Origin of the sequence: Nonomuraea sp. NPDC049504 (assembly GCF_040676845.1) — a bacterium.
Taxonomy (GTDB): domain Bacteria; phylum Actinomycetota; class Actinomycetes; order Streptosporangiales; family Streptosporangiaceae; genus Nonomuraea; species Nonomuraea salmonea.
Genome location: NZ_JBFAPT010000015.1, coordinates 166076 through 249110, shown reverse-complemented (window position 1 = coordinate 249110; position 83035 = coordinate 166076). Strand labels below are relative to the sequence as shown.

The following is an 83035-nucleotide window of genomic DNA, read 5'->3' as shown; positions in this document are numbered from 1 at the left end:
TCGTGGTGTACGAGGAGAGCCGCACGGTCGGCATCGCACTCGGCGCCGTCATCGTGGTCGGCGCGCTGGCCATCTGGATGCGGTTCGACACCGTTAACCAGCGGCGCAAGGAGGCGAAGAAGGCGCAGGTGGAGGCCGAGTTCGAGGAACTGTCCGAGGAACCGGCGGCCGGTGGCTTCCCTGTGCCGCCGCTCGACCTGCCGCACTACCACGGGGTGCAGCACAAGGAGATTCCCAGTGGGACTAACTGACTGGCTGAACCCCGTCAAAGGCTTCGGGGTCACCTTCCACACGATGTTCAAGAAGCCCGTCACGACGAACTACCCGGAGGAGAAGAAGCCGACGGCTCCTCGCTTCCACGGGCGTCACCAGCTCAACCGCTGGCCTGACGGGCTGGAGAAATGCGTCGGGTGCGAGCTGTGCGCCTGGGCGTGTCCGGCCGACGCCATCTACGTCGAAGGCGCGGACAACACCGAGGACGAGCGCTTCTCGCCGGGCGAGCGTTACGGACGCACGTACCAGATCAACTATCTGCGGTGCATCCTGTGCGGCCTGTGCATCGAGGCGTGCCCGACGCGAGCGCTCACCATGACCAACGAGTACGAGCTGGCCGACTCCAGCCGCGAGAGCCTCATCTACACCAAGGAGATGCTGCTCGCGCCCCTCACGCAGGGCATGGAACAGCCGCCGCACCCCATGCGACTCGGTGAGACCGAAGAGGACTACTACCGGCTGGGGCGGACCAATGGGTGAGACCATCACTTTCTGGGTGCTGGCCGTCGTCTCCGTCGGCGCCGCACTCGGCATGGTCTTCAACCGCAAGGCCGTGTACTCCGCGCTGATGCTCGGCACCGTCATGCTCTGCCTGGCCGTCCTGTACGCCGTGCAGGACGCGCCGTTCCTGGCCGCGGTGCAGATCATCGTCTACACCGGCGCGATCATGATGCTGTTCCTGTTCACGCTCATGCTCGTCGGCGTGGACTCGTCCGACTCCTTCGTCGAGACGCTGAAGGGCCAGCGCTTCTGGGCGATCATCGCCGCCGTCGGCTTCTCGGTGCTGATCATCCTGGCCGTGGGCAACGCGATCTTCGCGCCCGAGGCCGGGCTCGCGGCGGCCACCCAGCAGGGCGGCTACATCCGCTCGATCGCGCTGCAGCTCTTCACCAAGTACGTGTTCCCGTTCGAGATCACCTCCGCGCTGCTGATCACCGCGGCGCTGGGCGCGATGGTGCTGGCGCACCGCGAGCGGGTCACCAAGAAGGCGACGCAGAAGGACCTGTCCCGGGCCCGCTTCCAGGGCGACCGCCCGTCGCCGCTGCCCGGCCCCGGCACCTACGCCAGGAACAACGCCATCGACATGCCGGCGCTGCTGCCCGACGGGTCGGTGGCCGAGTCCTCGGTCAACCGCTACATCGCCCGCTACGACGTGGAGCATGACCGCCTGCCGGACAACCCCAAGCTGGCCCAGGCGATCAAGCACACGGCCGAGGAGGGCACGGCGCCGACCGAGGCCGAGCAGGACGCCGAGAGCAATGAGGTGACCAAGTGACGACCCACTACCTCGTCCTGTCCGGCCTGCTGTTCGCGATCGGCGCCATGGGCGTGCTGATCAGGCGCAACGCCATCGTGGTGTTCATGTGCGTCGAGCTCATGCTCAACGCCTGCAACCTCGCGTTCGTGACGTTCGCCCGGCAGGTGGGCAACCTGGAGGGCCAGATCATCGCGTTCTTCGTGATGGTCGTGGCCGCGGCCGAGGTCGTCGTCGGCCTGGCAATCATCGTGACGATCTTCCGAACCCGCAGGTCCGCGTCCGTCGACGACGCCAACCTGCTGAAGTACTAAGAGGTGACTGGTGGAATCTCAACTCGCTGAGATCGTCCAGCACACCGGTGGAGTGATCGGCAACGCCTGGCTGATGATCGCGTTCCCGCTCGTGGGCGCGTTCATCCTGCTGGTGTTCAACCGGTTCACCGACCGTTGGGGCCATCTGCTGGGCGTGGCCATGTCCCTCGCCTCGTTCGTCGTGGCGGTGCTGGCGTTCTTCGAGCTGATCGGGTTCGGGGCGGAGGAGCGCCGCCGGGCGGTGCACCTGTACGAGTTCATCCCCGGCATGGTCGACATGGGGCTGCTCATCGACCCCCTGTCCATCAGCTTCGCGCTGCTGATCACCGGTGTGGGCTCGCTGATCCACATCTACTCGATCGGCTACATGGCGCACGACGAGCACCGGCGCAGGTTCTTCTCCTACCTGAACCTGTTCGTGGCCGCGATGCTGCTGCTGGTGCTGGCCGACAACTACGTCGGGCTGTTCATCGGCTGGGAGGGCGTCGGTCTGGCGTCGTACCTGCTGATCGGGTTCTGGCAGTTCAAGCCGTCCGCGGCGACCGCGGCGAAGAAGGCGTTCGTCGTCAACCGCGTCGGTGACTTCGGCCTGCTGGTCGGCATGTTCGTCATCTGGACCACGTTCGGCACCCTGACCTTCCAGGGGCTGGGCGAGCAGATCCAGCCCGGCCAGACCAACGGCGCGATGCTCGCCATCGGCCTGCTGCTGCTCCTCGGCGCCTGCGGTAAGTCCGCGCAACTGCCGCTGCAGTCCTGGCTCCTCGACGCCATGGAGGGCCCGACCCCGGTCTCGGCCCTCATCCACGCCGCGACCATGGTCACCGCCGGTGTCTACCTGGTGGTCCGCTCGGGGGCGTTCTTCTTCCCCGAGGGCTCGGGCGCCGCGCTCGCCGCCGCCATCGTCGGCGCGGTCACGCTGCTCGCCGGTGCCATCATCGGTTGCGCGAAGGACGACATCAAGAAGGGCCTGGCCGGTTCGACGATGTCGCAGATCGGCTACATGATGCTCGGCGCGGGCCTCGGCCCCGCGGGCTACGCCTTCGCGATCGGCCACCTGATCACGCACGGCTTCTTCAAGGCCGACATGTTCCTCGGCGCCGGCTCGGTCATGCACGGCATGAACGACGAGGTCGACATGAGGAAGTACGGCGCGCTGCGCAAGGCCATGCCGATCACGTTCGTCACGTTCTTCATCGGCTACCTGGCGATCATCGGCTTCCCGCTGCTGTCCGGCTACTTCACCAAGGACGGCATCATCGAGACCGCGGTGCACCACCAGCCGATCCTCGGCTGGCTGGCCGTGCTCGGCGCCGGCGTCACCGGCTTCTACATGTCGCGGATGGTCTTCATGACCTTCTTCGGCGAGAAGCGCTGGGACAAGGAGGCGCACCCGCACGAGTCGCCGCTCGTGATGACGGTGCCGCTGATGATCCTCTCGCTCGGCGCGCTCGGCCTCGGCGCCTACCTGGTCCTGGGCGGCACGCTGTACAAGTTCCTGATCCCGGCGGTCGGTGGCAGCCTCGACACGGTGCCGGAGTTCGCGCCGTTCAGCACGCCAGGGCTCGCCACGCTCGCGCTCGTCGCGGTCGGCGTCGTGTTCGCCTGGCTGCGCTACGGCCGGGTCGAGGTGCCGTCGGTGCAGCCGCGCGGCAACTTCCTCACCACGTTCGCCCGGCGCGACCTGTACGGTGACGCGCTCAACGAGTCGCTCTTCATGCGGCCCGGCCAGTGGCTGACCCGCCTCGCGGTGTTCTTCGACAACCGCGGCATCGACGGGATCGTCAACGGCCTGGCGGCGGGCATCGGCGGCAGCTCCGGGCGCCTTCGGCGGATCCAGACGGGCTTCGCCAGAACGTACGCGCTGTCCATCCTGATCGGTGCCGCCCTGCTGACCGGCGCCCTGCTCCTCGTTGGGAACATCTGATGTCACCCTGGCTTCCGATACTCATGGCGGTGCCCGTGGTGGGCGCCGTCGTGGTGGCCCTGCTTCCCAAGGGCAGTGACAAGCTGGCCAAGCAGGTCACCCTGCTGTTCTCGCTGGCGACGCTGGTCCTGACCGGCGTCATGGCCGCCGGGTTCGACCCCGACGGCGACCGCTTCCAGTTCACCGCCGCCTACAACTGGATCCCGAGCTTCGGCGTGAAGTTCGGGGTCGGCGTGGACGGCGTCGCGCTCGTGCTCATCGCGCTGTCGGTGGTGCTGGTGCCGATCGTGGTGCTGGCCTCCTGGCACGACGCCGACGGCGTGAAGACCGCCGACGGCACGGTGATCGCGCCCAAGCGCTCGGTGAAGACGTACTTCTCCCTGCTGCTGGTGCTGGAGACGATGATGATCGGCGTCTTCGCGGCGACCGACATCTTCCTGTTCTACGTCTTCTTCGAAGCCATGCTGATCCCGATGTACTTCATGATCGGGTCGTACGGCGGCGCCCAGCGGTCCTACGCGGCCGTCAAGTTCCTGCTGTACTCGCTCTTCGGCGGCCTGCTCATGCTGGTCGCGGTCATCGGCCTCTACGTCGTCGCCGGCAAGCAGTCCTTCATGTTCCCCGAGCTCGTCGGGGCCATCCAGGACCCGGCCATGCAGAAGTGGCTGTTCGGCGGCTTCTTCATCGCCTTCGCCATCAAGGCGCCGCTCTGGCCGGTGCACACCTGGCTGCCCGACGCGGCCGCGCAGGCTCCGGCCGGCGCCGCGGTGCTGCTGGTGGGCGTGCTGGACAAGGTCGGCACGTTCGGGATGCTGCGCTTCTGCCTGGAGCTGTTCCCCGACGCGGCCAAGGCGTTCACGATGCCGATCGTCGTGCTGGCGGTCATCAGCATCATCTACGGCGCCATCGTCGCCATCGGCCAGACCGACATGAAGCGGCTCATCGCGTACACGTCGATCTCGCACTTCGGGTTCATCGTGCTCGGGGTGTTCGCCATGTCGGACGTCGCCCAGTCCGGCGCGGCGCTCTACATGGTCAACCACGGCTTCGCCACGGGCGCGCTGTTCCTGGCGGCCGGGTTCCTCATCGCGCGGCGCGGCTCGCCGTTCATCGGGGACTACGGAGGCGTGCAGAAGGTCGCCCCGCTGCTCGCGGGCTTCTTCCTGATCGCCGGTCTGGCCGGTCTCTCGCTGCCGGGCCTGTCGTCCTTCGTCAGCGAGTTCATGGTCATGATCGGCACGTACTCCAGCCAGGCCCACGGGTCCGGTGCGCTGACGGTGGCGGCGATCGTCTCCGCGGTCGCGGTGATCCTCGCGGCCGTCTACATCCTGTGGATGGTCCAGCGGACCATGAACGGGCCGACGGCCGAGCCGGTCAAGGCGTTCAAGGACCTGAACGCCCGCGAGGTCTGGGTGCTGGCTCCGCTGGTCGCCCTGATCATCGGGTTCGGCTTCTTCCCCAAGCCGCTGCTTGACGTGATCAACCCGTCAGTGCAACAGACGCTGACCAACGTGAAGGTACCCACCTCCACCGTCGCTGAGAAGGGGACAGGCCAGTGAACCCCGCCATCGATGCGCCGACGATCGAGTACGGCACGCTGGCGCCGCTGCTGGTCGTCTTCGGCGCGGCCTGCATCGGCGTGCTCGTCGAGGCGTTCGCGCCGCGTTACCTGCGCAAGTCCATCCATGTGCCGCTCACGCTGCTGAGCCTGGCCGGCGCGTTCGCGCTGGTGCTGGTGCAGACGCTGCGCGGCCAGGTGTCCTCCACGCCGGCCGCCATGGGCGCGCTCGCCGTGGACGGGCCGTCGCTGTTCATCTGGGGCGTCATCCTCGTCTTGTCGTTCGTGTGCGTGCTGCTCATCAATGACGAGGGCCACTTCGTGGCCTCCGCCGCGGCCGTGCCGGGCAGCGCCGACGAGGAGGAGGCCGAGGCCCACGACAACGGCACCGGCCACACCGAGGTCTACCCGCTGGTCCTGTTCGCGGTGGGCGGCATGCTGCTGTTCCCCGCCTCGCACGACCTGCTGATGATGTTCGTGGCCCTTGAGGTCATGTCGCTGCCGCTCTACCTGCTGTGCGGCCTGGCCCGCAGGCGTCGCCTCCTCTCGCAGGAGGCGTCCATGAAGTACTTCCTGCTGGGCGCGTTCTCCTCGGCCTTCTTCCTGTACGGCACCGCGATGATCTACGGCTTCGCGGGCACCGTCTCGCTGCCGGGCATCAACCAGGCCATGGCCGCGGGCAACTCGCTCGACCCGCTGCTGCTCATCGGGTTCGCGCTGCTCGGCGTGGGTCTGCTGTTCAAGATCGGCGCGGCGCCGTTCCAGGCCTGGAAGCCGGACGTCTACCAGGGCGCCCCGACGCCCATCACCGCCCTCATGGCCTCCGGCACCCTCGTCGCGGCCGTCGGGGCCGTGCTGCGGGTCTTCTGGGTCGGCCTGGGCAACCTCGACTGGGAGTGGCGGCCGGTCATCTGGGGCGTCGCGGCGCTCACGATGATCGTCGGCTCGATCCTGGCGATCACGCAGACCGAGATCAAGCGGATGCTGGCGTACTCGTCCATCGCGCACGCCGGCTTCTTGCTGGTCGGTGTGATGGCCACGTTCGGCGACGCGCGGCAGAACGCCGACTCGCTCAAGGCGATCCTGTTCTACCTCGCGGTCTACGGCATCACCACGGTCGGCGCGTTCGCCGTGCTGACCCTCGTCCGCGACCCGGGCGGCGAGGCGGGGCACCTGTCCCGCTGGGCCGGTCTCGGCAAGCGGGCGCCGGTCCTGTCGGGCGTGTTCGCCTTCTTCCTGCTCGCCTTCGCCGGCATCCCGCTGACGAGCGGCTTCTTCGGCAAGTACGCCGTCTTCGCCGCCGCGCTGAACAGCGGCACGCAGCCCGGCGACTCCATGGGCGGCTGGATGGCCGGCCTGGTCGTCGTCGGCGTGATCGCCTCCGCGATCGCCGCGTTCTTCTACGTCCGCGTCATCGTGCTGATGTTCTTCAGCGAGCCGGCCGCCGACGGCCCGGCGGTCGCGGTGCCCAGTATGGGGACCGTGGCCGTCATCGCCGTTTCGCTGCTGGTTACGGTAGGGGTGGGGCTCTATCCGGAGTCCGTGCTCGGTGTTGCCAACGACGCTGCTAGCAGCCTGTTCATCAGATAAGGGGATCTCGTATGTCCGCGCCTCCCGTGGTTGACCTTCCCATCGAGGACGAGCGGTTGGCGCAGGACGTGGCCAACGGACTGGCCGCGGTCGAGAAGCTCCTGCGCTCGTCCGTCGAGAGCGAGGACGCCTTCGTCACGGAGGCGTCCAAGCACCTCATCGAGGCGGGCGGCAAGCGGTTCCGTACGTTGATGGTGCTGCTGGCCGCCCAGTTCGGCGACCCGTCGGCGCCGGGTGTGGTGCCCGGCGCCGTGGTCATCGAGCTGACCCACCTCGGCTCGCTCTACCACGATGACGTCATGGACGAGGCCCCGGTGCGCCGGGGCTCCCCGTCCGCCAACGCCCGGTGGGACAACACCGTGGCCATCCTCACCGGCGACTATCTGTTCGCCCAGGCCTCGGACCTGCTCGCCGACCTCGGTCCCGAGCTGATCCGCATCCAGGCGCAGACGTTCTCGCGGCTCGTGCAGGGCCAGATCAGGGAGACGATCGGCCCGCGCGCCGACGAGGACCCGATCGCCCACTACCTGAGCGTCCTGTCCGACAAGACCGGTTCGCTGATCGCCGCCTCGGGCCGCTTCGGCGCGCTGCTGTCGGGCGCCCCGGCCGACGTGGAGGAGCGGCTCAGCCGCGCCTGCGAGGCCATCGGCGTGGCCTGGCAGCTCGGCGACGACCTGCTCGACGTGGCCTCCTCGGGCGCGCAGTCGGGCAAGACGCCCGGCACGGACCTCAAGGAGGGCGTCAAGACCCTCCCGGTCCTGTACGCGCTCGCCGCCGGCGACCACCCCCGCCTGACGGCGCTGCTGTCCGGCCCGGTCGCCGATGAGGACCTGGACGAGGCCCTGACCCTGCTCCACGCCCACCCCGGCATGGCGCGGGCGCGGGCGGAGCTGGTGGCCTGGGTGGACCGCGCCCGGGCCGACATCTCGGGCCTGCCCGACATCCCGGCCAAGGACGCGTTCCTCGCGCTCTGCGACTACGTGGTCGAGCGCTCCGGCTGAGCCTTGAGGGCCGCGACGCGGCTCCGGGCGGTCTGACGGGCCGCCCGGAGGCTGTCGTACGAGAAGAGCGCCAGCGCCAGCCAGACGATCGAGAACCCGATCCAGCGGCTGGGCGGCATGGTCTCCTTGGCGATGAGCACGCCGCAGGCGAACTGCAGGATCGGCGCGATGTACTGCAGCAGCCCGATCGTGCTCAGCGGCACCCTGATCGCCGCCGCGCCGAAGCAGATGAGCGGCACCGCCGTGATGAGGCCGCCCGCGACCAGCAGCAGCGCGTGCCCCGCGCCCTCCTGGCCGAACGTGGCCGTCCCCGTCGTCTGCAGCCAGGCCAGGTAGCCGATGGCCGGCAGGAGCAGCACCAGGGTCTCGATGGCCAGGCTCTCCGTGGCCTCGACGTTGGCCCGCTTCTTGACCAGGCCGTAGATGCCGAAGCTGAACGCCAGGGTCAGCGCCACCCACGGCAGCCGCCCGTAGTCGAGCGTCAGCACCAGCACCGCCAGCGTGCCGAACCCGACCGCCGCCCACTGCAGCGGCCGCAGCCGCTCGCGCAGCAGCGCCACCCCGAACAGCACGTTGACCAGCGGGTTGATGAAGTAGCCGAGGGCGCTTTCGACGACGTGGCCGCTGTTGACCGCGTAGATGTAGGTGCCCCAGTTGACGGTCACGAAGATCGCGGCCAGCGTCAGCAGTCCGAGCTTGGCGGGCTGCCTGAGCAGCTGCTTCACCCACGACCAGTGCCGGCGTACGGCCAGCGCCACGGCCACCACGACCAGCGACCACACCATGCGGTGGGCGAGGATCTCGATGGCGCCGGAGGGCTTGAGCAGCGGCCAGTAGAGGGGGAACAGGCCCCACATGGTGTAGGCGGCGATCCCGTAGAAGATGCCACGCCGGGAGTCAGGCATGTAGTCCAGTTTCAGGCATTACCACCTTTCAATACAAGTTTGATCTTCTCAGACTGATTATGTAGAAATGCTTAATTGTCGGGCTGCGGCGGAGGGGTCGCGGGGTGCGTACCAACGCAGTACAGGACGTACCCGGCATGAGGCGATTGCCCAGTCTGCGGGCCAGATGCTGCAGGCCTCTGACCCGGCCGCGCTCTTCTGACGTCCTCGTGTGCCTGTACGACGACTGCTACCGCAGGAGCGGCGAACGCGGCGTCGCCGTACTGAACCGGGCGGTGATGCTGTCCCCGCACGGCGTCGATCCGGTGATCTTCCCCCAGGAACTCACCCACGTGGAGCCCCACGCCCGCCTCAGGGGCGCCGAGGTCCCGCAGTGGTTCGACGGGGGCCTGGCCGTCCTGGTCAGCGACGGCCCCCGCTACCTGCCCCCGGCGACCGCTGCCTGCACACCCCAGGCCTTCCCTAAGAGGTACGTGGCAGGTCCACGGGGATGAGGCCGTTTTCCGTCGCCCAGTGGAGGAAGTGCCCCGTCTTGAAGGGGAGGTGATACTCGCTGCTGAGGAGATCATCGGCGAGTTCTGAGACGAGGGGAACGGTGAGCAGGCCGCTTCTGATCGATGCGCAGAGCAGGGCGAGGGTAGGGGAGAGCAGGATCTTGTGATCCTCTGCAGCTTTCCGTGCGGCACGATCGTCGACCACCGCGGTGGCGTCCAGGGTTTGCGCGAGGGCGAGGACGCCCGCTTCCCCACGGTTTCGTTCACTACGCACTAACAACTGGGCGAAGTGGGCGTAGGCCTTTATCTCTTCCAGCGAGCGAAGTTCGCGCTGTTCAATCCAGAAAGCCTGGAGGACCGCTGCGATGCGGGCGTCCCGAGCGGCGCCGGCTCCGAGCTCCGCGACGACCACATCAGGGATCAGTGCCTTACGGTCGCCTACCACTGCCTTCAGGACGCCCAGCCAATTATTGATGGCGAAATGGCTCAGCGGTCCTGTGTCGAAGACGAGCGTATCGGTGTCGGTCATGGCGCCTACGAGACGAACTTCCAGATGGAGCTCTCCGGCAATTTCGGCACCTCAGGGAGGTCGTCTTCGCCCCACGTGTCGAAGAGGAGGTCGGTCGCCCGCGCCGCGGACACGACGGCGTTACGGTAGATCGTGAGGATTCCTTTGATGTACGGATCCGGAAGATGAGGCGCTTCCAGTTCCCGTGGCACGACGAGGTTGTGGTCGATGATGTCTGCCTTCGTCGTGCGGACGGAACGGATGAAGTCCGCGTCCTTCTGGTCTATGAGCTCTACTTCCACCAGCCGGCGGGCCAAAGTCGACATGTCCACCCGATAGGCACTGGCCAGCTTGATGGCGGTGGTCCGGAGGTCGTTTCCTTCCGCCCGCAGGCGAGCCAAGTCCGCCTTCACGCCCTGTCGCGGCAGGAGCAGCGCTCGCCCGAAGCGATCGAGCCGGGCCTCCCAGACGTCGTCGTTCTGCTGCTCCGAGATGCGCCAGTCGATGGTGTACTCATCCGCGAATAGGTAATGGCCCAATTCGTGCGCCAAGGCGAGCCGCCGTCTGCCCACGCGGAGGCTTCCGTTGACGATCGCGACCCCGCCCTCCTTGAGGAGCATGGAGGCCGCGTCGGCGGCGTCGGTGCCCATGTCGAAGGAGAAGGTGAACAGGCCGAGCCCGGCGACTTCCGCGGAGAGGTTGAGTGCGGGTTTCGCAGGGCTCAAACCGATCAACTTGCGTGCTTCTGCGGCGGCTTCCTCGATGTCGTTCCCGGAGCCGGGGCGATCAAGCACTTGGCTCTTCGGCCATGCCTGGCCTGTGCGGGCGGTGACGAACTCGACGTTTCTGGCCGTCAGCTCGATCAGCCTGTCGATCGCGGGGCTGACGGCTCCAGGATCCTGAAGGTTGCGATGCGAGATGATCGCTTCAGGCGTCTTGTCGAAGAACCATTCGACCCTCTCGCCGACCGCGTCCGCGATGCGGGAGAGCTCCAAAGCGGACACGCGCCGCGATCCGTTTTCGATCTTCGCCAGCGCGGATCTGTCCAGGGTGATCGCCGTCGCCAGCTCTGTCTGCGTGAGGCCCGCTCGCTGACGTGCGTCCGCGATGCGGCTGCCCAGCTGGTTCTGCTCCTCCGCATCCATGTGTGCGATTATAGAACACGCATGCTTCTGGCCTGCAAGTACATGTTCCCGCCTCACGCTCGTCGGCGCCGGGTGGTCTTTGTTGGCCGCCTGAGCAGCCCGAAGGAGTGCAGTGGGACGGTGATCACCGGCCCCTCGGTGTTCGGGAGAAGCCCGGTGTCCGTTGCCGACGGAACATTGGAATTTCCCGAACAGCCGTTGGGGCGCGTCGGCGTGGTGCGGTGGTTCAGAGAGCGATGACGATTTTGCCGCGGACGTGGCGGGCGGCCTGGAGTTCCGTCGCCTCGCGGATCTTGTCCACGGGGAACGTCGCCGCGATGGGCATCCGGATCTCGCCCGTTGCGACCAGGCGGGCCAGCTCCGCCAGGTCGCTGGGGGTGGCGGTGGCGCCGTTCGCGGCCGGTACGCCTTCTACCTGGGCGGCGATGGTGCAGATGCGCTTGTCGGGGACGCCGAGTTTTCTGGCGGTTTCCACCGTCTCCGTTCCGTGCAGGTCCAGGGCGGCGGTGATGCCCTTGGGGGCGAGGGCTTGGACTCGGTCGGCCAGGCCGTCGCCGTACGCCACCGGCTCGGCGCCCAGGTCGCGGAGGAAGTCGGCCGAAGCCAGGGAGCCCGTACCGATGACGCGTGCTCCTGCGAGCCGGGCCAGCTGGACGGCGAAGACCCCGACCCCGCCCCCCGCGCCGCCGATGAGCACGGTGTCGCCCGGGCCGAGGTCGGCCACCCCGACGGCGGCCAGGGCCGTGCGGCCGGCGATCGTGAGGGTGGCGGCGGTGAGGTCGTCGATGCCGTCCGGGGTGTGGTGGGCCTCGTTCGCCGCGTTCCCGTCGGCCGGGTCGATCATCACGTAGTCGGCGACCGCGCGGGACAGAGCGCCGCCGAACACCCGGTCGCCCGGCGCGTAGCCGGTCACTCCGTCGCCGACCTGGTCGACCACTCCCGCGTAGTCCGTACCGAACCCGGCCGGGAGGCTCAGGCCGAATCGGGCGGCGGTGTCGGCGTCGGCGGTCATGATCCAGTCCATGGGGTTCAGGCCGGCTGCGGTGACCCGTACGCGGAGCTGTCCAGGGCCGGCCTCCGGAACGGGGACCTCACGGACGTCCAGGACCTCGGGGCCGCCCCACGCGTCGAGCTGGACCGCTCTGCCCTTCTGTTGTTCCTGCATGTGCACCTGTCTCCTTGGGGATCGAGGAAGCGCGTTGAAACGGACTATGCTCCGTTTGTTGAGGCGACAGTAACACAACCGGAGCGTGATCCGTTTTGACTGAGGCTGAGATGCGCGCGCCGCGGGCGGACGCGGCCCGCAACCGCGACCAGTTGCTCGCGGTGGCGACCCGCATGTTCATGTCGGCCGAGGCCGAGCCGTCGATGCGGGCGATCGCGCGCGAGGCCGGCGTCGGCATCGCCACGCTCTACCGGCACTTCCCGACCCGTGAGTCGCTGGTCGACGCGGTCTACCGGGACCAGGTCGTACGGCTGACCTCCGGAGCCCGCGAGCTGCTCGACCGCATGCCTCCTGCGGAGGCGATGCGGCGCTGGATGGACCTGTTCGGGGACTGGATCGCGGCCAAGAACGGCATGATCGACACGCTGGTCGCGATGATCGAGTCGGGCGAGATCGCCCATGCGCAGACCCGCGGCGAGCTGCTGGCGGCCATCACCGCGATCCTCGACGCGGGGCGCGCGGCCGGCGACCTCCGCTCCGACGTCACCGCCGAGGACGTCGCCGACTCCCTCATCGGCATCTTCACCGTGGCGCCCCGGCGCGAGCACGACGCCAAGGCCGCCCGTCTCCTGAACCTCCTGATGGACGGCCTCCGCCCCGTCGCCTGAGCCCCAGATGGAAGGGAGGGCCGATGCGCATTTTCTGGTGGGTGGTGGTGCCGGTGCTGGCCGGGCTCGTTCTGTTCGCCGCCGTACGCGAGGTGGTCCCCGCGTACAGCGCGCAGTTCGGCACCGGGATCCCCGGCACTTTCACCGCCACCGAACGGAACTGCGGCGGGCGCAGTTGCAGCTGGCGGGGGAATTTCGTCTCTGATGACGGCTCAGTTGTCAGGCGCGGGATCGGGCTGACGCCGGGCGCGGAGCCGGCGCGGGCGGGGGATCGGGTGCCGGCGATGGAGGCGGGCAACCGGTACAACGTCTATCCGCGGGACGGCTCGACGGACTGGTTCATCATCACCTTGCTCGGCACGGTCAGCGTGGGCGTGCTCGCCGCTTGGGGCATCGGAGTGGTACGCACGCTTCGCCGATCGGTGGGCTGTTGTTCGTCTGAATCCTGAGTCGGGGGCTCGCCGGGTTCGATTCGGCGATGGCCTTCTCCGGCGTATGCGCTGGGATTCTATACAGATCGATGTACAGTTCATGTATGACTGTTCTGCACGACGCCACTGAATTGAGCGTCACCGAGGCGGCCAAGCGAGGCGTTGCCCGCCTGGTGGCCGACGCGGAGCATGGGGCCGATCTGGTGGTCACTCGCCGGCATCAACCGGTGGCGGCCGTGGTGAGCATTCGTCGGCTCAATGAGCTGGAGGAAGCCGCGGCTGATCTCCGTGATCTGGCGCTGGTGCTCGCCCGGTCGGTGACGGATACGGGAGAGCGGGTTGCCCTCGATGAGGTGCTTGCCGCCTTCGGGCATACTCGCGACTCGCTGTCCGCCCTTCCGGACGATGAGTGAGTCGTGTCCGACGTCATCTTCACTGCGCCGGCAGTCGACGATCTTCGGCGCATCGGCCCGGACGCGGTGCCCAAAGTGCTCAAGAAGATACTCCTTCTGCTGGACAATCCAGAGGCCGGTTATCCGCTGAGCGGGGAGCTGACCGGTTTTCGCAAGCTGGTGGTCGGACGCAACACCTGGCGGGTCGTCTATCGGATCACCGAGGACAAGACAGTGGAGATCTGCGAGGTGTGGGCGGTCGGTGAGCGGGCTGACGCGGAGGTATATGCAGAGGCGACGGCGAGGGTTCGCGAGGCGGGGACGGATCGTCCTGAGGTCGTGCAGCTGGGCCAGGTGATCGAACGACTTGGCGCGATCGTGGATCGCATCCGCCTGGAGAAGACCCCTCCTAGGGAACCGGTTCCGGACTGGCTCGCTGATCGGCTGATTCACACCGTCGGCATGGCGCGTGAGGACGTGGCCGCTCTTGATCTTCAAGAGGCGGTCGACGTGTGGGCCGAGTACCGATCCAAGCCTCAGTAGTTCGCGCATCCTGGTTTCAGCTTGGTGTCTCGTCGGTCCATTCGGCGACTTCATAAGTTGCGTACTCCGCCAGCTCGCCGGGCTTGTGGAAGCGGTCGGGTTGGGTTTCGGGCGTCAGGCGGCGGGGTTCGCCGTCGTCGCCGGGTGGGAGGTCGCGGGTGCCTTGTGGTGGGGTCGCCACCAGGTCTCGCATGGCGAGCAGGGTTCCGTTGCCGGGGTTGATGATCCACTGGCGGCGGTAGGTGCCGAGTTGCCGGGGTGCGGTGGAGAGGCCGAGAGGGATGGTCGTTTCCAGCGGCAAAGAGATCACCACTCCGGTACGGCCCAGCGGGTCGGTCGTCCGGCCTTCTACTTTCACACCGGGCAGGGTGGCGAGCATGCGGAACGCTGCCGATCGCACTGCCGGTGGGACGGGTGCCTCGGCGAGCAGGGTGCCGGCCACGTCGCTCAAGGCCCGGATTCGCTTCTCGCCTTCCAGGGCCCTTATCGGCTGCCGGGTGACTTTCGGTGCGTACGCTTCCCAGTTGCCTTTGAGGTCCAGCAGCGTGTTCTTCAATTGCTCGGGGTGGGTGGGCAGCGCGGCGAGTTGGCGTGGGGTCATGCCGAAGAATTGACGTCCGGCCACCTGGCGGCACGACTGTTTTCTGTCGGGGGCGTCGAAGAAGAGGAAGCCCGACGCGACCTCCACCTTTGTCGGAGCACCCGCGGCCTGCCATTTCTGCTTGTCGCGGGCGTTCCACGGGCGGGCGGGCAGATCCTTGACGGCGTTGCATCCCGTGCCGCGCAGGTCGGTCCAGGCGTCGTACTGCATTCTCGACTCGACCTTGTAGTGCTCCACCGCGTTCTCGCCGACCGCGTGAATCTTCCCGGCGATTCTGGTGGTGTGCCAGTACGTGCCGGTCGGCCCCCTCTGTACGTTGGTGGCGGCCACCAGAAGGGCGTTTTCCGGAGTCCGCTTGCCGGGAAGCTCCCGGTCCGGGGTTACAGAAATGGCGGCGAACGTTGCCGCGACCAGGGCGGCCGTCGCCATCGCCAAAGGCATTCTGAAGCGGCGTGGCCGGCGAACGGATCGCCAGTCCGCCCGCAGGGCAAGCCGTTCCGGGCTTTCCTCCTCGGCCAGTGCCGTCCGCATGCGCCGCAGTGCGTCGAGTTCATCCATGGTCGTTCTCCCGCAGGAGGGCCTTGCGGAGTTTCGTCCGGGCCCGGTGAATTTTGGCCTTGACGGTGCCGAGGGGCAGATTCAGTACAGCCGCGATCTCGGCGTACGACAGCTCACCCCAGGCCAGCAGCAAGAGGGCGCTGCGATCCTGGGAGTTCAGCGCGGCGAGGGCCTTCGCCAGATGAGGACCCTGCGCCGTGGCGGTGACGCGGTCGCTGACCAGGTCGGCGATGCCGTCCTCGGCCGGATCCACGCCTGTTCGGGCGAACGCCCTGAACATCCGGGTCTCCTGCCGATGATGCTTGGCGATCGAATTGCTGGCGATGCCCCACAACCACGCGGCGAACTCCGCCCGCCCGTCGAATTTCCCCCGCTGCCGGAACGCGGTGGCGAAGGTCTCTGCCACGATGTCGTCGGCGAGCGTACGTCCGAGGCGGCGTTTGACATAGGCGTGGAGCCGGGGCGCGTGGCGGTGGAACAGTTCGCCGAACGCCTCAGGGTCATCCGAAGAGGCGGCGACGAGTTCCGCGTCGCCGAGCTGCTCCGTCGGCCGACTCACCACTCTGGCCGTGGCCATGGGGCGGTGTGTCGCTTCATGATCGGTTCCTCCGTGTCCGAGGTGCTGGTACCTCCTCTATCCCGATGGCCGCTTCCTGGTTGCTATGTCGTGAAGGTGTCGAGGTCGGTGAGTTCGGCGGAGAGCGTCCAGAGCCTGGCGGCGGATCCGGGGTCGGTCGCCCATGGCTTCACGCCGCCGATCAGCATGTCGTCGGTGGCGGCGGGGTCGGCGATGTCGCAATCCTGGCAGTACGCGCCGCCGTACGCGTCGAGCAGCGGCGACGTGGCGGCCCAGACGGCGGTCGCCGCGCCCTGCTCGGGGGTCTTGAAGCCGTCGGCGGGACGGCCCTCCGGGGTGATCCAGCCCTGGGCGAGCTGCTGCTCGCGGGGGATGCGCCGTTGCAGCGGGGTGAGGATGCTGCCCGGGTGCACCGCGAAGGCGCGCACGCCGTCGAACGTGTCGAGGTGGACGGCGAACAGGGCGTTGGCCGTCTTGGACTGCCCGTACGCGACCCAGTGGTCGTAGCCGCGGCGGAAGTGCGGGTCGTCCCAGCGGATGTCCGACAGGAAGTGGCCCGACGAGGCGACGGACACCACGCGCGCTCCCTGGGACAGAGCCGGGCGAAGGCGGTTGATCAGGGCGTAGTGGCCGAGGTGGTTGATGGCGAGGTGGGCTTCCCAGCCGGGGCCGATCAGGTCGTACGGGTGAGCCATGACGCCCGCGTTGGCGAGGACGATGTCCAGGGAAGTGCCAGTCTCCAGGAACTTGTCACTGAACGTCCGGATGCTGCCGAGATCCGCCAGATCGAGCTCCCAGACCTCCGTCCGCGGGATGCCGCGCAGCGCCTCCGTCGCGGCGGCGGGGCGGCGAGCGGGCACGATCACATGGGCTCCGGCGCGGATCAGCGCGCTCGTGGCCGCCAGTCCGAGCCCTGAGTAGCCGCCGGTGATCAGGACGTACCGGCCGGACAGGTCGATGCCGGTCAGGACGTCGTCCGCCGTGCTGTGCGCGCCGAACCCCGACCCGATCTTGTGTTGCGTGATGGTCATGCGGTGGAGGCTAGAATCTAGAGTGCGATCTAGGTCAAGCTACGGCGGTGCGTGATGGTCAGGAAGGCCGGCGACCTCTCCATCGGCGACGTCGCGAAGGTGACCGGCCTGGGCGTCCACGCATTGCGGTTCTTCGAGCGCGAAGAGCTCTTCCTCCGCCCGATCCCGCGTACGGCGGGCGGGCAGCGCGTCTACGAACCGGCCGACGTCGAGTGGCTGCTGCTGTGCAACCGGCTGCGCGAGTCCGGCATGCCCATCGCGACCTTGAAGAGGTTCGCCCAGTTGGTCCGCTCCGGTCCCGGCAACGAGGCGGAGCGGCTCGCGCTGCTGGAGGAGCATGAGAGGGCCGTACGGGAGAAGATCGCCGACCTGACGGCCGGCCTGGACATCATCCACGACAAGGTCGTCACCTACCGCCGGCACGTCGAAGAGGGAACCGCAGCCGGCCTCTGGTCACCGCAACCTCCGACATAGCGGCGACTTCGGCCCGGTCCAGGTCTTCACGTGAGCCGAAACGTGGGGATCGGGTGACGGTGCCGCCTCCTGATGGCCGCTGGGACGTTCGGTTCGGTAATGGCGATGCCGTCCGCGGCTGGCAGGAGTTGTGCCGCCACGCCCTGGCCAACACCCGTCGATGCTTCGAGACCTTGCAAACTGATCCTCGGATCGGTGATGGGCACGAAAGGCAACATCGTCTTCTAGGCCCGGAATATCTATCAATGCCGGCCGGTGAGTTCCTGGGTGCCGATGACGGACAGCAGAGCTAGGCGGTCGGCGTCGTCCGTTCCTGGTTCGGCGGTGTAGACCATGATGCGCAGATCCTCGCCGGCCACCACCAGCACGTCGCAGTCCAGCGTGATGGCGCCCACGTGCGGGTGGTCGATGGTCTTGCGGGCCGATTCGTGGCGGCCCACCGCGCCGGACGTCCAGAGGGTTTCGAACTCCGGGCTTTCGGTGCGGAGGCGGCCTATGAGGTGGTGCAGGTGGCGATCGGACGGGTAGCGGGCGGCGGTTCTGCGCAGATCGGCTACCTGGGCGGCGCGGAGGGCGCCGAGTGAGTCCGGGGTGTGGCGGACGCGGGTGCCGGCGCCGAGGAAGTTGCGCCAGACGGCGTTGAGGTCGTCGCCCTGCCAGTCGCCCATCAGCGCCGTGTACAGGGGGTTGGCGAGCAGCTGGGTCCAGGCGGCGTCGAAGACCGCGACGGGCGTGCCGGTGAGGCGGTCCAGCATGCGGTGGACGCTCGGCGGGATGTACGCGGGCACCGTCGCGGCGCCGGGGGCGGCGAGGCCGGCGAGCTGGTAGAGGTGGGCGCGACCGTCGCTGGTGAGGCGCAGGGCGCGGGCGAGTGCCTCGACGACCTGGGCGGAGGGGTGGGTGGCGCGGCCCTGTTCGAGGCGGGTGAGGTAGTCGACGGAGATGCCCGCCAGCTGCGACAGCTCCTCGCGCCGCAGCCCGGCAGCCCGCCGGCGACCGCCCGCGCGCAGGCCCGCCGCCGCCGGCGAGACCCGGTCACGCCAGTGCCGCAGCGCCGCACCGAGTTCTGTGGCTGCCATAACGGACAGTGTGCATCATCTCGTACGAACCGGTCCTGGCCCTGGCAGTCCTATGACCCGTCGGTGGCGTCACCTGCGACAAGGATGGCGGACACCTCGCATCGGCCTCGCTCCCACATGGCAGGTGTGCGATTATCGCAAGATGAAGGACACTGGGGAGTGGGCGGAGGTCGGCGAGCGCGTGCGCGAGTGCCGTATGGCGGCCGACATGTCGCAGGAAGAGCTGGCATCGGCGCTCAAGCTCGACCGGACGATGATCGCGAAGATCGAACGAGGAGTCCGTCGCGTAGATGCGCTCGAACTCGCGAATCTGTCCGAGGTGCTTCAGGTTCCTCTCGGCTACTTTCTTGATCCGCTCCCGCAGGTCGTCTCGCGCCGGGCGGAGCTGTTCGACGACACGGTGACCGACGCGACGCGGCAATCCCATCGCCTGGAGGTGGCGCTCTCCACGTGGCTGGCCGATATCCGGCAACTTCGTGATTTGGGGACGTTCGTCCCACCCGCCGTGGAAAGCTGCCCCGAGCCCGTACACGACCTCATGAGCGCTCGGCGTGCCGCGAGGTGGGTCCGCGGTCACCTGGGTTACGGCGGCGAGCCCATCGACTCGCTCATGGGCGTGTGCGAAGGGCTGGGGCAGCTCGTCGCCGTGGTCGACGTGCCGGGTGAAGGCGCCTCCCTGCGTGAGGACGGCATCGCCGCCGCGGTCGTCAGCCGGCACGGCGATCCGGGCCGCAGGCGCGCCACCGCGGCGCACGAGCTGGGGCACCTGATCGTCGGGGACGAGTACTCGACGGACATCGGCGTCCACGTGTCCCGTGACGACCGGGAAGCGATCATCGACGCGTTTGCCGCCGAGCTTCTCCTTCCCGCCGAGGCGTTCGCCACGCGCTCAGGGACGAAGCCTGGGCGCGAGGAACTGGTGGTCCTGGCCGCGCGTTTCAGAACCTCCTGGTCCTTGACGCTCCGGCAGGCCGTCGCCGCCGAGGCGGTCGAACGGGGCGTCGCCAGGAAACTCCGGAGGAGAACTCCAACGCGCGCGGAGCTGATGGAAGCGGTCGGCTGGGCGCCTCAGCCCGACCTGGAGACCGTACGGGTGCCGCCGAGCTTCGCGCACGCGGTCATCGAATCCTTCAAGGGTTCTCTCATCACGGCGTCCCGGGCGGTCGAGCTCATGCGCGGCCAGATCGAGGCACCCGACCTGCCCGTCCGCGACGACCCGGACGTCGAGCTGTGAGCGGTTCCGGACCGGATCGCGTCCTGGTCTTCGACGCGATGTGCCTGGTGCACTTCACCCTCGCCGAACGCCTGGACGTGCTGCGCGACCTGTTGACGGGTATCACGTGCCTGACCACGCACGTCGTCCGTGAGGAGGTGCGCGCGGGGTGCAAGCGGCATCCGATTCTGGAGGCCGTGCTCGACGCTGACTGGCTCGGGCTGGCGAAGCTCGACTCGTTGCACGAGATCAGGTGCTTCGCCAAGTGGGTGCGGCGGGTCGGCTCGTCGGAGCGCGACCTCGGAGAGGCAAGCGTCTTCTCCGCCGCCGAACTGGCCGGCGGGATGGCCATCACCGACGATCAGGCCGCCGTGGCCGTGGGAAGAGCCCATGGACTCGAGGTCCACGGCACGGTGTGGCTGCTCGCCTGTGCGGTCAGGACCGGCAAGCTCAACGAGGTGGCGGCCGGGAACATCGTGGACGGGCTGCGGGAGACGGGGATGCGTCTGCCGTGTACGGGTGCGAGCTTCGGGGGCTTCGTTCGTCGTAACGGGGTCGGTTGAGAGTCAGTCGGCGGGTGGGAAGGCGGTGGCGAGGCTGAGGTGGCGCCAGCGGGCTGCTTCCTCGGCGCGGGCTTGGGAGGACTGGTCGGCGAGGGTCAGGGCGTCCTCGCCCATGAGGAGGCGGAGCGGGGGGTCGTCCAGCGTGACGACGTCGAGGAGGATGCGGGCGGCGCGGGCCGGGTCGCCAGGGGCCGAGCGGTCGAAGCCGGCGCGGCGGTGGTTCATGGCGCCGACGGTCTGCTCGTAGTCGGGGCCGACCTGCGGGATGTGCATGGACGAGCCGGCCCAGTCCGTACGGAACGCGCCGGGCTCGACGATGGTGACCTTGACGCCGAACGGCTTGACCTCGTTGTTGAGCACCTCGGAGAAGCCTTCGACGGCGAACTTCGCCGACTGGTACGCCCCCAGCCCAGGCGAGCCGCCCACCCGGCCCCCGATCGAGGAGAACTGGATGAAGTGGCCCGAGCGCTGGGCGCGCAGGACGGGCAGGGCAGCCTTGGTGACGTTGACGACGCCGTAGAAGTTGGTCTCGATCTGGGCGCGGAAGTCGTCGTCGGGGGTCTCCTCGATGGGTGAGGAGTTGGCGTAGCCGGCGTTGTTGACGACGACGTCGAGCCGGCCGAACGCGGTGACCGCCTCCTGGACGGCGGCGCGGGCGGCGGCGGCGTCGGTGACGTCGAGGGCGAAGATGCGGGCGCGGTCGCCGTACCGCTGGACGAGGTCGTCGAGCCGGCGCGGGTCGCGGGCGGTGGCGAGCACGTGGTCGCCGCGCTCCAGCGCGGCCTCGGCGAGGGCGCGGCCGAAGCCGCGCGAGCTGCCGGTGATGAGCCAGGTGGTGGTGGTCATGGTGGTCCTCACGGGATAAGTGCCACTTCGATGTGGCATTAATTTAGGTATATGAAACGGGAGTGCTTCTGTCAAAGAGGTATGTGTCACAGTGCGCGTAGACTGAACGGGTGATGAGAGCCGACGCCGCGCGTAACCTGCGGGCGGTCCTGCGTACGGGCGCCCGCCTGCTGGCCGAGGACCCGGCGACGAGCATGAGCGCCATCGCCGCCGCGGCCGGGGTCGACCGCAGGACCGTCTACCGTCGCTTCCCCACCCGCGAGGCGCTGCTCGCCGCCGTCTTCCAGACCAAGCTCGACGGCTCGGAGCGGGTGCTCGACGAGGCCAGGCTGGTGGAGGCGCCCGTGGCGGTGGCGCTGCACCGTTACGTCGAGGGCATCGTCCCGGTCAGCAGGGAGTGGCCGGTGGACATGCGGCGGATGATGCGCGCCGACCCGACGGCCGACGTGCGGCGGAGCGAGCAGAGCGCACGGCTCGACCGGTTCGTACGGCGGGCCGCCGACGAGGGGCTGATCCGCGGCGACGTGCCGGTGGCGTGGGCCCGCGCGATGCTGGACGACCTCGTCGACACCGCCGCCCACCGCTTCCCCGACCTCGACCCGCCGCGGGCCGCCGACCTGGTCGTGCGGAGCTGGCTCGGCGGCGTCGGCCACGGCTGATCCGGTCACAACGGGAGGGCACGGCTGATCCGCTCGCGACGGGAGAGCGCGGCTGATCCGCTCGCGACGGGAGAGCGCGGCTGATCCGCTCGCGACGTGAGGGCAGCGCTGGTCCGCTCACAACGCGAGAGGTGGATTTGTGCGTCTCTACCTGGGGAAATCGTGGATTGCGGGCGGGAAAGCGATCACCGTAAGGTGAGGCGTCCCGACCCGAGCGGAGTGGTGATGCGCGAGCCGGAGCCGACGGCGGCTGATCAGTGGTCCACCTGGCCGACCGAGCCCGAGCTGCCGGGCTGCTGGCCGGGGCTCGGCGACGAGCATCGCGGTGACGGGTTCCACATCGACCGCAAGGGCGTCAGGAGCGTCGCGGGGCAGATCGTCGGCCTGTCGTTCGGCATGCAGCGCTTCGACGGGGTCCAGGACGCCGGCCCCGGCGTGCCCGAGGGCGAGTGGCTGCTGCCGTACCACCTCGGCCTGATGCTCTCCTCGGCCGCGCACGCCGTGGACGTGTTCTGGCGGGACCTGCACGCCGAGGTCGGCGTGGCCGGCCTGCTGATCGAGCGCGCGTCGTCCCGCTACGACCTCGCCGACGACCCCAAGCTCGGCGACGTCCCCGACTCCACCCTGAGGGAGCGGCTGCCGATCACGGGCGACCGCAACCACCTGAGCGACCTCTACCCGAACGGCAGCATCGACCTGAAGCTGCCCGGCACGTCGTACGACGTCGGCCACCTGACGGCGAGTCAGGCGCAGTGGAGCGTGTCCACCCTGCCCGGCGCCGCCGGCGCCGCCGGCATGATCTTCGGACGGATGCCGGAGCCGCTGGTCGACCTGGCGAACCTGCTGCTCCGCCGGGCCCAGGACCTGCGCGACGCCCCCTGGTACGGCGCCGCCGCCGACCGGGCGCAGGGCGTGCTGCGGCAGATCCACGCCAACGCCACCGCGCTGGCCGCCGTCTCCGGCCGGCTGGACGCCGCGGCCCGCTCGTACGTCGAGATCAGCGACTGGTGCAGGAAGAACTTCGAGCGGGTGGCCGACCCCGATCGGGGCGTCCTGCACGAGACCTTCGACTTCGGCGGCACGCCGGACAGCCGGGCACGAGACTTCCTCGCGCGGGCGAACAGCGCGTACGTGGAGGTCTACGACAGCATGCCCAAGCGGATCGCCGAGGACCTCCCGGGGCTCCAGGTGACCGACCGGGACGTGGGCGCGGAGGGCAGGAGGTTTCTCGAGCTGCGGCTCCGTGCCGAGAAGAGCCTGGCCGACAACCTGGCGGACGGCCCGCAGTGGTGGGTGGACCACGAGGAGGTCTTCGAGGGACGCCGGCAGGCGGAGAAAGAATACGGTTGAGCACGCGCCGTGAAATCAGGCGCCAACCCGGAATGAACCACCGCTTTCCATCCGGCGGCCGTCGGCACAGGCAGGTGGACACGGCGAAACGAAAAAAGGATATTGGAAGGAAAGCGGAGGTGTTTTCATGCGCGTACGCCTTGACCATCTCGTCTGCTGGGTCTCCGATCAGCTCGTCTCGCTGCATTTCTACGAGCGCGTGATCGGGCTGCCCGGGGTGCGGGCCGAGGAGTTCCGTGAGGGGAAGGCACCGTTTCCCAGCGTGCGGATCACGCCGACGTGCATCCTCGACCTGATGTCCTTCGAGGTGACGCGGGGCGTGGACGAGGGCACCGGGGTGCACGGCAGCGCCGGGCACCAGATCAACCATTTCTGTCTGGCGTTCGGGAAAGAGGATTTCGATGCCCTCAAGCTGCGCCTCAAGAAACACCGGGTGGAGATCACCGGCACCGGCACGAACTCGTTCGGCGCGCAGGGCATCGCGCCGGAGACTATCTATTTTCCTGATCCGGACGGGAACGTGATCGAGGCCCGATACTACGAGTGAGCCTGGCGCGTACGGCGCGGCGTGCGACGGGGCCCATGTCCTCCAGGGCCGTCACCAGCACCGCCAGCTGTTCGAGCGCGTCGAGCGCCTGGGCCGCGCCGTCGCCGTCGACGCCCTCGTAGAGCTCAAGCCCCACGAACGCCGCCGCCGTGGCCTTGGCCAGCCCCGCGACGTCCACGAACTCGGCCAGCGGCGAGTTCGCCAGCACCCGCGCGAGCGCCTGCTCGACCTCGGCGATCCACAGGTTGAGCCCGGCGACCACGGCGGGCGCCAGCTTGTCGTCGGTCTGGCTGCCGGCGAGGAGCTGCGCCAGCGCCGCCACGTTGCCCTCGGCGGCCTCTTCCGCGTGTACCTCGCGGCCGAGGTCGAGCAGCTCGCGCAGGGTGGTGACGGCGGCGAAGCGGTCGCGGTAGCGCTCGACGCGGCGGGTCGAGCCGTGGGCGCAGGCGGCCGACAGGAGCTGGTCGACGCTGCCGAAATGGTAGAAGACCAGCGCCTGGTTGACGCCGGCCGCGGCGGCGATGGCGCGTGCCGACGCGCCGGAGATGCCCGACGTGCTGAGCGTCTCCAGCGCCGCTTCGAGCAGCTTCGTACGTGTGTCGGCCACCGCTTCCACTCCGTGCCGGTCAACGACGGGCGTCCTCCCGTCTGGGCCTCACGCTAGCGGGAACGCCGTGCTCCGCGACGTCCACGTACGAGACGGTGAAGCTGCCCCAGTAGCCGAAGACGCGGCCGAGCCACGGGTTCGACACGGTCACCGCGATCCTGAACCGCTCGGCCTGGTCGTCGTAGTGCTCGGTGACGACGGCGGTGCCGGTGGCGGCGGCGGGCAGCGGCACCGCCAGCGGGCCGAGCAGGCGCTGGCGGCCCGAGCGGATGACCAGGCCGCCCCTGTCGTCCACGGAGAGCGCCAGGGGGACGGCGAGGTGCTGGTGGGTGCCCAGGTAGTCGACGATCTCTCCTTGGGCGGGGTCGTAGATCATGGTGGCGTCGAAGCGGCTGCTGGGGAAGGCGCGGACGAAGGTGACGGTCTCGCGGCCGTAGGAGTCGGCGTACGGGTAGTTCTCGATGGTGAACGGCAGGTTCGTGCCGGTGTCGGTGGCGAGGATGTTGCGGCGGCGGCCCAGGGAGAGGAACGGGCGGACGACGGGGCCCGCGTTCCAGACCCGGTTCATCACGCCGGTGCCGACGCAGGCCTCTCCTGAGTCGAGCCCGACGCCGAAGCGGCGCTGGAGCTGGGGGTGGAGGCGGTCGAAGCGGGTGCCGAGCGCGCGCTGGAAGATCGATGGCATGGCGGCTCCTGACGTTCGGGGCGGTGACGGTGGTGACGGTGGTGGTGGCGTAGGCAGCGGCGGGCTGCGGGGGTGCCGGGGAGCGGCGGCCAGAGCAGGGCGGCGATGAGCACGGTCAGGGTCGCCCAGAGGGGGAGTGCGCAGCCGGCCGCGATGACGGCGGACGCGCGGACGGCGACCTCCCCGAGCGCCCGCCGCAGCAGGCGCTCGGGGGTGACGCCGGTCTCCAGCGACAGGCGCAGCCGGTCGAAGGACCAGGCGGTGGCCCACCACATGAGGCGGCGGGGCAGCAGGCGGGGGCGGTAGTCGTAGGAGGTGAGGAAGCGCGTGCCGGCGGGGGTGGGCAGGTAGCGCCAGTAGCCCGCGCCTGAACGGATCGGCGAGAGCGGGTGGGTGGAGCCGAAGCGCAGCGCCGACGTACGGGTGCCGTCGGCGGCGTGCCGGTCGCCCGAGGCGATGGCCGTGCCGCTGATCCCCAGCGTCGAATAGCGCAGGCGGCCGGAGCCGAGCGCGGTGATGCGGCCGAAGCGCAGGTCCCAGCGCTGGTGCTGGTCCAGGTTCTGGGTGGCCTGCCAGATCCGGTCGATGTCGGCGCTGATCAGGGTCTCGACGTAGAGGCGCATGGCGCATGTCCCGGTGTTTTTGAGCGACTGCTTAAGGCGACCGTACGACGATTTGAGCGGTCGCTCAAGTCCACGGAAGTGTCGGACTCGTCTGGTACACAGGCGGCATGGGTGTGACCGTGGATGAGTTCCTTGAGCTGCTGGACGAGTTGCCCGAGGTGCGCACCAACCATGCGGGCGAGTGGATCGGCCTCAAGGTGCGTGGCAAGGGCTTCGGCTACCTGTGGGAGGCCACCGAGACCGTCGGGCTCAAGGCGACCATCGAGGAGCAGATCGCGCTGGTCAACGAGCGGCCCGAGGTGTTCGAGGTGCAGTTCACCGCTGGGCGGTTCGGCTGGGTCGTGGTGCACCTCGACAAGATCGACGCCGACGAGCTGCTTGAGCTGGTGGCCGAGGCGTGGTGCCTGACCGCGCCCAAGCAGCTCGTGGCCGACTTCGAGGCGAACCACCCGATCGGGCAACGGGTGCAATCCGGGTAATCTCGGGCAGCGTGACCTTCGTGAACGTCCGCCTGCGCGCGTGGCGCGACGACGACGCCCCCGCCGTGCTGCGCGCCTTCCAGGCCCCCGACCTGCGCCGGCAGGCTTCCTTCCCGGTCGTCACGCTCACCGACGCCCGCGGGTGGATCGCCTCCTGGGAGGGGGCCGGCCACGCCTTCGCGATCGTGGAGGGAGATCGGGTTGTCGGCAACGTCGCGGTGACCAGGATCGACGATCATCGCAACGGCTGGGTGTCCTACTGGGTCGCACCCGAGGCGCGGGGTCGCGGGGTCGCGGTGGCGGGCGCCGAGTTGCTGGCGCAGTGGGCGTTCGAGGAGCGCGGGCTGTTCCGGCTGGAGCTGGGACACCGGACCGACAACGCGGCGTCGTGCCGGGTCGCCACCAAGGCCGGGTTCGTGGCCGAGGGGGTCGAGCGGGGGCGGCTCTCTTACGAGGGGGTGCGCTACGACGTCGAACGCCACGCCCGCCTGGCCACCGACCCCGCTCCATCACACTCGCCTGACCGCTGACCCTGCTGCGGTCGCGTCCGCCTGGCCGCTGACCCTGCTGCGGTCGCGCCTGCCTGGCTGCTGACCCTGCTCGGGCACGCTCGCTTGGTCACTGACCCACTCCGTCATGTCCCCACTGGCCCCTCGCCTGGTCACGCAGGGGTGTCCTGAACTAACCTTTTCGGGTGGACAGCGAGAGTCTGGCCGCAGCCGGGCTGCTGGCGGCCCTTGGTCGGGCGTCGGAGATTCTCGCCGAGTTACGCCACCCGTTCGTGCGCAGCGCCCCCTTCTCCTACTTCTTCCCGCCCGCGGGCGCCCGCGTCGGCACCGCGCTCACCCTGCCCGACGGGCGCGAGCTGCGCTTCGAGGTGTCGATCCTGGCGGCGGGCGGCGCCTTCCACGTCGAGGGCGGGGTCGCGGCCGAGGACGAGGGGCTGCTGACGCTGCCGCGCAAGAGCGTGCCGGGCATCCACGACGGCCTCGCCGTCTTCGAGGACTACGCGGGGGAGGTGGCGGCACCGGCGTCGCGGTTCATCGAGCAGCTGTTGGAAGAAATTGTCTGACAGCTAGACGATGACTGTCTTATTGTCTGACAATGGTCGGCATGAGAACCGGACCACTCGCCGTGGTCGGCGCCGCCGTGCTCTGGGGCACCGCGGGCACCGCTGGACTGCTCGTCTCCGCCGACTCCGTCGCCCTGGCCGCCGCCCGCCTGGTCATCGGCGGCGCCGCGCTCGCGCTCGCGGCGGGAGCCGGCCTGCGGCGCGTGCTCAGGCCGGGACTGCTGCTGGGGGCCGTGGCGGTGGCCGCGTACCAGCTGTGCTTCTTCGCGGCCGTGGGCCGCACCGGCGTCGCCATCGGCACGGTCGTCGCGATCGGCAGCGGCCCCGTCTTCACCGGGCTGCTGTCGTGGATCCTGCACGGGCGCCGCCCGAGCGGCCGGTGGACGGTCGCGACCACGGCGGCCATCTGCGGCTGCGCCGCACTGATCGTCGGCGGCCAGGCTGATGGTGGGGCTCAGGCGGGGGCGCAGGTGGTCTCCGGCGTCCTGTTCGCGCTGCTGGGCGGCCTGCTGTACGCCTTCTACGCGGTCACCGCGGCCCGCGCGATCGACGAGGGCCACGAGTCGAACGCCGTGATGGGGCTGATGTTCGGCGGCGCCGCGCTGCTCATGCTGCCGGTGCTCGCGCTGGGCGGCGTCGGCTGGCTGGCCGAGCCGCGCGCCCTGCTCGCCGTCCTCTATCTCGGCCTCGGCACCACGGCGCTGTCCTACTTCCTGTACGGCCGCGGCCTGCGCACCACGCCGGTCGCCACGGCCGCCACCCTGGCCCTGGCCGAGCCCGCCGTGGCCGCGCTGCTCGGCCTGGTCGTGCTGGGCGAGCGGCTGGCCCCGGTGTCGATCGCCGGGCTGGTGCTGCTGGGGCTGAGTCTCGTGGCGGTGGCCGTACCGGAAAGGGAGCTAGAGTCGCTGCCGTGACGTTGCCGCTCAGACCCGTCTCCACCGTCGGCGCGCTCGCCGACGCCCTGCGCAGCAGGGTGTTGTCGGGTGAGATCCCGCCCGGCACCACGCTGCCCGAGCAGGAGATCGCCGCCTCCTACGGCGTCGCCAGGCCGACCGTGCGCGAGGCGCTGGCGAGGCTGGTGCACGAGGGGCTGCTGCGCCGCGAACGCAACCGCAGCGCCTATGTCCCGGAAGTGACGCTTTCGGACCTGGAAGACCTCATGTACGTCCGCCGCCCCCTGGAGGACCTCATGGCCGGTGCGCTGGCCGGCCGGACGGTCCCCGGCGCGCAGGCCGCGCTCGACAGGATGGCCGCCCTGCCCGCCGCCGCGCCGTGGTCGGAGGCGGTGGCCGAGCACATGGCCCTGCACGAGGCGCTCATCGAGGCGGTCGGCAGCCCGCGGCTGGAGCGGCTCTACGGCGCGCTCGCGGCCGAGACCCGGCTCGGGCTGGTCCGGCTGCGCGCCGTCTACAAGGACCGTGACGTGCTCGTGGCCGAGCACCGCGAGCTGCTCGACGCGATCGCGAACGGCCCCGCGGAGGCGGCGCGGGCGGCCGTGGCGGCGCATCTCAGCCACTCCTGGGGCGGTGACTGATCTTCCGTGTGGTGCTCGCATCGGCACCTTTGAGTGCGAACCCTTGCGGGAGTGGCCCGTAACTCGCAAGAATCGCGGCCATGCACGGCAATCCGATGCCGGACTCCTACGTGTATGTCACGGAAGAGGGCGTCACTCGTCACTATGCGGACGGTAGCGTCGAGGCCCTCGCCTGGGAGGACGTGGTGGAGGTCCGTGTCGTCACCGAAGCCGGCGAAGACGTCCTCTACATCCTGCTCGACCGCCAGGGGGAGGGCTGCGTCGTGCCGCGCTCGGCCACGGACGCCACGTTTCTCGCCCGCCTGCGTTATCTGCCGGATTTCGACGTCGACCGGCTGACGCTGGCCGCCGACTCGGCGCACGACGGGGTGGTGGTGGTCTGGCGCAGCCCGGATCCGCCGTCGGCGCTGCCCGACCTCGAATACGACTAAGACGCCGTTTCGGCGCGGGCCGCCTGTCCGGTACGCCTTTCGACGCGCGCACGGCCTGCCCGGTACGGCCTTTCACGCGGCGCTGGCCGCTCACGCCCGCGTAGCGGCATCACATAACGGAAATCGACCGAAATTCCCTGGCAAAACTCTTGCCGACTCTTGCCACTTGTGGACCGTTCCGTCAACCCCTGAGCCGATCTATCAATCGTCCGATTGTGGACATATGTCGTTATTCCCCAGCTCGGAATGGATCTTTACTCTTTAGTGGGGGCCGCCGCCCTTTGTTCACGTGGGACTTGTCAACCCATGTGGTGCAAGGAACGTCAAGTTATCGCGGTGAACGGAGTTGACAGGGTGGTGCTATGAGGGTGGGGACTGGGGAGTCCGCTGTCGTGCTCCTCGAGGCCGTACCGCGCCGCGCGTCGAGCATCTGGACGCGTGCGTACTTACGGCTCCTGCTGTACGGCGACACGACCTGCGTACTCCTGGCATGCGTGTGCGTGCTGGGCATCAGGTTGCTCGCCGGGTCGTACGTTCCGGTGGCCGAGTTCCTGCTGGGAGCCGGCCTCGTCATCGCCTGGCCGATGGCGCTGACGCTGGGCGGCGCCTACCGCCAGCGCGCCAACGGGGAGGGCACGGAGGAGTTCAAAGCGGTCTTCAACGGCGGAGCCGGGCTCATGGCCGCCGTCGCGATCATGGCGTACGCCACGCAGACCGCCATCGCCCGCAGCTTCGTGATGGCGATGCTGCCGCTGGCGCTGCTGGCCACGCTGTTCTACCGCTACCGGATGCGCAAGCGCCTGCACCGCAAGCGAGCGGCGGGCGAGTACCTGCGCCAGGTGATCGCGGTCGGGCACCGGGAGTCGATACTCGACCTGGTCATGCAGTTCAGGCGGCAGCCCTACCACGGGATGCGGGTGGTGGGTGCCTGTCTGCCCGATCACGCGCCCGACCTGGACCTCGACGGCATCCCGGTGCTGGGCACGTTCGCCGACGTGGCGCGCGTGGTCGAGCGGGAGGGGGCCGACGCCGTGGCCGTGCTGGCCTGTCCCGAACTGGACGGGGCGGCGCTGCGCCGGCTGGCGTGGAGCCTGGAGAGCGCGCGTACGGACCTGTTCGTCGCGCCGGCCCTCCTCGACGTGGCAGGGCCGCGCATCAGCATCAGGCCGGTCGCCGGAATGCCACTGCTTCACGTGGAACATCCCGAGTTCGACGGCACGCGGCAGTTCGTGAAGAGCGTCTTCGACCGCGTGGTCGCCGGGCTCGCCCTGCTGCTGCTCGCGCTGCCGCTGCTGGGGGTCGCGCTGCTGATCCGCCTGACCAGCGACGGCCCCGCGCTGTTCCACCAGACCAGGGTCGGCCGGGGCGGCGGGGAGTTCCGGCTGGTCAAGTTCAGGACGATGGTCGTGGACGCGGAGAAGCTCAAGGGCGCGCTGCTGGCGGCGAACGAGTTCGACGGCGTGCTGTTCAAGATAAGGAACGATCCAAGGATCACGCGAGTAGGCGCTTTCCTGCGGAAATACTCCCTCGATGAGCTGCCGCAGCTGCTGAATGTCCTGCGCGGCGAGATGTCCCTGGTCGGCCCGCGCCCGCCGTTGCCGGAGGAGGTCGGCAAGTACGGCACCGACGTGCACCGCCGCCTCGCGGTCAAGCCCGGCATGACCGGCCTGTGGCAGGTCAGCGGCCGCTCCGACCTGACCTGGGAGGAGTCCGTACGCCTCGATCTGCGTTACGTGGAGAACTGGTCGCTCATCCTCGACCTGCAGATCCTGTGGAAGACCTGGTCGGTCGTCACCCGCGGAGAAGGGGCTTACTAGCGGTGAAAGCACTCGTGCTCGCCGGAGGGTCGGGCACCCGGCTGAGACCCATCACGCACACCTCGGCCAAGCAACTGGTCCCCGTCGCCAACAAGCCGGTGCTCTTCTACGGCCTGGAGGCGATCGCCGAGGCGGGCATCACCGAGCTGGGGCTGGTCGTCGGCGACACGCAGGCGGAGATCGAGGCGGCGGTCGGCGACGGGTCGGCGTTCGGGCTGCGGGCGACGTACCTGCGGCAGGAGGCGCCGCTCGGGCTGGCGCACGGCGTGCTGATCGCCAGGGAGTTCCTGGGCGACGAGGACTTCGTCATGTACCTCGGCGACAACTTCATCGTCGGCGGCATCAGCGATCTGGTGGGCCGCTTCGCGCGGGAACGTCCGGCCGCGCGGATCATGCTCACCAAGGTCGCCGACCCGCGCCAGTTCGGGGTGGCCGAGCTGGACGCCGAAGGCCGGGTGATCGGGCTGGAGGAGAAGCCGGAGCGGCCCAAGAGCGACCTGGCCCTGGTCGGCGTCTACCTGTTCAGCCCGGCCGTGCACGACGCGGTCGCGGAGCTGAAGCCGTCGTGGCGGGGCGAGCTGGAGATCACCGACGCCATCCAGTGGCTCATCGAGGCGGGGCTGCGGGTGGAGTCCTCGCTCATCTCCGGATACTGGAAGGACACCGGCAACGTCACCGACATGCTGGAGGTCAACCGGCTCGTGCTGGAATCGGTCGAGCGCAGCGTCGGAGGGCGGGTGGACGCCGGCAGCGAGCTGATCGGGCGGGTGGTCCTCGAACCGGGCGCGGTGGTCGAGCGCTCGCGGGTGGTCGGCCCCGCCATCATCGGCGCGGGCGCGCTCGTCCGCGACAGCTACGTCGGGCCGTTCACCTCCATCGGCGCCGCCTGCACGGTCACCGGCAGCGAGATCGAGTACTCGATCGTGCTGCCGCGAGCGTCGATCGCCGGGGTCGGCCGCATCGAGGCGTCGCTGATCGGCCACGACGTCGAGGTCACCCCGGCGCCCAACACGCCAAGAGCCCACCGCCTCGTGCTGGGCGATCACAGCAAGGTACAGATCATTTCATGACAAGAGTCCTGGTGACGGGGGGCGCGGGGTTCATCGGCTCGCACTTCGTCCGCACCCTTCACGACGCGTACGTGACCGTGCTCGACCTGCTCACCTACGCCGGCGACCGGGCCAACCTCGACGGGGTGCGCCACGAGTTCGTGCACGGCGACATCTGCGACCCCGAGCTGCTCGCCCGCGTCGTGCCCGGCCACGACCTGGTGGTGAACTTCGCCGCCGAGTCGCACGTGGACCGCTCGATCGAGGGCGCCGCCGCGTTCATGCGCACCAACGCGCTCGGCACGCAGACGCTGCTCCAAGCCTGCCTGGACGCCGGGGTGCCGAAGGTGGTGCAGGTGTCCACCGACGAGGTCTACGGGTCGATCGACGTCGGCTCGTGGGACGAGAGCGCGCCGCTGCGGCCGCGCTCGCCGTACGCGGCGTCGAAGGCGAGCGGCGACCTGATCGCGCAGGCGTACGCCATCACCCACGGCCTGAACGTGTCGATCACCCGGTGCGGCAACAACTACGGCCCCGGGCAGTATCCGGAGAAGATCATCCCGTTGTTCGTCACCCGGCTGCTCAGCGGCGGCACCGTGCCGCTCTACGGCGACGGCGGCAACGTCAGGGACTGGGTGCACGTCGAGGACCACTGCGCCGGCATCCGGCTGGTCGCCGAGAAGGGCGAGCCCGGCGAGGTCTACCACATCGCCGGCACCGCTGAGCTGACCAACAAGGAGCTGACCGCGCGGCTGCTGGAGGCGTGCGGGTGCGGCTGGGACCGGGTCGAGTACGTCGCCGACCGTAAGGGCCACGACCGCAGGTACTCGCTGGACGACAGGAAGCTGCGGGCGCTCGGCTACCGGCCGGAGATCCCGTTCGACAAAGGGCTGCGCGAGACCGTCCGCTGGTACGCCGAGCATCGGGACCGGTGGAGCGCGTGATCGCCCGCTTACGCCGGGAGGCGGCATGAGGTGGCTCATCACCGGGGGCGGCGGCATGCTGGCCACCGACGTGCTCGACCGGGCGGCGCTGACCGGGGAGCCGGTGCTCGCGCTCGGCCGCTCGGAGCTCGACGTGTCCGACCGGCGGGCCGTCCGCGACTTCGTGTGCGCCTACCGGCCGCGCGTGGTGGTCAACTGCGCCGCGTGGACGGCGGTGGACGACGCCGAGGCCCACCCCGACGCGGCCCTGCGCGTCAACGGGCGGGCGGTGGGCTGGCTGGCCGAGGCGTGCTCGCGGGCCGGGGCGCGGTTGGTGCACGTCTCCACCGACTACGTCTTCGACGGCACCTCGCCGCTGCCCTATCGGGAGGACGCGCCTGCGGCGCCGGTCAACGCGTACGGGCGGAGCAAGCGGGCGGGGGAGCTGGCGGCCCTTGAGCACGGGCACTACGTGGTGCGCACGGCCTGGCTCTACGGCGCCGCCGGGCCGAACTTCGTCCGGACCATGATCGGGCTGCCCGCTGAGCGGGACACCGTGGACGTCGTGGACGACCAGCGCGGCCAGCCGACGTGGACGGCCGACCTGGCCGACTACCTGGTGCGCCTGGCGCAGTCCGACCTGCCGCCCGGCGTCTACCACGGCACCAGCGCGGGCGAGACGACCTGGTACGGCCTGGCCAGGGAGATCTTCACGCTGCTCGGCCGCGACCCGGAGAGGGTGCGTCCCGTGCCGTCGGAGGCGTTCCCCCGCGCGGCCCGCCGCCCGGCCAACAGCGTCCTCGCCCACACCCGCGCGGACCCGCTCCGCCACTGGCGCGACGCCTTGCACGCCGCCTGGCCGGTCCTGACCCGCGGCCGCCGGTGCAGCACCGTGTAGCGGCGTGGCCGCATCCGGCCACGTCAGCGGGGCTGTGGGGTGTCACGTTTCCGGGGCTGGGAGCGATATTCCAGGGACACCCAGGGGGACGGATGACGAAATTTCCGGATCGGACCGGCAGAAAAGCGTTATTCGGCACCGTGCTGGACGCCCTGACCATGAGCCAGGTGATCGAGCGCTGCGTGGCGGCCGTGGCGGAGCGGCGTCCGCTGACCATCGGCGTGGTGAACGCCGCCAAGGTCGTCAACATGCGCACCGACGCGGGCCTGCGGCGGTCGGTGCTGGACAGCGACCTCGTCCTGGCCGACGGGCAGTCCGTGGTGTGGGCGGCACGGGTGCTCGGCCACCGGGTCCCCGAGCGGGTCGCGGGCATCGACCTGTTCACGGAGCTGATGGCCGAGGGCGGCCGGCGCGGCTTCAGGGCGTATTTCCTCGGGGCGACCGACGAGGTGCTCGCCGACATGCTGGCCGAGGTGCGCCGCCGCTACCCGGGGCTGGCCGTGGCCGGCTCGCGCAACGGCTACTTCCCTGACGAGGAGTCGGGACGGGTGGCGGCCGAGATCGCCGCGTCCGGGGCCGACCTGCTGTTCCTCGGCATCACCTCGCCGAAGAAGGAGATCTTCATCCGCGAGTGGGGCCCGAGCACGGGCGCGTGGGTGATCCACGGGGTGGGCGGCTCGTTCGACGTGCTGGCCGGGCGTACCAGGCGGGCGCCGGTGCGCTGGCAGCGGCTCGGTCTGGAATGGCTCTACCGCATGGTGCAGGAGCCGGCCAGGCTCGGCCCCCGGTACGTGCGGACCAACGGCAGATTCCTGCTCCTGGTGCTCCGGGAGTGGGCCGGTGTCAGACGCAGGATCGAGGAGACGACGTGACGGATCACCGGATCGCTCTGCTGAGCTCCGGACATCAGGACTTCGTGACCGGCATGGTGGACCTCGCGGTACGCGGGCTGCCCCCCGCGTACGAGGACGGCGAGTTCGTGTTCACCCGCCGCGCCAGGCGAGAGCCAGGCGGCACGTGGACGGCGGTGCCGGAGGGACGCAGCATCCGTTACGCGGCGATCGTCGCGCTCGGCGTGGCCGCTCTCGACGAGCACCGGCAGCGCGCCGCCCTGGCCGGCGACGACGTGCACGACCTGGTGGGCGCCCTGGTCAAGCGGCTGCCCGAGGTGAGCGGCGTCGGGGACGCGGCGCTGATCTGCTGGGCGGCGGCCGAGACGGGCCACGCGGACCTCGGCAGGGCGCTCGACCGGCTGGACGAGCTGGACACCGCACCTCATCTGCACACCGTCGAGGCCGCGTGGGCGCTGGCCGCCCTGGTCGCGGCCAGGGTGGGGGACGCGCGCCTGGAACGTGCCCGCGCACGCCTGCTCGGCGGCCTGACCGGCAACCGCCTCTATCCGCACGCGCTCGGCGAAGGGCCGCTGGTGCCGCGTTACCGCGCCCACGTCGGCTGCTTCGCCGACCAGGTCTATCCGCTGCAGGCGCTGGCCAGGCTGCACGCGGCCACCGGCGACGACGCGGCGCTGAACGCCGCCGAGCAGGTGGCGCGGGGCATCTGCGCCGCCCAGGGGCCGGACGGCGAGTGGTGGTGGCACTACGACGCGCGGACGGGGTCGCTGGTCGAGGGCTTCCCGGTCTACTCCGTGCACCAGCTCTCCATGGGGCCGATGGCGCTGCTCGACCTGGCCGACGCGGGCGGCACCGCGTACGTGGCCGAGATCGAGAAGGGGCTCGGCTGGATGATGGCGCGGCCCGGGTTCGTGCGCGACGACCTCGCGCTGACCTGGCGCAAGGAGGCCAGGAACGACCCGCGCAAGCTCGTACGCGGCCTGCGCGCGGCGGCGACGGGCGTGCACCGGGGGCTGCGGCTCGGGGTGCTCGACCGGCTCTACCCGCCGGTGGCCGTGGACCGGGAGTGCCGGCCGTACGAGCTGGGCTGGCTGCTCTACGCATGGCTGACCAGAAGCGGACAAACATCGTGACTTCCGGCTAATTGCATGCGATAGATCGAATTCCGGGCTCGGGGGAGTTTCGCTCTTGGAGGGGGTCCTCGTGGTGAGACGGCTTTGCCGTGCGCTCTTATCCACCCTGTCAGCCACAGTGCTGATCACTACCGGTCTGGTGTTCGTCGCCTCGCCCGCAGCGCAGGCGCTGCCCGCCAGCTTTCAGCGGCAGGTCGTCTTCAGCGGGCTGACCAATCCGTCGAACATCGAGTTCGCCTCCGACGGCCGGGTGTTCGTGGCCGAGAAGAGCGGCCTGATCAAGGTCTTCGACTCGCTGAGCGACACCACGCCGAGCGTCTACGCCGACCTGCGCACGCAGGTGCACAACTTCTGGGACCGCGGCCTGCTCGGCCTGGCCCTGCACCCCGACTTCCCCGCCGACCCGCGCATCTACGTCCTGTACTCCTACGACGCCGTGCCAGGCGGCACCGCGCCGCGCTGGGGCTCGCCCGGCGCGACCGCCGACCCCTGCCCGACCCCGCCCGGCCCGACCGGCGACGGCTGCCTGATCACCGGCCGGCTGTCCACGCTGACGCCGTCGGGCACGGGCGGCGCGATCGTCGAGACGCCGCTGATCACCGACTGGTGCCAGCAGCACCCCAGCCACTCGGTCGGCGACCTCGCGTTCGGCCCCGACGGCATGCTGTACGCCAGCGGCGGCGACGGCGCCAGCTTCAACTTCGCCGACTACGGCCAGGACAACCTGACCGGCTCCGACATCACGCCGGACAACCCGTGCGGCGACCCGCCCTCGCCGGTGGGCACCGCGCTCACCCCGCCGGCCGCCGAGGGCGGCGCGCTGCGCTCGCAGGACCCGCGCACGACCGGCGACCCGACGGCGCTGAACGGCACCACGATCAGGATCGACCTGGACACCGGCGCCGCCGCCCCCGGCAACCCGAACGCCGGCAGCAGCGACCCCAACCTCGCCAGGATCGTCGCCTACGGCCAGCGCAACCCGTTCAGGATCACGATCAGGCCGGGCACCGGCGAGGTCTGGGCCGGTGAGGTCGGCTGGAACATCTATGAGGAGATCAACCGCATCCCCGACCCGACGGGCCCGGTGCGCAACTTCGGCTGGCCCTGCTACGAGGGCGCTAGCCGCCAGGGCGGCTACGACAACCTCAACCTGACCCTCTGCGAGAACCTGTACGCGGCGGGGTCGTCGGCCCACACGCCGCCGTACTTCGCGTGGAGCCACAACTCCAGGCCGGCGCCGAACGACCCGTGCCCGTCCGGCGGCTCGTCCTCCAGCGGCGTGGCCTTCTACGAGGGCGGGAACTACCCGCCGGGCTATGACGGGGCGCTGTTCTTCTCCGACTACAGCCGCTCGTGCGTGTGGGTGATGACCAAGGGCGCGAACGGCCTGCCCGACCCGGCCACCATCGCCACGTTCGACTCCGGCATCCCGGCGGTGGAGCTGGAGACGGGGCCGGGCGGCGACCTGTTCGCGGTCGACTACACCAACGGGCGCATCGTGCGCTACCTGTACGACAACACGCCCCCGACCGCGGTCATCGGCGCCAGCGCCACCTCAGGCAGCGCCCCGCTCACGGTGAACTTCACCTCGACGGGCTCGGGCGACGCCGACGGCGACCCGGTCACGTTCCGCTGGGACCTCGACGGCGACGGCGACTTCGACGACTCCACCGCGGCGAGCCCGTCGCACACCTACACCCAGCCCGGCTCGTACGTGGTCAAGCTGCGGGTGGACGACGGCCGCGGCGGCCAGGGCGACGCGACGGTGACGATCAACGTGAACAACACGGCGCCGGTCGCCGCCATCACGACCCCGTCGGCCGGCGACAAGTGGGCGGTCGGCGACACGGTGACGTTCTCCGGCACCGGCACCGACGCCCAGGACGGCTCGATCCCCGGCTCCCGGATGTCGTGGCGGCTGATCCTGCACCACTGCCCGAGCACCTGCCACGAGCACGAGATCACCACCTACACCGGCGCGAGCGGCTCGTTCGCCGCTCCCGACCACGAGTACCCGTCGCACCTGGAGCTCAGGCTGACCGTCACGGACGCGCACGGGCTCACCGACACCGCGAGCGTGCTGCTGCAGCCGAAGACGGTCGAGCTGACCTTCCAGACCGAGCCGGCCGGGCTGCAGCTGGGCTTCAACGGCGAGCAGACGATCGCGCCCTTCACCAGGACGGTGATCGCAGGCTCGCACAACTCGATCTCCGCGCCGTCGCCGCAGAGCGCCGACGGCCGGTCGTACACGCTGGAGTCCTGGTCGGACGGCGGCGCGGCGACGCACAACGTGACCGCGCCCGCCACGGCGGCGACGTACACGGCGACCTACGAGGAGGCTGAGGCCCCCGAGGGCCTGGTGGCCGCGTACGGGATGAACGCCGGCACCGGGACGGCCGTCACCGACGCCTCCGGCGCGGGCAACGACGGGACCGCCGCGAACACCTCGTGGGCCGTGACCGGCAAGTACGGCCAGGCGCTGACCTTCAACGGCACCTCCAGCTGGGTCACCGTGCCCGACGACGGCTCGCTCGACCTGACGGACGGCATGACGCTGGAGGCGTGGGTGCGGCCGACCACGGTCGCGGGCTGGCGGACGGTGCTGATGAAGGAGTTCGGCGCCGACCTGTCGTACGCGATGATGGGCAGCGGCGGCAGCGGCCCCGGCGCGTTCGTCCACACCGCGTCGGGAGCCAACGCCCAGGCTCCGGGGAACCTGCCGCTGAACACGTGGAGCCACCTGGCCGCGACCTACGACGGGACGACGCTGCGGATGTACGTCAACGGCACGCAGGTGGCCACCAACCTGACGGCAGGCAACCTGCGCGTCGGCACGGGCCCGCTGCGCATCGGCGGCAACAGCGGCTCCGGCGAGCACTTCGGCGGCCAGATCGACGAGGTACGCGTCTACGACAAGCCGCTCAGCCCGGCCGAGATCGCGATCGACATGAACACCCCGGTCGGCCAGCAGGGCTCGCCCGACACGCAGCCGCCCACCGCGCCCGGCTCGCTGACGGCGGCGGGCGGCCCCGGCAGCGTCCAGCTCTCCTGGACGGCCGCCACCGACGACAACGGCGTGACCGGCTATACCGTGCACCGCTCGGAGACGGCCGGGTTCACCCCCTCGGGGGCCAACCAGGTGGGCTCGACGGCGGGCACGTCGTTCACCGACTCCGGGGTCGCGGCGGGCACGTACCACTACCGCGTGGTGGCCTTCGACGGGGCCGGCAACATAGGCCCGTCGTCGGGTGAGGCGTCGGCGGTGGTGACGGAGCCGCCGGGCGGGGACGGGCCGGTGGCCGCCTACGGGATGGACGCCGGGTCGGGCACCACCGTGGCGGACACCTCGGGTGGCCATGACGGCACGGCGACGGCCACGACCTGGACGGCCGGCAGGTACGGGCAGGCGCTGACGTTCGACGGCTCGTCCAGCTGGGTCACGGTGGCCGACGCGCCCGCGCTGCGGCTCACCGACGGCATGACCGTGGAGGCGTGGGTGCGGCCGACGACCGTCACGGGCTGGCGGACGGTGGTGATGAAGGAGTTCGGGGCCGATCTGGCGTACGCGCTGATGGGCAGCGGCGGCAGCGGCCCCGGCGCGTTCGTCCACACCGCGTCGGGAGCCAACGCCCAGGCCCCGGCCAACCTGCCGCTGAACACCTGGAGCCACCTGGCGGCCACCTACGACGGGACGACGCTGCGGATGTACGTCAACGGCACGGAGGTCGCCACCAACGTCATCGGCGGCGACCTGCGGACCGGCACGGGCCCGCTGCGCATCGGCGGCAACGGCGGCTCGGGCGAGCACTTCGGCGGCCAGATCGACGAGGTGCGGATCTACGCCAGGGCGCTCACCCCGGCCGAGATCGTCACCGACATGAACACGCCTGTCACATGACCGGATCAGCTCCTGCTGCTCTCGTCGCGCAGCCAGGTGGTGTAGTCGCCCGCGCGGATCGCGCGGGCGGCCCGCCGCCTGGCGAGCACGGCGACCAGGGCGAACAGCGCCGCCGCCGGGGCCAGCCACGGCCGCCTCGCCACGATGGCGAGCAGGTCGCGCGCCCCCGTGCGCTCGCCGGCCGTGGCGGCGGCCTGCTCCAGCTCGCTCACGCTGGTGACGGCCCGCACCCGGCGGCGCATCAGGTCGGCGAACGTGCGCGGCGGCCTGATCACGGCGCGGGCCCCGGGCACGATCACCCGCTCGCCTGGCTCGAACGCGAGCGAGGCGGCGAGGTCGTCGGCCATCGCGGGCGGCAGCGCCCTGATGCGCGCGTTGCCCTCCTCGCCGACCGCGATGACGCCGCGGCCGAACAGCCCGGCGCGCACGTGCGGCAGCCGCGTCCAGATCGCGTAGTAGGCGCGGACCGTCCAGGGGCGGCCGGTCATGGGCAGGTCGCGTTCAGGGGCGGCGGCGAGCGGGCCGCCCGGCGCGGACAGGGCCGCCGCGAGCGCGCGGGCGGCGGCGGTGCTCAGCTCGATGTCGGCGTCCACGTACAGGCGGGGGTAGCCTCGGGCGGCGGCGTCGCCGAGCCGCAGTGCCTCGCGCTTGGACGGCACCGGCGTCGTCAGGACGCGCACGCCGTGGGAACGTGCCACTCCCTCGGTGTCGTCGGTGCACCCGTTGGCGACCACCACGACGTCGAACTCGCCCGGCGCCGCCTGCGCGAGCAGGCCGCCGAGCAGCCGGCCGAGCACCGCGGCCTCGTTGTGCGCCGGGACGACGACGCTCACCATGACGGGAGGCTCCCCGCGTCGAGCGCCTGCTTGAGCGTGGGCGCGGCGGCGTCCTTGGCCGACAGCAGAGGCTCGCCGTCCAAGGGCCACTCGATGCCGAGATCGGGGTCGAGGGGGTGGACGCCGTGCTCGCGGGCCGGGTCGTAGGGCGTGGAGCAGAGGTAGACGACCGTGGCGGACTCGCTCAGCGCCAGGAACGCGTGGCCGAGGCCCTCGCCGATGTAGAGGCCGTGCCGGGACTCGTCGTCCAGCCGTACGGACTCCCAGCGGCCGAAGGTGGGCGAGCCGGCGCGCACGTCCACGACCACGTCGAGCACCGCGCCCGCCGCGCAGGTCACGTATTTCGCCTGGCCGGGCGGCACGTCGGCGAAGTGCACGCCGCGCAGGACGCCGCGCCTGGAGACGGAGCAGTTCACCTGGGCCAGGTCCATCGAGTGACCCAGGGCCTCGCGGAGGTCGGCGGCGCGGAAACTCTCCAGGAAATCGCCGCGGTGGTCGCTGTGGATGCGGGGGGTGTGCAGCAATGCCCCATCGATGCTCAGGCGTTTCATGCAGACACTTGTAACACTCTTTGCCGACTATCCGAAGTACGTCTGTGGGTGGATATAGGGGGAAATCGTGCCATTAACGGGTGGGATCCATCGATGACGACACCGTGCCGCTTGTGCGGGGCGAAAGACCTGGTCAGCGTGGTGGATCTGGGGGCGACGCCGCCCTGTGAGCTTTTTCTCACCGCCGAACGCCTTGACGAACCCGAGACCACGTATCCGTTGCACCTCCGTGTGTGCACGCAGTGCTGGCTCGCGCAGATACCGCCGCTCATCACGCCGGAAGAAACTTTCACGGAATACGCATACTTCGCCTCCTATTCTTCGTCCTGGGTCGAGCACGCCGGACGCTATGTCGCCGCGGCCGTGGAACGGTTGAAGCCGTCCTTCGTGGTCGAGGTGGCCAGCAACGACGGCTATCTGCTGCAGCACGTCGTCGAGCGCGGCATCCGGTGCCTCGGCATCGAGCCGTCGGCCAACGTGGGGCAGGCGGCCAGGGACAAGGGCGTGCCGACGCTGACCGCGTTCCTGACCCCGGAGACCGGCGCCGAGGTGCGGGCCGGGAACGGTCCCGCAGATCTTGTGGTGGCCAACAACGTGTACGCGCACATCCCCGACGTCATCGGCTTCACCGAGGGCCTGCGCGCGCTCGTGGCCGACGACGGCTGGATCTCGATCGAGGTGCAGCACCTGCTGACGCTGGTCGAGCTCAACCAGTACGACACGATCTACCACGAGCACTTCCAGTACTACACGGTCGCCTCCGCGCAGCGGGCGCTGGCCGCCGGCGGGCTGACGCTGGTGGACGTCGAGCTGCTGCCCACCCACGGCGGCTCCATCCGGCTGTGGGCCCGGCCGGCGGGCAGCCCGTCGCAGCGGGTGCACGACGTGCTCGCCCGTGAGAAGGCCGCCGGGCTGCACGACCTGTCCGGGTACGCCGGCTTCGCCGACCGGGTCGCCAAGGTCAGGCGTGACCTGCTGAGCTTCCTCATCGACGCCGCCGACGCGGGCAGGACCGTCGTCGGGTACGGCGCGCCAGGCAAGGGCAACACCCTGCTCAACCACTGCGGGATCAGGCCCGACCTGCTGGCGTACACGGTGGACCGCAACCCGTACAAGCACGGCAAGTTCACTCCGGGTACCAGGATCCCGATCGCCGAGCCCGAGCGCATCGCCCGGGACCGCCCCGACTACGTGCTGGTGCTGCCCTGGAACCTGCGCGACGAGCTCACCGCCCAGCTCTCCTATGTGCACGAATGGGGAGGCCGGCTGGTCTTCCCGATTCCCCACCTGGAGGTCGTGTGAAGGTCGTCCTGTTCTGCGGAGGTTACGGCACGCGCATGCGGACGGGCGTGCCGGGCGAAGTGCCGAAGCCGATGGCGCTCGTCGGCCCGCGCCCGCTGCTCTGGCACGTCATGCGCTACTACGCGCACTTCGGGCACAAGGAGTTCATCCTCTGCCTGGGGTACGGCGCCCACCACATCAAGGACTTCTTCCTCGGCTACCAGGAGGCCACCTCCAACGACTTCGTGCTGCGCGGCGGCGAGGTCGAGCTGCTGTCCAGCGACATCTCCGACTGGTCGATCTCGTTCGTGCAGACGGGCGTCAACTCGCCGATCGGCGAGCGCTTACGCCGCGTCCGCGACCACCTCGGTGGCGAGGAGATGTTCCTGGCCAACTACGCCGACGTGCTCACCGACGCGCCGCTGCCGGACATCATCGACCGGTTCGTCGCCTCGGGCGCCGCCGCCTCCATGATGGTGGTGCCGCCGTCGCAGACCTTCCACTGCGTGGACGTGGCCGAGAACGGCCTGATCGGCGGCATCTCCCCGGTCAGCGAGATGCCGGTGTGGGTCAACGGCGGCTATTTCGTGCTCACCCAGGAGGTCTTCGAGCACATCCCGGAGAACGGCGACCTGGTCGCCGACGGCTGCGCCGAGCTGGCCAAGCGCGGCCGGCTGCTGGCCTACCGGCACCGCGGCTACTGGCGGCCCACCGACACCGTGAACCAGCGGATGGAGCTGGACGAGGCGTACTCGCGGGGCCAGCGCCCCTGGGCTCTTTGGGAACGGTCCCGGTGATCGGGCTCGGCGCCGGTCGGCTGACCGGCATCGTGGCGCTCGCCGCTCACTGCGACGACCTGGCGATCGGGGCCGGCGGCAGCCTGCTGACCGTCTGCGCCGCCCGTCCTGGGCTGCGGGTGGACGCGCTGGTGCTGACCGGCGGCGGCACCGCCAGAGAGGACGAGGAGCGGGCGGCGCTCGCCGACTTCTGCCCCGGCGCGGACCTGCGGGTCACCGTGCTCAAGCTGCCCGACGGCTACCTGCCCGCCCGGTGGGAGGAGGCCAAGGCGGCGGTGGAGGACCTGCGTTCGCGTACGGACCCCGGCCTGATCTTCGCGCCCTGGCGGGGCGACGCCCACCAGGACCACAGGGGGCTGGCGAAGCTGGTGCCCACGGCCTTCCGCGATCACCTGACGCTCGGCTACGAGATCGTCAAATGGGACGGCGACCTCGCCGCCCCCTCCGTCTACCAGCCGCTCGCCGACGAGGTGGCCGCGCTGAAGGCGGACCTGCTCCAGCGGCACTACGCCTCGCAACGGCACCGCCCCTGGTACGACCGCGAGGCGTTCCTGGGCCTCGCCCGCATCCGCGGCATCGAGTGCCACGCGCGCTACGCAGAGGCGTTCCACGTTTCCAAGCTGACCGTCGATCTGGAGAACTGATGCGGGTACTTCTCACCGGCCACCAGGGCTACCTGGGCACCGTGCTGGCTCCCATGCTCGTCGCCGCCGGGCACCAGGTGATCGGCCTCGACTCGGGGCTGTTCGCCGACTGCGTGCTCGGCCCGTCCCCGGAGCCGGTGCGCGCGCACGCCGTGGACCTACGGGACGCGGGGCCCGAGCACGTGGCCGGCTGCGACGCCGTGATCCATCTGGCCGCCTTGTCCAACGACCCGCTCGGCGCGCTCGCGCCCGATCTCACCTATGACATCAACCACCACGCCTCCGTCCGGCTGGCCAGGCTGGCGAAGGACGCGGGCGTGCGCAGGTTCCTCTACGCCTCCACATGCTCGGTCTACGGCGCGTCCGGCGGTGCGGACCTGCTGGACGAGGACGCGCCGCTGCGGCCCGTCACCCCCTACGCCGAGTCGAAGGTGCGGGTCGAGGACGACCTGGTGGCGCTGGCCGACGCCGACTTCACGCCGGTGTTCCTGCGCAACGCCACCGCCTTCGGCTTCTCGCCGCGGCTGCGGGCCGACATCGTGCTCAACAACCTGGTCGGGCACGCGTACCTGACGGGCGAGGTGCGGGTGCTGTCGGACGGCACGCCGTGGCGGCCCCTGGTGCACGCCAAGGACATCGGGCAGGCGTTCCTCGCGGCGCTCGAAGCACCCCGCGAGGCCGTGCACGCCAGGGCCTTCAACGTGGGCACCGAGGTCAACAACGTGACCGTGGCCGAGATCGCGGACGAGGTGATCGAGGCGGTGCCGGGTTCGACGCTGACGATCACGGGGGAGGCGGGCGCCGATCCGCGCTCGTACCGGGTGGACTTCTCCCGCATCAGGGCCGCGCTGGGCGTCGAGGCGCGCTGGACGGTCAAGGCGGGCGCGGTCGAGCTGATCGACGCCTACCGCGACTACGGCCTGACCAGGCACGACTTCGAACGCCGCTACACCCGCCTGGCCAGGCTCGGCGACCGGCGCGCGGCCGGCACCGTCGACGCCACGCTGCGGCCATGACCGGTGAGGAGATGCACGCCCTCGTACGCCGCCTCTACCCGCTGTGCCGCAGCATCACCGGCGACGGGCTGCGCCGCACCCTGGAGATCATCGGCGAGTCGGCGCCCCTGCGGCTCACCGAGGTGCCGACGGGCACGAAGGTGCTCGACTGGACGATCCCCAGGGAGTGGAACATCCGCGACGCCTCCATCAAGGACCCCTCGGGGGCCAGGGTGGTCGACTTCCAGGAGTCGAACCTGCACGTGGTGGGCTACAGCGTGCCCGTCCACGCCACGCTCACCCTGGACGAGCTCCGCGGACACCTGCACACGCTGCCCGACCAGCCGCATCTGGTGCCGTACCGGACCAGCTACTACGCCGAGACGTGGGGCTTCTGCCTGAGCCAGGACACCCTGGACACGATGGGCGAGGGTCCCTACGAGGTGCGCATCGACGCCACGCTCGCCGACGGCCACCTGACCTACGGCGAGCACGTCGTGCCCGGCGAGAGCGCGCAGGAGGTGCTGATCTCCTGCCACGTCTGCCACCCGTCGCTGGCCAACGACAACCTGGCCGGGGTGGCGGTGGCCGTCGCGCTGGCCCGCCGGCTCGCCGAGCTGCCGGAGCGCCGCTACACCTACCGGTTCGTCTTCGCGCCGGGGACCATCGGGGCCATCACCTGGCTGGCCCGCAACAGGGAGCGGACCGGGCTCATCAGCCACGGTCTCACGCTGGCCTGCGCCGGAGACCCCGGCCGGCTCACGTACAAGCGCAGCAGGCGGGGGGACGCCGAGATCGACCAGGTCTTGGCGTACGTGCTCAAGGACCGCCCGCACACGCTGCTCGACTTCGCCCCGTACGGCTACGACGAACGCCAGTACGGCTCACCCGGGTTCAACCTGCCCGTCGGATCGCTGACCCGGTCCACTTACGGGAGTTACCCGGAATATCACACCTCGGGGGACGACCCGGATCTCGTCCGTCCCGAGGCCATGGAGGACACCCTGGAGACCCTGTGGGCCGCCGTACAGGTGCTGGAGGGCAACCGCCGCTACCAGAACCTCAGCCCGTACGGTGAGCCACAGCTCGGCGCCCGCGGCCTGTACGGCTCGCTCGGCGGCCGCAGCGACACCAAAGAGGCCCAGCTGGCCATGCTGTGGGTGCTGAACCTCTCCGACACCGAACACAGCCTCCTCGACATAGCACGTCGTTCCACGATGCCGTTCGCCGCGCTGGCGGACGCCGCACGGTCATTGCAGAACGCCGGTTTGCTGAAGGAGTGGATTAGTTGAGTCCGACGCTGAAAGTCGGAGACGTGGTCGAGGTCCTGAGCGCCGAGGAGATCCTCGCCACGCTGGATGAGAACGGGGAGCTGGACAACCTCCCCTTCATGCCCGAGATGCTGCGCTATTGCGGACGCAGGCTCACCGTGCACAAGGTGGCCAACAAGCTCTGCGACACGATCAGCAGCACCGGCATGCGCCGCATGCGGGACGCCGTGCACCTCGCGGGCACCCGCTGCGACGGCTCGGCGCACGGCGGCTGCCAGACGGCCTGCCTGCTGTACTGGAAGACCGCCTGGGTGCGCAAGGTGGACGGCCCGCCCACGCCGGAGCCCGACCGGGTGAGCCCCGAGCGGCCGCTGCTGCCGATCCTGGAGGTCAACACCCGCAAGGAGCCCGGCCCCGGCGGCGAGGAGCGCTTCCGCTGCCAGGCGACCGAGCTGCTGCGGGCGGCGCCCGAGTTACTGCCCTTCCGTAACGTCGGGCAGTACGTGACGGATATCCGGGTGGGCAACGCCGGGATCGGGCCGACGCTACGGACGATCTTCTTCGGGCTGTTCAACCGCTACCAGCGGCTGTCGCGGAAGTTCCCTCGACGGCTGCGCATCAAGGACGGTCTGGCCTGGGGGTTCGTCCAGCCAGGCCCGCACACCGGACCCGCCCCGACGGGCACGACCGGCCTGCAGCCGGGCGAGCTGGTCAGGATCAAGTCCAAGGACGAGATCGTCGCCACCCTGACCACCAAGGGCTACAACAGGGGGCTCGGCTTCGAGGAGGACATGGCGCGCTCCTGCGGACGCACCGCCCGGGTCGCCGCCCGGGTGGAACGCTGCATCGACGAGAAGACCGGCGTGATGCTGACCATGAAGAACCCCTGCATCGCGCTCGACGGCGTCATCTGTGACGGCGTCTACAAGTCCAACTGCCCCCGCGCGTTCATCCCGTTCTGGCGGGAGATCTGGCTGGAGCGGATCGACGAGCCGAGCTAGGGAAAGGCGGGCATGGAAGAGCAACCGGGCCCGGACATCAGCGACATCGGACGCAAGGCCGGCCGAGGGGCCGTGTGGAGCCTGCTCGGCACCCTGGTCACCAGGGCGGGCTCGTTCGTCCTCGGGCTCGTGCTGGCCCGGTTGCTCGCACCCGCCGACTTCGGCATCTACGCGGTCGCCCTGGCCGCGACCCAGCTCGTCATGGTCGTCAAGGACGTCGGCGTCATGTCGGCCGTCGTGCAGTGGCGCGGCCGGCTGGAGGAGATCGCCCCCACGGCGACGACGCTGACCATGTGCTCCGCGCTCGGCCTGTACGGGCTCTTCTGGGCCGGCGCCCCCTACTTCTCCGCGCTGGCCGGCAGCGAGGAGGCCACCCCGGTGGTGCGCATCCTCACCGCGGTCATCCTCGTCGAGGCGATCACCGCGGTGCGCAGCGCCGCCCTGCTGCGCTGGTTCCGCACGGGCAGCAACACCAAGGCCGTGCTGGCGGGCTTCCTGGTCAACGCGCCGGTGGCGATCGTGCTGGCGGCGGGCGGGGCCGGGCCGTACAGCTTCGCCTGGGGGCAGCTCGTCGGGGCCGTGGTGACCGGGTTCTTCATGCTGTACTACGCGCGGCTGCCGTACCGGCTGGGGTTCGACCGGCGGATCGCGGGGCGGCTGCTGCGCTTCGGCATCCCGTCGGCGGCCGGGATCGCGCTGGAGATCATGCTGCTCAACGTGGGCTACATCATCGTCGGCAACATCATGGGGAAGGACTGGCTGGGCTTCTACCTGATGGCGTTCAACGTCTCCAGCTGGGTGCCCGGCGTGATCGGCAGCGCCATCCGCATGGTGTCGATCGCCGGCTTCTCCCGTCTCGCCGAGCGGGACGGCGCCTCCCTCTCGCTCGGCGTGCAGAAGAGCGTGCCGCTGCTCGTCACCATGGTGCTGCCGCTCGCCGCGTTCATGGCGGTGCTGGCCCACCCGCTGATCATCTTCATCTACGGCGAGCGGTGGGAGCTGTCGGCCGGCGTGCTGCGCTTCCTCGCGGTGCTGATGGTGGTGCGCATGCTCACCTCCTTCGCCCTCGACATACTCAACGGCCAGGGCGCCACCCGCTCGACCGTGTGGATGAACCTCGGCCACGCCGCCGCGATGATCCCCGCCGTCATCGTCGGCACCCACCTCGACGGCATCCGTGGCGCCGCCGTCGGGCAGGCCGCCGCCGCGGTGCTGGTGGCGCTGCCGCTCGCCATGCTCGCCGTGCACCGGGCCGGGGTGCGGCTGGCGCCCGTCCTGCCCGGCCTGCTCCGCCCGGCCATCGGCGCCCTCGTGTGCGCCGCCGTCATGCTGGGCCTGGCCACCGTGACCGACGGCCTGCCGTTCGTCCAGCTCGTCGTGGCCGGCGGCGGCGGGCTCCTGGCGTACGCGCTGGTCGTCGTGACCCGCGACCAGATCACCCTGCTGAGCGATCGTCTCGTGCGGCTGCTTCCCGCCCGAGCGCGATGACCCCCGAGGAGAAGAGCGTGCTGGTGTCCATCGGAATCCCGGTCCGCAACGGCGCGGACCGCCTGGAGACGGCCGTGCGGTCGGCGCTGGCCCAGGACCACGCCGACATCGAGGTGGTGATCTCCGACAACGCCTCGACCGACGGCACCGAGGAGCTCTGCCGCGAGCTGGCCCGCCAGGACGAGCGGATCTCCTACCACCGCCAGCCGCGCGACCTGCACGTCGTGGGCAACTTCGTGGAGGTGCTGCGGCGGGCACGCGGCGCGTACTTCCGCTGGATGGGCGACGACGACCTGCTCGAACCCTCGTACGTCTCCAAGGCCCTGCGGCCGTTCCTGGCCGACGAGCGGCTCATCCTGGTCACCACCGACATGACGTACACGCGGGCCGACGGCTCGGTGCACCGGCCGCGTTACCGCGGCACCCGGATGCTCTCCGACGACCCCGTGGACCGGCTCGACGAGCTGTGGGACGTCGTCACCACCCAGCACCACGGGCTCGACCCGCTCTACGGCCTGATGCGGCGCGAGCGGGTGGCCGCCGTGCCCAGGCCGCTGATGATCCGCGAGGACGAGGTCTACGCCACCATGCTGGCCCTGACCGCGCCCTGGGGGCACGTGCCCGAGCCGCTGGCCCACCGCAGCCTGCGCGAGCGGCGGCTGCCGGGGATCGCCGCCGCGCTCGGCGTGCCGGCCTGGACCGCGCGCTTCGCCACCACCCTGCAGTTCCGGGCGATGTACCGGGCCCTGGGCATCGTCGAGCTGTCCGCGCAGCAGCGCGGCAGGGCGCGGGCCGTGCTGGCCCGCACGTACTGGCGGCGGCAGCGGCAGATGCTGACGCACCGTGGCCGCAAACTCGCCGGGCTGGCCGCCCGGGCCGTCTCCTCGAAAGGGTGAATCGCCGGTGTTGATACGTCTCGTGCGGCTGCTCATGCAGCCGGGCCGGATCCTGCTGGCCGTCATGCGCCGCCTGCCGTTCGGCTCGTACGAGCTGCGCTGCGCACTCGACCTCTACCCGCGCCCGCACTACGCCTACGGCGTGCGGCAGGCCGCCGAGCTGGCCAGGCGGCTCGGCGTGGGCCGGATCAGCGTGGTCGAGTTCGGCGTCGCGGGCGGCGCCGGCATCGTGGAGCTCAACCGCATGGCGGCGCTGGCCACGGCCGCGACCGGCGTGCGCATCGACGTGTACGGCTTCGACACCGGCGCCGGCCTGCCCAAGCCCACCGACTACCGCGACCTGCCCTACATCTGGCGCGAGGGCGACTTCGTCATGGACGTGGACGCGCTGCGGGCCCGCCTGGGCGACGCCAAGCTGGTCCTGGGCGACATCAGCGACACCGTGGTCGACTTCCTCGACGCGGAGCGGCCGGCGCCGATCGGGTTCGTCTCGATCGACGTCGACTTCTACAGCTCGACGGCGGCGGCGCTGCGGCTGTTCGAGGGCGACCACAAATACTTCCTGCCGCGCGTCTTCTGCTACCTCGACGACACGGTGGGCGACGACGACCAGGTCATCCACAACGAGTACGTCGGCGAGCTGAGCGCGATCAGGGAGTTCAACGGGGCCAACGAGCTGATGAAGCTGGCCCCGATCAACGGCCTGCGGCACAAGCGCCCGGTGCCCGCGCCCTGGAACGACAACATCCAGGCGCTGCACCGCTTCGACCACCCCGACTACTCGACGTACGTGGCGAGGCCGGACACCGAGACGCAGCTGCCGCTCAGCTGAGCAGCGAATTCGGTGAAATGTAACGTTGAACGGCTTATCGGCGATGGCTCCCTATAGAGGGAGCGTCGCGAGGCGGGGGAACGTACCAAATGGAGTTCTGGACGGCGCTGCTCGGACTGCTCAGGAGGGTGCGCGTCGGCCCGCCGCTGATCCTGCTGGCGATCCTGGCGGGCGTCGCCGTGCACGCGTTCGTACCCGCCCGCCACACCACCGACGTCTCGCTTGTCCTTGCCATGCCGGTCAACGGCGGCACGATCCCGAACGACAAGACCAAGCAGGGCCTGACGAACCCGTTCCTGTCGTTCAACGACGCGCTCAAGACCGGGGCCAGCATCGTCATCCTGTCCATGAACACCCAGGACGTGTGGACGGAGCTGGGCGCGCCCAAGGACGGCCCGACCGACATCGTCATCGACGACGGCCGCAGCAACCCCCACGTCCTCGACATCAACGGCCCCTACATCTACATCCAGGTGACCAGCGACACGCCCCAGCGGGCCACCTCCGTGCTCATGGCGGCGCGGCAGCGGGTGGCCGACGAGCTGGCGGAGTGGCAGCGGGCGCTCGGCGCGCCGCCGAACACGTTCATCACCTCGACCGACATCGTCCCGCCCTCGGTGCCCGAGGCCGACGAGAGCCTGAGGTGGCAGGCGGGCATCGGCGCCGGGCTGCTCGTGCTGGTCGCCGGGCTGGGCATCGCGTACGCGCTGGTCGTGCGGCGCCCCGCCGCGCAACCCGCCGCGCAACCCGCCGTGCGACCCGAGCCCTCAGAGCCCGGCAAGCCCGACGAGCCCGGCAAGCCCGACGAGCCCGGCAAGCCCGACGAGCCCGTGAAGCCCGCCGAGGCCGTGAAGGCCGCCGAGGCCGAGGTGGAGGAGCCCGAGCAGCCGGCCGCCGACGAGGACAGCTCCGCGACCGTGGAGTTCCCCGCCTATCGGGGCGAGGACCTCTCACCCGTCCCCGGGCCCAGGAAGGCCGGCCAGGACGACGGCGAGGGGTGAGGGCCCGCCATGGACTTCTGGGCGACGGTGACGGTGCTCTTCAGGCGCTGGTACGTGACGGTGCCCGCGTTCCTGCTGACCATCGCGGCGGCACTCGGCGTCTACGCCGTGGCGCCCAAGACCTTCGTCTCCACCTCGGCCATCGTTCTCACGCTGCCGGTCACCGGCGGCAGCCTGCCGAGCGACCCCAAGTTCCCCAACCCGAGCACCAACCCGCTGGTCACCTTCGACCAGGGGCTCAACATGACCTCCGCGATCCTCATCCAGGCGCTGAACACCCCGAAGGCCGCCGCCGAGGTGGGGGTGCCGCCGGGCGGTGACGTCACGCTCAGGGTCACCAGCGGCGGCACCAACCCCGAGCTGATGCCCGCGACCCCGTTCATCGTCGTCACCTGCGAGGCCCCGACCGCCGAGCAGGCCCACTCCATCGTCATCAAGGTCACCGCGCTGGCCGCCAAGGAGCTGCGCGCCCGCCAGCGGCAGGTCAAGGCGCCGCCCGCCACGTACGTGAGCGCCACCGTCGTCGTGCCGCCGACCGAGCCCGACGAGAAGAAGGGCAGCCGGCTGCGCAGCGCGGTCGTCGCCGGCGCGCTGGCGTCCTTCGTGAGCCTGTTCGCGGCGTTCGCGGCCGAGAGCTTCGCCCGCCACCGCCGGGCCCGCCGCGCGCGGGACGCGTCCGCGCCCCTGGAGACGGCCGCCGCCAACGGGGCCCGCTCGCTGGCGGGGCACGAGGGATGACGGCCCGGGTCCCCGGTCTGACCGCCGCTCCCGTCGTCGCGCCGCGCCGCGCGGACGCCGCCACGCTGGCCGGCCTTTTTGCCCTGGTGCTGCTGTTCGTCCCGGCGCGGCTGGCGGTCGCCGGGCTGCCGCTCTCGCTCACCCCGGCCGAGATCGTGGCGCTGTCGCTGGGCGTGGTGTGGGCGTGCGCGCAGATGGTCAGCACCACCGGCGTGGCCAAGGGGCCGAACCCCGTGCGTACCGCGGTCTTCGCGTACGCGCTGGTCATCCTGGCCGTCTACGGCTACACGACCTCCCTCTACCTGCCCTCCGACGAGCTCAACCTGGCCGACCACACGCTCGTCCTCTACTTCGGGTACGTGAGCCTCGTCCTGATCATGTGCGACGGCGTCGGCACCCGTGAGCGTCTCGACTTCGTGCTCAAGGCGCTGGTGGCCGGCGGGACGTTCGCCGCGGCCGTCGCCCTGCTGCAGTTCAGGCTCGACCTCGACCTCACCCAGTACCTGCAGCTCCCCGGCCTGCGCCCCTCGTCGACCGAGGAGGTGCCGACCGTCATCTCCCGGTCGGCCCTGCGCCGGGTGTCCGGCACGCTGGGGCACCCGATCGAGTTCGGCGCGCTGTCGGCGATGCTGCTGCCGCTGGCCGCGCACCTCGGCTTCCAGGCGCACCGGCGCGGCCAGGGCGCGGTGCGCTGGTGGCTCTGCGCCGCCGTCATCGCGGCCGGCCTGATGTTCTCCGTCTCCAGGACCGCCGTGCTCGGCCTGGCGGGAGCCGGGCTGATCCTGCTGGTCGGCTGGAACAACCGGCGGCGCCTGGCCGCCCTCGTCGCGTTCGGGGTGTTCCTCGGCGTCATGAAGGTGCTGGCGCCCGGCCTGCTCGGCACCTTCTACAACCTGTTCGCCGGGGCCGGCGAGGACAGCAGCATCATCTACCGCACCCACGACTACCCCTGGGCGATCCGCGAGTTCGAGCGGAGCCCGATCTTCGGCCGCGGGCCCGGCACCTGGTACCCGTACAAGCACCAGGTGTTCGACAACCAGTACCTGCTCTCCCTGGTCGAGACCGGGCTGCTCGGCATGCTCGGGTTCGTCGGGGTGATCGTCACCGGGATCGTCGTGGCGCTGCGCGTACGCCGCATGAGCAGCGACCCGGACGTGCGCAACCTGGCGCTGACCGTCGCCGCCTGCCTGCTGATCCCGCTGCTCGGCGCGGCCACGTTCGACCTGCTGTCCTTCCCCGGCATCACCAGCGTGATGTTCCTGTTCGTCGGCACGGCCGGGGCGCTGCTGCGGATGGAACGGCGCGCCGCTCAGACCCCCAGCCTGGCCCTGAGGTCCTTCCACGACCCCGCCGACCGGTCCCGCTCGCTGACCGCGCCGACCGGCAACGGCCACGGCAGCGCGAGGTCCGGGTCGTCGTAGCGGACCGCCAGGTCCTCGGCCGGGTCGTGCTCCCTGTCGATGCGGTAGCAGACGTCGGCGTGCTCCGTGAGCGCCTGGTAGCCGTGCAGGAAGCCCGGGGGGACGTACAGGTGGGCGAACGTCACGTCGTCGAGCCGGACGGCTCTGTGCGCGCCGAACGTCGGTGAGCCGGGCCTGGCGTCCACCAGGACGTCCAGCACGGCGCCGTGCGCCGCCCGCACCAGCTTGGCCTCGCCGCGCCCCGAGCGCCCGTGCATGCCCCTGATCGTGCCGCGGCGCGAGCGCGACTGGCTGTCCTGCACGAACGCGTGCGGGTCCAGCCCGTGCTCGGCCGCGAGCGCGGTGTCGAACGTGCGGGTGAACAAGCCCCGGTCGTCGTGGTGCGGCGTGGGCACGAACAGCAGCACGCCTTCGAGCTCCAGGCGTTCGACTCTCATCGCGTTCCTCTCGTCATCCGGGCAGGGCCCGCAGCCGGCGGGACGGCCTGAGCAGCGCCACGACCGAGGCCCGCGCCGTACGCCGGCCGGCCGCCGCCCGCATCGCCTCGCCCAGCAGCACCGCGAGGTAGAAGCCCGCGCTCGCCACCCGGCCGCGCCGCCGCCTGAACAGCCGCACCCGGTTGACCGTGAGCAGCGCGGCCAGCATGGGGCTGGTCTTCGCCTCGCCACCGATGTGCTCCACCACGGCGCTCGGGTCGTACCAGAGCGACCAGCCGGCGTCCCCGGCGCGCAGCGCGTAGTCGGTCTCCTCGCTGTAGAGCAGGAACGACTCGTCCCAGGGGCCGATTCGCCGGATCGCCTCCACCGACAGGAGCATGGCGGCGCCGGTGGCCCAGTCGGCGGGGCCGGGGCGCTCGTACCGCTCCGGGTCGGTGACCATCTCGCCCAGCGTGCCGATCCTGGCCGCCAGCCGGCCGCCGATCAGCGCCTCGGCCAGCGCCCTGCGCACGGCGGGGGTGCGGCGCAGCGAGTGGTGCAGCACGCCGTCGGTGCCGACCAGGCGGGGGACGGCGATGCCGGTGCCGGGACGGTCGAGCGCCGCGCGGAGGGCGGCCAGCGCTCCTGGGCGGAGCCGGCAGTCGGGGTTCAGCACGAGGACGGCGTCCAGCTCGGCGAGGTCGAGTGCGGCGATGCCGGCGTTGATGGCGGCCGCGTACCCGGCGTTCCTGCCGACCTGGACGGGTCGTACCGGCAGCTCGGCCTTCTCGGCGAGAGAGAGCGAGTCGTCCTTGGAGGCGTTGTCCGCCACCACGACGGCCGCGAGCCGGGTGCCCGCCGCGCCCGCGGCCAGCGAGTCCAGGCAGCCGCCGAGCACCGGCGCGCTGTTGTAGGTCACGATCACGATCGCTACTCGGGCGGGCGTCACAAATCGGCCATCGCGCCCCAGGAATGGATCGTTACAGGTAACAGAAGGCACATGTGGGGCGATATGTGGATCAGGGGCCGGTGTCGTAGAGACGGAGACACAATCCATGCAGGATCTGCAGGCTTTCACGTTTCGTCGCGACGAACTCTTCGCACTCGCGGACAAGTACTCCGAGCAGTTCCGTACGGCGTCGCCGTTCCGTCACGTCGTCATCGACGACTTCCTGCCGCCCGAGGTGCTGGAGCCCGTGCTGGCGGAGTTCCCCGAGCCGAGGGACGCCACCTGGCAGCGCTTCGACACCGCCCGCGAGGTCAAGCTCGCGCTGGCAGACCCCGAGCGCATGGGCCCGGCCACCCGGCACCTGCTGGCGGAGTTCAACGGCGGGGTGTTCATCGACTTCCTGGAGCGGCTGACCGGCATCACCAATCTCGTCTCCGACCCGCACTTCGAGGGCGGCGGCCTGCACCAGATCCGCCCGGGCGGCTTCCTGAAGGTGCACGCCGACTTCAACCGCAGCCGCCGCCTCAACCTCGACCGGCGGCTCAACGGTCTGCTCTACCTCAACAAGGACTGGCAGGAGGACTACGGCGGGCACCTCCAGCTCTGGAACAAGGACATGACCGCGTGCGAGGGCAAGGTCCTGCCGATCTTCAACCGGTTCGTCCTGTTCGCCACCACCGACGACGCCAACCACGGCCACCCCGACCCGCTCACCTGCCCCGAGGACCGGGCACGGCGCTCGATGGCCCTCTACTACTACTCCAACGGCCGGCCCGCGGACGAGGTCACCGAGGAGCACACCACGCTGTTCCGGCAGCGGCCCGGCGAGGCGTGGAAGAGCAACCTGCGCCAGGTCGCCAAACGCTGGACGCCGCCCGCGCTGGCGGACCTCGTCGGCGGACGGAAGACCAAGGGCGAGTGAGGTCGCGCACCGCGGCCAGGAGCTTCGGGGCGAGCCTGGCCGCGCTGCTCGTGCTGTTCGGCACCGCCTGCCAGGCGTCCGGAGGACGGGACCGGCTGGACGTCACCCCGGCTCCTTCGAGCCCGCCCGCCGCGCCCGCCACACCTTCGGCCACGCCCTCCCAGCGGGCCTGGCCCGGCCCGGACACCACCGGCGTGCCCGACGGCGTACGGCTGCGCGAGTCGGGCCCGATGGTGGTCAAGGAGAACGGCGCGGTGATCGACGGCGTCGAGGTCACCGGGTACATCACGGTCGAGGCCGACGACGTGACCATCCGCAACACCCGCGTGCGCGGGACCAAGAACTGGTGGGGGATCCTGCAGCGGGAGGGGCGCACGGGGCTGACCGTCGAGGACACCGAGGTGTTCGGCAACGGCAAGCAGCGCACCCAGTTCGGAATCCTCAACCAGGGCAAAATGATCACGATCCGCCGGGTGGACATCCACACGATCTCCAACGGCATCTCCACCGACCAGGGGTTGATCGAGGACTCGTACGTGCACGACCCGAAATACTTCAAGGACGATCACACCGACATGATCATGTCCACCGGAAGCGCCGCCCCCGGCACTGAGCTGATCATCAGGAACAACACCGTGATCAACACGCTCGACCAGACCGGCGCGATCGCCCTCTTTCAGGACTTCGGGGTGGTGAAGAACGTCACGGTCGAGGGCAACCTGCTGGCGGGCGGCGGCTGGACGTTGTACGCGGGCGCGGGGGCCAAGGGCACGTCGTCGAACGTCAAGGTGATCGGGAACGTCTTCAGCCGGAAGGTGTGGCCCAAGGGAGGTGCGGCCGGGCCGGTTGCGTATTGGGATAATGACGGGCCCGGAAATCGGTGGGAGGGGAACGTGTGGGAAAACGGGGAAACGGTAACGCCTGGATAGTCGCCGTTTAGAGATCACTTTTCGCGATATTCGGGAAACGTGAGTTTCCTGAGAATGGGGAGGATGCGAGTCCTTTTCCGTGGAATATCCTCTTTTTGTCCTTCGGCATGGCTAATCTCTCCCCCTGGGGGACTCGACGTGGCCGTGATCGGAAGGAGTCGCCTGTGTCCAGGCAGCGCAGGAAGAGCAGGCACGCCGGCTGGTTGTCCCTTGCCGGGGTCTCCGTGGTGGCCGCGCTGGCCGGCACGTACGTGGTCGTCGTCGGCGAGCCGGAGCCCCGTACCGTCCTGACCGACGCGTCGGAGCCCCGCCTGAGCGGCGCCGAGTCACGGGAGGTCGCTCCCGGCGCCGCCGCGGGCCGTCAGCTGCGCGGCCCCGCCACGACGCCGCCCTGGTACCGGCGCGAGCGGGACTTCTGGCGGTGGTGGCCCCGGCGTCCCACGAAGCAGGCGCCCCGCCCGACTCGCCGCCCGACCGCCGCGCCGACCACGACGCGCACGGCGACCCCGGCTCCCAGGCCCACCCGCACCCGTACACCCGTGCCCACGCCGACGCGGACGCGCACGCTGCCCCTCCCCAGCCCGACGGTGACGCGGACCCTGCCGCTCCCGCCGAGCCCCACGCCCGTCCCGACGCGGACGTCCACCCCGCCACCGACCCCGCCCGTCACCCAGACCCCGGAGCCGACCAGGACGCGCACGCCGACCCCCACGCCGACTCCCACCCCGACTCCCACCCCGACTCCCACCCCGACCCCCACGCCGACCCCGGAGCCGACCAGGACCTCCGTGCCGCCCTCGGGCGACTGGCCGGGGCCGGGCAACACCGGCGTCCCCGCGGGCACCAGGATGGTGGAGAAGACCGGCTCGATCATCATCAAGCAGGACGGCATGGTCATCGACGGCTGGGACGTCACGGGCGACATCACGGTCGAGGCGGACAACGTGACCATCCGCAACACCCGCGTCCGCGGCCAGAAGGACTATTGGGGCATCCTCCAGCGCGCCGGCCACACCGGCCTCAAGGTCGAGGACAGCGAGATCTTCGGCAACGGCAAGCGCCGCACCCAGTTCGGGATTCTCAACCAGGGCAAAATGATCACGATCCGCCGGGTCGACATCCACACGATCTCCAACGGCATCCTCACCGACCAGGGCCTGATCGAGGACTCGTACGTGCACGACCCGAAGTACTACTCCGGCGACCACACCGACATGATCATGTCCACCGGCACCGCGGCCCCCGGCACCGAGCTGATCATCCGCCGCAACACGGTCGTCAACACCCTCAACCAGACCGGCGCGATCGCCCTGTTCCAGGACTTCGGCGTGACCCGCAACGTCACCGTCCAGGGCAACCTGCTGGCGGGCGGCGGCTGGACCCTCTATGCGGGCGCCGGCAAGAAGGGCATGTCGTCCAACATCAAGGTCGTCGACAACGTCTTCAGCCGCCGGGTGTGGCCGAAGGGCGGCTACGCGGGCCCGGTGTCCTACTGGGACGCGAACGGCCCCGGCAACGTCTGGCGCGGCAACACCTGGGAGGACGGCGCCGCGAGCGTGACCGCGGGCTAACCCCGTATGGCGATCACCGACTTCACCAGCCCGGCCAGCCGCTCGAAGTGCAGCCGCGACTTGGGGAAGTAGTGCCGCATCTCGGTCACGCTCAGCAGCTCGACCTCCATGGCGATCATGCGTGCCGCGTCCCGGTCGGAGGTCGGCGTGTGCACGAGCGGCCAGCGCCGCAGGATCGTCGTCCGCGCCGCCAGCGGCAGGAACTGGAACCCGGGGAACAGGAAATGCGGCTCGACCGGGAAATAGCGGTAGGGCGTCTGCACCCAGTGCCGGTCGGCCATCTCGTGCACGGTGTCGGCGAAGCGCTGCCGCCGCTGGTGCCCGCCCACGTGCTCGATGACCGCGTTGGAGAAGACCAGGTCGTAGCGGGTGCCGCGGATCGCGGGCGGCAGGTCGCAGGCGTCGGCCACGTCCGCGCGCAGCCAGGAGGGCAGGTCGGCGGGCGGCTCCTCAAGGTTGACGATGTGCACGTGGGCCGGCCTGACGGGGGCGCGCAGCCAGGCGCCGGCCGTGCCGCCGAGGTCGAGGACGCGCATGCGGTCGAGGTCGGGGAAGCGGCTCGCGAACCACCGCCAGCGCCGGGCCCGCGCCTTGGCCCCGAGCGAGTCGGGGGCGTCCACGAAACGGCTGCGCAGGGCGTTCAATCGGCTCTTCACGCGGGCACCTTCCCGTACCAGTCGACTGTTCTCCGTAACCCGTCGTCCAGGTCCGTGACCGGCCGCCAGCCGAGCAGCTCCGCCGCCGGGGCGAGGTCGCCGACCTGCGTGATGTCGTACGGACGGTCGGGCGCCGCGCCGAACTCCGGCGTCTGCTCAGGGGCGGCGATCGCGAAGAGCTTCATGACGATCTCGTGGGCGGACGTCTGCACCCCGGTCGCGATGTCCATCGTGTAGCCGATCGCCTTGTCCGACTCCCCGGCCCGCACGTACGCGTCCACGACGTCGTCCACGTAGATCCAGTCCGCGAGCTTCGTCCCCTTCGTCAGCCGGGGGCGCTCGCCGCGTAACAGGCACAGCGTCACGTACGGGATGAGCTTCGTCGTGTCGGGCTGGGCGGGGCCGTACACCATGCTGGGCCGCAGCACCGTGACCGGCAGCTCCCACAAGCGGTGGTAGAGCTGCGCGTAGCCGGTGGCGGCCCACTTCGCCATCGCGTACGGCGACGACGGGGGCGCGTGCCCGTTGCCCGGCCGCGGCTCCTCGATCGAGCCGGTCATCACGGTCCTGACGGCGTGCGCGCGGGCCGCGTCCAGCACGTTGACCGCGGCGACGAGGTTGCCCGCCAGCGTGACCCGCACCATCTCAGGGTCCCTGGCCCCGTTGACCTCGCTCGCCAGGTGGTACAGGACGTCGGGGCGGACCGTGCGCGCCAGCTCGGCCGTCGCCTCGGGATCGCGCAGGTCCACCTGGTGCCGCTGGACCCCGTCCGCTGGGGTGCTCGCGGCGTCGTCTCCGTCCGTCCCGGCGCGCCGGCCCACGGTGTGGACCTCGGCGCCCAGCGCGGCCAGGCGTGCGGCGAGGTGCCCACCGATGAACCCCGACGCCCCCGTCACCAGGGCCCGCCTGCCCGTCCACGTCATCAGCGCACCCTCCCCCCGGCCCCCCACGGCCCGGTCACAGGTGTATCCCGGCCTGCCTCCGCGCCGTTACGCCGGAAACGTCCCTGGAACGCAGAACGCCGCCGCCCCTGCCAGGGCGGCGGCGTCCCAAAAAGGCGGTGTCAGCTGATGCGCCAGGTGTCTCCACCCATGAGCAGGTCGCTCAGGTCGCCGGGACCCTTCTGCGCCACGGACTCCTCCAGCTGCTCGGCCATCAACGACTCGTAGGACGGCCGGTCGACGCTGCGGAAGATGCCGATCGGCACGTGCTCGAACGCCGGCTCGTCGAGCCTGCTGAGCGCGAACGCCACCGACGGGTCGGGGCTGTGGGCATCGTGCACGAGGATCTGGTCCTCGCTCACGCTGTCGCGGGCCACGACCTCGATGCCGCCGGCCGGGCCGCGTACGACGGCCTTGCTCGCGCTCACGATCGGCTGGCCGTGCTCGAGCCGCAGCGTGATGTCGTCGCGGACCTCGGGGTCCTTGAGCTGCTCGAACGCGTTGTCGTTGAAGATGTTGCAGTTCTGGTAGATCTCGACCAGCGACGTGCCGCGGTGGGCGGTCGCCTCGCGCAGCACCGACTGCAGGTGCTTGCGGTCGGAGTCGATGGTGCGGGCCACGAACGACGCCTCGGCGCCGATGGCCAGCGAGATCGGGTTGAACGGCTTGTCCAGCGAGCCCATCGGGGTCGACTTGGTGATCTTGCCGACCTCGGAGGTGGGGGAGTACTGGCCCTTCGTCAGACCGTAGATCCGGTTGTTGAACAGCAGGATGTTGAGGTTGACGTTGCGCCGCAGCGCGTGGATCAGGTGGTTGCCGCCGATCGACAGCGCGTCACCGTCACCCGTGATCACCCACACGCTCAGGTCGGGCCTGCTGGCCGCGAGCCCGGTCGCGATCGCCGGCGCCCGCCCGTGGATGGAGTGGAAGCCGTAGGTGTTGAGGTAGTAGGGGAAGCGCGACGAGCAGCCGATGCCGGAGACGAACACGATGTTCTCGCGCTTCAGCCCCAGCTCGGGCAGGAAGCTCTGCACCGCGGCCAGGATCGCGTAGTCACCGCAGCCCGGGCACCAGCGCACCTCCTGGTCGGACTTGAAGTCCTTCAGGCTCTGCTTCACGTCGGTCTTGGGGACGAGCGACAGGCCCCTCCCGTTCACCAGCTCAGTCACTGTCGATCACGTCCTGGATGACTCCGGCCAGCTCCTCGGCCTTGAACGGGAGCCCGCGCACACGGTTGTAGCTGATCACGTCGACGAGGAACCTGGCCCGCAGCAGCAGCGCGAGCTGGCCCAGGTTGATCTCGGGCAGCAGCACCTTGTCGTAGCGCTTGAGCACCTCGCCGGTGTTGGCGGGCAGCGGGTTGAGGTGGCGCAGGTGGGCCTGGGCGACCTTGCCGCCGGCCTTCCTGATGCGGCGCACGGCCGCGGCGATCGGCCCGTACGTCGAGCCCCACCCGATGACCAGCACCTTCGCCTCGCCGTCCGGGTCGTCGACGGCCAGGTCGGGCACGTCGATGCCGGCGATCTTGGCGGCGCGGGTGCGCACCATCAGGTCGTGGTTGTCGGGGTCGTAGGAGATGTTGCCGGTGCCGTCGGCCTTCTCGATGCCGCCGATGCGGTGCTCGAGCCCGGCGGTGCCGGGGATGGCCCACGGGCGGGCGAGCGTCTCGGTGTCGCGCTTGAACGGCAGGAACGCGCCGTCGTCGCCGTTGGGCTCGGTGGTGAACGGCTGCGAGATGTCCGGCAGCTCCGACACCTCGGGCAGGCGCCACGGCTCGGAGCCGTTGGCGAGGTAGCCGTCGGAGAGCAGCATGACCGGGGTGCGGTACTTCACCGCGATCCTGGCCGCCTCGACCGCCGCGTCGAAGCAGTCGCTCGGCGACATCGGCGCCACGACCGGCACCGGCGACTCGCCGTTGCGGCCGAACAGCGCCATCAGCAGGTCGGTCTGCTCGGTCTTGGTCGGCATGCCGGTGCTGGGGCCCGCGCGCTGCACGTCCACGACGATCAGCGGCAGCTCGGTGGTGACCGCGAGGCCGACCGTCTCCGCCTTCAGCGCCACACCGGGACCGCTCGTGGTGGTCACGCCGAGCGCGCCGCCGAACGCGGCCCCGAGCGCCGCGCCGACGCCCGCGATCTCGTCCTCCGCCTGGAACGTGCGGATGCCGAACCGCTTGTGCTTGGACAGCTCGTGCAGGATGTCGCTGGCCGGGGTGATCGGGTAGGACCCGAGGAACAGCGGCAGCTTCGACTGCACGCTCGCGGCGATCAATCCGTAGGCCAGCGCCTGGTTGCCGGAGATGTTGCGATAGACGCCCGGCGCCAGCCTGGCCGGCCTGACCTCGTACGAGACCGAGAACGACTCGGTCGTCTCCCCGTAGTTCCAGCCCGCCTGGAAGGCCGCGATGTTGGCCTTGGCGATGTCGGGCTTACGCGCGAACTTCTGCTCAAGGAACTTGATCGTGTGCTCGGTCGGCCGGTGGTAGAGCCACGACAGCAGGCCGAGAGCGAACATGTTCTTCGACCGTTCGGCGTCCTTTTTGGACAGGTCGAAACCCTCGAGGGCCTTCACGGTGAGCGAGGTCAGCGGGACCGCGTGCACGCGCCACTCGCTGAGCGAGTCGTCCTCCAGCGGGTTGGCCGCGTAGCCGACCTTCTGCAGGTTGCGCTTGGTGAACTCGTCGGTGTTGGCGATGATGTCCGCGCCCTTGGGCAGGTCGCCCAGGTTGGCCTTGAGCGCGGCCGGGTTCATGGCCACCAGCACGTTGGGCGCGTCGCCCGGCGTGAGGATGTCGTGGTCGGCGAAATGGAGCTGGAAGCTCGACACGCCCGGCAGGGTGCCTGCGGGGGCGCGGATCTCGGCGGGAAAGTTGGGGAGCGTCGACAAGTCGTTGCCGAACTCCGCCGTGCCGGCGGTGAAGCGGTCGCCGGTGAGCTGCATTCCGTCGCCGGAGTCACCGGCGAACCTGATGATCACGCGGTCGAGTTGCTGGACCTGCTTCGTCACAGCTCAGTCCTCCTCGACGCGCCACTGCGCGGTTGCCTTAGGCGCGTTCTCTGTTTCCATGCTAGATCCTCGGAAGGTCACGCGTTTGCATGCCACCCAAAGCGGGTAAACGCGGTCGGAGTCAGGTCAGGGTGAGGTGGGAGAGCGACGACACAGCCCGGCGGCCAGCCTGCAGAGGTCTACATGCAGGCGGGCGAACAGGACGGTTCGGGTCACGAGCGCCAACTATACGTCCCCCCAACACGTGCGCTACGTCAGGGGCTGCTTACCCGGCAGCTCGTTCCCTGACCTGTACATGCGGCCGGCCTGCATCCCCGCAGAGCCGTACAACTCAGGAACGGTCACCAGGCTGTAACCCTTCCCGCGCAACCTTTTGAGGATGTCCGGAACCGCATCCACGGTTTCCCGATGAATGTCGTGCATGAGAATGATCGCACCTGGATGCGCTTCGCGCACGACCCGGTCCGCGATGTCCGACGCCTTGGTGGCCGTCTGGTCCTCCGGGTCCACGTCCCAGGTGACCACCGAGCAGCCCATCTCACGTGCGACGTCGCGTACCTCCTGGCTCACCGCCCCGTACGGCGGCCGCACCAGCGTGGGCGTCTGCCCGATGACCTCCGACACCGCGTCCGAGGTCTTCCCGAGTGAGTCGGCGACCTTGCTGCTCGGCTGCTTCGACAGGTCCCTGTGGGCCCAGCTGTGGTTGCCGACCAGGTGGCCCTCCATGCTCATCCGGCGGACCAGCGCGGGCTCCGACGCCACGCCGCCGCCGACCGTGAAGAACGTCGCCCGCGCCCGCTGCTCCGCCAGCAGGTCGAGCAGCCGTCCGGTGTACGGGCCTGGGCCGTCGTCGAACGTCAGCGCCACGCACTTGCGCTTCGCGCAGTCCACGTTGCCCGCCCGGTTGCTGACCGCGTCGGGGCTGCTCGTGGCCGCGAATCCGGGGTTCACCGGGTGCGCCGACCGCCTGGCCGCCTCCCGCACCGCCTGCTGCGCCCGCCGTCCCAGGTCCGACAGCAGCGGCGCGACCTGCTGCGCCGGCACGGCCACCGCCACCCGGCCCAGCGAGCACCTGCCGACCTCGCAGTCGTCGAACTCCACGACCAGGTCGCCGTTCCTGTTGAACGCCATGGAGTCGAACGTGTCCGCGTCCGCCGTCACCCGGCTGCGCTCCACCTGTCCGCCGCGCTCCGCGAGCGCCTCCTTGACCAGGGCCGCCAGCCTGTCGAGCGCCGGCCTGCCCGCCAGCAGTCCCGTCGATCTCGCGGCCTTGCCGCTGCGCGGGTCGAACCAGTACGTACGCGTGGAGTTGCCCCAGTTCGTGCCCAGGAACTCGCCGGTTCGCAGGCGCACCCCGACCGCCTCGGGGGAGGCGGCGGCGAACTGCCACTCCACGTTCAGCTCCGGCTTGGGGAGGATGGGGGCGTCGCCGCGGGTCGTGCGCCTGAAGTCCTTGAGCTGCCGCTCGGCGCCGGCCTTGAGCATCCGGTTGAGTGCTGGGGCGTCGGTCAGCACCGGGTACTTGATGTGCACGTATCTGCCGGCCGTCGGGTCGCCTTCCGTGACGGTCGCGGTGGACAGGCCGACGACGGTGGCGGGATCGACGAAGTCGATCAGCGTCGGCTCTGCCGGGACCATGATGTCCCTCCCGTTGGAGGCGGCGGCGAGGCCGCAACCGGAGGCCGAGAGGGCCAGCAGAGCGATTCCCGTACAGAACCGCGATTTGTGCATGCTTGTCAGGTTATGGGTGCGATCTTACGGTTTACCCGGATTTTGTGTGATCAGTCCGGACACTTTGACTGCGCTGGGTACGCGTCACGTCCAGCTGAGGACCCGCTTCCGCCACGCGTACAGGATCCCCAGCGCGATGAACCCCAGGAAGACGAACATCTCCACCAGCGTGGTCAGCCCGTACCCGGGCGCATCGAACACCGTCGCCCACGGGAACAGGAACACGGCATCCACCGCGAACACCACGTACAGATACGTGAACACGTAGTACCGCACCTGTGACTGCGCCCACCCCTCACCCACAGGGTCGACCCCGCACTCGTAGGTGGTCAGCTTCTCGGGAGTGGGCCGCGACGGCCGCAGCAACCGATTGGCGAAGAGCGCGCCGGCGACGATCGCGACACCGATGGCAAGCAACGCGGCCACCAGCACATAGGAGCCAAAGTAGCCGTCCATGCCCGGATCGTAACCCGCCCCGCCCGACGAACCCACCCCTGAAACCACCCCGCATCGGGAGACCACTCACCCGCGCCACCCGCCCGCGCCACCTGTCCGCGCCACTTGTCCGCGCCACCCGCCCGTGCCACCTGCCCGTGCCACCCACCACCCCAAGTCCTGAAGCGCGTTCCCGTATCGCCTCCATCACCTCAGCCCTCACACCACCCCCACCAACCCCCTATGCACCACCCTTCCTTTGCCTGTCCTGTGATCCGCGCAAGAATGGCCGTATGGCAGCAACGGACCTTCCGATGCCCACAGTGGGCCCGGTTTCGCGATTGGCGCCCAAGCCGATGCGCTTCATCCTCAACTGGGGCCGCCGCTACTCGCTGTGGGTGTTCAACTTCGGGCTGGCCTGCTGCGCCATCGAGTTCATCGCGGCCTCGACCAGCCGTCACGACTTCATCCGCTTCGGCGTGATCCCGTTCGCGAACGGCCCCAGGCAGGCCGACCTCATGATCGTCTCAGGCACGGTCACCGACAAGATGGCCCCCGCGGTCAAGCGCCTGTACGAGCAGATGCCCGACCCGAAATACGTGATCTCGTTCGGCGCCTGCTCCAACTCCGGCGGCCCGTACTGGGACTCCTACTGCGTCACGAACGGCGTCGACCAGATCATCCCCGTGGACGTCTACGTCCCGGGCTGCCCGCCGCGCCCCGAGGCCCTCCTGTACGGCATCACCAAGCTCCAGGAGAAGATCGCCGGTGAAAAGCTGACAGACCGCTACATCTGGTCCCGCTCCCACGCGGAGGACCCGTCCGGCGGCCAGGCATGAGCGCCGACCTCGCGGCCGGCCTCGAGGCCCGCTTCGGCGACCGCGCCGAAGTCACGGAGTCCTACGGCGACACCACCATCGACGTGCCCCCGACAGACTGGACGAACCTCCTCGAATACGCCCGCGACACCCTCGGCCACGCCTTCTTCGACTGGCTGACGGGCGTCGACGAGCCTCCCGACACGTTCGCGATCGTGGCCCACGTCTACAACCCGGACACGCGGCGCAGGCTGCTGCTCCGCACCCGCGTTCCCCGCGACAACCCCCACCTCCCCACCGCCGTCCTCATCTACCGGGGCGCGAACTGGCACGAGCGCGAGACGTACGAGATGTTCGGCGTGATCTTCGACGGCCACCCCAACCTCGTCCCGCTCCTGCTCCCCGACGGCTTCGAAGGCCACCCGCTCCGCAAGGACTTCATCCTGGCCGCCCGCGTGGCCAAGCCCTGGCCCGGCGCCAAGGAGCCCGGCGAATCAGGACACGGCGCCCCGAGCCGCCGCAAGACCCTTCCGCCCGGAGTTCCAGCCGACTGGGGGCCGCCCGATGCTTGAAGTGGTGCTGAGCTTCGTCGTCATCCTCGTCGTGTTCCTGGTGCTGCCGCTGATCGTCGGTCAGACGGAGCACAAGGTCATGGCCCACATGCAGTCGAGGCTCGGCCCCATGTACGCGGGCCGCTTCCACGGCTGGGCGCAGCTCATCGCCGACGGCGTGAAGTTCGCCCAGAAGGAGGACATCATCCCGGCCGCGGCCGACCGCCGCATCTTCATGATCGCTCCCGGGGTGGCGCTGGTCCCGTACCTCCTCGTCCTGATCGTCATCCCCATCGACCGCGGCCGCGCCGCCGTCGACCTCGACCTCGGCCTGTTCTTCGTCCTCGCCGTCATGGGTGTCGGCGTGCTCGGCTCGATCATGGCGGGCTGGGCGTCGGCCAACAAATACTCCGTGCTCGGCGGGATGCGCTCCGCGGCTCAGCTCATGTCGTACGAGCTGCCTCTCGTCCTCGCCGCCTCCTCGGTCGCGATGGCGGCCGGCACCCTGTCGCTGTCGGGGATCGTCGAGGCCTGGCAGTGGTGGTGGCTGCCGTGGCAGGCGATCGGCGGCATCGTCTTCTTCGTGGCCGGCCTCGCCGAGCTGCGCCGCCCGCCGTTCGACATGCCGATCGCCGAGTCCGAGATCATCATGGGCCCGATGACCGAGTACACCGGCATGCGTTTCGCCCTCTTCATGCTCTCCGAGTACGTCGGCATCGTCGTCCTGTCCTTCCTGACCACCGTGCTGTTCCTCGGGGGCTGGCACGGCCCGTTCCTGCCCGGCTGGCTCTGGACGCTGGTGAAGGTCTTCTTCCTGTCGTTCGTCGTGATCTGGCTGCGCGTGACGTACCCGCGGCTCCGCGAGGACCAGCTGCAGAAACTCGCCTGGGCGGTGCTCGTCCCATTGGCGCTCGTGCAACTGGCCCTGACCGGCCTGCTCAAAGTCGTGATCTGACCCGGTACGACCAATAATCCAATCTCTTTAGACCGAATTATTGGTCCTTGATGCCCCTCAACCGCCTACGTACGATCACCGTTCGAGAAGGAACGTCCCGTACGGAGGTGTTCACGTGCTCTCAAAGCGCCTGCTCGCGAAATTGGTGGTAGCCGCCGCCATCATCACCACCGGCATCCTGGCCGCCGCCCCCGCCAACGCCGTAACGGACCCGCCCAGCACCGACGGGTACATCTGGTCCAACTGACCGCACCCCGCGCAGACCACAAGGCTCCCCGAGAGCCTCCAACCCACGCCCCCGAAGGTGTCACATGATTTCGAAGAAAGCAGCAGCACAGGTCGTCGCAGCCATAGCGATCACCGTCGCCGGCATCCTGGCCGCGAGCCCCGCCAATGCCGTCACCGATCCGCCCAGCGGCGGCCAGGTCGGCACCAACGGCTTCACCTGGTCCAACTGAGAGCGCGGCCGGCGGGTATCGCGCCGAGCAGGTCAGCGGACGATGGCCAGCATCACGTCGGAGGCTGACGGACGATCCGTGGGCTGCTTGCTCAGGCAGGCGCCCACGACGTCGCGTAAGCCGGCCGGCAACCGCGACAGATCGGGAGCATGATTGAGCACCCGATTGAACACCGCCGGCACCGTGTCCTCCCCGAACGCCGGCCGCCCGGTGGCCGCGAACACCATCGTCACCGCCCAGCTGAACACGTCGGACGGCGGCCCCACGGTCTCGCCCTTGAGCTGCTCAGGCGACATGTAAGGCGGAGTGCCCACCATTTTCCCGGACGTCATCGTCATCTGATCGAGCGCCCTGGCGATGCCGAAGTCGATCACCCGCGGCCCGTCGTGCCCGATCAGCACGTTGCTCGGCTTGAAATCCCGGTGAACGACCCCCGCCTTGTGGATGGCCGCCAGCGCCCCGGCTGTGGACAACGCCAGCCGCGTCAGACCGTCCTCATCCCGCGGCCCGTGCTTCCTGACGAGCTGCTCCAGCGACGGCCCGTCCACGTACTCGCTGACGATGTACGCGTGCTGCCCGCCGATGTTCACGTCGAGCACCCGGGCTGTGGAAAACGTCGCCACCCGCCGCGCCGCCTCCACCTCGCGCGCGAACCTCGTCCTGGCCACGTCATCGACCAGATCGTGCAGCACCTTCACCGCCACCCGCACCCCGTTGGGCGCCATGGCGAGGTAGACCGCTCCCTGCCCGCCGCGCCCGAGCTGCCGCTCCACGCGGTAGTGCCCGATCCACTGCGGCTGCCCCAGCGGCCGATGCACGGACGGAGCGGTGGTGCGCTGCCGCACGTCTGCTGGGGGACGAGGAGTCGGAGTCGGAGTCGGAGTCGGAGTCGGAGTCGGAGTGGGAGTGACAGCCGGAGTGAAAACCGCCGTCATGCGAGCTTTGGCCATGAACGGCACCAGAATCCCCGAATGGATGACCCCGCCGACCCAGCTGAGCAGGAGCCCCAGCGTGACGGGCACGGTCAGCTCGGCGGGAGCGTCGTCATTGGGATAGGCCAGCACGGCGATGGTGAACGACCCCATGCCGACCAGATAGATACACGCCGCCACCGCGTGCCAGACGTTGCGCAGCCAGAACGCCGCGAACCCCACCGTGAACGGGGTCGCGAAGCCGCAGGTGAGCAGCGGCAGACAGGCCCACACCACGGCGGCCGTCCACCGCAGGCCGCTCGGCCGGATCGGATGGCTGTGCTGCATGGCGGAGAGACTATCGCCCTGCCACCCGTTCATATCGGACATGCACACAGCTTGTGGATAACTACCCGTCAGCCTGTGGATAGCTGTGGAAAACCTGGGGACAACCCCACTCCCTCATTCACGTCCAGCCCCAAGTGCGTCATGATGTTGAACCATGGGGCGGATACCGGGAGTGGGACTGGCGAAAGGGCTGTCCATCACCCTTCGCCACATGCTGCGCAAATCCGTCACGCAGCAATACCCCGAGGTCAAGCCCGACCTGCCGCCCCGCAGCCGCGGCGTCATCGCGCTGGTCGAGGAGAACTGCACCTCGTGCATGCTCTGCGCCCGCGAATGCCCCGACTGGTGCATCTACATCGACTCGCACAAGGAGACGATCCCGGCGCCTGAGGGCGGCCGCGCCAGGCAGCGCAACGTCCTCGACCGCTTCGCGATCGACTTCTCGCTGTGCATGTACTGCGGCATCTGCATCGAGGTCTGCCCGTTCGACGCGCTCTTCTGGTCCCCGGAGTTCGAGTACGCGGAAGGCGACATCCGCAACCTCCTCCACGAGAAGGACAAACTGTCCACCTGGGTCCAGACCGTCCCCCCGCCGCCCGCTCATGACCCAGGCGCCGAGCTCCCCAAGGAACTGACCGCAGCCCGCCGCCCACCCCGTCCCGCTGCTCCCAAGAGAGACCAGCCACCCGCGGCCAAGCGCACACCAACCCCGGAGAAGGCCCCAACTCCCAGCAGGGATGAGGAAACCACGGCGGCCTCCGGCCCAGACCAGGGCACAATGGCGGCCTCCGGCCCAGACCAGGGCACCACGCCGGCATCCGATGCGGGGCTCACTCAGGGCGCCACGCCCGCCGAACAGGGCCCCACCGCCGGGCCGTCCCGCCCGGGAGGCCGTCCTCGCCGCGCCATGACGAACGTTCGGGGAATCCGCCCTCCGGGCGCCCTCCCCTCGAAGGACGAACCCTCCGCAGGCCCAGCGCCACAGCCCCAAGAGGCGAAGGGCACCCCAGCCGCGAACCAGCAACCCGCACCACAAGACCAGCAACCCGCACCACGAGACCAGCAACCCGCACCACGAGACCAGCAACCCGCACCACAAGACGAGCAGACCGCACCTCAAGACGAGCAGACCGCACCTCAAGAGAACCCCGCACAGAAAGACCGAGAAGGGCCTTCATCCACAGGCGAGCCGCCTCCCGGCGAGTTGTCCACAGCCGAGGGCGAGCCGCCGCCGAAGCCCGATCAGCAAGGGCAGACTTCTGCCGCGAGCCGCCGCCGGCGCAGGATGGCCGATCCACGGTCCATCAGGCCCCCGGGGCGGCTCGGTCCTGACGAGTCGGAGGAGTCCGAGGAGGAGTCGTGACCGAGGCGGTGCCCTCCTACCTGTCACCCACCGGGCAAGAGATCGTCTTCTTGCTGCTGGGAGCGGTAGCGGTTGGATCGGCGCTGCTCGTCGTCATGACCAAGCAAATCGTCCACGCGGCCCTCTGGCTCGTGGTCTGCTTCGGCGCGCTCGCCGGGGGCTACCTCGTGCTCACAGCGGAGTTCGTGGCCTGGGTCCAGGTGCTCATCTACGTGGGCGCGATCATCGTGCTGCTCCTGTTCGGCATCATGCTCACTCGCGCGCCCATAGGCCGCTCCGCCGACCTCGACAGCGGCAACAAAGTGGTGGCGGCCGTAGTGGCGATGGCGACGGCGACGATCCTCGTCACGGTCGTGATCGACGGCTTCCGTACGGCCTACACACCCCTGACTCCAGGCCCCGGCGCCGCCAAGGAGCTGGGCGCCAGCATCTTCGCGACGTGGGTCCTCCCCTTCGAGGCACTGTCCGTCCTCCTGCTGGCGGCCCTGATCGGCGCCATAGTCCTGTCCCGCACCGACATCCCAGGCGCCCCCACCCGCACCTCCGCGCAGCAGCAAGGGAACAACGGCCCCGCCCTCACACCCGGCGGCCGGCAGAGCCCCTCACCATCTGACGGACCCGAGCGCAGCACACCCTCGGATCAGACCGTGCGTGACCTGTCATCCGACGAGCGCGTGAACGGCCCGCCATCCAACGAGGCCGCGGACGGCGCACCACCCGACGAGACCGGGGGTCAGTAGTGCACATCGTCTACCCGGCGGTCGTCTCCGCGCTCCTGTTCTCCATCGGCGTCTACGGCGTGCTCGCACGACGCAACACGATCCTCGTCCTGATGTCGGTCGAGCTGATGCTCAACGCCGTCAACCTCAACCTGGTCGCGTTCGACGTATGGCTGGGCGACCGCCTGCACAGCGGCCAGGTGCTCACCCTCTTCGTCATCGTCATCGCCGCCGCCGAGGTGGGCCTGGGCCTGGCCATCGTGCTCGCCCTCTACCGCAACCGCCAGACCATCGACCTGGACCACCTCCGCGCCCTCACCGAACCCGCCGACGACAGCCCCGACCCCATCACAACCCCCACCGACGACCACACCCGTGCCGCGGCCGGTCACGCCGGCACGCCCAGCAAGGTGGGGGACGGTCGTGCGAGTCCACCCGACGGCCACCCCAGCACGACCGCCGAGCCCGCGAGACCTGCCGACCACCCCCAGGACGACTCCGAGCGCCCCGTCAACCGAGGCGGTGGTAAGCGATGACGACCTTCCCCCTCCTGGTCGTGCTGCTCCCGTTCGCAGCGGCGGCGGCCGGTCTGCTGGTGTCCCGCTGGCGCCCAGGCAGACCGCCGACGACCACCACGGGCACCAAGCGGGCGGCCTGGATCGCCATCCTCCCCACCGCGGCCGCAGCCGTCCTGGCGGCCTGGCTGGCCTGGACGCCGGGTTTCAGCTACTTCACGCACACCACCACACCAGCCGCACCCACCGGCCAGACCTACGGCACGATCATCACCGGCGGCGTCCCGATCTCCCTGACGCTCCAGGCCGACGCGCTCTCCGCCGTCCTGGGCGTCCTCGTGACCCTGGTGGCGCTGGCCGTACAGATCTATTCGGTCGGCTACCTCGAAGACGACCCGCGCTACCCCTCCTACAGCGCCTTCATCAGCCTGTTCACCAGCGCGATGCTCCTGGTCGTCTACGCGGGCGACCTCCTGGTCCTCTACGTGGGCTGGGAGATCATGGGCCTCTGCTCCTACCTCCTCATCGGCCACTGGTGGGAAGACCGCGGCAATTCACGCGCCGCGATCAAGGCGTTCCTGGTGACGCGGCTGGGCGACGTCGGCTTCCTGTTCGGCATCTTCGTGCTCGGCATGGGGGCGGGCAGTTTCCGCATCGCCGACGTCCTGGCGAAGGTGCCCGAGATGTCCACGGCGACGGTCGTGACGGCCACGATGCTGCTGCTGGCCGGCGTCGCGGGCAAGAGCGCCCAGGTGCCGCTGCACACGTGGCTGCCCGACGCCATGGCGGGCCCGACCCCGATCAGCGCGCTGATCCACGCCGCCACGATGGTCGCGGCCGGCATCTTCATCGTGGCCAGGCTGTTCCCCGCGTTCCTCGCCGCACGTCCCACGCTCGACGTGCTGGCCGTCATCGCGGCGCTGGGCATGCTGGGCGCCGCGCTGGCCGCGCTCGCCCAGGACGACCTGAAACGCGTGCTCGCCTACTCCACGGTCAGCCAGCTCGCCTACATGGCCGGCGGGCTCGCGGCCGGCTCCGACACCGCGGCCGTCTTCCACTTGCTCACGCACGGCGCGTTCAAGGCGCTGCTGTTCCTGTGCGCGGGCCTGGTGATCCACCACGTCGGCTCCAACCTGATGACGCGGATGGGCGGCCTGCGCAGGGAGCTGCCGGTGACGTTCGTGACGATGACGATCGGGTTCGCCGCCCTGATGGGTCTCCCGCCGGCCAGCGGTTTCTTCAGCAAGGACGGCCTGCTCCTCGCGATGGACCGCGCCCTGGCCGGCCCCGGCCTGACCGACGCGGCGGCCCTCCTCCTGTACGGATGCGCGCTCGCGACCGTCGCCGTCACCGGCGCGTACGCCACCAGGGCCTGGCTGCGCACCTTCTTCGGCGAGCCCAGAGCCGTGGCGCTCCCGGAGCCGCCGCCCGGCACCGCCCACGTCGTGGACGTCAGGGAGGCTCCGCGCACGATGCTCGTCCCCGTCGTCGTCCTGGCCGTCCCCGCCCTGCTGCTCGGCTTCGCGGGTGAGCTCCACGTCGCGTTCGGCGTGGCCGCCGTCAGCGTCGTGCTCGCGCTGCTCGGCGCGGGCGTCGTCTACGCGTTCTGGCGCAGCGACCCCCTCGCCGACCCGGCCCGCCTCCTGGGGCCGCTGCGGGCGCCGTGCGAGCGGGCGTTCTACGCCGACACCCTGTACGCGGCCCTGTTCGTCCGCCCGATCCTGGCCCTGGCCACGGCGGTGGTGCGGACGGACGACACGGTCGTGGACGGTGCCGTACGCGGATCGGGCAGGTCGGCCCGCGGCCTGTCGGCAGTCCTGCGCCTGGCCCAGAACGGCAACGTCCAGCTCTACGTGAGCGGCCTCCTGGCCGGCGTCCTGCTGATCGCGGTGGGGGCGGTGGTGTTCACATGACGCGGCGGACCCGGGCGGTGATGTGCGCATGATGGCCTGGCCCTCGACGCCGATCATGGGGCGGTTCCGGGCGGTGGTGTGCAGATGATGGCCTGGATCCCGGTCGTCCTCCTGGCCGTGCCGCTGCTGGGCGCCCTCCTGCTCCTCCTCGCCCCAGACGCCCTGCGTCCCGTGCTCCGTCCGTACGGACTGATCCTCTCGGCCGTCACGCTGGTCGCGAGCCTCGTGCTCGTGGCGGCCTTCGACTACGCCCGCCCGGCCGCGATGCAGTTCGAGCTGGACCTGCCGTGGATCCCCGACCTGGGGCTGCGCTTCCACCTCGGCGTCGACGGCATCTCGCTGCCGCTGGTCACGCTGACGGCGCTGCTGACGTTCTTGTGCTTCGTCTACCTCAGCCGGGGACGCGGATCCGTGGGGGCACGGCCGAGGGCGCTCGTGTTCACGCTGCTGGTGCTCGAAGTGGGCATGATCGGCACATTCCTGGCCCTCGACCTGCTGCTGTTCTTCGTCTTCTTCGAGATCGTCCTCATCCCGATGTATTTCCTGATCGGCATCTGGGGCGGCGAGGGGCGCAGGGCGGCATCGGTGAAGTTCATCCTGTACACGCTGCTGGGCTCGGTCGTCATGCTGCTCGGCCTGCTGCTGGTGTGGGCGCAGACTGGCACGCTGGACATCGTGGAGCTCAGCGAGTCCCACGGGGCCGGGATGTCGAGGTCCGTGCAGATCCTGGCGTTCGTGGCGATCGGCGTGGGTCTGGCGGTGAAGACGCCGATGTGGCCGCTGCACACGTGGCTGCCCGACGCCCACACCGAGGCTCCCACCGTCGGCTCGGTGCTGCTCGCGGGCGTGCTGCTGAAGATGGGCACGTACGGTTTCGCCCGCATCGCCATCCCCGTCCTGCCCGAGGGGGCGGCGGCGGTGGCGCCGTGGCTGGGGGCGTTCGCGGTGGTCGGCATCGTGTACGGCGCCCTGGCCTGCCTGGCCCAGCGTGACCTGAAGCGCATGATCGCGTACTCGTCGGTGGGCCACATGGGCTTCGTCCTGCTCGGCTTCGCCACGCTCACGCCGGTCGGCATCAACGGCGCACTCTTCGCGAACGTCGCCCACGGCCTCATCACCGGCCTGCTGTTCTTCTTGGCCGGCGCCATCAAAGAGCGCCACCACACCGCCGACATGCCCACCCTGGGCGGCGGCCTGCTGGCGCGGCTGCCCAGGCTGGGCTCGCTGCTGACGTTCGCGGCGATCGCCTCCCTGGGGCTGCCGGGGCTGGCCGGGTTCTGGGGGGAGATGCTGGCGCTGCTCGGGGCGTTCCAGCCGGGCGCCGGGCTGCCGCTCGGGCTCTTCCGTACGTACATGGTGATCGGCGGGCTGGGCGCGGTCCTGACGGCGGCGTACTTCCTGGTCATGCTGTCACGCGTCACCCACGGACGGCCGCGCACGGCCGCCGGGACGGAACGGCCGGCGGTCGACGACCGCCTGATGCCCAGCAGCGTCCCAGACGAACGCCCGGTCACACTGATCGGCCGGGAGCCCGATGCGGCGGCCACCACCGCTGTGACCGCGACCGCGGAACGAGCGGCTCCTGCGCCCGACACGCCCGACGTCGAGCCCAACGAGTGGCTGGCCTGGACCCCGCTGGTGGTGCTGACCCTGCTGTTCGGCCTCTGGCCCGGCCTGCTGCTCTCCCTGACCACACCCCCCGTGCAAGCCCTGCTGGGAGCCCTCTCATGATCCAGCAGATCGACTACTTCGTGATCGCACCCCCGCTGGTGCTGGCCCTGACGGCGGCCCTGGTGCTGCTGCTCGACGCGTTCCTGCCGTCCCGCCCGCTCCTGAGCGGCCTGCTGACGCTGGCGGGGGTCGTGATCGCGGCCGGGTTCGTGGTCGCGCAGGCGCTCGGCACGGGCTCGCGGTCGACGTTCTGCGTCCCGCGGAACCTGGGCGGAACGGCGATGACGTGCTCGTTCGTGGCCGACGGTTTCACGCTGGTGTTCGCCGGGCTGGTGCTGGTGGCCGCGGTGGTGGTCGTCCTGATGTCGATGACCGAGCTGGCCCGCGGCGGCATCCCCGTCGGCGAGTGGTACTTCCTCCTCCTCTGCACCCTCGTCGGCGCGGTCAGCCTGCCCGCGTCCCGCGACCTGATCATGCTCGTCGTGGCGCTCGAGCTGGTCTCGCTCCCCGTCTTCGCCCTCACCGCGCTCAAACGCTACGACGGCCGCTCGTCGGAGGCGGCGGTGAAGCTGTTCGTGGTGTCGGTGGTCTCTACCGCGATCATGCTCTTCGGCGTGTCGCTCCTGTACGGCATCGCGGGCACGGTCTATCTGTCCCGCTTGTCCGGAGTGTTCGGCGGTCAGATGGCGGCTCCAGGGGCTCCTGAGGCCATGTCCGAGGGCCTGCCCGCGGTCGTGACGGTCGGCGTGGTGCTCGTGGTCGCCGGGTTCGCGTTCAAGATCGCCGCGGTGCCGTTCCATGCGTGGGCGGCCGACGTCTACCAGGGCGCGCCCATCCCGGTCGCCGCGCTGCTCTCGGTCATCTCGAAGGCGTCCGGATTCGCCGGGTTGATCCTCGTCCTGGTCGCCGCGCTCGGGGGGCAGGCCGACACCTGGGCGCCGATCGTCGGCATCGTGGCCGCGCTCACCATGACCGTGGGCAACCTGCTCGCGATGCGCCAGCGTTCCGCCGTACGCCTGCTGGCCTGGTCCTCGGTCGCGCAGTCCGGCTACATTCTCGCGCCGCTCGCGGTGACGGGCGAGTCCGCGGTGCGGTCGTCCATCGCGTACCTCGTCATCTACGCCGCCATGAACCTCGGCGCGTTCACCGTCGTCATGCTCGTCCTCCGCACCGAGCTCGACGACTACCGCGGCCTGGTGTTCCGGCGCCCGGCGGCCGGGTTGGCGCTCGCGTTCTGCCTGATCTGCCTGGCCGGCCTGCCGCCCGGCCTGGCCGGGCTGTTCGCGAAGGTGTTCGTCTTCCGCGAGATCGTCGCGGGCGGCGCCGGCTGGCTGGCGCTCGTCATGGCCGTCAACACCGTGATCGGCCTCTACTACTACGCCGTCTGGACCGCCCGCCTGTTCGCCCCCGGCGACCCCGCGCCGCTCAGGGCGCCCGCCACCGCCTGGTACGCCATGGGCGTGGCCGTGGTGGCGGCCGTGCTGTTCTCGTTCGCGCCGCAGCTCGCGCTCGACGTGTCGTCCCTGTCCTGACCCCCGCGCGTCGCGCTCCGCCCCCACGTGAGCACATTGGGGAACGAAGAGCCGGGTCATCATCGTTGGACGTGGTGGAACCCGGACCACGAAGGGGGGGACCTTGCACCACAACGGTCTGCGCACCGCCGTATTGCTCGGCGGGCTGTCGGCGCTGATTCTCGCGGTGGGCGCGTGGTTGGGCGGCGGTACCGGTGTGCAGGTCGCGCTCATGCTCGCGCTGGCGAGCAACGGCGTCGCGTACTTCTTCTCCGACCGCATCGCCCTGTCGGCGATGCGGGCCAGGCCGGTCAGCGAGGTCGAGCAGCCCACCCTCTACCGAATCGTCCGCGAGCTGTCCACCGAGGCCCGCCAGCCGATGCCGCGCCTGTACATCTCGCCGACGGTGCAGCCGAACGCGTTCGCGACCGGCAGAAGCCCGCGCAAGGCGGCCGTGTGCGTCACGTACGGGCTGACGCAGCTGCTCGACGAGTCCGAGCTGCGCGGCGTGATCGGGCACGAGCTGTCCCACGTGTACAACCGCGACATCCTGATCTCCTCGGTGGCGGGCGCGCTCGCCACGATGATCACCTGGCTCAGCTACGTGACCGTGTTCTTCGGCGGCTCCGACGACGACGAGGGGCCGGGCTTCCTCGGCGCGCTGCTGATGATGGTGCTCGGCCCGGTGGCGGCCATGATGGTGCAGATGGCGATCTCCCGCACGCGGGAGTTCCAGGCGGACGAATCGGGCGCCCGGCTGACCGGCGACCCGCTCGCGCTCGCCTCGGCCCTCCGCAAAATCGAGATGGGCGCCCGCCGGCTTCCGCTTCCCGAGAACAGCCGCCTGACCTCGGCCTCGCACATGATGATCGCGAACCCGTTCAGCGGCTCCGGCTTCGGCCGCCTGTTCTCCACCCACCCGCCCACCTCGGAGCGGGTCGCCCGCCTGGAGCGCATGGCGGGCTACCGCCGCTGACGCCTACTCGACCGCGGTGATCTTCCGCAGGATCACCGCGAGGTCCTCGGGAAAGACGGTCTCGTCGGTGGCCTCGAGCTCCTCGGCGCTCCACCAGCGGTGCCCGAGCGTCGTGTCCTTCTCGATCTGCTCCATGTGCTCGAACGACACCTTCGCCTGCCCACCGAGCCGGATCGCGAAGAATGCCTGGTCCTGAGTGAACGCGTAGTCGCCCCACTCGAACTCGACCAGCGCCTCGGCATGCGGCCCCGTGAACTCCTCGGCCCGCGCCTGGACGCCGACCTCCTCGTACAGCTCGCGCGCCGCCGCCTCCTGCAGAGTCTCGCCGTCCTCCCTGGCCCCGCCGATCGTGAACCAGAACCGCCGCTCCGGCTGAGCCGGATCGAGACCGTGCAGCAGGAGAACGCGGTCATGCTCATCGATGGGCAGCACGCGCGCCGTGAATCGACGCAGGGGGATTTTCGTCACGTCTAAGGAGCATACGGTCGCGGCCGTACGACGAGACGTACCGGACCGAAACGAAGCGGCCGTCGCCGTGGTCGTGTGGCGGGACGTACCGGACCGGGGCGGTGACGGTCATGGCCGCGCGGTGAAACGCACTAGACCGAAACGGAGCCAGCGGCCCGAGGCACAAGGCGCGTCGCTGACGGCGCGTCGCTGACGGCGCGTCCTGCCGCCGTTGTGCCCCGGAACACGAGCCGGCCCAGCATGCTCTGGCTGACTAGCGGTAGTTCACGAACTGCAGGGCGATGTCCAGATCCTTGCCCTTGAGCATGGTGATGACGTCCTGGAGGTCGTCCTTCTTCTTGGAGCTGACCCGAAGCTCCTCGCCCTGAATCTGCGCCTTGACTCCCTTCGGGCCCTCATCGCGGATCAGCTTGGAGATCTTCTTGGCATGCTCCTGATCGATGCCCTCCTTGAGGGCCACCATCAGCCGATACTCCTTGCCGGACAGCTTCGGCTCATCGGCGTCGAGGACCTTCAGCGACAGCCCGCGCTTGACGATCTTCTCCTTGAAGACGTCGAGCGCCGCGTTCGCCCGCTCTTCACTGTTCGCCTTGATCTCGATGTTGTTCTGCCCGGACCAACTGATGCTCGCCCCCGTACCCTTGAAGTCGAAGCGGTGCCCGAGCTCCTTGACCGTCTGATTGAGGGCGTTGTCGACCTCCTGGCGGTCGATCTTGCTAACGATGTCGAAAGATGAATCGGCCAAAGCACCCATCCTCTCAGCTGCGGTGAACCGGCCCGGCTGCGAACGCACGGACCCAGCGCACGAGCCTAGCCAGCATCGGCCCGCCGTGCAGGACCCCGCCCCCTTGCTCACCCCGTACCCCGACCCTCCCGTACGCCCGATCCATCCGTTTTCACCCCATCCACCGCTCCTCGCACGGGGGAGGTGGCCCTGGCGGAGATCGAAAGAGATCCGGCTCGGGACAAACCGGTGTCACGTACACCTCCGAAGTCCGCTATTCTTCTTTCTGTCGCCGCGAGAGCGGATGGCACGGCAGGTTGCCCGAGTGGCCAAAGGGAGCGGTCTGTAAAACCGTCGGCTCAGCCTACGCAAGTTCGAACCTTGCACCTGCCACCAGCAGTAACAGCAGGTCAGAGGCCCTTCGGGGCCTCTTCTGCGTTTCAGGGGTGTGCAGCCGGATGCCGCTCTGAGCGGCCTGTTGTCGCTGGTCCACCAATATGCGTGCAATGATCTTGAGTGCGTTTTCGCAGGTCGAGCCTTGGTTCCGGCCAATACGCGGCCAAGAACAAAAGCCCCGGTGGTGGCCGGGGCTCTGGGCGGAGTTGAGGTGTGGGTCATGCGGCGAGGGCGTCGCCGATCCGCTTGTTGGCGATCTCCTGTTGGCCGTCGATGCACTTGGCATAGACCCTCAGCAGGACATCGACGCTGTGGCCCGCTCGTTCGGCCACATCCGGGGCTGACACGCCCACGTTGAGCCAGAGGGACACCGCCGCGTGCCGGAGATCATAGGGACGCTTGGCGAGCGGAGAGGCGACCTGGGCGGGCGTGAAGGCCAGGAGCCGAGCGGCCTGCCAGACCTCTGTGTACGCCGTTGAGGCGATGACGCCGCCTCTCTCGCTGCGGAAGACCCGGCCGTCCTTGGCCGTTCCGTACTCGGCGATGTGCTCGCGGAGGATCTTGACCAGCTCGGGAGGGACGGGCACTGGTCGGACGTCTTGTCTGCCCCGGTGCTTGAGGCCGCGTTCCTCGTGCGCGTCCCCCGTGTCGGTCCACTGCGTGTTGACCTCGGGGCGGGACACGTCGATCGTCAGCCGTCCCCAGCCTGCGGCGGGCAGGTGGCAGTCCTGGATACGGAGGCCGACGGCTTCGGCCGGTCGAAGGGCGGCGTAGTACATGCAGGCGAAGAGGGCCATGAGTCGCCGGCCTCTGCCGCGTCGGCCGACGTAGGTCACCGCGGTCAGCAGCTCTTGTGCCTGGCGCGGGTTCACCACGACGCGAGGGTCTACCGTCTCCGTGGTCTTGGGCGGCTTCCACTTGATCTTGTGCAGCGGATTTGCCGAAAGTTCTTCCAGCTCTACTGCGTACTCCAGGAGGGCGTGGAAGACGGCACGCTTGCGGGCGATCGTCGTGGAGGCTGCCGCCTTGCCATCGAGGCACAGCGTCAGGGCGTGCAGGGCGAGCCGTACGGTCTTGGCTTCCTCCAAACTGGCCAGGTCGAGCGAGGCCGCCTTCATCCAGGCCACGGCAGCATTGTGCTGCTGTGGGACGGTCGGGCGCTTGTCTTGTGGCAGGAGGAGGAGCTTACGGAGAGCCGTGCGCAGCTCGCGGGCATCTGGGCGGCCCGCTCGGTCTTTGGTCAGGGCGGGTAGGACCGTCGCCAGGGCATCGGACATGCTGTCCCGGCTCTTGGCCGCTGCATGCGGCCACTTCATCTCTATGAACGCCTGGGCGAACTCCAGAACGCTCCGAGCGTCCTTGGCCTTGATCATGGACATCGGTAGCCCGGAGTCCACATCGAAGGCCTCACCGCGCTTGGCGGCCTGGCGCAGGTCTGACAGGAAGCTCTCGGCGAGGGCCTTGGTGCGGTAGGTCTTCGAGGAGCGCTTGCGGGCGACGGACCAGCGGACGACGTACGAGGGTGTCTTGCTGGACTTGTTGCGGGTGATCTCGAAGAACTTCACGTCGTACGAGGTCGTCATGCGGCACTCCGGAGGGATTCAAGCCAGGCGTTGAGGTCGCTGCGGTAGATGCGGAGTTCGCCGTTGGGCAGGCGGATGCCCTCGGGTGCCTTGCCGACCTCACGCCAGCGGTAGAAGGTCCGGCGGGAGACGCCGCCGAGTTCGTCGAGGACCTGTCGGACGGTCAGCAGCTCGTCTCGTGCGGTCATGCGGCCCTCCCCACGTCTTCGACTGCCGAAAGATCTTGTCCGGTTGCTCTGGCTTCCAGTTCACGGAGGTGGGCGCGCCAGCGTTGGCGTTCGTGGACGGATCGGAGGAGGCGGACGGCGAGGGGTGGCACGTTGGCGTCGCCGGCCGGGACGGGACGCCAGACGTAGCGGTGTGGGTCGGTGGGCTCGTCGGCCTGGCCGAGGGCTTCCAGGACCCAAGTTCGGCGGTCCTGCTTGTGCTCGGCCAGGGTCTTGTTCGACCACTTCCGGGAGACCAGGACGCGGCGTCCGGCGTAGCCGAGGTGTTCGGGCTTGTGGGCCTTGCCACGGCAGCGGCCGGGCTGCATGCCGGGCTTGGCGTCCTTGGGCTGGATGCCGTAGCGCAGCCAGTTCGGGCAGGCGGGTGAGCAGGGTTCGTAGCGGAGCGCGTCGAGCATGCGGGCGGCGTGCTGTTGCTGGGCCTGGCCGCCGTCGAGGGCCTCGCCGAGGCTCTTGGTGAGGTACTTGGACAGGTAGCGGATGCACTGGTCGGCGTCCGGGGTGCCCGCGAGCACGCCTTGGACGTCGACTTGTTCGCCGAAGCGGATGACGTGGAGCGGTTCGGCGTCCTCGTCGAGTGAGTCGAGGGCTTCGTCCCAGGTGGGCAGGACTTCGCCGGTGGCCGGGTTCAGGTAGCCGGTGCCGTCCTGCCAGACAGGCAGGTGCTCGCCCTCGAAGACGACTTCGTCAGCTTGGGGCCACCAGACCTGGTGGTAGGTCGCGGCGGCGATCTGCTTGATCTCTGCTCGTGGGAGCGTTCCACGGATGGCCATGTGCAGGTGCGGGGCGAGCCGCTTCTGTGGCTCTACCGAGGCGAAGTACTGCACGTCGTAGCCCGCGACCCGGCGCAGGTTCTGTACGAAGCGGTCCACGAGCTTGGAGAAGTGCAGCGCGTCTCGGGCAGCGCGTCGGTAGTCGTAGGTGTCGGGGTCGATGGGTGCGCCGTCGCGGACCTTGCCGTAGCTGGGCAGGGTGAGAGTGACGAACAGGGACGGCCGGTAGACCTTGCCGTCGCTGGCTTGGAAGGTGCGCCCAAGGGTGGTGTGGGCCATTTTGCGCTTGGGCAGGTCGGGTGCGTCCTGACGTCGCCGGGTGGAGCGGGAGCGCTTGGCGGTGGTGCGGCCGAGGACGTTGCCGCGCATGCCTGCGGCGTTGATCTCCTCGTCTAGGCCGCTAATGATCGCGTCGAGTTCGGTGGTGTCGTCGCCGGCCTTTTCGGCGGTGTCACGTTGGGCTTGGTAGTCCGCGCGGAACTCCACCAGCCAGCGCTGTTCCTCGTTGGGTTCGTCGGGTGTGATGGTGGGTTCTTCGTCGAGGTGCCAGCCTTCGCGGCATTGGGCCTTGCGGAGCTGCTTGTTGCGCTTGGCACACGGCGGGCACTTGCTGTCGAGGGTGGCCCCGCACGGGACGTCGATGACCTCCCAGGTGCCGGTGTGGGTGTCGAGGCGCTTGAGCGGGATCGGGCGGATGCAGACGCCGTGCTGCTTGGCGACCTCTGCGAGTACGTCGCGGGCCATTGGCATGGCTTGGCGGACGGCTCGGGGGAGGGCGCGGTCGTGCGCATGGGTCATGCGTTCCTCCCTTCGTCGGGGTCGGTGACGATGAGTGCGGTCTGGCCGCACTCGGCGCACTCGACCAGGCCGCGTACGGGGTCGAGCCAGAGAGCGTTCGGGGTGAGGCAGGTGGCGCAGCGCAGGCCGTGGAGCAGGTGAGTCATGCGGCCTGCCCGTGGTAGGCGACCATGGCGCGAATGTCGGTGTCGGAGACGTAGGCGGCGCGGACCCGGATCGGTTCGGGTGAGGTCTCCAGGCGCATGTACGCGACGCCCGCGCCCAGCTCAGGTACGGGTGAGATGTGGTCGGCCAGGGCGCCCCGGTCGCGTGCGCCGTCGCCGAGGACCATGTCCACCTGCTCGGACTCATCCAGCCGGAGCGCGATCTTGTCGGGGAACAAGTT

87 protein-coding genes, 1 tRNA gene and 2 pseudogenes (1 of these 90 only partly in view) are annotated in these 83035 nt (G+C 69.9%); 60 read left to right on the top strand and 30 right to left on the bottom strand.

The window, feature by feature from the left end:
• The 8 genes and pseudogenes from AB0K28_RS28275 to AB0K28_RS28240 all read left to right on the top strand — a co-directional run.
• A pseudogene (locus AB0K28_RS28275) lies at positions 1-251 on the top strand (NADH-quinone oxidoreductase subunit H); the annotation flags it as partial.
• Positions 238-753 carry an NADH-quinone oxidoreductase subunit NuoI gene (gene nuoI / locus AB0K28_RS28270; protein ID WP_345394367.1) on the top strand — a complete coding sequence of 172 codons (516 nt, stop codon included), beginning with the start codon at positions 238-240 and terminating at the stop codon, positions 751-753. The pseudogene AB0K28_RS28275 and the gene nuoI, both read left to right, overlap by 14 nt.
• Positions 746-1549 (top strand): NADH-quinone oxidoreductase subunit J, encoded by an 804-nt coding sequence (locus AB0K28_RS28265; RefSeq protein ID WP_345394370.1) that lies wholly within the window; start codon positions 746-748, stop codon positions 1547-1549. Before nuoI ends, AB0K28_RS28265 begins: the two co-directional genes overlap by 8 nt.
• Complete coding sequence (nuoK, locus tag AB0K28_RS28260; RefSeq protein WP_106246199.1) at positions 1546-1842, top strand: NADH-quinone oxidoreductase subunit NuoK; 297 nt, start codon at positions 1546-1548, stop codon at positions 1840-1842. The genes AB0K28_RS28265 and nuoK (AB0K28_RS28260) overlap by 4 nt, the downstream gene beginning before the upstream one ends.
• A 73-nt stretch (positions 1843-1915) precedes the next feature.
• Entirely contained in the window at positions 1916-3766 is a 1851-nt protein-coding gene (gene nuoL, locus AB0K28_RS28255) for an NADH-quinone oxidoreductase subunit L (protein WP_364375848.1), read from the top strand.
• The gene (locus AB0K28_RS28250; protein ID WP_345394376.1) at positions 3766-5325 is read left to right on the top strand and encodes an NADH-quinone oxidoreductase subunit M; all 1560 of its coding nucleotides are present in this window, start codon (positions 3766-3768) and stop codon (positions 5323-5325) included. Before nuoL ends, AB0K28_RS28250 begins: the two co-directional genes overlap by 1 nt.
• The gene (gene nuoN, locus AB0K28_RS28245; protein WP_345394379.1) at positions 5322-6914 is read left to right on the top strand and encodes an NADH-quinone oxidoreductase subunit NuoN; all 1593 of its coding nucleotides are present in this window, start codon (positions 5322-5324) and stop codon (positions 6912-6914) included. Before AB0K28_RS28250 ends, nuoN begins: the two co-directional genes overlap by 4 nt.
• 11 nt (positions 6915-6925) lie before the next feature.
• Positions 6926-7915: a polyprenyl synthetase family protein gene (locus AB0K28_RS28240; RefSeq protein ID WP_364375812.1), complete on the top strand. Its 990-nt coding sequence runs from the start codon at positions 6926-6928 to the stop codon at positions 7913-7915.
• On the opposite strand, the gene rarD is transcribed toward AB0K28_RS28240, so the two are convergent.
• Positions 7891-8820 carry an EamA family transporter RarD gene (rarD, locus tag AB0K28_RS28235; protein WP_364375809.1) on the bottom strand — a complete coding sequence of 310 codons (930 nt, stop codon included), beginning with the start codon at positions 8818-8820 and terminating at the stop codon, positions 7891-7893. The two genes, AB0K28_RS28240 and rarD, sit on opposite strands and share 25 nt — an antisense overlap.
• Before the next feature lie 209 nt (positions 8821-9029).
• Between rarD and AB0K28_RS28230 the strand changes: the two genes are divergently transcribed.
• Complete coding sequence (locus tag AB0K28_RS28230) at positions 9030-9314, top strand: hypothetical protein (RefSeq protein WP_364375806.1); 285 nt, start codon at positions 9030-9032, stop codon at positions 9312-9314.
• Here the strand turns inward: AB0K28_RS28230 and AB0K28_RS28225 are convergent.
• From AB0K28_RS28225 to AB0K28_RS28215, 3 genes are all read right to left on the bottom strand, one after another.
• Positions 9283-9843 carry a hypothetical protein gene (locus tag AB0K28_RS28225; protein ID WP_364375803.1) on the bottom strand — a complete coding sequence of 187 codons (561 nt, stop codon included), beginning with the start codon at positions 9841-9843 and terminating at the stop codon, positions 9283-9285. The genes AB0K28_RS28230 and AB0K28_RS28225 overlap by 32 nt on opposite strands.
• Positions 9844-9848: 5 nt before the next feature.
• On the bottom strand, positions 9849-10967 hold the full coding sequence (locus tag AB0K28_RS28220) for an XRE family transcriptional regulator (protein ID WP_364375800.1): 1119 nt from the start codon (positions 10965-10967) through the stop codon (positions 9849-9851).
• 226 nt (positions 10968-11193) lie between these two features.
• The gene (locus AB0K28_RS28215; RefSeq protein ID WP_364375797.1) at positions 11194-12132 is read right to left on the bottom strand and encodes an NADP-dependent oxidoreductase; all 939 of its coding nucleotides are present in this window, start codon (positions 12130-12132) and stop codon (positions 11194-11196) included.
• A gap of 95 nt (positions 12133-12227) precedes the next feature.
• Between AB0K28_RS28215 and AB0K28_RS28210 the strand changes: the two genes are divergently transcribed.
• From AB0K28_RS28210 to AB0K28_RS28195, 4 genes are all read left to right on the top strand, one after another.
• Positions 12228-12800 carry a helix-turn-helix domain-containing protein gene (locus AB0K28_RS28210; protein ID WP_364375794.1) on the top strand — a complete coding sequence of 191 codons (573 nt, stop codon included), beginning with the start codon at positions 12228-12230 and terminating at the stop codon, positions 12798-12800.
• A 23-nt stretch (positions 12801-12823) separates the two neighbouring features.
• Positions 12824-13249, top strand: coding sequence for a hypothetical protein (locus AB0K28_RS28205; RefSeq protein WP_364375791.1), 426 nt, complete (start codon positions 12824-12826; stop codon positions 13247-13249).
• Between the two features lie 86 nt (positions 13250-13335).
• On the top strand, positions 13336-13644 hold the full coding sequence (locus tag AB0K28_RS28200) for a type II toxin-antitoxin system prevent-host-death family antitoxin (protein WP_345394410.1): 309 nt from the start codon (positions 13336-13338) through the stop codon (positions 13642-13644).
• A 3-nt stretch (positions 13645-13647) separates the two neighbouring features.
• A complete protein-coding gene (locus AB0K28_RS28195; protein ID WP_345394413.1) occupies positions 13648-14166 on the top strand; it encodes a type II toxin-antitoxin system mRNA interferase toxin, RelE/StbE family in 519 nt (172 codons plus the stop codon).
• 16 nt (positions 14167-14182) lie between these two features.
• Here the strand turns inward: AB0K28_RS28195 and AB0K28_RS28190 are convergent, their stop codons facing one another.
• The 3 genes from AB0K28_RS28190 to AB0K28_RS28180 all read right to left on the bottom strand — a co-directional run bounded on the left by AB0K28_RS28190 (position 14183) and on the right by AB0K28_RS28180 (position 16933).
• Positions 14183-15325 (bottom strand): CU044_5270 family protein, encoded by a 1143-nt coding sequence (locus AB0K28_RS28190; protein ID WP_364375787.1) that lies wholly within the window; start codon positions 15323-15325, stop codon positions 14183-14185.
• Complete coding sequence (locus tag AB0K28_RS28185; RefSeq protein ID WP_345394417.1) at positions 15318-15902, bottom strand: RNA polymerase sigma factor; 585 nt, start codon at positions 15900-15902, stop codon at positions 15318-15320. Before AB0K28_RS28185 ends, AB0K28_RS28190 begins: the two co-directional genes overlap by 8 nt.
• 83 nt (positions 15903-15985) lie before the next feature.
• Complete coding sequence (locus tag AB0K28_RS28180) at positions 15986-16933, bottom strand: oxidoreductase (protein WP_345394420.1); 948 nt, start codon at positions 16931-16933, stop codon at positions 15986-15988.
• A gap of 54 nt (positions 16934-16987) precedes the next feature.
• Between AB0K28_RS28180 and AB0K28_RS28175 the strand changes: the two genes are divergently transcribed.
• Entirely contained in the window at positions 16988-17407 is a 420-nt protein-coding gene (locus tag AB0K28_RS28175) for a MerR family transcriptional regulator (RefSeq protein WP_345394423.1), read from the top strand.
• Positions 17408-17649: 242 nt separating this feature from the next.
• Here AB0K28_RS28175 and AB0K28_RS28170 read toward each other — a convergent pair whose 3' ends face one another.
• On the bottom strand, positions 17650-18486 hold the full coding sequence (locus tag AB0K28_RS28170) for a helix-turn-helix transcriptional regulator (RefSeq protein WP_364375783.1): 837 nt from the start codon (positions 18484-18486) through the stop codon (positions 17650-17652).
• Between the two features lie 142 nt (positions 18487-18628).
• Between AB0K28_RS28170 and AB0K28_RS28165 the strand changes: the two genes are divergently transcribed.
• Both AB0K28_RS28165 and AB0K28_RS28160 read left to right on the top strand, forming a co-directional pair.
• Entirely contained in the window at positions 18629-19720 is a 1092-nt protein-coding gene (locus tag AB0K28_RS28165) for an XRE family transcriptional regulator (RefSeq protein WP_364375780.1), read from the top strand.
• The gene (locus AB0K28_RS28160; RefSeq protein WP_364375778.1) at positions 19717-20262 is read left to right on the top strand and encodes a hypothetical protein; all 546 of its coding nucleotides are present in this window, start codon (positions 19717-19719) and stop codon (positions 20260-20262) included. Before AB0K28_RS28165 ends, AB0K28_RS28160 begins: the two co-directional genes overlap by 4 nt.
• A gap of 3 nt (positions 20263-20265) precedes the next feature.
• Here the strand turns inward: AB0K28_RS28160 and AB0K28_RS28155 are convergent, their stop codons facing one another.
• Positions 20266-21108 carry an oxidoreductase gene (locus AB0K28_RS28155; protein ID WP_364375775.1) on the bottom strand — a complete coding sequence of 281 codons (843 nt, stop codon included), beginning with the start codon at positions 21106-21108 and terminating at the stop codon, positions 20266-20268.
• Between the two features lie 113 nt (positions 21109-21221).
• Between AB0K28_RS28155 and AB0K28_RS28150 the strand changes: the two genes are divergently transcribed.
• From AB0K28_RS28150 to AB0K28_RS28140, 3 genes are all read left to right on the top strand, one after another.
• Positions 21222-21767: a helix-turn-helix domain-containing protein gene (locus AB0K28_RS28150; protein ID WP_345394436.1), complete on the top strand. Its 546-nt coding sequence runs from the start codon at positions 21222-21224 to the stop codon at positions 21765-21767.
• Between the two features lie 225 nt (positions 21768-21992).
• Positions 21993-23117 (top strand): hypothetical protein, encoded by a 1125-nt coding sequence (locus AB0K28_RS28145; RefSeq protein WP_364375772.1) that lies wholly within the window; start codon positions 21993-21995, stop codon positions 23115-23117.
• A 127-nt stretch (positions 23118-23244) separates the two neighbouring features.
• Positions 23245-23664 (top strand): VOC family protein, encoded by a 420-nt coding sequence (locus AB0K28_RS28140; protein WP_364375769.1) that lies wholly within the window; start codon positions 23245-23247, stop codon positions 23662-23664.
• Here the strand turns inward: AB0K28_RS28140 and AB0K28_RS28135 are convergent.
• The 3 genes from AB0K28_RS28135 to AB0K28_RS28125 are packed head-to-tail and all read right to left on the bottom strand — an operon-like array spanning position 23609 to position 25579.
• Entirely contained in the window at positions 23609-24271 is a 663-nt protein-coding gene (locus AB0K28_RS28135; RefSeq protein WP_364375766.1) for a TetR family transcriptional regulator, read from the bottom strand. The genes AB0K28_RS28140 and AB0K28_RS28135 overlap by 56 nt on opposite strands.
• 19 nt (positions 24272-24290) lie before the next feature.
• Positions 24291-24956, bottom strand: coding sequence for a DUF4166 domain-containing protein (locus tag AB0K28_RS28130; RefSeq protein ID WP_364375763.1), 666 nt, complete (start codon positions 24954-24956; stop codon positions 24291-24293).
• Positions 24839-25579 (bottom strand): hypothetical protein, encoded by a 741-nt coding sequence (locus tag AB0K28_RS28125; protein WP_364375760.1) that lies wholly within the window; start codon positions 25577-25579, stop codon positions 24839-24841. Before AB0K28_RS28125 ends, AB0K28_RS28130 begins: the two co-directional genes overlap by 118 nt.
• Before the next feature lie 107 nt (positions 25580-25686).
• On the opposite strand from AB0K28_RS28125, the gene AB0K28_RS28120 reads away from it, so the two are divergent.
• The 13 genes from AB0K28_RS28120 (at position 25687) to AB0K28_RS28060 (ending at position 39664) form a co-directional block, all read left to right on the top strand.
• Positions 25687-26058, top strand: coding sequence for an MmcQ/YjbR family DNA-binding protein (locus AB0K28_RS28120; protein ID WP_345394450.1), 372 nt, complete (start codon positions 25687-25689; stop codon positions 26056-26058).
• Positions 26059-26069: 11 nt separating this feature from the next.
• The gene (locus AB0K28_RS28115) at positions 26070-26588 is read left to right on the top strand and encodes a GNAT family N-acetyltransferase (RefSeq protein ID WP_364375758.1); all 519 of its coding nucleotides are present in this window, start codon (positions 26070-26072) and stop codon (positions 26586-26588) included.
• A gap of 164 nt (positions 26589-26752) precedes the next feature.
• Complete coding sequence (locus AB0K28_RS28110) at positions 26753-27130, top strand: hypothetical protein (RefSeq protein WP_345394456.1); 378 nt, start codon at positions 26753-26755, stop codon at positions 27128-27130.
• 41 nt (positions 27131-27171) lie between these two features.
• Positions 27172-28044, top strand: a complete 873-nt coding sequence (locus tag AB0K28_RS28105) for an EamA family transporter (RefSeq protein WP_364375754.1) — start codon at positions 27172-27174, stop codon at positions 28042-28044.
• Positions 28041-28664 carry a GntR family transcriptional regulator gene (locus AB0K28_RS28100; RefSeq protein WP_364375751.1) on the top strand — a complete coding sequence of 208 codons (624 nt, stop codon included), beginning with the start codon at positions 28041-28043 and terminating at the stop codon, positions 28662-28664. The genes AB0K28_RS28105 and AB0K28_RS28100 overlap by 4 nt, the downstream gene beginning before the upstream one ends.
• Positions 28665-28744: 80 nt before the next feature.
• On the top strand, positions 28745-29095 hold the full coding sequence (locus tag AB0K28_RS28095) for a hypothetical protein (RefSeq protein ID WP_345394465.1): 351 nt from the start codon (positions 28745-28747) through the stop codon (positions 29093-29095).
• 362 nt (positions 29096-29457) lie between these two features.
• Entirely contained in the window at positions 29458-30912 is a 1455-nt protein-coding gene (locus AB0K28_RS28090) for a sugar transferase (protein WP_364375748.1), read from the top strand.
• 2 nt (positions 30913-30914) lie between these two features.
• Positions 30915-31982, top strand: a complete 1068-nt coding sequence (locus tag AB0K28_RS28085) for a glucose-1-phosphate thymidylyltransferase (protein ID WP_364375745.1) — start codon at positions 30915-30917, stop codon at positions 31980-31982.
• A complete protein-coding gene (gene rfbB / locus AB0K28_RS28080) occupies positions 31979-32905 on the top strand; it encodes a dTDP-glucose 4,6-dehydratase (protein WP_364375742.1) in 927 nt (308 codons plus the stop codon). The genes AB0K28_RS28085 and rfbB overlap by 4 nt, the downstream gene beginning before the upstream one ends.
• A gap of 25 nt (positions 32906-32930) precedes the next feature.
• The gene (rfbD, locus tag AB0K28_RS28075) at positions 32931-33782 is read left to right on the top strand and encodes a dTDP-4-dehydrorhamnose reductase (protein ID WP_364375739.1); all 852 of its coding nucleotides are present in this window, start codon (positions 32931-32933) and stop codon (positions 33780-33782) included.
• 92 nt (positions 33783-33874) lie between these two features.
• Positions 33875-34654: a WecB/TagA/CpsF family glycosyltransferase gene (locus tag AB0K28_RS28070; RefSeq protein ID WP_364375736.1), complete on the top strand. Its 780-nt coding sequence runs from the start codon at positions 33875-33877 to the stop codon at positions 34652-34654.
• On the top strand, positions 34651-35766 hold the full coding sequence (locus AB0K28_RS28065) for a hypothetical protein (RefSeq protein ID WP_364375733.1): 1116 nt from the start codon (positions 34651-34653) through the stop codon (positions 35764-35766). Before AB0K28_RS28070 ends, AB0K28_RS28065 begins: the two co-directional genes overlap by 4 nt.
• 118 nt (positions 35767-35884) lie before the next feature.
• Positions 35885-39664: a LamG-like jellyroll fold domain-containing protein gene (locus tag AB0K28_RS28060; protein WP_364375730.1), complete on the top strand. Its 3780-nt coding sequence runs from the start codon at positions 35885-35887 to the stop codon at positions 39662-39664.
• A 5-nt stretch (positions 39665-39669) separates the two neighbouring features.
• On the opposite strand, the gene AB0K28_RS28055 is transcribed toward AB0K28_RS28060, so the two are convergent.
• On the bottom strand, positions 39670-40500 hold the full coding sequence (locus tag AB0K28_RS28055; protein ID WP_345394485.1) for a glycosyltransferase: 831 nt from the start codon (positions 40498-40500) through the stop codon (positions 39670-39672).
• Positions 40494-41051 carry a dTDP-4-dehydrorhamnose 3,5-epimerase gene (gene rfbC, locus AB0K28_RS28050; RefSeq protein ID WP_364375727.1) on the bottom strand — a complete coding sequence of 186 codons (558 nt, stop codon included), beginning with the start codon at positions 41049-41051 and terminating at the stop codon, positions 40494-40496. Before rfbC ends, AB0K28_RS28055 begins: the two co-directional genes overlap by 7 nt.
• Before the next feature lie 93 nt (positions 41052-41144).
• On the opposite strand from rfbC, the gene AB0K28_RS28045 reads away from it, so the two are divergent.
• The 12 genes from AB0K28_RS28045 (at position 41145) to AB0K28_RS27990 (ending at position 53416) form a co-directional block, all read left to right on the top strand.
• Positions 41145-42353, top strand: a complete 1209-nt coding sequence (locus tag AB0K28_RS28045; RefSeq protein ID WP_364375724.1) for a class I SAM-dependent methyltransferase — start codon at positions 41145-41147, stop codon at positions 42351-42353.
• On the top strand, positions 42350-43129 hold the full coding sequence (locus AB0K28_RS28040) for a glucose-1-phosphate cytidylyltransferase (RefSeq protein ID WP_345394488.1): 780 nt from the start codon (positions 42350-42352) through the stop codon (positions 43127-43129). The genes AB0K28_RS28045 and AB0K28_RS28040 overlap by 4 nt, the downstream gene beginning before the upstream one ends.
• Positions 43126-43773 (top strand): PIG-L family deacetylase, encoded by a 648-nt coding sequence (locus tag AB0K28_RS28035; RefSeq protein ID WP_345394491.1) that lies wholly within the window; start codon positions 43126-43128, stop codon positions 43771-43773. The genes AB0K28_RS28040 and AB0K28_RS28035 overlap by 4 nt, the downstream gene beginning before the upstream one ends.
• On the top strand, positions 43773-44789 hold the full coding sequence (locus AB0K28_RS28030; RefSeq protein WP_345394494.1) for an SDR family oxidoreductase: 1017 nt from the start codon (positions 43773-43775) through the stop codon (positions 44787-44789). Before AB0K28_RS28035 ends, AB0K28_RS28030 begins: the two co-directional genes overlap by 1 nt.
• A complete protein-coding gene (locus tag AB0K28_RS28025) occupies positions 44786-46060 on the top strand; it encodes a DUF4910 domain-containing protein (protein WP_364375719.1) in 1275 nt (424 codons plus the stop codon). The genes AB0K28_RS28030 and AB0K28_RS28025 overlap by 4 nt, the downstream gene beginning before the upstream one ends.
• Positions 46057-47040 carry a hypothetical protein gene (locus AB0K28_RS28020; protein WP_364375716.1) on the top strand — a complete coding sequence of 328 codons (984 nt, stop codon included), beginning with the start codon at positions 46057-46059 and terminating at the stop codon, positions 47038-47040. The genes AB0K28_RS28025 and AB0K28_RS28020 overlap by 4 nt, the downstream gene beginning before the upstream one ends.
• Positions 47041-47052: 12 nt before the next feature.
• Positions 47053-48528, top strand: coding sequence for an oligosaccharide flippase family protein (locus tag AB0K28_RS28015; RefSeq protein WP_364375713.1), 1476 nt, complete (start codon positions 47053-47055; stop codon positions 48526-48528).
• Positions 48529-48545: 17 nt separating this feature from the next.
• Positions 48546-49424 (top strand): glycosyltransferase family 2 protein, encoded by an 879-nt coding sequence (locus AB0K28_RS28010; protein WP_364375710.1) that lies wholly within the window; start codon positions 48546-48548, stop codon positions 49422-49424.
• Positions 49425-49431: 7 nt separating this feature from the next.
• Complete coding sequence (locus AB0K28_RS28005) at positions 49432-50256, top strand: hypothetical protein (protein WP_345394514.1); 825 nt, start codon at positions 49432-49434, stop codon at positions 50254-50256.
• 89 nt (positions 50257-50345) lie between these two features.
• The gene (locus tag AB0K28_RS28000; protein WP_364375707.1) at positions 50346-51257 is read left to right on the top strand and encodes a hypothetical protein; all 912 of its coding nucleotides are present in this window, start codon (positions 50346-50348) and stop codon (positions 51255-51257) included.
• 9 nt (positions 51258-51266) lie between these two features.
• A complete protein-coding gene (locus AB0K28_RS27995; protein WP_364375704.1) occupies positions 51267-51995 on the top strand; it encodes a hypothetical protein in 729 nt (242 codons plus the stop codon).
• Entirely contained in the window at positions 51992-53416 is a 1425-nt protein-coding gene (locus tag AB0K28_RS27990) for an O-antigen ligase family protein (protein WP_364375701.1), read from the top strand. The genes AB0K28_RS27995 and AB0K28_RS27990 overlap by 4 nt, the downstream gene beginning before the upstream one ends.
• Here the strand turns inward: AB0K28_RS27990 and AB0K28_RS27985 are convergent.
• Both AB0K28_RS27985 and AB0K28_RS27980 read right to left on the bottom strand, forming a co-directional pair.
• On the bottom strand, positions 53305-53853 hold the full coding sequence (locus AB0K28_RS27985) for a dTDP-4-dehydrorhamnose 3,5-epimerase family protein (RefSeq protein ID WP_364375698.1): 549 nt from the start codon (positions 53851-53853) through the stop codon (positions 53305-53307). The two genes, AB0K28_RS27990 and AB0K28_RS27985, sit on opposite strands and share 112 nt — an antisense overlap.
• Before the next feature lie 13 nt (positions 53854-53866).
• Positions 53867-54781: a glycosyltransferase family 2 protein gene (locus AB0K28_RS27980; RefSeq protein WP_364375695.1), complete on the bottom strand. Its 915-nt coding sequence runs from the start codon at positions 54779-54781 to the stop codon at positions 53867-53869.
• A 106-nt stretch (positions 54782-54887) separates the two neighbouring features.
• Between AB0K28_RS27980 and AB0K28_RS27975 the strand changes: the two genes are divergently transcribed.
• The 3 genes from AB0K28_RS27975 (at position 54888) to AB0K28_RS27965 (ending at position 58203) form a co-directional block, all read left to right on the top strand.
• Positions 54888-55703 (top strand): 2OG-Fe(II) oxygenase, encoded by an 816-nt coding sequence (locus AB0K28_RS27975; protein ID WP_345394530.1) that lies wholly within the window; start codon positions 54888-54890, stop codon positions 55701-55703.
• Positions 55700-56632 carry a right-handed parallel beta-helix repeat-containing protein gene (locus tag AB0K28_RS27970; protein WP_364375692.1) on the top strand — a complete coding sequence of 311 codons (933 nt, stop codon included), beginning with the start codon at positions 55700-55702 and terminating at the stop codon, positions 56630-56632. The genes AB0K28_RS27975 and AB0K28_RS27970 overlap by 4 nt, the downstream gene beginning before the upstream one ends.
• Before the next feature lie 164 nt (positions 56633-56796).
• On the top strand, positions 56797-58203 hold the full coding sequence (locus AB0K28_RS27965; RefSeq protein WP_364375689.1) for a hypothetical protein: 1407 nt from the start codon (positions 56797-56799) through the stop codon (positions 58201-58203).
• Here the strand turns inward: AB0K28_RS27965 and AB0K28_RS27960 are convergent.
• The 6 genes from AB0K28_RS27960 to ndhC all read right to left on the bottom strand — a co-directional run bounded on the left by AB0K28_RS27960 (position 58200) and on the right by ndhC (position 64993).
• Positions 58200-58859, bottom strand: a complete 660-nt coding sequence (locus AB0K28_RS27960; protein ID WP_364375686.1) for a class I SAM-dependent methyltransferase — start codon at positions 58857-58859, stop codon at positions 58200-58202. The genes AB0K28_RS27965 and AB0K28_RS27960 overlap by 4 nt on opposite strands.
• Entirely contained in the window at positions 58856-59782 is a 927-nt protein-coding gene (locus AB0K28_RS27955) for an NAD-dependent epimerase/dehydratase family protein (RefSeq protein ID WP_364375684.1), read from the bottom strand. Before AB0K28_RS27955 ends, AB0K28_RS27960 begins: the two co-directional genes overlap by 4 nt.
• Before the next feature lie 140 nt (positions 59783-59922).
• A complete protein-coding gene (locus tag AB0K28_RS27950) occupies positions 59923-60969 on the bottom strand; it encodes a 2-oxoacid:ferredoxin oxidoreductase subunit beta (RefSeq protein WP_345394551.1) in 1047 nt (348 codons plus the stop codon).
• Positions 60962-62806 (bottom strand): 2-oxoacid:acceptor oxidoreductase subunit alpha, encoded by a 1845-nt coding sequence (locus tag AB0K28_RS27945; protein ID WP_345394554.1) that lies wholly within the window; start codon positions 62804-62806, stop codon positions 60962-60964. Before AB0K28_RS27945 ends, AB0K28_RS27950 begins: the two co-directional genes overlap by 8 nt.
• Positions 62807-63055: 249 nt before the next feature.
• Entirely contained in the window at positions 63056-64537 is a 1482-nt protein-coding gene (locus AB0K28_RS27940; RefSeq protein WP_364375681.1) for a polysaccharide deacetylase family protein, read from the bottom strand.
• Between the two features lie 84 nt (positions 64538-64621).
• Positions 64622-64993: an NADH-quinone oxidoreductase subunit A gene (gene ndhC / locus AB0K28_RS27935; RefSeq protein WP_345394563.1), complete on the bottom strand. Its 372-nt coding sequence runs from the start codon at positions 64991-64993 to the stop codon at positions 64622-64624.
• A gap of 335 nt (positions 64994-65328) precedes the next feature.
• On the opposite strand from ndhC, the gene AB0K28_RS27930 reads away from it, so the two are divergent.
• From AB0K28_RS27930 to AB0K28_RS27910, 5 genes are all read left to right on the top strand, one after another.
• Positions 65329-65811, top strand: coding sequence for an NADH-quinone oxidoreductase subunit B family protein (locus AB0K28_RS27930; protein ID WP_364375843.1), 483 nt, complete (start codon positions 65329-65331; stop codon positions 65809-65811).
• Complete coding sequence (locus tag AB0K28_RS27925) at positions 65808-66362, top strand: NADH-quinone oxidoreductase subunit C (RefSeq protein WP_364375679.1); 555 nt, start codon at positions 65808-65810, stop codon at positions 66360-66362. The genes AB0K28_RS27930 and AB0K28_RS27925 overlap by 4 nt, the downstream gene beginning before the upstream one ends.
• Positions 66355-67296 carry an NADH-quinone oxidoreductase subunit NuoH gene (nuoH, locus tag AB0K28_RS27920; RefSeq protein ID WP_364375677.1) on the top strand — a complete coding sequence of 314 codons (942 nt, stop codon included), beginning with the start codon at positions 66355-66357 and terminating at the stop codon, positions 67294-67296. The genes AB0K28_RS27925 and nuoH overlap by 8 nt, the downstream gene beginning before the upstream one ends.
• A gap of 115 nt (positions 67297-67411) precedes the next feature.
• The gene (locus AB0K28_RS27915; RefSeq protein ID WP_355419728.1) at positions 67412-67543 is read left to right on the top strand and encodes a hypothetical protein; all 132 of its coding nucleotides are present in this window, start codon (positions 67412-67414) and stop codon (positions 67541-67543) included.
• Positions 67544-67607: 64 nt separating this feature from the next.
• Positions 67608-67754 carry a hypothetical protein gene (locus tag AB0K28_RS27910; protein ID WP_364375675.1) on the top strand — a complete coding sequence of 49 codons (147 nt, stop codon included), beginning with the start codon at positions 67608-67610 and terminating at the stop codon, positions 67752-67754.
• 32 nt (positions 67755-67786) lie between these two features.
• Here the strand turns inward: AB0K28_RS27910 and AB0K28_RS27905 are convergent, their stop codons facing one another.
• Positions 67787-69013, bottom strand: coding sequence for a serine/threonine-protein kinase (locus tag AB0K28_RS27905; protein WP_364375673.1), 1227 nt, complete (start codon positions 69011-69013; stop codon positions 67787-67789).
• Between the two features lie 211 nt (positions 69014-69224).
• Here AB0K28_RS27905 and AB0K28_RS27900 point away from each other — a divergent pair, with 211 nt between their 5' ends.
• The 7 genes and pseudogenes from AB0K28_RS27900 (at position 69225) to htpX (ending at position 77681) form a co-directional block, all read left to right on the top strand.
• A complete protein-coding gene (locus tag AB0K28_RS27900) occupies positions 69225-70376 on the top strand; it encodes a 4Fe-4S binding protein (RefSeq protein ID WP_364375670.1) in 1152 nt (383 codons plus the stop codon).
• Positions 70373-71116: an NADH-quinone oxidoreductase subunit J gene (locus tag AB0K28_RS27895; protein WP_364375667.1), complete on the top strand. Its 744-nt coding sequence runs from the start codon at positions 70373-70375 to the stop codon at positions 71114-71116. Before AB0K28_RS27900 ends, AB0K28_RS27895 begins: the two co-directional genes overlap by 4 nt.
• Positions 71116-71430: pseudogene (gene nuoK, locus AB0K28_RS27890) on the top strand (NADH-quinone oxidoreductase subunit NuoK); the annotation flags it as partial. The gene AB0K28_RS27895 and the pseudogene nuoK (AB0K28_RS27890), both read left to right, overlap by 1 nt.
• 197 nt (positions 71431-71627) lie before the next feature.
• Positions 71628-73523, top strand: a complete 1896-nt coding sequence (locus AB0K28_RS27885; RefSeq protein WP_364375664.1) for an NADH-quinone oxidoreductase subunit L — start codon at positions 71628-71630, stop codon at positions 73521-73523.
• Between the two features lie 87 nt (positions 73524-73610).
• Positions 73611-75254, top strand: coding sequence for an NADH-quinone oxidoreductase subunit M (locus AB0K28_RS27880; protein WP_364375840.1), 1644 nt, complete (start codon positions 73611-73613; stop codon positions 75252-75254).
• Positions 75251-76726, top strand: coding sequence for an NADH-quinone oxidoreductase subunit N (locus AB0K28_RS27875; protein ID WP_364375661.1), 1476 nt, complete (start codon positions 75251-75253; stop codon positions 76724-76726). Before AB0K28_RS27880 ends, AB0K28_RS27875 begins: the two co-directional genes overlap by 4 nt.
• A 103-nt stretch (positions 76727-76829) precedes the next feature.
• Entirely contained in the window at positions 76830-77681 is an 852-nt protein-coding gene (htpX, locus tag AB0K28_RS27870) for a zinc metalloprotease HtpX (protein ID WP_364375658.1), read from the top strand.
• A 3-nt stretch (positions 77682-77684) separates the two neighbouring features.
• Here the strand turns inward: htpX and AB0K28_RS27865 are convergent, their stop codons facing one another.
• Positions 77685-78149 (bottom strand): NUDIX domain-containing protein, encoded by a 465-nt coding sequence (locus AB0K28_RS27865; RefSeq protein ID WP_364375655.1) that lies wholly within the window; start codon positions 78147-78149, stop codon positions 77685-77687.
• Between the two features lie 253 nt (positions 78150-78402).
• Positions 78403-78903, bottom strand: a complete 501-nt coding sequence (locus AB0K28_RS27860; RefSeq protein WP_364375838.1) for a YajQ family cyclic di-GMP-binding protein — start codon at positions 78901-78903, stop codon at positions 78403-78405.
• Positions 78904-79184: 281 nt separating this feature from the next.
• Between AB0K28_RS27860 and AB0K28_RS27855 the strand changes: the two genes are divergently transcribed.
• A tRNA-Tyr gene (locus AB0K28_RS27855) sits at positions 79185-79269 on the top strand.
• Positions 79270-79487: 218 nt separating this feature from the next.
• Here the strand turns inward: AB0K28_RS27855 and AB0K28_RS27850 are convergent.
• The 5 genes in view from AB0K28_RS27850 to AB0K28_RS27830 are tightly spaced (each overlapping or abutting the next) and all read right to left on the bottom strand, a layout consistent with a single transcriptional unit that may run on beyond the window.
• Positions 79488-80852, bottom strand: coding sequence for a tyrosine-type recombinase/integrase (locus AB0K28_RS27850; protein WP_364375652.1), 1365 nt, complete (start codon positions 80850-80852; stop codon positions 79488-79490).
• Positions 80849-81040: a helix-turn-helix domain-containing protein gene (locus AB0K28_RS27845; RefSeq protein WP_358077010.1), complete on the bottom strand. Its 192-nt coding sequence runs from the start codon at positions 81038-81040 to the stop codon at positions 80849-80851. Before AB0K28_RS27845 ends, AB0K28_RS27850 begins: the two co-directional genes overlap by 4 nt.
• Positions 81037-82650 (bottom strand): replication initiator, encoded by a 1614-nt coding sequence (locus AB0K28_RS27840; protein WP_364375649.1) that lies wholly within the window; start codon positions 82648-82650, stop codon positions 81037-81039. The genes AB0K28_RS27845 and AB0K28_RS27840 overlap by 4 nt, the downstream gene beginning before the upstream one ends.
• A complete protein-coding gene (locus AB0K28_RS27835) occupies positions 82647-82796 on the bottom strand; it encodes a hypothetical protein (protein ID WP_364375646.1) in 150 nt (49 codons plus the stop codon). The genes AB0K28_RS27840 and AB0K28_RS27835 overlap by 4 nt, the downstream gene beginning before the upstream one ends.
• On the bottom strand, positions 82793-83035 hold the end of the coding sequence (locus tag AB0K28_RS27830; protein WP_364375643.1) for an FtsK/SpoIIIE domain-containing protein. 1176 nt of this gene lie beyond the right edge of the window; the window shows 243 of its 1419 coding nt (coding positions 1177-1419); its start codon lies beyond the right edge, outside the window; the stop codon is at positions 82793-82795. The genes AB0K28_RS27835 and AB0K28_RS27830 overlap by 4 nt, the downstream gene beginning before the upstream one ends.

What these genes read in the sequence shown, in the direction of transcription:
- AB0K28_RS27835 (WP_364375646.1), bottom strand. Translation starts at nt 82,796, where the DNA reads ATGACTCACCTGCTCCACGGCCTGCGCTGCGCCACCTGCCTCACCCCG.
- AB0K28_RS28240 (WP_364375812.1), top strand. Translation starts at nt 6,926, where the DNA reads ATGTCCGCGCCTCCCGTGGTTGACCTTCCCATCGAGGACGAGCGGTTG.
- rfbB (WP_364375742.1), top strand. Translation starts at nt 31,979, where the DNA reads ATGACAAGAGTCCTGGTGACGGGGGGCGCGGGGTTCATCGGCTCGCAC.
- AB0K28_RS27850 (WP_364375652.1), bottom strand. Translation starts at nt 80,852, where the DNA reads ATGACGACCTCGTACGACGTGAAGTTCTTCGAGATCACCCGCAACAAG.
- AB0K28_RS27930 (WP_364375843.1), top strand. Translation starts at nt 65,329, where the DNA reads ATGCGCTTCATCCTCAACTGGGGCCGCCGCTACTCGCTGTGGGTGTTC.
- rarD (WP_364375809.1), bottom strand. Translation starts at nt 8,820, where the DNA reads ATGCCTGACTCCCGGCGTGGCATCTTCTACGGGATCGCCGCCTACACC.
- AB0K28_RS27910 (WP_364375675.1), top strand. Translation starts at nt 67,608, where the DNA reads ATGATTTCGAAGAAAGCAGCAGCACAGGTCGTCGCAGCCATAGCGATC.
- AB0K28_RS28190 (WP_364375787.1), bottom strand. Translation starts at nt 15,325, where the DNA reads ATGGATGAACTCGACGCACTGCGGCGCATGCGGACGGCACTGGCCGAG.
- AB0K28_RS28200 (WP_345394410.1), top strand. Translation starts at nt 13,336, where the DNA reads ATGACTGTTCTGCACGACGCCACTGAATTGAGCGTCACCGAGGCGGCC.
- AB0K28_RS27925 (WP_364375679.1), top strand. Translation starts at nt 65,808, where the DNA reads ATGAGCGCCGACCTCGCGGCCGGCCTCGAGGCCCGCTTCGGCGACCGC.
- AB0K28_RS27940 (WP_364375681.1), bottom strand. Translation starts at nt 64,537, where the DNA reads ATGCACAAATCGCGGTTCTGTACGGGAATCGCTCTGCTGGCCCTCTCG.
- AB0K28_RS28185 (WP_345394417.1), bottom strand. Translation starts at nt 15,902, where the DNA reads ATGGCCACGGCCAGAGTGGTGAGTCGGCCGACGGAGCAGCTCGGCGAC.
- AB0K28_RS27840 (WP_364375649.1), bottom strand. Translation starts at nt 82,650, where the DNA reads ATGACCCATGCGCACGACCGCGCCCTCCCCCGAGCCGTCCGCCAAGCC.
- AB0K28_RS28145 (WP_364375772.1), top strand. Translation starts at nt 21,993, where the DNA reads ATGCGCGAGCCGGAGCCGACGGCGGCTGATCAGTGGTCCACCTGGCCG.
- nuoL (WP_364375848.1), top strand. Translation starts at nt 1,916, where the DNA reads ATGATCGCGTTCCCGCTCGTGGGCGCGTTCATCCTGCTGGTGTTCAAC.
- AB0K28_RS27860 (WP_364375838.1), bottom strand. Translation starts at nt 78,903, where the DNA reads ATGGGTGCTTTGGCCGATTCATCTTTCGACATCGTTAGCAAGATCGAC.
- AB0K28_RS28025 (WP_364375719.1), top strand. Translation starts at nt 44,786, where the DNA reads ATGACCGGTGAGGAGATGCACGCCCTCGTACGCCGCCTCTACCCGCTG.
- AB0K28_RS28205 (WP_364375791.1), top strand. Translation starts at nt 12,824, where the DNA reads ATGCGCATTTTCTGGTGGGTGGTGGTGCCGGTGCTGGCCGGGCTCGTT.
- AB0K28_RS27990 (WP_364375701.1), top strand. Translation starts at nt 51,992, where the DNA reads ATGACGGCCCGGGTCCCCGGTCTGACCGCCGCTCCCGTCGTCGCGCCG.
- AB0K28_RS28125 (WP_364375760.1), bottom strand. Translation starts at nt 25,579, where the DNA reads ATGCGCCTCTACGTCGAGACCCTGATCAGCGCCGACATCGACCGGATC.
- AB0K28_RS28000 (WP_364375707.1), top strand. Translation starts at nt 50,346, where the DNA reads ATGGAGTTCTGGACGGCGCTGCTCGGACTGCTCAGGAGGGTGCGCGTC.
- AB0K28_RS28130 (WP_364375763.1), bottom strand. Translation starts at nt 24,956, where the DNA reads ATGCCATCGATCTTCCAGCGCGCGCTCGGCACCCGCTTCGACCGCCTC.
- AB0K28_RS28225 (WP_364375803.1), bottom strand. Translation starts at nt 9,843, where the DNA reads ATGACCGACACCGATACGCTCGTCTTCGACACAGGACCGCTGAGCCAT.
- AB0K28_RS28140 (WP_364375769.1), top strand. Translation starts at nt 23,245, where the DNA reads ATGCGCGTACGCCTTGACCATCTCGTCTGCTGGGTCTCCGATCAGCTC.
- AB0K28_RS28090 (WP_364375748.1), top strand. Translation starts at nt 29,458, where the DNA reads ATGAGGGTGGGGACTGGGGAGTCCGCTGTCGTGCTCCTCGAGGCCGTA.
- AB0K28_RS28120 (WP_345394450.1), top strand. Translation starts at nt 25,687, where the DNA reads ATGGGTGTGACCGTGGATGAGTTCCTTGAGCTGCTGGACGAGTTGCCC.
- AB0K28_RS28015 (WP_364375713.1), top strand. Translation starts at nt 47,053, where the DNA reads ATGGAAGAGCAACCGGGCCCGGACATCAGCGACATCGGACGCAAGGCC.
- rfbC (WP_364375727.1), bottom strand. Translation starts at nt 41,051, where the DNA reads ATGAAACGCCTGAGCATCGATGGGGCATTGCTGCACACCCCCCGCATC.
- AB0K28_RS28250 (WP_345394376.1), top strand. Translation starts at nt 3,766, where the DNA reads ATGTCACCCTGGCTTCCGATACTCATGGCGGTGCCCGTGGTGGGCGCC.
- AB0K28_RS27995 (WP_364375704.1), top strand. Translation starts at nt 51,267, where the DNA reads ATGGACTTCTGGGCGACGGTGACGGTGCTCTTCAGGCGCTGGTACGTG.
- ndhC (WP_345394563.1), bottom strand. Translation starts at nt 64,993, where the DNA reads ATGGACGGCTACTTTGGCTCCTATGTGCTGGTGGCCGCGTTGCTTGCC.
- AB0K28_RS28165 (WP_364375780.1), top strand. Translation starts at nt 18,629, where the DNA reads ATGAAGGACACTGGGGAGTGGGCGGAGGTCGGCGAGCGCGTGCGCGAG.
- AB0K28_RS28070 (WP_364375736.1), top strand. Translation starts at nt 33,875, where the DNA reads ATGACGAAATTTCCGGATCGGACCGGCAGAAAAGCGTTATTCGGCACC.
- AB0K28_RS28180 (WP_345394420.1), bottom strand. Translation starts at nt 16,933, where the DNA reads ATGACCATCACGCAACACAAGATCGGGTCGGGGTTCGGCGCGCACAGC.
- AB0K28_RS27880 (WP_364375840.1), top strand. Translation starts at nt 73,611, where the DNA reads ATGGCCTGGATCCCGGTCGTCCTCCTGGCCGTGCCGCTGCTGGGCGCC.
- AB0K28_RS27975 (WP_345394530.1), top strand. Translation starts at nt 54,888, where the DNA reads ATGCAGGATCTGCAGGCTTTCACGTTTCGTCGCGACGAACTCTTCGCA.
- AB0K28_RS28095 (WP_345394465.1), top strand. Translation starts at nt 28,745, where the DNA reads ATGCACGGCAATCCGATGCCGGACTCCTACGTGTATGTCACGGAAGAG.
- AB0K28_RS28105 (WP_364375754.1), top strand. Translation starts at nt 27,172, where the DNA reads ATGAGAACCGGACCACTCGCCGTGGTCGGCGCCGCCGTGCTCTGGGGC.
- AB0K28_RS27985 (WP_364375698.1), bottom strand. Translation starts at nt 53,853, where the DNA reads ATGAGAGTCGAACGCCTGGAGCTCGAAGGCGTGCTGCTGTTCGTGCCC.
- AB0K28_RS28055 (WP_345394485.1), bottom strand. Translation starts at nt 40,500, where the DNA reads ATGGTGAGCGTCGTCGTCCCGGCGCACAACGAGGCCGCGGTGCTCGGC.
- AB0K28_RS28045 (WP_364375724.1), top strand. Translation starts at nt 41,145, where the DNA reads ATGACGACACCGTGCCGCTTGTGCGGGGCGAAAGACCTGGTCAGCGTG.
- AB0K28_RS28215 (WP_364375797.1), bottom strand. Translation starts at nt 12,132, where the DNA reads ATGCAGGAACAACAGAAGGGCAGAGCGGTCCAGCTCGACGCGTGGGGC.
- nuoH (WP_364375677.1), top strand. Translation starts at nt 66,355, where the DNA reads ATGCTTGAAGTGGTGCTGAGCTTCGTCGTCATCCTCGTCGTGTTCCTG.
- rfbD (WP_364375739.1), top strand. Translation starts at nt 32,931, where the DNA reads ATGAGGTGGCTCATCACCGGGGGCGGCGGCATGCTGGCCACCGACGTG.
- AB0K28_RS28175 (WP_345394423.1), top strand. Translation starts at nt 16,988, where the DNA reads ATGGTCAGGAAGGCCGGCGACCTCTCCATCGGCGACGTCGCGAAGGTG.
- AB0K28_RS27900 (WP_364375670.1), top strand. Translation starts at nt 69,225, where the DNA reads ATGCTGCGCAAATCCGTCACGCAGCAATACCCCGAGGTCAAGCCCGAC.
- AB0K28_RS27905 (WP_364375673.1), bottom strand. Translation starts at nt 69,013, where the DNA reads ATGCAGCACAGCCATCCGATCCGGCCGAGCGGCCTGCGGTGGACGGCC.
- AB0K28_RS28170 (WP_364375783.1), bottom strand. Translation starts at nt 18,486, where the DNA reads ATGGCAGCCACAGAACTCGGTGCGGCGCTGCGGCACTGGCGTGACCGG.
- AB0K28_RS28265 (WP_345394370.1), top strand. Translation starts at nt 746, where the DNA reads ATGGGTGAGACCATCACTTTCTGGGTGCTGGCCGTCGTCTCCGTCGGC.
- AB0K28_RS28220 (WP_364375800.1), bottom strand. Translation starts at nt 10,967, where the DNA reads ATGGATGCGGAGGAGCAGAACCAGCTGGGCAGCCGCATCGCGGACGCA.
- AB0K28_RS28155 (WP_364375775.1), bottom strand. Translation starts at nt 21,108, where the DNA reads ATGACCACCACCACCTGGCTCATCACCGGCAGCTCGCGCGGCTTCGGC.
- AB0K28_RS28030 (WP_345394494.1), top strand. Translation starts at nt 43,773, where the DNA reads ATGCGGGTACTTCTCACCGGCCACCAGGGCTACCTGGGCACCGTGCTG.
- AB0K28_RS28150 (WP_345394436.1), top strand. Translation starts at nt 21,222, where the DNA reads ATGAGAGCCGACGCCGCGCGTAACCTGCGGGCGGTCCTGCGTACGGGC.
- AB0K28_RS27845 (WP_358077010.1), bottom strand. Translation starts at nt 81,040, where the DNA reads ATGACCGCACGAGACGAGCTGCTGACCGTCCGACAGGTCCTCGACGAA.
- AB0K28_RS27885 (WP_364375664.1), top strand. Translation starts at nt 71,628, where the DNA reads ATGACGACCTTCCCCCTCCTGGTCGTGCTGCTCCCGTTCGCAGCGGCG.
- AB0K28_RS27955 (WP_364375684.1), bottom strand. Translation starts at nt 59,782, where the DNA reads ATGACGTGGACGGGCAGGCGGGCCCTGGTGACGGGGGCGTCGGGGTTC.
- AB0K28_RS27875 (WP_364375661.1), top strand. Translation starts at nt 75,251, where the DNA reads ATGATCCAGCAGATCGACTACTTCGTGATCGCACCCCCGCTGGTGCTG.